Annotated in this window: 113 protein-coding genes, 3 tRNA genes and 1 pseudogene (2 of these 117 only partly in view); 72 read left to right on the plus strand and 45 right to left on the minus strand. The window is 72.0% G+C overall.

Annotation, left to right across the window (positions count from 1 at the left end; genetic code table 11):
* The 5 genes from WBQ80_RS09870 to WBQ80_RS09890 all read right to left on the minus strand — a co-directional run.
* Positions 1–522, minus strand: the 5' portion of a protein-coding gene (locus WBQ80_RS09870; RefSeq protein WP_336573437.1) for a DUF1349 domain-containing protein. It extends 123 nt beyond the left edge of the window; only the first 522 of its 645 coding nucleotides appear in the window; the start codon lies at positions 520–522; its stop codon lies off the left edge, out of view.
* A 40-nt stretch (positions 523–562) separates the two neighbouring features.
* On the minus strand, positions 563–943 hold the full coding sequence (locus WBQ80_RS09875; RefSeq protein WP_336573438.1) for a DUF2834 domain-containing protein: 381 nt from the start codon (positions 941–943) through the stop codon (positions 563–565).
* 32 nt (positions 944–975) lie between these two features.
* Complete coding sequence (locus WBQ80_RS09880; RefSeq protein WP_336573439.1) at positions 976–1647, minus strand: hypothetical protein; 672 nt, start codon at positions 1645–1647, stop codon at positions 976–978.
* A gap of 78 nt (positions 1648–1725) precedes the next feature.
* Positions 1726–2739 carry an NAD(P)-dependent oxidoreductase gene (locus tag WBQ80_RS09885; RefSeq protein ID WP_442892729.1) on the minus strand — a complete coding sequence of 338 codons (1014 nt, stop codon included), beginning with the start codon at positions 2737–2739 and terminating at the stop codon, positions 1726–1728.
* Positions 2740–2763: 24 nt separating this feature from the next.
* The gene (locus WBQ80_RS09890) at positions 2764–3726 is read right to left on the minus strand and encodes an EamA family transporter (protein WP_337282537.1); all 963 of its coding nucleotides are present in this window, start codon (positions 3724–3726) and stop codon (positions 2764–2766) included.
* A gap of 94 nt (positions 3727–3820) precedes the next feature.
* On the opposite strand from WBQ80_RS09890, the gene WBQ80_RS09895 reads away from it, so the two are divergent.
* Positions 3821–4171: a hypothetical protein gene (locus WBQ80_RS09895; RefSeq protein WP_336573442.1), complete on the plus strand. Its 351-nt coding sequence runs from the start codon at positions 3821–3823 to the stop codon at positions 4169–4171.
* A 40-nt stretch (positions 4172–4211) separates the two neighbouring features.
* Here WBQ80_RS09895 and WBQ80_RS09900 read toward each other — a convergent pair whose 3' ends face one another.
* Complete coding sequence (locus tag WBQ80_RS09900) at positions 4212–5783, minus strand: FAD-dependent monooxygenase (RefSeq protein WP_336573443.1); 1572 nt, start codon at positions 5781–5783, stop codon at positions 4212–4214.
* Positions 5784–5845: 62 nt separating this feature from the next.
* The gene (locus WBQ80_RS09905) at positions 5846–6691 is read right to left on the minus strand and encodes a DNA/RNA non-specific endonuclease (RefSeq protein WP_336573444.1); all 846 of its coding nucleotides are present in this window, start codon (positions 6689–6691) and stop codon (positions 5846–5848) included.
* 123 nt (positions 6692–6814) lie between these two features.
* On the opposite strand from WBQ80_RS09905, the gene WBQ80_RS09910 reads away from it, so the two are divergent.
* Positions 6815–8560, plus strand: a complete 1746-nt coding sequence (locus tag WBQ80_RS09910; protein ID WP_336573445.1) for a molybdopterin-dependent oxidoreductase — start codon at positions 6815–6817, stop codon at positions 8558–8560.
* 92 nt (positions 8561–8652) lie between these two features.
* On the opposite strand, the gene WBQ80_RS09915 is transcribed toward WBQ80_RS09910, so the two are convergent.
* Positions 8653–9780: a phospholipase D-like domain-containing protein gene (locus tag WBQ80_RS09915; protein WP_336573446.1), complete on the minus strand. Its 1128-nt coding sequence runs from the start codon at positions 9778–9780 to the stop codon at positions 8653–8655.
* 251 nt (positions 9781–10031) lie between these two features.
* Here WBQ80_RS09915 and WBQ80_RS09920 point away from each other — a divergent pair, with 251 nt between their 5' ends.
* The 3 genes from WBQ80_RS09920 (at position 10032) to WBQ80_RS09930 (ending at position 11223) form a co-directional block, all read left to right on the plus strand.
* Positions 10032–10388: an ArsR/SmtB family transcription factor gene (locus WBQ80_RS09920; protein ID WP_336573447.1), complete on the plus strand. Its 357-nt coding sequence runs from the start codon at positions 10032–10034 to the stop codon at positions 10386–10388.
* Positions 10385–10870, plus strand: coding sequence for an SRPBCC family protein (locus WBQ80_RS09925; RefSeq protein ID WP_336573448.1), 486 nt, complete (start codon positions 10385–10387; stop codon positions 10868–10870). Before WBQ80_RS09920 ends, WBQ80_RS09925 begins: the two co-directional genes overlap by 4 nt.
* 137 nt (positions 10871–11007) lie before the next feature.
* Complete coding sequence (locus tag WBQ80_RS09930; RefSeq protein ID WP_336573449.1) at positions 11008–11223, plus strand: hypothetical protein; 216 nt, start codon at positions 11008–11010, stop codon at positions 11221–11223.
* A gap of 30 nt (positions 11224–11253) precedes the next feature.
* Here the strand turns inward: WBQ80_RS09930 and WBQ80_RS09935 are convergent, their stop codons facing one another.
* Positions 11254–12246, minus strand: a complete 993-nt coding sequence (locus WBQ80_RS09935) for an acetylxylan esterase (RefSeq protein ID WP_337282538.1) — start codon at positions 12244–12246, stop codon at positions 11254–11256.
* A gap of 149 nt (positions 12247–12395) precedes the next feature.
* Between WBQ80_RS09935 and WBQ80_RS09940 the strand changes: the two genes are divergently transcribed.
* Positions 12396–13274 carry a carbohydrate kinase family protein gene (locus WBQ80_RS09940; RefSeq protein ID WP_336573451.1) on the plus strand — a complete coding sequence of 293 codons (879 nt, stop codon included), beginning with the start codon at positions 12396–12398 and terminating at the stop codon, positions 13272–13274.
* Positions 13275–13292: 18 nt separating this feature from the next.
* On the opposite strand, the gene WBQ80_RS09945 is transcribed toward WBQ80_RS09940, so the two are convergent.
* The 3 genes from WBQ80_RS09945 to WBQ80_RS09955 are packed head-to-tail and all read right to left on the minus strand — an operon-like array spanning position 13293 to position 16098.
* On the minus strand, positions 13293–13730 hold the full coding sequence (locus WBQ80_RS09945) for a pyridoxamine 5'-phosphate oxidase family protein (protein ID WP_336573452.1): 438 nt from the start codon (positions 13728–13730) through the stop codon (positions 13293–13295).
* A 29-nt stretch (positions 13731–13759) separates the two neighbouring features.
* Positions 13760–15196 (minus strand): MBL fold metallo-hydrolase, encoded by a 1437-nt coding sequence (locus tag WBQ80_RS09950; protein WP_336573453.1) that lies wholly within the window; start codon positions 15194–15196, stop codon positions 13760–13762.
* A gap of 2 nt (positions 15197–15198) precedes the next feature.
* A complete protein-coding gene (locus WBQ80_RS09955; RefSeq protein WP_337282539.1) occupies positions 15199–16098 on the minus strand; it encodes a universal stress protein in 900 nt (299 codons plus the stop codon).
* Positions 16099–16159: 61 nt separating this feature from the next.
* Here WBQ80_RS09955 and WBQ80_RS09960 point away from each other — a divergent pair, with 61 nt between their 5' ends.
* The 4 genes from WBQ80_RS09960 to WBQ80_RS09975 all read left to right on the plus strand — a co-directional run bounded on the left by WBQ80_RS09960 (position 16160) and on the right by WBQ80_RS09975 (position 18970).
* The gene (locus tag WBQ80_RS09960) at positions 16160–17083 is read left to right on the plus strand and encodes a metalloregulator ArsR/SmtB family transcription factor (protein ID WP_336572343.1); all 924 of its coding nucleotides are present in this window, start codon (positions 16160–16162) and stop codon (positions 17081–17083) included.
* 21 nt (positions 17084–17104) lie between these two features.
* Entirely contained in the window at positions 17105–17521 is a 417-nt protein-coding gene (locus WBQ80_RS09965; RefSeq protein ID WP_336572344.1) for an arsenate reductase ArsC, read from the plus strand.
* A gap of 71 nt (positions 17522–17592) precedes the next feature.
* A complete protein-coding gene (locus WBQ80_RS09970) occupies positions 17593–18063 on the plus strand; it encodes a GNAT family N-acetyltransferase (RefSeq protein ID WP_336572345.1) in 471 nt (156 codons plus the stop codon).
* Between the two features lie 70 nt (positions 18064–18133).
* A complete protein-coding gene (locus WBQ80_RS09975) occupies positions 18134–18970 on the plus strand; it encodes an MBL fold metallo-hydrolase (RefSeq protein ID WP_336572346.1) in 837 nt (278 codons plus the stop codon).
* Between the two features lie 8 nt (positions 18971–18978).
* Here the strand turns inward: WBQ80_RS09975 and WBQ80_RS09980 are convergent, their stop codons facing one another.
* On the minus strand, positions 18979–20352 hold the full coding sequence (locus WBQ80_RS09980; protein ID WP_336572347.1) for an NAD(P)-binding domain-containing protein: 1374 nt from the start codon (positions 20350–20352) through the stop codon (positions 18979–18981).
* A gap of 117 nt (positions 20353–20469) precedes the next feature.
* Between WBQ80_RS09980 and WBQ80_RS09985 the strand changes: the two genes are divergently transcribed.
* Complete coding sequence (locus tag WBQ80_RS09985; protein WP_336572395.1) at positions 20470–20811, plus strand: ArsR/SmtB family transcription factor; 342 nt, start codon at positions 20470–20472, stop codon at positions 20809–20811.
* A gap of 60 nt (positions 20812–20871) precedes the next feature.
* Here WBQ80_RS09985 and WBQ80_RS09990 read toward each other — a convergent pair whose 3' ends face one another.
* Positions 20872–21789, minus strand: coding sequence for a DNA-3-methyladenine glycosylase family protein (locus WBQ80_RS09990; protein ID WP_336572348.1), 918 nt, complete (start codon positions 21787–21789; stop codon positions 20872–20874).
* A 116-nt stretch (positions 21790–21905) separates the two neighbouring features.
* Between WBQ80_RS09990 and WBQ80_RS09995 the strand changes: the two genes are divergently transcribed.
* The 9 genes from WBQ80_RS09995 (at position 21906) to WBQ80_RS10035 (ending at position 30050) form a co-directional block, all read left to right on the plus strand.
* Positions 21906–23003 (plus strand): trans-sulfuration enzyme family protein, encoded by a 1098-nt coding sequence (locus WBQ80_RS09995; RefSeq protein WP_336572349.1) that lies wholly within the window; start codon positions 21906–21908, stop codon positions 23001–23003.
* Positions 23004–23130: 127 nt separating this feature from the next.
* The gene (locus WBQ80_RS10000) at positions 23131–24243 is read left to right on the plus strand and encodes an iron-containing redox enzyme family protein (RefSeq protein ID WP_442892707.1); all 1113 of its coding nucleotides are present in this window, start codon (positions 23131–23133) and stop codon (positions 24241–24243) included.
* Complete coding sequence (locus tag WBQ80_RS10005; RefSeq protein WP_336572350.1) at positions 24240–24560, plus strand: CDGSH iron-sulfur domain-containing protein; 321 nt, start codon at positions 24240–24242, stop codon at positions 24558–24560. Before WBQ80_RS10000 ends, WBQ80_RS10005 begins: the two co-directional genes overlap by 4 nt.
* A gap of 68 nt (positions 24561–24628) precedes the next feature.
* The gene (locus WBQ80_RS10010) at positions 24629–25873 is read left to right on the plus strand and encodes a cytochrome P450 (protein ID WP_337282540.1); all 1245 of its coding nucleotides are present in this window, start codon (positions 24629–24631) and stop codon (positions 25871–25873) included.
* Between the two features lie 103 nt (positions 25874–25976).
* Positions 25977–26450: a hypothetical protein gene (locus WBQ80_RS10015; RefSeq protein ID WP_336572352.1), complete on the plus strand. Its 474-nt coding sequence runs from the start codon at positions 25977–25979 to the stop codon at positions 26448–26450.
* Positions 26451–26514: 64 nt separating this feature from the next.
* Positions 26515–27510: a hypothetical protein gene (locus tag WBQ80_RS10020; RefSeq protein WP_336572353.1), complete on the plus strand. Its 996-nt coding sequence runs from the start codon at positions 26515–26517 to the stop codon at positions 27508–27510.
* 9 nt (positions 27511–27519) lie between these two features.
* Positions 27520–28755 carry a non-homologous end-joining DNA ligase gene (gene ligD / locus WBQ80_RS10025; RefSeq protein ID WP_336572354.1) on the plus strand — a complete coding sequence of 412 codons (1236 nt, stop codon included), beginning with the start codon at positions 27520–27522 and terminating at the stop codon, positions 28753–28755.
* Between the two features lie 40 nt (positions 28756–28795).
* Positions 28796–29806: an SDR family oxidoreductase gene (locus tag WBQ80_RS10030; RefSeq protein ID WP_336572355.1), complete on the plus strand. Its 1011-nt coding sequence runs from the start codon at positions 28796–28798 to the stop codon at positions 29804–29806.
* Positions 29807–29876: 70 nt separating this feature from the next.
* Entirely contained in the window at positions 29877–30050 is a 174-nt protein-coding gene (locus WBQ80_RS10035; protein ID WP_336572356.1) for a hypothetical protein, read from the plus strand.
* A 27-nt stretch (positions 30051–30077) separates the two neighbouring features.
* Here the strand turns inward: WBQ80_RS10035 and WBQ80_RS10040 are convergent, their stop codons facing one another.
* Positions 30078–31262, minus strand: coding sequence for a low temperature requirement protein A (locus tag WBQ80_RS10040; RefSeq protein ID WP_337282541.1), 1185 nt, complete (start codon positions 31260–31262; stop codon positions 30078–30080).
* Positions 31263–31409: 147 nt separating this feature from the next.
* Between WBQ80_RS10040 and WBQ80_RS10045 the strand changes: the two genes are divergently transcribed.
* Positions 31410–32060, plus strand: coding sequence for a DUF305 domain-containing protein (locus WBQ80_RS10045; RefSeq protein ID WP_337282542.1), 651 nt, complete (start codon positions 31410–31412; stop codon positions 32058–32060).
* A gap of 101 nt (positions 32061–32161) precedes the next feature.
* On the opposite strand, the gene WBQ80_RS10050 is transcribed toward WBQ80_RS10045, so the two are convergent.
* Positions 32162–33928, minus strand: a complete 1767-nt coding sequence (locus WBQ80_RS10050; protein WP_336572359.1) for an LVIVD repeat-containing protein — start codon at positions 33926–33928, stop codon at positions 32162–32164.
* A gap of 224 nt (positions 33929–34152) precedes the next feature.
* Between WBQ80_RS10050 and WBQ80_RS10055 the strand changes: the two genes are divergently transcribed.
* Together WBQ80_RS10055 and WBQ80_RS10060 are read left to right on the plus strand one after the other, a co-directional pair.
* Positions 34153–34875, plus strand: coding sequence for an SOS response-associated peptidase (locus WBQ80_RS10055; RefSeq protein ID WP_336572360.1), 723 nt, complete (start codon positions 34153–34155; stop codon positions 34873–34875).
* Between the two features lie 16 nt (positions 34876–34891).
* Positions 34892–35275 (plus strand): DUF2255 family protein, encoded by a 384-nt coding sequence (locus WBQ80_RS10060; RefSeq protein ID WP_336572361.1) that lies wholly within the window; start codon positions 34892–34894, stop codon positions 35273–35275.
* Positions 35276–35393: 118 nt separating this feature from the next.
* Here WBQ80_RS10060 and WBQ80_RS10065 read toward each other — a convergent pair whose 3' ends face one another.
* Together WBQ80_RS10065 and WBQ80_RS10070 are read right to left on the minus strand one after the other, a co-directional pair.
* Complete coding sequence (locus tag WBQ80_RS10065) at positions 35394–36131, minus strand: phosphatase PAP2 family protein (RefSeq protein ID WP_336572362.1); 738 nt, start codon at positions 36129–36131, stop codon at positions 35394–35396.
* 75 nt (positions 36132–36206) lie between these two features.
* Positions 36207–36290 (minus strand) — tRNA-Leu (locus WBQ80_RS10070).
* Positions 36291–36563: 273 nt separating this feature from the next.
* Between WBQ80_RS10070 and WBQ80_RS10075 the strand changes: the two genes are divergently transcribed.
* The 9 genes from WBQ80_RS10075 to pknB all read left to right on the plus strand — a co-directional run bounded on the left by WBQ80_RS10075 (position 36564) and on the right by pknB (position 48747).
* Complete coding sequence (locus tag WBQ80_RS10075) at positions 36564–37355, plus strand: HAD family hydrolase (RefSeq protein WP_336572398.1); 792 nt, start codon at positions 36564–36566, stop codon at positions 37353–37355.
* Complete coding sequence (locus tag WBQ80_RS10080) at positions 37352–39871, plus strand: glycoside hydrolase family 65 protein (RefSeq protein WP_336572363.1); 2520 nt, start codon at positions 37352–37354, stop codon at positions 39869–39871. The genes WBQ80_RS10075 and WBQ80_RS10080 overlap by 4 nt, the downstream gene beginning before the upstream one ends.
* Positions 39872–39970: 99 nt before the next feature.
* Positions 39971–40717, plus strand: coding sequence for a DUF3662 and FHA domain-containing protein (locus tag WBQ80_RS10085; RefSeq protein WP_336572364.1), 747 nt, complete (start codon positions 39971–39973; stop codon positions 40715–40717).
* Entirely contained in the window at positions 40714–41250 is a 537-nt protein-coding gene (locus WBQ80_RS10090; RefSeq protein WP_336572365.1) for an FHA domain-containing protein FhaB/FipA, read from the plus strand. The genes WBQ80_RS10085 and WBQ80_RS10090 overlap by 4 nt, the downstream gene beginning before the upstream one ends.
* A gap of 3 nt (positions 41251–41253) precedes the next feature.
* Complete coding sequence (locus WBQ80_RS10095) at positions 41254–42486, plus strand: Stp1/IreP family PP2C-type Ser/Thr phosphatase (RefSeq protein WP_336572366.1); 1233 nt, start codon at positions 41254–41256, stop codon at positions 42484–42486.
* On the plus strand, positions 42479–43876 hold the full coding sequence (locus WBQ80_RS10100) for an FtsW/RodA/SpoVE family cell cycle protein (protein ID WP_336572367.1): 1398 nt from the start codon (positions 42479–42481) through the stop codon (positions 43874–43876). The genes WBQ80_RS10095 and WBQ80_RS10100 overlap by 8 nt, the downstream gene beginning before the upstream one ends.
* On the plus strand, positions 43873–45327 hold the full coding sequence (locus WBQ80_RS10105) for a peptidoglycan D,D-transpeptidase FtsI family protein (RefSeq protein ID WP_336572368.1): 1455 nt from the start codon (positions 43873–43875) through the stop codon (positions 45325–45327). Before WBQ80_RS10100 ends, WBQ80_RS10105 begins: the two co-directional genes overlap by 4 nt.
* Positions 45324–47018, plus strand: coding sequence for a serine/threonine-protein kinase (locus WBQ80_RS10110; protein ID WP_336572370.1), 1695 nt, complete (start codon positions 45324–45326; stop codon positions 47016–47018). Before WBQ80_RS10105 ends, WBQ80_RS10110 begins: the two co-directional genes overlap by 4 nt.
* Before the next feature lie 34 nt (positions 47019–47052).
* Complete coding sequence (gene pknB, locus WBQ80_RS10115; RefSeq protein WP_336572371.1) at positions 47053–48747, plus strand: Stk1 family PASTA domain-containing Ser/Thr kinase; 1695 nt, start codon at positions 47053–47055, stop codon at positions 48745–48747.
* On the opposite strand, the gene WBQ80_RS10120 is transcribed toward pknB, so the two are convergent.
* The 3 genes from WBQ80_RS10120 to WBQ80_RS10130 are packed head-to-tail and all read right to left on the minus strand — an operon-like array spanning position 48732 to position 50364.
* On the minus strand, positions 48732–49382 hold the full coding sequence (locus tag WBQ80_RS10120) for an aminodeoxychorismate/anthranilate synthase component II (protein WP_336572372.1): 651 nt from the start codon (positions 49380–49382) through the stop codon (positions 48732–48734). The two genes, pknB and WBQ80_RS10120, sit on opposite strands and share 16 nt — an antisense overlap.
* Positions 49379–49537 (minus strand): hypothetical protein, encoded by a 159-nt coding sequence (locus tag WBQ80_RS10125; RefSeq protein WP_336572373.1) that lies wholly within the window; start codon positions 49535–49537, stop codon positions 49379–49381. The genes WBQ80_RS10120 and WBQ80_RS10125 overlap by 4 nt, the downstream gene beginning before the upstream one ends.
* Positions 49538–49539: 2 nt before the next feature.
* Positions 49540–50364, minus strand: coding sequence for a class E sortase (locus WBQ80_RS10130; protein WP_336572374.1), 825 nt, complete (start codon positions 50362–50364; stop codon positions 49540–49542).
* 71 nt (positions 50365–50435) lie between these two features.
* Here WBQ80_RS10130 and WBQ80_RS10135 point away from each other — a divergent pair, with 71 nt between their 5' ends.
* Complete coding sequence (locus tag WBQ80_RS10135) at positions 50436–50675, plus strand: cell division protein CrgA (protein ID WP_336572375.1); 240 nt, start codon at positions 50436–50438, stop codon at positions 50673–50675.
* 225 nt (positions 50676–50900) lie between these two features.
* Here the strand turns inward: WBQ80_RS10135 and WBQ80_RS10140 are convergent, their stop codons facing one another.
* Together WBQ80_RS10140 and WBQ80_RS10145 are read right to left on the minus strand one after the other, a co-directional pair.
* On the minus strand, positions 50901–51758 hold the full coding sequence (locus tag WBQ80_RS10140) for a rhomboid family intramembrane serine protease (RefSeq protein ID WP_336572376.1): 858 nt from the start codon (positions 51756–51758) through the stop codon (positions 50901–50903).
* A 10-nt stretch (positions 51759–51768) separates the two neighbouring features.
* A complete protein-coding gene (locus tag WBQ80_RS10145; RefSeq protein WP_336572378.1) occupies positions 51769–52308 on the minus strand; it encodes a peptidylprolyl isomerase in 540 nt (179 codons plus the stop codon).
* A 121-nt stretch (positions 52309–52429) separates the two neighbouring features.
* Here WBQ80_RS10145 and WBQ80_RS10150 point away from each other — a divergent pair, with 121 nt between their 5' ends.
* Together WBQ80_RS10150 and WBQ80_RS10155 are read left to right on the plus strand one after the other, a co-directional pair.
* Positions 52430–52981 (plus strand): hypothetical protein, encoded by a 552-nt coding sequence (locus tag WBQ80_RS10150; RefSeq protein ID WP_336572379.1) that lies wholly within the window; start codon positions 52430–52432, stop codon positions 52979–52981.
* Positions 52982–53519: 538 nt separating this feature from the next.
* On the plus strand, positions 53520–53765 hold the full coding sequence (locus WBQ80_RS10155; RefSeq protein WP_336572381.1) for a hypothetical protein: 246 nt from the start codon (positions 53520–53522) through the stop codon (positions 53763–53765).
* Positions 53766–53859: 94 nt separating this feature from the next.
* On the opposite strand, the gene WBQ80_RS10160 is transcribed toward WBQ80_RS10155, so the two are convergent.
* The 12 genes from WBQ80_RS10160 to dnaA all read right to left on the minus strand — a co-directional run bounded on the left by WBQ80_RS10160 (position 53860) and on the right by dnaA (position 65903).
* Positions 53860–54303 (minus strand): NUDIX hydrolase, encoded by a 444-nt coding sequence (locus tag WBQ80_RS10160; RefSeq protein ID WP_336572382.1) that lies wholly within the window; start codon positions 54301–54303, stop codon positions 53860–53862.
* A gap of 21 nt (positions 54304–54324) precedes the next feature.
* Complete coding sequence (locus tag WBQ80_RS10165; RefSeq protein ID WP_336572383.1) at positions 54325–55122, minus strand: putative protein N(5)-glutamine methyltransferase; 798 nt, start codon at positions 55120–55122, stop codon at positions 54325–54327.
* Between the two features lie 135 nt (positions 55123–55257).
* Positions 55258–55476: a hypothetical protein gene (locus tag WBQ80_RS10170; RefSeq protein ID WP_336572384.1), complete on the minus strand. Its 219-nt coding sequence runs from the start codon at positions 55474–55476 to the stop codon at positions 55258–55260.
* Between the two features lie 189 nt (positions 55477–55665).
* Positions 55666–55738, minus strand: a tRNA-Ala gene (locus WBQ80_RS10175).
* 40 nt (positions 55739–55778) lie between these two features.
* Positions 55779–55852, minus strand: a tRNA-Ile gene (locus tag WBQ80_RS10180).
* 66 nt (positions 55853–55918) lie between these two features.
* Positions 55919–56323, minus strand: coding sequence for a DUF3566 domain-containing protein (locus tag WBQ80_RS10185; RefSeq protein WP_336572385.1), 405 nt, complete (start codon positions 56321–56323; stop codon positions 55919–55921).
* 5 nt (positions 56324–56328) lie between these two features.
* Positions 56329–58851 carry a DNA gyrase subunit A gene (gene gyrA / locus WBQ80_RS10190; protein ID WP_442892710.1) on the minus strand — a complete coding sequence of 841 codons (2523 nt, stop codon included), beginning with the start codon at positions 58849–58851 and terminating at the stop codon, positions 56329–56331.
* Positions 58852–58933: 82 nt separating this feature from the next.
* Entirely contained in the window at positions 58934–60928 is a 1995-nt protein-coding gene (gene gyrB, locus WBQ80_RS10195) for a DNA topoisomerase (ATP-hydrolyzing) subunit B (protein ID WP_336572387.1), read from the minus strand.
* A 123-nt stretch (positions 60929–61051) separates the two neighbouring features.
* On the minus strand, positions 61052–61531 hold the full coding sequence (locus WBQ80_RS10200) for a DUF721 domain-containing protein (RefSeq protein WP_336572389.1): 480 nt from the start codon (positions 61529–61531) through the stop codon (positions 61052–61054).
* Positions 61524–62750, minus strand: coding sequence for a DNA replication/repair protein RecF (gene recF, locus WBQ80_RS10205; protein ID WP_336572390.1), 1227 nt, complete (start codon positions 62748–62750; stop codon positions 61524–61526). The genes WBQ80_RS10200 and recF overlap by 8 nt, the downstream gene beginning before the upstream one ends.
* Before the next feature lie 61 nt (positions 62751–62811).
* Entirely contained in the window at positions 62812–63966 is a 1155-nt protein-coding gene (gene dnaN, locus WBQ80_RS10210; protein WP_336572400.1) for a DNA polymerase III subunit beta, read from the minus strand.
* Between the two features lie 455 nt (positions 63967–64421).
* On the minus strand, positions 64422–65903 hold the full coding sequence (gene dnaA / locus WBQ80_RS10215; protein WP_336572391.1) for a chromosomal replication initiator protein DnaA: 1482 nt from the start codon (positions 65901–65903) through the stop codon (positions 64422–64424).
* A gap of 409 nt (positions 65904–66312) precedes the next feature.
* Here dnaA and rpmH point away from each other — a divergent pair, with 409 nt between their 5' ends.
* From rpmH to WBQ80_RS10255, 8 genes and pseudogenes are all read left to right on the plus strand, one after another.
* Complete coding sequence (gene rpmH / locus WBQ80_RS10220) at positions 66313–66450, plus strand: 50S ribosomal protein L34 (RefSeq protein ID WP_067947540.1); 138 nt, start codon at positions 66313–66315, stop codon at positions 66448–66450.
* Positions 66451–66457: 7 nt separating this feature from the next.
* Complete coding sequence (rnpA, locus tag WBQ80_RS10225) at positions 66458–66865, plus strand: ribonuclease P protein component (RefSeq protein ID WP_442892709.1); 408 nt, start codon at positions 66458–66460, stop codon at positions 66863–66865.
* Positions 66828–67157, plus strand: a pseudogene (gene yidD, locus WBQ80_RS10230) (membrane protein insertion efficiency factor YidD); the annotation flags it as partial. The gene rnpA and the pseudogene yidD, both read left to right, overlap by 38 nt.
* A gap of 222 nt (positions 67158–67379) precedes the next feature.
* Positions 67380–68336, plus strand: coding sequence for a membrane protein insertase YidC (gene yidC, locus WBQ80_RS10235; protein ID WP_336572392.1), 957 nt, complete (start codon positions 67380–67382; stop codon positions 68334–68336).
* Between the two features lie 5 nt (positions 68337–68341).
* Positions 68342–68839 (plus strand): Jag family protein, encoded by a 498-nt coding sequence (locus tag WBQ80_RS10240; protein ID WP_336572393.1) that lies wholly within the window; start codon positions 68342–68344, stop codon positions 68837–68839.
* A gap of 28 nt (positions 68840–68867) precedes the next feature.
* Positions 68868–69524 (plus strand): 16S rRNA (guanine(527)-N(7))-methyltransferase RsmG, encoded by a 657-nt coding sequence (rsmG, locus tag WBQ80_RS10245; protein WP_336572394.1) that lies wholly within the window; start codon positions 68868–68870, stop codon positions 69522–69524.
* Between the two features lie 3088 nt (positions 69525–72612).
* The gene (locus tag WBQ80_RS10250; protein WP_336572574.1) at positions 72613–73485 is read left to right on the plus strand and encodes a ParA family protein; all 873 of its coding nucleotides are present in this window, start codon (positions 72613–72615) and stop codon (positions 73483–73485) included.
* On the plus strand, positions 73485–74459 hold the full coding sequence (locus WBQ80_RS10255; protein WP_336572530.1) for a ParB/RepB/Spo0J family partition protein: 975 nt from the start codon (positions 73485–73487) through the stop codon (positions 74457–74459). Before WBQ80_RS10250 ends, WBQ80_RS10255 begins: the two co-directional genes overlap by 1 nt.
* A 19-nt stretch (positions 74460–74478) precedes the next feature.
* Here WBQ80_RS10255 and WBQ80_RS10260 read toward each other — a convergent pair whose 3' ends face one another.
* The 6 genes from WBQ80_RS10260 to WBQ80_RS10285 form a co-directional block, all read right to left on the minus strand.
* Entirely contained in the window at positions 74479–75450 is a 972-nt protein-coding gene (locus WBQ80_RS10260) for a D-alanine--D-alanine ligase family protein (RefSeq protein WP_336572531.1), read from the minus strand.
* Positions 75451–75467: 17 nt separating this feature from the next.
* Entirely contained in the window at positions 75468–76790 is a 1323-nt protein-coding gene (locus WBQ80_RS10265; RefSeq protein ID WP_336572532.1) for an aminotransferase-like domain-containing protein, read from the minus strand.
* Between the two features lie 238 nt (positions 76791–77028).
* Positions 77029–77352 carry a thioredoxin gene (trxA, locus tag WBQ80_RS10270; RefSeq protein ID WP_336572533.1) on the minus strand — a complete coding sequence of 108 codons (324 nt, stop codon included), beginning with the start codon at positions 77350–77352 and terminating at the stop codon, positions 77029–77031.
* Between the two features lie 71 nt (positions 77353–77423).
* Positions 77424–78431: a thioredoxin-disulfide reductase gene (trxB, locus tag WBQ80_RS10275; RefSeq protein WP_336572534.1), complete on the minus strand. Its 1008-nt coding sequence runs from the start codon at positions 78429–78431 to the stop codon at positions 77424–77426.
* A 150-nt stretch (positions 78432–78581) separates the two neighbouring features.
* On the minus strand, positions 78582–80204 hold the full coding sequence (murJ, locus tag WBQ80_RS10280) for a murein biosynthesis integral membrane protein MurJ (RefSeq protein ID WP_337282543.1): 1623 nt from the start codon (positions 80202–80204) through the stop codon (positions 78582–78584).
* The gene (locus WBQ80_RS10285; RefSeq protein ID WP_336572536.1) at positions 80197–82515 is read right to left on the minus strand and encodes a DUF6049 family protein; all 2319 of its coding nucleotides are present in this window, start codon (positions 82513–82515) and stop codon (positions 80197–80199) included. The genes murJ and WBQ80_RS10285 overlap by 8 nt, the downstream gene beginning before the upstream one ends.
* 140 nt (positions 82516–82655) lie before the next feature.
* Between WBQ80_RS10285 and WBQ80_RS10290 the strand changes: the two genes are divergently transcribed.
* The 15 genes from WBQ80_RS10290 (at position 82656) to WBQ80_RS10360 (ending at position 95899) form a co-directional block, all read left to right on the plus strand.
* Complete coding sequence (locus tag WBQ80_RS10290) at positions 82656–84089, plus strand: CCA tRNA nucleotidyltransferase (protein WP_336572537.1); 1434 nt, start codon at positions 82656–82658, stop codon at positions 84087–84089.
* 230 nt (positions 84090–84319) lie between these two features.
* Positions 84320–85264 carry a hypothetical protein gene (locus WBQ80_RS10295; RefSeq protein ID WP_336572538.1) on the plus strand — a complete coding sequence of 315 codons (945 nt, stop codon included), beginning with the start codon at positions 84320–84322 and terminating at the stop codon, positions 85262–85264.
* Positions 85265–85536: 272 nt separating this feature from the next.
* Positions 85537–85920, plus strand: a complete 384-nt coding sequence (gene rpsF / locus WBQ80_RS10300) for a 30S ribosomal protein S6 (protein WP_067947518.1) — start codon at positions 85537–85539, stop codon at positions 85918–85920.
* A 5-nt stretch (positions 85921–85925) separates the two neighbouring features.
* Entirely contained in the window at positions 85926–86441 is a 516-nt protein-coding gene (locus WBQ80_RS10305; protein WP_336572539.1) for a single-stranded DNA-binding protein, read from the plus strand.
* A gap of 67 nt (positions 86442–86508) precedes the next feature.
* Positions 86509–86769 (plus strand): 30S ribosomal protein S18, encoded by a 261-nt coding sequence (rpsR, locus tag WBQ80_RS10310; RefSeq protein ID WP_067947514.1) that lies wholly within the window; start codon positions 86509–86511, stop codon positions 86767–86769.
* Positions 86770–86780: 11 nt separating this feature from the next.
* Positions 86781–87233 (plus strand): 50S ribosomal protein L9, encoded by a 453-nt coding sequence (gene rplI / locus WBQ80_RS10315; protein ID WP_336572540.1) that lies wholly within the window; start codon positions 86781–86783, stop codon positions 87231–87233.
* Positions 87234–87761: 528 nt separating this feature from the next.
* Positions 87762–89135, plus strand: coding sequence for a replicative DNA helicase (gene dnaB, locus WBQ80_RS10320; protein WP_336572541.1), 1374 nt, complete (start codon positions 87762–87764; stop codon positions 89133–89135).
* Between the two features lie 229 nt (positions 89136–89364).
* Positions 89365–89694 (plus strand): PadR family transcriptional regulator, encoded by a 330-nt coding sequence (locus tag WBQ80_RS10325; protein ID WP_336572542.1) that lies wholly within the window; start codon positions 89365–89367, stop codon positions 89692–89694.
* Between the two features lie 2 nt (positions 89695–89696).
* The gene (locus WBQ80_RS10330; RefSeq protein ID WP_336572543.1) at positions 89697–90065 is read left to right on the plus strand and encodes a DUF1048 domain-containing protein; all 369 of its coding nucleotides are present in this window, start codon (positions 89697–89699) and stop codon (positions 90063–90065) included.
* Positions 90062–90874 carry an ABC transporter ATP-binding protein gene (locus WBQ80_RS10335; protein WP_336572544.1) on the plus strand — a complete coding sequence of 271 codons (813 nt, stop codon included), beginning with the start codon at positions 90062–90064 and terminating at the stop codon, positions 90872–90874. The genes WBQ80_RS10330 and WBQ80_RS10335 overlap by 4 nt, the downstream gene beginning before the upstream one ends.
* On the plus strand, positions 90871–91635 hold the full coding sequence (locus WBQ80_RS10340; protein WP_336572545.1) for an ABC transporter permease: 765 nt from the start codon (positions 90871–90873) through the stop codon (positions 91633–91635). Before WBQ80_RS10335 ends, WBQ80_RS10340 begins: the two co-directional genes overlap by 4 nt.
* Before the next feature lie 268 nt (positions 91636–91903).
* Entirely contained in the window at positions 91904–93460 is a 1557-nt protein-coding gene (locus WBQ80_RS10345) for a Re/Si-specific NAD(P)(+) transhydrogenase subunit alpha (protein ID WP_336572546.1), read from the plus strand.
* A gap of 40 nt (positions 93461–93500) precedes the next feature.
* Entirely contained in the window at positions 93501–94916 is a 1416-nt protein-coding gene (gene pntB, locus WBQ80_RS10350; protein ID WP_442892712.1) for a Re/Si-specific NAD(P)(+) transhydrogenase subunit beta, read from the plus strand.
* Positions 94917–95009: 93 nt separating this feature from the next.
* Positions 95010–95615: a DUF308 domain-containing protein gene (locus WBQ80_RS10355; protein ID WP_337282544.1), complete on the plus strand. Its 606-nt coding sequence runs from the start codon at positions 95010–95012 to the stop codon at positions 95613–95615.
* Positions 95612–95899, plus strand: coding sequence for an ABC transporter ATP-binding protein (locus tag WBQ80_RS10360; protein WP_336572548.1), 288 nt, complete (start codon positions 95612–95614; stop codon positions 95897–95899). The genes WBQ80_RS10355 and WBQ80_RS10360 overlap by 4 nt, the downstream gene beginning before the upstream one ends.
* A 25-nt stretch (positions 95900–95924) precedes the next feature.
* Here the strand turns inward: WBQ80_RS10360 and purB are convergent, their stop codons facing one another.
* Both purB and WBQ80_RS10370 read right to left on the minus strand, forming a co-directional pair.
* Positions 95925–97310 carry an adenylosuccinate lyase gene (gene purB / locus WBQ80_RS10365; protein WP_336572549.1) on the minus strand — a complete coding sequence of 462 codons (1386 nt, stop codon included), beginning with the start codon at positions 97308–97310 and terminating at the stop codon, positions 95925–95927.
* A complete protein-coding gene (locus WBQ80_RS10370) occupies positions 97307–97834 on the minus strand; it encodes a low molecular weight protein-tyrosine-phosphatase (protein WP_336572550.1) in 528 nt (175 codons plus the stop codon). Before WBQ80_RS10370 ends, purB begins: the two co-directional genes overlap by 4 nt.
* A gap of 69 nt (positions 97835–97903) precedes the next feature.
* Here WBQ80_RS10370 and WBQ80_RS10375 point away from each other — a divergent pair, with 69 nt between their 5' ends.
* From WBQ80_RS10375 to WBQ80_RS10385, 3 genes are all read left to right on the plus strand, one after another.
* Positions 97904–98818 carry an aminoglycoside phosphotransferase family protein gene (locus WBQ80_RS10375; protein WP_336572551.1) on the plus strand — a complete coding sequence of 305 codons (915 nt, stop codon included), beginning with the start codon at positions 97904–97906 and terminating at the stop codon, positions 98816–98818.
* A 92-nt stretch (positions 98819–98910) separates the two neighbouring features.
* Positions 98911–99207 carry a hypothetical protein gene (locus WBQ80_RS10380; RefSeq protein WP_336572552.1) on the plus strand — a complete coding sequence of 99 codons (297 nt, stop codon included), beginning with the start codon at positions 98911–98913 and terminating at the stop codon, positions 99205–99207.
* Positions 99195–100751: a hypothetical protein gene (locus WBQ80_RS10385; protein WP_336572553.1), complete on the plus strand. Its 1557-nt coding sequence runs from the start codon at positions 99195–99197 to the stop codon at positions 100749–100751. The genes WBQ80_RS10380 and WBQ80_RS10385 overlap by 13 nt, the downstream gene beginning before the upstream one ends.
* Here WBQ80_RS10385 and WBQ80_RS10390 read toward each other — a convergent pair.
* On the minus strand, positions 100711–101091 hold the full coding sequence (locus WBQ80_RS10390) for a phage holin family protein (protein WP_336572554.1): 381 nt from the start codon (positions 101089–101091) through the stop codon (positions 100711–100713). The genes WBQ80_RS10385 and WBQ80_RS10390 overlap by 41 nt on opposite strands.
* A 43-nt stretch (positions 101092–101134) precedes the next feature.
* On the opposite strand from WBQ80_RS10390, the gene WBQ80_RS10395 reads away from it, so the two are divergent.
* The 4 genes from WBQ80_RS10395 (at position 101135) to WBQ80_RS10410 (ending at position 105905) form a co-directional block, all read left to right on the plus strand.
* On the plus strand, positions 101135–102253 hold the full coding sequence (locus WBQ80_RS10395) for a histidinol-phosphate transaminase (protein ID WP_442892713.1): 1119 nt from the start codon (positions 101135–101137) through the stop codon (positions 102251–102253).
* Positions 102254–102269: 16 nt separating this feature from the next.
* Entirely contained in the window at positions 102270–103403 is a 1134-nt protein-coding gene (locus tag WBQ80_RS10400) for a thiamine pyrophosphate-dependent dehydrogenase E1 component subunit alpha (RefSeq protein WP_336572556.1), read from the plus strand.
* 89 nt (positions 103404–103492) lie between these two features.
* Complete coding sequence (locus WBQ80_RS10405) at positions 103493–104452, plus strand: alpha-ketoacid dehydrogenase subunit beta (RefSeq protein ID WP_336572576.1); 960 nt, start codon at positions 103493–103495, stop codon at positions 104450–104452.
* Between the two features lie 31 nt (positions 104453–104483).
* Positions 104484–105905: a dihydrolipoamide acetyltransferase family protein gene (locus tag WBQ80_RS10410; RefSeq protein ID WP_336572557.1), complete on the plus strand. Its 1422-nt coding sequence runs from the start codon at positions 104484–104486 to the stop codon at positions 105903–105905.
* 3 nt (positions 105906–105908) lie between these two features.
* Here WBQ80_RS10410 and WBQ80_RS10415 read toward each other — a convergent pair whose 3' ends face one another.
* Positions 105909–106406 carry a GNAT family N-acetyltransferase gene (locus WBQ80_RS10415; protein WP_336572558.1) on the minus strand — a complete coding sequence of 166 codons (498 nt, stop codon included), beginning with the start codon at positions 106404–106406 and terminating at the stop codon, positions 105909–105911.
* Between the two features lie 124 nt (positions 106407–106530).
* Here WBQ80_RS10415 and WBQ80_RS10420 point away from each other — a divergent pair, with 124 nt between their 5' ends.
* From WBQ80_RS10420 to WBQ80_RS10450, 7 genes are all read left to right on the plus strand, one after another.
* Positions 106531–107592 carry a metal ABC transporter substrate-binding protein gene (locus WBQ80_RS10420; protein WP_336572559.1) on the plus strand — a complete coding sequence of 354 codons (1062 nt, stop codon included), beginning with the start codon at positions 106531–106533 and terminating at the stop codon, positions 107590–107592.
* 4 nt (positions 107593–107596) lie between these two features.
* The gene (locus tag WBQ80_RS10425; protein WP_336572560.1) at positions 107597–108370 is read left to right on the plus strand and encodes a metal ABC transporter ATP-binding protein; all 774 of its coding nucleotides are present in this window, start codon (positions 107597–107599) and stop codon (positions 108368–108370) included.
* Between the two features lie 37 nt (positions 108371–108407).
* On the plus strand, positions 108408–109313 hold the full coding sequence (locus tag WBQ80_RS10430; protein ID WP_336572561.1) for a metal ABC transporter permease: 906 nt from the start codon (positions 108408–108410) through the stop codon (positions 109311–109313).
* The gene (locus WBQ80_RS10435) at positions 109313–110155 is read left to right on the plus strand and encodes a metal ABC transporter permease (protein ID WP_336572562.1); all 843 of its coding nucleotides are present in this window, start codon (positions 109313–109315) and stop codon (positions 110153–110155) included. Before WBQ80_RS10430 ends, WBQ80_RS10435 begins: the two co-directional genes overlap by 1 nt.
* Complete coding sequence (locus WBQ80_RS10440; RefSeq protein WP_336572563.1) at positions 110152–110562, plus strand: Fur family transcriptional regulator; 411 nt, start codon at positions 110152–110154, stop codon at positions 110560–110562. Before WBQ80_RS10435 ends, WBQ80_RS10440 begins: the two co-directional genes overlap by 4 nt.
* 159 nt (positions 110563–110721) lie before the next feature.
* Positions 110722–112092 carry a glutamate decarboxylase gene (locus tag WBQ80_RS10445; protein ID WP_336572564.1) on the plus strand — a complete coding sequence of 457 codons (1371 nt, stop codon included), beginning with the start codon at positions 110722–110724 and terminating at the stop codon, positions 112090–112092.
* Positions 112093–112124: 32 nt separating this feature from the next.
* Positions 112125–112319, plus strand: partial view of a hypothetical protein gene (locus WBQ80_RS10450; RefSeq protein WP_336572565.1) — the 5' portion only. Its footprint extends 495 nt past the window's final position; only the first 195 of its 690 coding nucleotides appear in the window; its start codon is at positions 112125–112127; its stop codon lies beyond the right edge, outside the window.

A 112319-nucleotide genomic window follows, 5' to 3' on the forward strand; every position in this document is an offset into this window, starting at 1 on the left:
CGCGTCGAACGGCGCGACCCGGATGGTGCGCCATTCGCCGTCGCCCGCGCGCGCCCGCAGCGTGATCGCGTCGGCCTCCACGCCGGACCGGCTGGCCCGGACCGTGACCACCCGACCGGCCCACTCGGGCACGGGCGCGAGCGACCAGTCCGAGAGCCGGTTCGTCACCACCGCGCCGACGTGCGGCACGCCGTCGCTCAGCTCGATGCCCGCCTTCACCCAGTTCTCGCCGTCGAGGTGCAGGAACAGGCCGGCCTGGTCGTAGAGCCCGGTCAGCGTCGACGTGTCGAACGCCACCTCGACCGCGGCATCCGCCGGCCAGGGAGCGAGCAATGCGTGCCCGTCGTCGTGCACGAACCCGTAGTGGGTGGTGCGCCAGAAGTCGCTGCCCTCGGCGGCCTCGACGACGATGGCGTCGGCGTCGGCCCGGACGGCGACCGGGTCGCGCGTCCAGCGTCCGGCGTTCCAGGGTGCGGCGGGGCCCGGCTCGGCCTCGTCGGCGGCGGTGGGATCGGCGGTCATGTCCCCCACGCTAGACCCGCGGTCGCCCACGCGGCATCCGTCAGGGCTGCGACGACGCCGGCGGCGCGGCATCCGTCACCGCCGACCCCTCGGCCCGCCGCGCCGCGAGCCGCCGCTCGCGCATCGCGAGCCACAGCGGGAACGTGAACGCGAAGGCGGTGAGCGCCGACCCGACGAGGTACGCCCACGCGAACCGCATCCCGAGCCGCCGCGACTCGACGACGATGAGCACGCTGCCCGCGACCGCGACGACGAGCAGGTCGGTCGTGATCGACGACACCGCCGGTCCGCTCGAGACGAGGTCGCCGATGAAGTCGTCCCCCCGGGCGATCGCGATCGCGTTGTACGTCCAGGTGCCCACGAGGCCCGCGACCGCGAGCACGAGGTAGGCGACGGCGAGCGGGGTCCAGTTGCGCGTCATCCGTTCAGTGTGGCGGATGCCGCTCCCGGCCGTCAGTACTCGGGGATCGCCTCGACCGCGCGCTGCGCTTCGAGGCGGGCGAGGTCGCGGAGCAGGTCGTCGCCGACGTCGGCCATGCGCTCCGCGCGGTGGTCGGCGTAGTCCGGCTCCTCGTCGTAGCGCGGCCAGCGGCGGTCGAGCTCCTGCTCGATGGCGGTGCCGAGTTCGTGCCACGCGTCGTCGCGCGCGCGCTCGACCAGCCGGGCGACGTACTCGTCGTCGGAGCGGCGCGTCCAGAGCTCCTTCGCGATGGCCGCGTGCACCTTCTCGCGGCGGCGCAGGTTGAGCAGGTCCTCGCGGTGGTAGTCGTGCTGGTGCTGCGAACGGCCCTCGCGCTTCGCGGCGGCCTCCCGCTCCTCGGCGACGTGCTCGGCGGCCTCGTCGGCCTCCTGCACGAGCTCGTACAGCACGGCTCGGGCCCGGTCGGCGGCGCGCTCCTCGGAGTACGGCTCGTCGCCGCGGAGGGCGTCGACGATGAGGCGGTTCTTCAGCGCCATCCGCCCCGCGGACTCGGCCATCAGGAGGCCCTCCTCGAGCATCTCCTCGAAGGTCGCGGGCGTGACCTCGGGAAGGCGCGACCGGTCGAACGGCGCCATCGTGACGCGCGAGCGACGCCGTCGCCACGGCAGCCGGAACCGGCCCATGCGCACCTCCTCGAATCGCACCCGTTCCACCGTACCGATCCCGGGTGAACGGATGCCGCTCGGCCGGCGTCCCGCCGTGGAGGCGGACCGGTCGCCGACTCAGCCCGCATCGGGGTCGAAACCGGGCGTGCGGCCGTCGCGCCCGACGTACTTCACCACGAGGCTGCAGTCCTTGTCGCCGTAGCCCTCCTCGACGAGTCGCGCGAAGCGCTCCATCGCGAGCCGCCCGGCGGCCAGGTCGAGGCCGGCCGCCTCGCCCGCGGCGAGCGCATACGAGAGGTCCTTCTCGGCCAGGCGCGTCGTGAAGGTCGCGTCGAAGTTGCGGTTCGCGGGACTCGTCTCGACGACTCCCGGCACCGGGTACCACGTGCGCAGCGGCCACGAGTCGCCGGATGACACGGTCGCGAGGTCGTGGAACACCTTCGGGTCGAGCCCCAGCGCCTCCGCGAGCCGCGCGCCCTCGGACGACGCCTGCAGCGTGATGAACAGCATCAGGTTGTTCGCGAGCTTCGCCGCGATGCCCGAGCCGGGACCGCCGACGGTGAAGACGTGACCCGCCATGGGCTCGACGAGGCTCGCCGCCTCGGCCGTGGCATCCGCCCCACCGCCGAGAATGAACGTGAGCGTGCCCGCATGCGCGCCCGCGATGCCGCCCGAGACGGGCGCGTCGACGAAGCGGATGCCGCGCGCCGACGCCGCCGCATGGCAGGCGCGCGACGTCTCGACGTCGACGGTCGACGTGTCGAGCACGAGGGTGCCGGGCCGGACGACGTCGAACACGCCGGCTTGCCCGGCCTCGCCGATGAGCACCTGGCGCGAGTGCTCGGAGCGGGGCAGCGACGTGAAGACGGCGTCGGCGCCGCCCGCGGCCGTCGCGGCATCCGTCACCGTGCGGATGCCGGCCCGCTCCGCCCGCTCGACCATGCGGGGGTCCACGTCGAACCCGACGACGTCGTGACCGGCCCCGACGAGGTGCGCGGCCATGGGCTCGCCCATGTGCCCGAGCCCGATCCACCCGATGACGGCCATGCGCGTCCTCCTCGACGTCGTGCCGCCGGCAGCGGTGCCGCGCGGTCGGCTCCACGCTACGCCCGAGGTCGTCCCGATCCCCACCGCTGCGGGCCGCGGCGCACGGGATCAGGGGATGGCCTTGGCCGTCGCCTCGAGGTCGGTGACCGGGCGGTCGCGCTGCGTGGCGAGGGCCAGGCCCGCGGCGCCGCACACGACCACGATCGCGACCACCTCGGCGACCGTGAACGACTCGCCCAGCACGAGCACGCCGAAGACCGCCGCGATCACGGGCCCGAAGCTCGTGATGATCGCGTAGAGCCGCGGCGTGATGCGCCGCAGGATGTACGTGTCGAGGCTGTACGGCAGCGCCGACGACAGCACGCCGACGCCGAGCAGCAGCCCGACCACGCGCCAGTCGAGCGCGCCGACGTCGAGCGTGGCGACCGCGAAGGGCACGAGCAGGGCGAGCGAGACGAGGCTCGCGACGGTGAGCCCCTCGAGCCCCGGCAGCCGCGTCGCGACGCGACGCGTGAGCAGGATGTACGCCGCCCAGCTCGCCGCCGCCGTGAGCGCGAGCAGCACCCCGACCGGGTCGACGCCCGAAGCGGATGCCGCGGCATCCGCCTCGCCGGAACCGCCGGCCCACGGCCCGATGAGGAGCAGCACCCCGGCTCCGGCCGCGAGCGCGCACGCGAGGTCGAGCAGCCGGCGGGAGGTGACGAGGGCGATGGCGAGCGGGCCGAGGAACTCGATCGTCGCGGCGACGCCGAGCCCGAGCCGGTCCACCGACTCGTAGAACGTCACGTTCATGACGGCGAGCACGACCCCGAGCGCGACGGCCGGCCGCAGCCGCCGCCAGGTGAGCCCCGCGCGCTTCGGCCGGTAGAAGGGGAGCACGGCGATCGCCATGACGAGCTGGCGCACCGCGACCACGACGAACGAGCCGACGACCGGGATCACGAGCCCCGCGAGCGACGAGCCGAAGTTGATCGAGACCTCGGTGCCGAGCTGCGTCGACGCTCCGGCGAAGCGGCGGCGGCGGAGCGCGGCATCCGACATCGCGGCTTCGGGCGCGGTCTCGTGGGGCACCACTCGACGATACGGCCTCGCCCGGCGCGACTCGCCCCCGCGCCTGCGCGGCCCGGGGTCGCGGCTGTGGTCGGCTGTGATCAGGGGTGCACGCATGACGAAGCCATTCGGAAGCCTGACCGACGACGAGGTGCAGCACGCGGGGCGGGTCGAGTTGCGCCGGGTGGTCGTGACCGACGACGTGGAGTCGTGGGACCTGCTGCTGTACGCCGCGGGCGGACTCGAGCCGATCGCGGTCGACGCGTTCAGCCTCGACGAGCTCGGCCGCATGAACCCGCCGTCGTCGCGGGACCTCGCCGACGGCGTGGCCAAGGTGGTGCTCGGATGCCACGGGCTCCGCCGCATCGAGCCCTGGACCATGTCGCGCGACGCGTCGAGCTGGTCGGCGCGCGTCGCGGTCGTCCCGGTCGCCGCCGCGCCCGAGGGCGCGGACGCCGCCGGCTGAACACGGGTCCCGTCGGGGCGCCTCGCGCCGGGTGCGCGCGTCAGCCGTCGAGCTGCTCGCGGAACCGGGCGGGCACCGCGTCGGGCCCGGCGCGCCGACCCGCGGCGACGCTCGCCTCGGCGGCGACGAACCCGTCGGGACGCACCAGGTAGATCCGGTCCGAGCGGAGCCGTCCGCCGGCCACGGGCGGGAACACGTGCGCCTCGACCCCGAGCCGCGCGGCGACCCGCTGCACGAGCGTCGCGGGGGCCCCGTACCCGTGCACCTGCCAGCGCATCGAGCGGAGCGCGTCGAAGTTCGACGGGTCGGTCCCGGTGAAGGGCAGCCGCTTGCCCACCACGTCGTCGCGCACCTGCGACCGCGGCGGGGACTCCGGTGACATCCGGTACCTGATGCGCGTCTGCGACAGGAAGCCGAAGAGCCGGCGGCCGCCGACCACCCTCGGCAGCACGCGCACGACCGCGGCACCCATGGCGGGCACGGCGCGGCCGCGGATGAACCGGGTCAGCGCCGTGTCCGACGTGACGAGCCCGAAAAGCCGGTCGGTGGTCGCGACGAGCTTGCGCGCGACCGGCCGGCGCTCGGCCTCGTACCGGTCGAGGCGGCGGTCGGGCATGCGGCCGACGAGCACGTCGGCGAGCGCGCACGCGAGGTTGTGCGCATCCTGCAGGCCCGTGTTCATGCCCTGGCCGCCGACGGGCGAGTGGATGTGCGCCGCATCGCCGACGAGGAAGCACCGCCCCTCGCGGAACCGCTCGGCGACGCGGTGGTGCAGGCGGTAGGTCGCGAACCACGTCGACGACCGGTACCCCACCGTGAACCCGCGCGCGATGCGCGACCGCACCAGCCCCTCCGGCAACCGCCCGCCCTCGGCGAGGTCGGCGTCGCGCACCACCCCGAGGATGCGCGCGTGCCCCGGCTCGCCCATCGGGAACGACAGCAGGATGTCGTCGGGCGCCATCCGGATGTTGACGTGCCCGTCGACGAGCCCGGTCGCGCCGATCGCGTCGGCCACGAAGAAGGTGTGCTCGTTGGTCACGCCCTCGAAGCGGATGCCGCTGAGCTCGCGCACCGCGGACCGCGCGCCGTCGGCGCCGACCAGGTACCGCGCCTCGATGCGCACGACGCCGCCCGAGGTCGCGCCGTCGCCCTCGGCCACCCGCTCGAGCACCGCGGTGACGGATGCCGCGCCCCGCTCGAGCGCGACGAGTCGCAGCCCCCACCGGACCTCGCCCCCGCGCGCGGCGAGCCCCTCGACGAGGATCCGCTCGTTGCGGCTCTGCTCCAGCACCGTGATCTCGGGGAACGGCGTGGTGCCGCGGCCGAACTCGCGCAGCGGGACCCGGCCGAGCACGCGGTGGCGGAACGCCAGCACCGCGCCGACGGCCTCGGCGCGCTCGGCGGCCACGCGGTCGGCGAGCCCGAGCTGGTCGTAGAGCTCCATGGATCGCGCCTGCACGACCAGGGCGCGCGACTCGCGCGTCGGACCGTGCTTGCCGTCGGCGACGATCGCGTCGACGCCGAGCTTCGCGAGCACGTTCGCGGCCATGAGGCCGCTCGGGCCCGCCCCGACGACCAGCACGTCGGTGCGCAGCGTCTCGGACTCCCCCATGACCCCACCCTGTCACCGACCGGGCGCGCGCGGGAGGGGGTCGACGGCGGTACGCCGGGCGGTCAGCCGCCGAGGAGCAGCTCGTCGGGCGTCGTCACGGGCCGCCAGCCGCGTGCGGCGACGGCGCGCGGCATCCGGTCGGCCCCCTCGAGGGCCGGCATCTCGAGAGCGGCCAGCCGGGCCACGTCGGCGACGGGCACCTGGAACGTGCGGAACGGCCCGAGGTCGGGCACGGCGACGGCGCCCGCGGCCAGTCGCGCCCGCTCGCGCTCGGCGTGCGCGGCGCGCGCTCCCGCGTCGTCGACGTCGACGAGGGGCGACTGGTCGAGCACGAACGCGGCGGTCGCGAGCTCGTCGCCCGACCGCCACGCGACGACCTTGAAGAAGCGCAACGGCACCCGGATGCCGCGGTACTCGGGATCGCCGGCGTCGAGCACCGGCGCGGTGAACACGCTGAGCCGCTGGGCGTGCACGGTCGCGAACGCGAGCACGTGGTCCTCGAGGCCGTTCCAGAGCTCGAGGGACTGGTTGAACTCGGCCTGCTGCGGCGCCGCGTTCGGGTACCTGAACGTGTCGGCGTTCGCCCGCGCCGCGACCTCGGGCGGCCCCCAGACCGGGTCGCGTCGCCGCACGAGGTGGCCGCGGTCGAGGTCGTTCCGCGCGTACACCTCGGGACCGGCCTGCCACGCCTCGGGGATCCGCTCGTCGAACCGCCAGTCGTCGCCGCGCGGCACGTCGACGAGCTCGGCGCCGTCGACGTTCACCCCGGTCACCCTCGCGAAGCGCCGGCCCGTGTCGAGCACCACGGTGAAGTGCAGGTAGTCGAGGGCGACGGATGCCGCGGCATCCGACTCGGGCACCGCGGGCAGCGCCGCCTCGACCCCCAGGAACCGCGCGTCGAACCCCATGCGCCCAGCCGATCACGAGCCGCCGACAGCGGACGTCGGCCGCGCCGGGCAATCCGGACGCGGCACCGCGACGAACCACCCCTGACCGGGGCCGGCCCGCGCCCCGCGGAGGGAGGCCCGCCCATGGCGAGCACCGCACGCGTCCGGATCCCCGCTCGGGGCGCCGGAGGCGACCATCGCCCCGGCCGCCCGCGCCCGCCCCGGGTGCCGGCGTGGGCGGCGGTGTCCGGCGTCATCGCGGCGGGCGCGTTCCTCGCGGCGGCCGAGCTCGCCGCGCTGCTCGTGGCGCGCGACGGGAGCCCGATCCTCGCGATCGGCGCGTTCGTGATCGACATCGTGCCGCAGCCCGTGAAGGAGTTCGCCATCGCGACGTTCGGCGCGTACGACAAGGTCGTGCTGCTCGCGAGCCTCGGCGTCGCGGTGGTCGTCGCGAGTGCGATCGCGGGCGTGCTGCAGCTGCGACGGCCGCCGCTCGGGTCGGTCGCGCTGGGCGTCGCGGGGGCGCTGTCGGTCGCTGCGATCGTCACGCGCGCGGGGGCGACGCCCCTCGCATGGCTGCCGCCGGTCATCGGCACGGTCGCCGGCGTCGTCGTGCTCGAGGTGCTCGTGCGTCGCCTGCGGGGGTGGGCCGCGAGCGCGCGGGCGGCGGATGCCGCGGCATCCGTCGCCGCGATCGAGGACAGGGATGCGGTCGTGCTCGGCGTCGTGCAGGCGCGCGCCGCGGCATCCGCCACCGCCGCCCCGGACGGGGAAGCCGGATCGAAGGGTGCCGCGCCCGCCGACGCGACCGCCCGCGCCGGGGTCGATCGTCGGGGGTTCTTCGCGATCGCGGGCATCGCGGCGGCGTCCGCCTTCGTCGTCGGGGTCGGCGCGCGCGTCGTCAGCGCCGCCACGTCGTCGATCGACGCGATCCGGGCGGCGCTGCGCCTGCCCGCACCCCGCACGACCGTGACCGTGCCGGCGGGCGCGGAGCTCGACCTGCCCGGGCTCACGCCGCTCTACACGCCGAATGCGGACTTCTACCGCGTCGACACCGCGCTCACCGTGCCCGAGGTCGACCCCTCGACCTGGCGGCTCGTCGTCGACGGCCTCGTGGGGCGCCGCGTCGAGCTCACCTTCGACCAGCTCGTCGGCATGGGCCTCGACGAATACTCGATCACGCTCACGTGCGTGTCGAACGAGGTCGGCGGCGACCTGCTCGGCACCGCGAAGTGGATCGGCGTGCCCGTGCGCGACATCCTGGCCATGGCCCGGCCGCGGGCGGGGGCCGACATGGTGCTCTCGCGCAGCGTCGACGGGTTCACCGCCTCGACCCCGCTCGACGCGCTGACCGACGCGGGACGCGACGCGATCCTCGCCGTCGGCATGAACGGCGAACCGCTGCCGCTCGAGCACGGGTTCCCGGTGCGGATGGTGGTCCCCGGGCTCTACGGCTACGTGTCGGCGACGAAGTGGCTCACCGAGCTGAAGGTCACGACGTTCGCGGCCGACGAGGCCTACTGGACCCCGCGCGGCTACAGCGCCGAGGCTCCGGTCAAGTTCTCGTCGCGCATCGACACGCCCCGCTCCGGCACGCCGGTCGCGGCGGGCAGCGCCGTGATCGCGGGCGTCGCCTGGGCGCAGACGGTCGGCATCGAGCGCGTCGAGGTGCGCATCGACGACGGCGACTGGCAGGCGGCGACGCTCTCGACGCCCGTCAACGTCGACACGTGGGTGCAGTGGTACCTCGAATGGGATGCCGCGCCGGGCACGCACTACGTCACGGCGCGGGCGGTGAACCGCGACGGCGAGCTGCAGGTCGAGGAGCGCGCGCCCATCGCGCCGGACGGGTCCAGCGGGTGGCAGCGCGTGCTCGTCACGGTGACCTGACCTCGGCTGCCCGCGAAGCGGATGACGTCGCCGACGACCTCCGACATGGCGCGAGCCGGGCCCCGGATCGGGTCGGGTCGGGCCCGGCCCCGTCAGGCCGGCTGCGGGACGGGGACGACCGGGATCGGCGCCGACAGGTCGCGTACGATCCGATCGATCTCGTCGAGCGCGTAGCGCGCGAGCTCGCGCTGCGCGTCGTCGGCGGGCGTGCCGACGGGCTCCTCGAGGTCGCCGATCACGATGATGTTCTCGTCGTTGAGGGTGTTCGCGGGCTCGGTGTAGTTGAAGCTGCCGACGATGAGCAGGCGCTCGTCGATGACCATGAGCTTGTGGTGCAGCTTGCGCACGCCGGTCCCCCTCCGGTTGGCGTGCAGCTCGATCGAGCCGCCGAGCAGGCCCTTCGTCGCGGCCCACGCGGCGGCGCCCTGGTCGCGGTCGAGCACGCCGCGGATCCGGTCGAGCTGCGGCCGCAGCCGGATCATCGTGTCGTCGATGCCCGACGACTGCGCGAACGTGAACATCGCGAAGTCCACCGTGCGCGCGGCCTTCAGCATCTGCTTCATGATCTCCATCTCGGGTCCGTGCCGAGGCGCGAACAGCGGCTTCACGCGGACGAGCGGCAGCCCGAATTCCGACGGTCGCGCCTCGACGCGCTCTCGCAGTGCGCCGAAGGTGCCCGAGCGCATGCGCTCGAACTCGCGAAGGTAGGCGGTTGCCGCGCGCTGCCCGTGGAGCACGACGACGTGGTTGAGGTTCTGCCCGCTCCCCCGGCCGGTCGTGGCGTTGGTGCCCGTGTCGGTGAGCGTGAAGTTGGTGGATCCGGTGAGCACGGCGGCCCGCGGCCTGCCCGGGTCCCGGACGATGAACTTCTGGTGGAAGATGCTCGGGTTGAGGTCGGTCACGAGGTCGACCTTCGACTTCAGGAGCGCGCTCGAGATCAGCCGGTTCTCGTCGTGCGCTCCGGGCGCGTTCCACGGGTCGGGAATGGCCCGCACCTCGCCGAGGTAGTCGCCCTCGAGGATGAGCCGGACCCGCACTCCGCGCGCACGCGCGTCGACGATCGACTCGGCGATGCTGCGCGAGTCGAGCTCCTGCACCGCGATCGCGAGCACGTGCTGCGCGTCGTCGATGAAGTCGCGCACGGCGGCGTCGAGGTCGTCCGGCCCGCCCACCGAGCTCGGGCCCATGTGGAGTTCCACCCCGCCGACGCGAAGCACCATCCCGATCACCCCCGAGGCTCGGGTACCCCCCGGACTCGAGCCATGCTCGCATTTTCGACGAGCGGATGCCGCGCGCGCGTCAGGGCGCGCCCGGAACCCCGGGACCCGCGACATCCGCTCGCCCGTCGCACGCGAGGACGCGCGACGCGCGACGCGCCGTAGGCGGAGCCCTGCGCACGGCGTGTCGCGCGACCTCGGGAAATGGGCGACAGATATTGAACTGTTCGGTTCAGTGAGTTACACTGAACCGTATGGTTCAACATCAGGTACTCGACCGGGCGTTCACCGCGCTCGCCGACGCCACACGACGCGACATCCTGGTACGGCTCGGCGAGGGGCCGGCCTCGATCAGCGAACTGGCCGAGTCCGCGGGCATGACGCTCACCGGCATCCGCAAGCACGTCGACGTGCTCGTCGACGCGGGGCTCGCCACCACCGAGAAGGTCGGACGCACCCGGCAGTGCCGGCTGGGCGCCGAGCGATTGGACGACGCGATGGCGTGGATCTCGTTCTACCAGCGCCTCTGGGAGCGCCGTCTCGACGGTCTCGAGGCCTACTTCACCCTCCGCAACGGAACACCCGACGACACCCGAAAGGACGCATCATGACCGAGCACACGGGCGGCACCGCCGCCGACACCACGACCGAGGCCATCGAGCTGCGCGCCTCGCGCACGCTCCCCGCGACGCCCGAGGAGGTCTTCGACGCCTACACCGACGCCGAGAAGCAGAAGATCTGGTTCTCGATCCTCGACGAGGAGCCGGGCGTCGTCGAGATCGAGGTCGACCTGCGCGTCGGCGGCAGGCAGGTCGCCGTGTGGGGCCCCGACCGCGACACGCTGTTCCGCGAGGAGCAGGTCTTCCTCGAGATCGACCGGCCGCACCGGCTCGTGACCGAGTCGACCGGCAGCGACCCGAGCGGCGAGACCATGACCACGCATGTGGTCGTCACGTTCGAGCCCGTCGACGGCGGCACGCTCATGAGCGTCGTGCAGTCGGGCTTCCCGACGCCCGAGATCCGCGACTTCTTCGCATCGCAGGCGTGGGTCGGCGCGTTCGACCGCATCGAGGCGTACCTCCGGCGACGCTGAGCGGTCGGGCGGTCGGCGAGCGGATGCCGCGGCCTCGCGTCGCGGCATCCGCTCGCGTGTCAACGGCTCGACGGATGCCGCGGGCTGGGGCAGCATCGATCGTGGCGGCCCGGACGGGCCACCGGAGGGAGGACCCCATGGCCGAGCACCCCGGCTTCCAGGACGCGCCCATCGAGGACGGCGCCACCGATGCCACGCGCGCGGAGCAGATCCGCGGCATCCTCGTGCAGGTCCGCGAGGACATGAAGATGGGCCACGCTCACGATGAGGAGTCCCTGCTCCGGCAGCGGCTCGCCGACGCCGGCATCTCCGTCTCCGACGACGAGATCGAACGGTACGTCTCGCACGAGTGACGCGCACCCGGGCGGTGGCGGCCCTGCCGCCTAGGCGGCCGCCCCTTCGGCAAGCGCCGCGAGCCGCCCGGCGAGCCACTCCGCCTGGCGCTGCCAGTGCACGCCCTGCCCGCCCTCGTGGTCGTTGAAGGCGTACTCGACGACCTCGGCGCCGACCGCATGGTGGTTCGCGGCCGCGTACACGGTCGACGGCGGGCAGATCGTGTCCATGAGCGCGACCGACACGAGGGCGGGGGCGGTCGCGCGCCGCGCGAAGTGGATGCCGTCGAAGTACGCGAGCGTGCGGAAGACGGTCGGGGCGGCGTCCCGGTGCACCGACAGGAAGCGGACGATCTCGTCGTACGGGTCCTTGTCGGTGAGGCCGACGGCGCGCTCGAAGTGGCACAGGAACGGCACGTCGGGCATCGCCCCGACGAGCCCGTCGACGAGTCCGGCCGCGGCGAGCGCGATGCCGCCGCCCTGCGATGCGCCCGCGACCGCGACGCGCGAGGCGTCGACCGCGTCGAGCGAGCGCACGGCGTCGACGGCGAGCACCGCATCGGCGAACACGCGCCGGTAGTAGTACTCGGCGGGGTCGTGGATGCCGCGGGTCATGAATCCCGGGTGCGACGGCCCGGTGCCGTGCGGGTCGGGAGTACCGCCCCCGGTGCCCCACGCGCTGCCCTGTCCGCGCGTGTCCATGAAGAAGTGCGCGTAGCCGGATGCCGCCCAGGCCAGCCGCTCGTGCGGGAGGCCCCGGCCGCCGCCGTACCCGTTGTACTCGACGATCGCGGGCAGCGGACCGTCGGCCCCGGCCGGCACCGTGAACCAGCCCTTCACCGGGTCGCCGGCGTACCCGGAGAACTCGACGTCGTAGACGTCGACCACGGCGAGCGGCGAGTCGACGCGCGTGAGCCGGGGCGCCTCGGCGACCGCGCGGGACGCGGCGAGCGTCTCGGCCCAGAAGGCGTCGAAGTCCGCGGGCTCGGCCACCTCGGGACGGTAGGCGCGGAGCTCGTCGACGGGCAGGTCGAACCGGGGCATGCGGGGACTCCTTCAGAGGTCGGCCGGGGTGACGGACATCGTAGCCGTGGCCGCCCACATGCCGGGACCCGCGCTCGCGCCCCGGCATCCGTCACGACAGGATGGACCGGGTGCCGCGACGCGCGCGGCACGGATGGGAGCGGCGGCACGTGAGCGACAGGGTCATCATCTCGGGGCCGGCGTCATGGAACGAGATCGTGCTGCTCGAGCATCTGCCCGAGCCGACGCCGCACATGCAGTTCGCGCTCGGCGACCACGAGACCGTGGGCGGCACCGGCGCCGGGAAGGCACTGGGGCTCGCCGCGTCCGGTCGCCCCGTCGAGCTCCACACGCTCATCGGGCGGGATGCCGACGGCGACCGCCTCCGCGGCATCCTCGAGCGCGTGCCGGGCCTCGAGCTGCACGCGGTCGACGGTGCGCGAACCGAACGGCACCTGAACCTGATGACGCCCCACGGCGAGCGCGTCTCGATCTACCTCTCCACGCCCGACGACCGTCCGAGCCCCGAGGACCACCGGCTCACGACCGCCATGGAGGACGCCGCGGCCATCGTGCTCGACCTGTCGGAGCGGTCCCGCCGGATGATCCCCGACGCGCGGGCCTCCGGGCGGCCGATCTGGACCGACATCCACGACTACGACGGGACCGCCGAGTTCCATCGCTCCTTCATCGACGCCGCGCAGGCGGTGTTCATGAACGGCGACCGCATCGGCCCCGATCCGCTGCCCTTCATGCGGAGCCTGATCGACGACGGGGCGATGCTCGTGGTCTGCACGCTCGGCGCGCAGGGCGCGGTCGCGGTGTCGCGGGAGTCGGCGGAGGGCCCGATCGCCGAGCACCGCGTCGACGCGGTCCCGGTCGAGGTCGTCGACACGAACGGCGCGGGCGACGCCTTCATGTCGGGTGTGCTGCACGCGCGACTGGACGGCGCCGACGTCGACCAGGCCCTCGAGGCGGGCGCGCGCCACGCGGCATCCGCGCTCGTCAGCCGGCACCTGCACTCGTCGCTCGACGCGCTGGTCGACTGAGCCGGGCCCGGCGCGGCGCTACCCCTCGACCCGCCGGCGCGCGAACGCCCGCCCGTGGACGAGGGTCGGCTGGATCCGCACCCACCGGTCCTTCACCTCGGGAGCCCACGGCGTGACCTCGAGCTCCTCGGCGTGCTCGATCTCGCTCGAGCGCTCGAGCTCGCGGGCCTGCCCCTTCACGACCACGCTGTACGCCTCCCGGTCGGTGAAGCCGTCGACCTCGAACGCCACGCCGGCGTGGATCGTGAGCTCGAGGAGCTTCGTGCCCGGCGCCGTGCGGAACACGATTCCGGGGCCGTCGGGACCCTCGTGGTCGACCTTGTGGTTCACGGGGAAGATGTCGACCTCCCCGGCGGCGGCGGCCGCGACCCTGCCGTAGGGGGCCGCCTCGATGAGCCGCCAGCACTCGTCCGCCTCGAGCTGGCGGGTGGGGGGACGGTCGTCCTGCTCGTCCATGTCTCCTCCTCGGTCGTCGTCGGTGCGGGTCAGATCGCGGCGTCGAACGCGTCGATGAGTTCGTCGGCTCCCACGCGCTCGGCGTCCGCCGTCGTCGGCGCGGAGTCCACCGGGACGCGCTCGCCGTGCTCGGGCACGCGCACCGGCCACCCGAGCTCGCGCTTGATGCGCGTCCGCAACGCGTCCGCGGCATGCGCCTCGCCGTGGGTGACGTAGGTCATCCCGGGGGCGGATGGCGCGGCGTGCAGCCACTCCATGAGCTCGTCGGCGTCGGGGTGCGCCGACATGCCGTCGATCATGACGACCTCGGCGCGGATGGCCACGTCGTCGCCGAAGATGCGGAGCGAGCGCTCCCCCGCGGCGAGCGCGGCGCCCCGCGTGCCGCCCGCCTGGAACCCCGTGAGCACGATCGCGTTGCCCGCATCGGGCCCGTAGGCCCGGAGGTGATGCAGGATCCGCCCGCCGGTGAGCATGCCGCTCGCCGAGATGACGATCATGGGCCCTCCTCGGAGGTTCAGCAGCTTGGAGTCGTCGACCGTGCTGATGCGCGTGGCCAGCCGGTACATGCGCGTGAGCTCGTCGCCGCCGAGCCGGTGCTCCTCGGGGTACCGCTCGTAGATCGACGCGACGTCGACGGCCATGGGGCTGTTGAGGTAGATCGGCACGTCGGGCAGCTCGCCGCGGTCCGCCAGCCGGGCGAGGTGCAGCAGCACGGTCTCGGTGCGGCCGACGGCGAACGCGGGGATGAGCACGACCCCGCCGCGACGGGTGACCCGCGAGACCACCTCGCCGAGGCGCTCGGCCGGGTCCTCGTCGGCGTGGCGGCGGTCGCCGTACGTGCTCTCGGTCACGAGCACGTCGCAGGCCTCGACGTCGGCCGGCGGGCGCATCAGCGGGTCGCGGCGCCGTCCGAGGTCGCCGGTGAAGTGGAGCGCGCGGCCCCCCGCCTCGAGGTGCGCCTGCGCCGCCCCGAGGATGTGGCCGGCCGGCGACAGGCGAACGTCGACGCCGTCCGCGGCGGTGCGCCGCTCGCCGAACGCGAGCTCGCGGAACCGCGGCAGCGTCGCCTTCACGTCGGCGCTCGTGTAGATCGGCCGGGGGTCCCGGTGCCGCGACCACCCGCGCCTCGCCGCGTGCCGCGCCTCCTCCGCCATGAGATGGGCGCTGTCGGCGAGCAGGACCCGGCTCAGCTCGATCGTGCCGGGCGTGGCGAGGATCGGCCCCGCGAATCCGTCGCGCACGAGCGCGGGCAGGTAGCCGGAGTGGTCGAGGTGGGCGTGCGTGAGCACGACGGCGTCGATCGATCCCGGTGCGACGGGGAACGGCCGGCGGTTGCGCTCGCGCAGCACCTTGAACCCCTGGAACAGCCCGCAGTCGACGAGCACGCGCGCACCATCCGTCTCGACGAGGTATCGGGAGCCGGTGACGCAGTCGGCGCCGCCCAGGAACCGGATGGAGGCGGCCATCGCTACTCGTTGTCGCTCACGACGATCACGGGGCCGGCGGCCTCGAGGAGCAGGTCGTGGCTGACGGAGCCGAGCAGGAAGCGGGCCATGCCGCCGGTCGCGTGGCTGCCGACGATGACGACGTTCGCGGTCCGGCTGCGCTCGGCGAGGATCGGCGCGGCCCCGCCCTGCTCGAGGCGGCCCGCGGGCGCGCCGCCCAGCGACCGCGCGTACTCGAGCGCCTCGTCGAGCACGTCGCGGCGCATGTCCTCCATCAGCTGCACGTCGCCGAGGTACTCGACGTACGCCGAGTTCCAGCTCGTGGGCACGACCCACGAGTGCACGAGCTCGAGTTCGTCGCCGCTGCGCTGCGCCTCCTCGACGCCGACGCGCACGGCGGCCATCGACTCGACGGATCCGTCGACGCCGACGACGATGTTCCGTCGCTGGAGCGCGTCCCAGTCGATGGGGATCACGGCGACGGACCCTCGCGAGCGGTGCGCGGCGAGTCGGGCGCCGAGGGTCCACGCGCTCTCCCGGCCGTGCGAGGAGGTGCCGACGACGACGAGCGCGTCGTGCGCGAGGTGTGCCCCGAGCTCGCGCTCCGGGCGGCCGTGGACGGTCTTCGTCTCGACCGTCCGCCCGGGCTGCTCGGCCCGCAGCGCCTCGGCGCGGTCCATGAGGGCGACGCGCTGCTCGGACAGCTCGCCGGTCGCGCGCAGGTACTCGCTGGCCTGGTCGTCGCCGGGGATGACGTGCACGAGCTCGAGCACCTCGTGACCTCCGCGCTCGGCGGCCCAGCGGAGCGCCGCCTCGGCGTGCGGCGAGCCGTCCCATGCGACCACGGTCCTCGTGAACACCTGCACCACCCCTTCGCCGACCGCCGCGCCTGCGGCCTGGGTCCAGCCTCCCGGGGCGTGCACTGCCGAAGTGGGCCGAAGGTCACTCGGCCGAGGCATCCGTCGCTTGCATAGACTGGCGTCTATGGTCTCGGGTCGAGCGGATGCCGCGGCGAGCGGCCTCGCGCTGATCGCCGACCCGACCCGCGCCCGCATGCTGTCGCTGATCCTCGCGAGGCCCGACGGCCGCGCGACGGTGACCGAGCTCGCCGCGGAGCTGGGCCTTCGGCAGCCGACCGTGTCGCATCACGCGAAGGCCCTGCTCGACGAGGGCGTGCTGGTTCGGACCCCCGAGGGGCGTCGCGCCTGGTACTCGGTCTCCCCGGACCGCGCCGACCGCGTGGCCGACGTGCTCGGCGCGCCCGTGGCGTCGGGGTCCGACACGGCGACGGAGGCCGCGGTGCTCGACCGGATCACCCGCGACCTCGCCACCCGCTTCGCGGGGATCTTCAGCACGGAGACGATCGCGCGGTACGTGCGCGAGAGCCACGGTCTGCTCGCCGCGCGCTCGGGCATCACCCGGCGGCTGCCGTCGCTGACCGCGCAGTTCGCGGCGCAGCGGTTGGACGCGCTGGCCGTCGCGGCCTCGGACCGCTCCGGACGCCCCGACGGCGTGCCCGAGGTGCTCTTCGTCTGCGTGCAGAACGCCGGCCGGTCGCAGATGGCGGCGGCGATCCTGCGGCACCTCGCCGGCGACCGCGTGCGAGTGCGGACGGCCGGGTCGGCGCCCGCGGACGCCGTGCGCCCGACGGTCGTGCAGGCGCTCGACGAGATCGGCGTCGGCGTGGGCGGCGAGTTCCCGAAGCCGCTGACCGACGAGGTGGTCCGCGCGGCCGATGTGGTCGTGACCATGGGGTGCGGCGACGCCTGCCCGATCCACCCGGGGCGGCGCTACCTCGACTGGGAGCTCGAGGACCCGGTGGGGCAGCCGCTCGACCGCGTGCGCGACATCCGGGATCGCATCGAGGCGCACGTGCGCGGCCTGCTGGCCTCGCTCGACATCGCATAGACACTGGTCTATGCTTTTCGCATGAGCGAGAAGCCCACTGTCCTGTTCGTGTGCGTGCACAACGCCGGCCGCTCGCAGATGGCGGCCGGCTACCTGCGCGAGCTCGGCGGTGACCGCGTCGAGGTGCGCTCGGCCGGGTCCGCCCCGGAGGACGAGATCAACCCGGTCGCGGTCGAGGCGATGGCCGAGGAGGGCATCGACATCGCGGGCAACGCCCCGAAGGTGCTGACGACCGAGGCCGTCCGCGAGTCGGACGTGGTGATCACGATGGGCTGCGGCGACGCCTGCCCGGTCTTCCCGGGCAAGCGCTACGAGGATTGGGAACTCGACGACCCGGCCGGTCGGGGCATCGAGGCCGTGCGGCCGATCCGCGACGAGATCCGCCGCCGTGTCGAGCAGCTCATCGCCGAGATCCTGCCGGAGCCCGCGACCGCCTGAGGCCCGCGCCCGCGGCGGCGGCAGCCCGCCGACGTCACGTCGCGGAAACATCGGTGCGCGACCATGGACCGGTGACGACGCTCTCCATCGACCTCGGCGACCTCCGCGACCCCCGGGTCGTCCGCCTGCTCGAGGACCATCTCGCCGACATGTTCGCGACCTCGCCCGCCGAGAGCGTCCACGCGCTCGACGTCTCGGGCCTGTCCGTTCCCGAGGTCGCGTTCTGGACCCTCGCCGAAGGGGACGAGCTCGTGGGTTGCGTCGCGCTCAAGCACCTCGACGAGACGCACGGCGAGCTCAAGTCGATGCGCACGGATGCCGCGGCGCGAGGTCGCGGCCTCGGCGCCCGCCTGCTCGAGCACGTGCTCGCCGAAGCCTCCCGTCGCGGCTACCGCCGCCTGAGCCTCGAGACGGGATCGCAGGAGTTCTTCCTCCCGGCCCGGAGGCTCTACGCCAGGTACGGCTTCGTCGAGTGCGACCCGTTCGGCGACTACCGGCCCGATCCCAGCAGCGTGTTCATGACCTTCGCGCTTCCGGCCTGAGGCGCGATCGCCGAGGTCGGGTGTACCGTTCGGCAGCAGCGGAACTCGATCCCGCGAGCGGAGGAACGCCATGCTGGAGCCGGTCGCGGAGGGCGTGCTCGTGCACGTGAGCGAGTTCATCGCGAGCAACAGCGTGATCGTGCAGGGGGCGGACGGCGTGCTGCTCGTGGATCCGGGGCTCACGCGCACCGAGCTGGCGACGCTCGCCCACGACCTCGCAGGGGCGGGCCGGCGCGTGGTCGCCGGCTTCTCGACGCACCCCGACTGGGACCACGTGCTCTGGCACCCCGACCTCGGCGACGCGCCGCGCTACGGCACCGCCCGCAACGCCGCCGCCATGCGCGAGCTGCTCTCGCAGCCCGATTGGATCGAGCAGGTCGCGGAGGGGCTCCCGCCCGAGTACGCGGACGACATCCCGATGGAGCTGCTCGGCCTGATCACCGCCCTCCCCGCCGACGCCGCGACCGTGCCGTGGAACGGACCGACCGCGCGCATCATCGAGCACCGGGCGCATGCCCCGGGCCATGCGGCGCTGCTCGTCGAGGCGCCCGGCGTCCTCGTCGCGGGCGACATGCTCTCCGATCTCCTGATCCCGTTCCTCGACCTGCAGGCCGACGACCCGACCGGCGACTACCTGGACGCGCTCCAACGGTTCGAGGCCCTGGCCGAGGAGGTCGAGGTCGTCGTCCCCGGCCACGGCTCGGTGGGCGGACGCGAGGAGTTCCGAGCGCGACTCGACCTCGACCGGGCCTATGTCGAGGCGGTCCGCGACGGCCGCCGGCCGGACGATCCCCGCGTGGGGCCGTCCGCACCGCTCGACTGGCTGGCCGAGGTCGACGAGTGGCAGCGCGAGCGGCTCGCGCAGCGGCACCGGGCGACGAGCGCGGACGACTCCCCGCCCGGGTAGCCGGAACGTCAGCCGCAGCAGCTCGCGGCGGCGGCCGGTCCGCCCGCCACCGCGGGCTCGGTGGCGCAGGATGCCGCCTCGACGCCGTCCGCGGCCAGACTCGTCGAGCACACCCCGGTCGCGGGCAGCACGAGCTCGACGTTGCGGGCCGCCGCCTCGTCCCCCGCGATCCAGGCGGTGATCGAGCGGACCTGCTCGTACCCCGTGGCGAGCAGGAAGGTCGGGGCGCGGCCGTAGCTCTTCATGCCCGCGAGGAAGAACCCGGGCTCGGGGTGCTCGAGCTCGGCGAACCCGTGCGGCTCGACCGTGCCGCACGTGTGCACGTTCGGGTCGATGAGCGGGGCCAGCCGGCGGGGCGCCTGCACGACCTCGTCGAGGTCGAGGCGCACCTCGCGCAGCATGTCGAGGTTCGGGCGGAAGCCGGTCGCGTTCACGACGAGGTCGGTCTCGTGCTCGACCAGGTCGTCGCCGCGCAGGCCGAACAGCTGCACGCCCGAATCCGTGCGGCCGAGCCGCACCGTCTCGAAGCGGTCGACGAGCTCGATGCGTCCGGATGCCACGAGCCGGTCGACCCGGCGGCCGATCGTCGCGCGAGCCACGAGCTCGTCGTCCTCCGACGTGGTGACGCGCACCGCGCTCGCATTGCGGATCAGCCAGGTGATGCGGGTGCCCGGAACCTGCTCGGCCAGCTCGGCGAGCGCGAGCAGCGTGTTCGCCGCCGAGTGCCCGGCGCCCACGACCGTGGCGTGCCGCCCGGCGAAGCGCGCGCGGTCGCGACCGAGGACGTCGGGCAGCGCGTGCGTGACGCGGTCGGCGACCTCGGCGAGCCCCAGCGGGTCGAGGCCGGACGACGCGAGCGAGTTGGGCTGCTCGTACGTGCCCGAGGCGTCGATCACCGCACGCGCCGTGGTCTCGTCGAGCCCGTCGGCCGTGCGCAGGCGCAGCAGGAACGGCGTGGCCGCCCGGTGGGCCGTGCGCGTGCGGTCCATGCCCCGACGGGTCACGGCCTCGACGGTGACGCCGGTCCGGATGCGCGAGGCGATCGGCTCGAGCGCCGCGAGCGGCTCGAGGTAGCGCTCGACGAGTTCGGCACCGTTCGGCAGCGCGTCCGGCGAGGGCAGCTCCCACCCGGTCGCCTCGAGGAGGCGGCGCGACGCCGGGTCGACGACGTGCTTCCACGGCGAGAAGAGCCGGGTGTGCCCCCACTTGCGGATGCTCGCGGCGACCTCGTCGCCGGCTTCGTAGACCACGAAGTCCAGTCCGCGCTCGACGAGGTCGGCGGCGGCGGCGAGCCCGACGGGCCCGGCGCCGATGATGGCGACGGGCAGGGTCGCGAGCCGCCGGTCCTGCAGGCTCTGCGCGGTGAGGTCGATCAGGGTCATGGGTGGACTCGCCTTCGGATATCGATGAACTTCGATACAGAGTGTGGTCCTTTCATCGAAGTCTGTCAATATTCAGGCTAGGATGTCTCCGTGACCACGACGCCGCAGCTGCTCCCGATGGCCGAACCGGCCGCCGCCATGTGCTGCGCGCCGCTCACGCGCGAGGCGATCGCGGCCGACCAGGCCGACCTGCTCGCCCGCAAGCTCAAGGCCCTCGCCGACCCGACGCGGCTGCGCCTCGTCTCGATCGTCGCGGCATCCGACGGCGAGGAGGCCTGCGTGTGCGACCTCATCGAGCCCGTCGGCCTCAGCCAGCCGACGGTGTCGCACCACCTGAAGATCCTGATGGAGGCCGGGTTCCTCACCCGCAGCAAGCGCGGCACCTGGGCGTACTACAGGCTCGTCCCGGGCGCGCTCGGCGAGCTCTCGCACCTGCTCGACGTCACCGCCTCGCGCTGAGGGCGGGCCGACGACCCGGCACCGCGGTGCTCGAGGCGCGCCCGCGGGGCATCCGCGCGTTCAGTGGGCGCGGTGGTCGACGAACGCCATGCGCGGCCCACGCCTCGGACGCCCGGGCAGTCCCGCCGCCATGAGCAGCCGGATGACGCGGTAGCGGTGCCCCGCCCACGGCGCGAGCGCCTCGAGCATCTCGTCGTCGGTCATGTCGCGCCCGTACAGCGCATGGCCCACGTAGTTCGCGATGTGGTAGTCGCCGACCGATACGGCGTCGGCGTCGCCGAGCGCGCGCTGCGCGACCTCGGCGGCCGTCCAGGCTCCGACCCCCGCGAAGTGCGTGAGCCGGGCCGCCGCCTCCGCGGGCGGCAGGTCGGCCGCCTCCTCGATGCGCTCGGCGTGGCCGGCGACGCGCTGCACGGTGGCCGCGCGGCGCGGGTCGACGCCCGCACGGTGCCATTCCCACGACGGAACGGCGCGCCATCCGCCCGCCGTCGGCACGACGCGCATGGGCCTCGGGGTCGGACCCGGAGCCGCGGCACCGAACCGCAGGAGCAGGCGCCGCCACGACGCGTGCGCCTGCAGTGAGATGACCTTCTGCTCGAGGATCGCCGGGACGAGCGCCTCCATGACGCGCGCCGTGCGGGGCACGCGCAGCCCCGGGTTGCGCCGGTGCGCGTCGGCGAGCACCGGCAGGTCCGGAGCGAACGCCGACGTGTCGTCGCCCTCGCCCAGCATCGACGGCGCCAGCGCGATGGCCGCCTCGGCACCCGGGCCCCACGCCTCGCAGCGCACCAGGTCGCGCGCGAGCTGCCGCACGCGCAGGGTCGCCGCCCCGGCATCCGTCAACGTGGTCCGCCACACCGACCCGTCGGCCGCGAGCGCGAATGCGGGATCGCCCGGGCCGCGCCGCAGCGGCCCGAGCGTCTGCACGACCGAGGTCTCGTGCGGCGCACGCCAGTCGAGCGCGAGGTCGGGGGTCACCCCTCCAGTCTGCGCCCTCCCGCCGACGGCGGGCCGTGCGCGGGCGGGCGCAACCCGGCGCCATGCGCGCCCGCGGTGCGGGAGGATCGGAGGACGAACCCACCCGAGGAGCCCCGATGACCCACCACGACGACCTCCACGACCTGCACCCCGAGACGCTCGCGGTGCACGCCGGCCGGCCCGAGCGCGTGCCCGACGGGCCGCTCAACACGCCCGTCCACCTCACGTCGACGTACTCGGCGGGCGGCCCCGTCGCCTACGGTCGCTACGGCAATCCCTCGTGGACCGCGTTCGAGGAGGCGCTCGGCGCCCTCGAGGGCGGCCGGTGCGTGTCGTTCGCCTCGGGCATCGCCGCGATCGCCGCGGTCTTCGACCTCGTCCCCTCGCGCGGCGCCGTCGTCGCACCGCGCCACTCGTACACGGGCACGATCGGCCAGCTCGACGACCTCGCCGCCGCCCGCGAGGTCGAGGTGCGCTACGTCGACGTCCGCGACGCGCTGCAGGTGGCGGATGCCGCGTCCGGCGCCGACCTCGTCTGGATCGAGTCGCCCACCAACCCCGCCCTCGAGGTCGCCGACCTCGATGCGATCGGCCGGGCCGCGCGCGAGGCCGGCGCCCTGTTCGCGGTCGACAACACCTTCGCGGGTCCGCTGCTGCAGCATCCGCTCGACTCGGGCGCCCACCTCTCGGTGCACTCGGCCACGAAGTCGATCGCGGGCCACAGCGACGTGCTCATGGGCGCCGTGATCGGGCGCGACGACGCGCTGCTCGCCCGCATCGAGCAACGCCGCCGCCTCAACGGGGCGATCCCGGGCGCGTTCGAGGCCTTCCTCGCGCTGCGCGGCCTGCGCACGCTCCCCGTTCGGCTCCAGCGCATGCAGTCGACCGCGAGGGCGATCGCGGCGCGGCTCGACGGGCACCCGGAGCTCGAGGAGGTCCGGTACCCCGGCTTCGGCACCATCGTCTCGATCGTGGTGCGGGGCGGGGCGGATGCCGCGGAGCGCGTCGCCGAGTCCACGCGCGTCTGGCTCCACGCGACGAGCCTCGGCGGCGTCGAGTCCACGCTCGAGCGACGCCGGCGGTGGCCCGCCGAGGCCCCGACCATCCCCGAGGGACTCGTGCGACTGTCGGTCGGGCTCGAGCACCCCGACGACCTCGTGCGCGACCTGGAGCGCGCACTCGGCGCCGCCGCTCCGCCGATCGCCACGGACTGAGCGGGCCGGCGGACCGCGGCCGGCCTGCGGCCGCGGCCTAGACCCGCCCGCGGAGGGGGTCAACCCCCTGCCCGCCCGGGCGCCTGCGTCGTAGCGTGACCAGCACGACACAGCGAGGAGGCGGTACGTGACGTTGACCGACGCCCCGACCCCGATCGATCCCGGACCCGAGGGGCCGGAGCCCGAGGCGGCCGCGCCCGCGGCCGTCCCGGTGGCCTCCGACCCCATGCGGCCCATGGCACCGCCGTCGCCGCGCGGGCCGCTGAGCGCCGCGCTGCTGCGCACCATGACCCACCAGCGCCTCGCGGGCCTCGACCTCGTCGACGCGAGCGCGACCGGCGCCCTCGCGCGAACGCGGAACGTGCTCGACGACGACGACATCCAGCTCGCGCTGTTCCTGCTCTACGAGCTCCACTACGGCGGCATCGACGGCGTGCCCGAGAGCTGGGAGTGGGAACCGCGGCTCCTGCAGGTGCGGCTCGACCTCGAGCGCGCGTTCGAGCTCGCGCTCCGCGGCACGGTGCCGCAGCCGACCGCGACGCGCGGCGTGCCAGAGGCCCTCTTCGAGCTGACCTCGCGCGACGACGCTCCGGGCCTGTCCGCCTACGTCGAGCGCGACGCGACCGAGGAGCAGGTCCGCGAGGTGCTCGCCTGCCGGTCGATCTACACCCTCAAGGAAGCCGATCCGCACAGCTGGGCGATCCCGCGCCTGCACGGCCGTGCGAAGGTCGCGCTCGTCGAGATCCAGGCCGACGAGTACGGCGACGGCCGGCCCGAGCGCCAGCACGCCGCGATGTACGCGGCGGCGCTCCGGGCGGCGGGGCTGGACGACCGCTACGGCGCCTACGCCGACCACGTGCCCGCGAGCGTGTACGCCTCGATGAACCTCATGTCCTTCTTCGGGCTGCACCGGCGGTGGCGCGGCGCCATCGTCGGGCACCTCGCCGCGTACGAGATGACCTCGTCGCTGCCGTGCCGGGCGTACGCCCGCGGACTCCGTCGCCTCGGGTTCGACCACGAGGTGGTCGAGTACTTCGACGAGCACGTCGAGGCCGACGCCGTCCACGAGCAGTTGGCGGCCCACGACCTCGCCGGAGGACTCGCGGAGACCGAGCCCGCGCTCGTCGACGACATCCTGTTCGGCGCGTCGGCGTGCCTGACGATCGACGGCCGGCTCTGGGGCGGCCTGCGCGAGGCGTTCGAGCGCGGCGAGTCGGCGCTGCGGACGCCGCTGCCGTGAGCCGCACGCCTCGCGACGCGGCATCCGCCCCGCCGGTCACCGTCACGGCCTGCGCCGACGGACCGCTGATCGTGCGCGGCGAGATCGACCTCGTCGACGAGCACGGGGAACCGATCGATGCGCACCGCCGCACCGTGGCGCTGTGCCGCTGCGGTGCGTCGGCCATCCGCCCGTTCTGCGACGGGACGCACAAGTCCATCGGCTTCCGCACCGAGCCGCCGGCGCGCACGGCCGCGGTCACGCTCGCCGACCCGCTCACGCCGGCCGAGGCCGCCGCGCTCGTCGACGCCGACGCGTCCGCCGCCGGAGCCGACTGAACGCGCTCCACCGAGACACGCGTCCCGCCCCGTGCCCGGACCGGTCCGGGCCCGCCTACCGTGGAACGATGAGCGACACCCCTACCGTGATCCCCCGCTCACCCGCCCCCGACGACACGCTGGCGTTCCTCCGGAACGGGTACCTGTACGGCACCCGCAGGTTCCGGAAGCTCGGCAGCGACGCCTTCGAGGCACGGCTGGCCGGGACGCGCGCCGTGGTGATGCACGGCCGCGAGGCCGCATCCGTCTTCTACGAGGGCGACCGGTTCTCGCGCGAGCGCGCGATGCCGTCGTCGGTGCAGCACCTGCTGCAGGACGACGGGAGCGTCCAGAGCCTCGAGGGACCGCCGCACCGGCACCGGAAGACCATGTTCATGCGCATGCTCGACGACGCGAGCGTCGTGCGGCTCGTCGAGTCGTTCGAGCACGAGTGGCGGCGCGTGCGCGCCGAGCACGCCGGGCAGGAGGTGCCGCTGTACGACCTCGGCAACCTCGTGCTGACCCGGTCGGCCCTCGCCTGGGCGGGCATCCCCCGGGACCGGGTCGACGACCGCGACCTGGCGGGCAGGCTCGCGGCGATGGTCGATCGGGCGAGCTCGATCGGGCCCGTCGACCGGATCGCCCGGGCCCGACGACGCGGCGCTGAGGACTGGGCCTCCGGGCTCGTCGCCGACGTGCGGTCGGGCCTCGCGGACGCCGGTCCGGACTCGGCGATCCGCACCATCGCGGACGGCTCCGACGACCACGGGGCGCCGCTGCCCGAGGAGGTCGCTGCGGTCGAGGTCCTGAACCTGCTGCGCCCGATCGTCGCCGTGAGCCGGTTCCTCGTCTTCGCGGTGCACGCGATGCACACGCATCCGCAGTGGCACGCGGCGGTCGAGCACGACGCCGACGCGGCGACGCGCGTGGCCAACGAGGTCCGCCGCTTCTACCCCTTCTTCCCCGTGATCTCCGGAACCGTGCAGCGCCCCTTCGAGTGGCGCGGCCGCGACTTCGAGCCGGGCGACCGCGCCGTCCTCGACCTGTACGCGACCAACCACGACGAACGGCTCTGGGATGAGCCGGGCCGATTCCTCCCCGAGCGGTTCCAGGGCTGGGAGGGCGACCCGAACACGCTCGTGCCGCAGGGCGGCGGGGAGGCCGCGACCGGCCACCGGTGCCCCGGCGAGGCCGCCACCATCGCCCTCACCGCCCGGTTCGCGCAGCTCGCCGCCTCGCGGCCGTTCTCGGTGCCCGACCAGGACCTGCGGATCAGCCTCCGGCACATCCCCGCGCTGCCCATGGACCGGTTGCGCGTGCAGATGCGCGCGTGAGGGTCGCGCCGTCACGGCACGACGGCGCACCGGGGCTTTGGTCCCCTGCGCGCCGCGCACGCGGGGGGATGCTGGAGGCGGTCCGATCGAGGGGGTGATGCGGATGTCGCTCGAGCGCGTCGCGCGGATCGTCCTGCTCTCCGCGCTGGGCTTCACGGCCGTCACGTCGGTGCTCGGCGGGGTGGTGCTCGTCATCGGCTCGATCGCCGACCTCGGCGGGTCTCCCCTCGCCATCCCCGATTCCTACCTCGAGGGCTCGCCGTTCGCGTCGACGCTGGTGCCGGGCCTGGCGCTCGGGCTCGTCGTGGGCGGCACGCAGGTCGCGGCGCTGGTGATGGTCGCCCGGCGCACGCGCTGGGCGATGGCCGCCGCCGCCGTGGCGGGGTTCGGCATCCTGGTCTGGATCTTCGTGCAGATGATCTTCATCCCCTTCAGCCCGCTCCAGGCCGTGTACTTCGTGCTCGGGGTGGTCGAGCTCGGAGCGGTCCTGGTCCTGCTCGACGTCCTGCACCCGTGGGCCCATGCGCGCACGCGGCGCGGCGGACGCGACGTGACCGAGCCCAGCACGGTTCCCTGACCACGGGCATCCGTGCCAATCTGGAGGCAACGGCACACGCTGCCGAGCACGAGATGAGGTCGCCATGGCCCGGATGCCGCGACGCTCCCCCTTCGCGGGCCGTCACGCGCGCGCGGGCGTGTCGTTCCTGGCGGTGGCCGTGATCGTCGCGGCGACGAGCGTGTCGGTCGACCTCACCGCGCCGGGGTTCCCGTCCGCGGCGTGGCGCGGCATCGTCGGCGCCGCATCCCACGCGCTCGAGTTCGCCGGCGTGTGGATCGCGCTGCCGCTCGGCGTCGCCCTCGTGCTGACGGCGGGCGAGCCTCCTGCGTGGCGCCGGTGGCTCGGTGCGGCCGCCGCGGCGGCGGCGCCGATCCTCGTGCAGACGTCCGGAGCCGCGCGTTCGCCGTTCATCATCCTGCTCGCCCTGGCCGCGGCCGTCACGGGCTACGCGCTCATCGTCTTCGGCGTGGCCGAGCACCGCCGCGACGCGTCTCCGCCGGGGCGGGTCCCGCTCACGGTGGCCGTGCTCGCGGGGGCGAACCTCGCGGTGGTGGCCCTCGGCACCCTGCACCTGCTGCTCTGGAACCCCCTCGCGCGCGTGCCCGCGCTCGACGCCGCGCAGATCTACCTCGTGCTCGGCGCGGGCCGGGGCGGGGTGGATGCCAGCCCGGCCGTCTGGGCGATCGGCTCGACCGTGATCACCGCCGCCGCGGCCGTCGCGGCGCTCGTGGGCGCCCGTCGCGGGGTCGTGAACGCGCACCTCGTGGTGACCTGCGGATTGCTCCTCATCCACGCGACGAGCTTCTTCCTCTGGGGCGCGGGCATCGGCATCGGCGAGGAGCTCGCGGGCGCCTTCGGCGGGCCGGTCGGCGACGCGTCCCCGGTCGGATCGCTGCTCGCCCTCGCGGGCGCGACCTGCCTCGCCGCGGCGATCCTGATCCAGTTGCTGCCCGCGGCCCCCGCGGAGGACGCGGACGAGGACGAGGACGCGGTCGGGTACGGCGCGGCGGAGCAGGAGGGGCCGGCCCGTCGCGCCGACGGCGGCGTGGCCGTCGCGCCGGCATCCGTCACCCCATAGTGTGGTGTCGTGGCGGCCGCGAAGGATGACGCGGTGGTCCTCGACATCGGGGGCCACGAGGTGCGCGTGAGCCATCCGGGCAAGGTCGTGTTCCCCGAGCGGGGCCTGACCAAGCTCGACCTCGTGAACTACTACGTGTCCGTCGCCGACGGTGCGCTCCGCGGAGCCGGCGGGCGGCCGATGGTGCTGAAGCGCTTCGTGAAGGGCATCGGGCAGGAGCCGTTCTTCCAGAAGCGCGTCCCCGAGAACCACCCGGACTTCATCGACACCGCGACGCTGCACTACGCCTCGGGCACGTCGGCCGAGGAGGCGGTGGTCCGGGACGCCGCCGGCCTCGCCTGGGTCGTGAACCTCGGCTGCCTCGACCTCAACCCGCACCCCGTGCGCGCCGAGGACCTCGACCGCCCGGACGAGCTGCGCGTCGACCTCGACCCGATGCCCGGCGTCGACTGGGCGCAGATCGTGGACGTCGCGATGATCGCGCGCGAGGTCCTCGACGATCACGGGCTGGTCGGCTGGCCCAAGACCTCGGGCTCGCGCGGCATGCACCTGCTCGTGCGCATCCGGCCGGAATGGGACTACCGGGACGTGCGCCTCGCCGCCGAGTCGCTCGCCCGCGAGGTCGAGCGACGTGCACCCGGGCTCGCGACGGCGCGCTGGTGGAAGGAGGAGCGCGGCGAGAGCGTGTTCGTCGACTTCAACCAGAACGCGAAGGACCGCACCGTGGCATCCGCCTACTCGGTGCGCCCGCTGCCCGACGCCCGGGTGTCGACGCCCCTCGACTGGGGCGAGGTGCGCACCCGGCGCCCGGAGGAGTTCACGGTCGCGACGGTGCTCGAGCGGTTCGCGGAGCGCGGCGACCCGCACGCCGGCATCGACGGGGCCGCCGGCGGCCTCGAGGGGCTGCTTCGGCTGGCGGAGGAGCTCGGGCCGGCCGAGAAGGCGCCGCGAGCGCCACGAGGGTCCGGTGGCACGGGCCGGCGCGAGTCCCGGATGCCGCTGATCGAGGTCGCCCGGACCGAGACGAAGCCCGAGGCGATCGACGCGCTCGAGCGGTGGAAGGGCGCCCACCCCGAGGTCGTGGCGCATCTCTCGCCCGCCGACGTGATGGTCGACGGCATGCGCGGGTCGAGCTCGCTCTGGTACCGCGTGCGCATCAACCTGCAGCACGTGCCCGACGGCGAACGCCCCGAGCAGGAGCCGCTGCTCGTCGACTACGACCCGTGGGCGGGTCGCACGGGCTGAGCCCGCGCCGCTCGGCCTCCGGGGGTGACAGCATGGTGCGATGAGCTCGAAGCGGATCCTCTTCATCGGCGGCAGCGGCATCATCAGCTCGGCGTGCGTGGCTCGGGCCGTCGCGGTCGGGCACGACGTGACCGTCCTGAACCGCGGCGGGTCGTCGCGCCTCCGGCCCCTGCCGGCGGAGGTGCGGCAGGTCGTCGGCGACATCCGGCACCCCGAGACGGTGCGGGAGGCGCTCGGTCGAGGCGGAGCGGATCCGTTCGAGTTCGACGTCGTGTGCGAGTTCCTGGCGTTCGCGCCCGAGCACGTGCAGGTCGACCTCGACCTGTTCGAGGGCCGGATCGGGCAGTACGTGTACATCAGCTCGGCGTCGGCCTACCAGACGCCGCCGAGCCGGCTGCCCGTCACCGAGTCGACACCGCTCGTGAATCCCGTCTGGCAGTACTCGCGCGACAAGATCGCCTGCGAGGACCTGCTCGTCGCCGCGATGCGCGAGCGCGGCTTCCCGGCCACGATCGTGCGCCCGTCCCACACCTACGACGCCACCCTGCTGCCGACCCTCGGCCACTGGACCGACATCGCCCGCATGCGCGCGGGCAAGCCCGTCGTGGTGCACGGCGACGGCACGAGCCTGTGGACCATCACCCACCACGCCGACTTCGCCGTCGGGTTCGTCGGCCTGCTCGGCAACCCGCTGGCCGTGGGCGACGCGTTCCACATCACGGGCGACCACGCCCCCACGTGGAACCAGATCTACGGGTGGCTGGCGGACGCCGCGGGCGTCGCCGAGCCCGAGCTCGTGCACGTGGCCTCCGAGACCATCGCGGCCGTGCACCCGGAGTGGGGACCAGGCCTGCTCGGCGACAAGGCGCACTCGATGGTCTTCGACAACGCGAAGGTGAAGACGCTCGTGCCGGAGTTCCGCACGACCGTCACGTTCGACGAGGGCGCCCGGCGCATCGTCGACTTCCACGATGCGCACCCCGAGCTGCAGCAGGTCGACCCGGTGGCTGATGCCGCGTTCGAGCGGATCCTCGCGCTCCCGCGCCGCTGATCCGCGTCAACCGGTTCCGCTCCGGAGCATCCGGGGCTAGCCTGACCGCAGACGCGGGAGAGGGGACCCCATGACCATCAACTTCGACAACCCGCTCGGCCACGGCTACCAGAAGGGCCGCGAGGCCGAGGTCGAGTACGAGCTCGAGCTCGAGAGCGAAGGCGTCGGCGAGGACGACGCCGAGGTGATCCTGGAGGACGTCGCCGATCCCGAGGACGACCAGGAGGAGTTCGGGGGCCGCTGACCCGGTCCCGCCGAGGGCCGGGGCGTCTCAGCCGCCCTGCGGTGCCCGCCGGCGCACCCGCTCGAGGGTCTCGCCGGCCGCGGTCGCGACCAGCACGAGCGCCGCGAGCGACCCCGTCGAGAGCGGGTCGAGCAGCGGCGTGAACGCCGCGACCACGAACAGCGCGCCGACTCCGGCGAGCTGGGAGCGCATCCAGCGGCGCTCGAGCACGCGACGGAACAGGACGGTGCCGAGCAGGAACAGGACCGGTCCGCCGAGGACGGTCACGACCGCCGGCAGGCTCTGCTCGTGCGGGTGCCCGAGCACCTCCTTGTCGCCGACCCCGAGGAGCACGATCCCCGCGACGATGAGCAGGTGCACCCAGGAGTACGCCGTGCGGGCCACCCGGCCCGGGGTGTCCGCAGCCTCGAGCGCCTCGGCGCCGATCCGCTCGCCGTGGTCGAAGTAGATCCACCAGCACGCGGCCGCCGAGGCGAACGCGCCGACGACCGCGATGACGCGCTCGGGCGAGGACTCCTCGCCCACGAACTCGAAGCCGGTCACGAGCAGTCCCTCGCCCAGGGCGATGAGCACGAACAGCGCCGTGCGCTCGGCGAGGTGCGCGCCCGAGACGTCCCACCGCCCGATCTCCATGCGACCGCGCCCGGGAACCGGGTAGCCCAGGATGCTGCCCGTGAGCTCGAGCGCGAGCGCGGCACCCCAGAACGGCAGCTGCAGCGGCAGGGGCAGCAGCGCCCCGGCGATCCAGAGCCCGGCTCCCGGGAGCGCCCACACGAGGACGTTGCCGAAGTCGTGCGAGACCTGCTCGTCGTGCCGGCCCGTCGCCCACACCATGAACACGGCCCGGCCGAGCTTCAGCACGACGTACGCGAGCGCGAAGGTCCACGCCCGGTCGCCGAACGCCTCGGCGATGCCGGTGCTCATCACGAACGCCACGAACGCCAGCGCGATCACGGCGAGGCGCACGGGCAGCTTGACGGGATCGAGCCAGTTCGTCACCCAGGTGGTCGACACCCACGCCCACCACAGCGCGCACACCATGATGACGCCCTCGAGGGCGCCGAGGGGGCTCTGGTTCTCGTACAGGTACGCCCCGAGCTGCGTCAGCCCGAAGACGAACACGAGGTCGAAGAAGAGCTCGACGTACGTGACGCGCTGCCCCGCCTCGGTGTCGGTGGGGCGCAGCACGTCGGCGCGCAGTCCGAAGGCCATGTCGCAATCATGCACCGTGCGCCCGTCCGTGGCGCTCGCTCCCACCGTTCGCACAGGCCGCCGCTTTCGAGTTGAATGGAAGGCGCACGCCGGCAGCTCACGACGTCGCCGGCGACCGATGCCCTTCAACGAAGACGAGGTACTGGGATGACGGCGCTGCGGCGATCCTGCACGATCGGAACGGCGATCGCACTCGCGATCGGGCTGAGTGCGTGCACGACCACGTCGGAGGAGCCGAGGTCGACCGGGCCCGTGGTCCAGCTCGGCGCACCGGGCGAGCCGAATCGCACGCTGTCGCCCGATGAGGCCGCCGGGATCGAGGGTCCCGAGCACACCGAGGCCGACGTGGCCTTCATGCAGATGATGATCGAACACCACGATCAGGCGCTCACCATGACGGGCCTGGTCGAGGAGCGGACGGAGGATCGCGACATCCGACTGCTCGCGGAGCGCATGCGCATCAGCCAGGAGGACGAGGTCGACTACATGGCGCGCTGGCTCCAGGACCGGGGCACGCCGCTGCGCGACGAGCACGGCGGGCACGCCGACGGCATGATGCCCGGCATGCTCACCGAGGAGCAGCTCGACCGGCTCGAGGGCGCCGACGGCGAGGAGTTCGAGCGGCTGTTCCTGGAGTACATGATCCAGCACCACTCGGGCGCCCTCGAGATGGTCGCCGACCTGCGCGCAGCCGGCGGCGGCATGGAGGTCTCGATCGGCCAGTTCGCGCGCGAGGTCGAGGGCGACCAGGGCATCGAGATCTCCCGCATGCAGGGCATGCTCGCCGAGCGCTCCTGACCCCGCCGCCGCCGCCCGCACGCGACGATGCCCGGCGATCCGAGGATCGCCGGGCATCGTCGTGTCGGGCGGGGAGGCCGTGCGGCCTCCCCGCCGGTCGATCAGCTGAAGGTGGCCTTCAGCTCGGTGATCGCCTGCACGACGGGCGAGTCGGCCGGCGCACCCGACTTGCGGATGGCGTTGTCGAGCTGCGCGATGACCGCACGGCTGCTCGACCCGTCCTCGACGAGCACCTGCGCCTCGGCGAGGTGCTTGCGCACCTGCGCGAGGGCCTTGGCGCTCAGGGTTCCCGCCCGCTCGGCCTGGTCGACGTAGGACCCGGCCACGGCGAAGCTCGGCGCGTGCACGAGCTCGGACTGCGTCTGGGCGTTGAACTCGTCGAGCTGGATCTCGCCGGCCGCGGCGATCTCGTTCGCCGACATCGCGTCGGTCTCCGCGAGCGCCATGGTGTCGAAGCCGCGGGCGATCTCGCTGCCGAGCACGTTGCCGTTGTACCAGTAGGTCGACCAGTACCCGCCGAGCGTCAGCGCACTGGCGCTGATCGGACCACGGTCGAGGTACGCGATCTCGACCGGGTTCTCGGTGTCGGTGAAGTCGAAGATCGACATGCCGCCCTGGTACCACGCCTGCACCATGATGTCGCGTCCCGGGACCGGGATGATCGAGCCGTTGTGCGCGACGCAGTTCTCGGTCGCGGTCTGCGGGACCGGCAGCTTGTAGTAGCTGGCGAACTCGAACTTGCCGTCGACGATCTCGAACAGCGCGTTCGCACCCCACTCCGGCTCGTGGATCTCCTGGCAGCGCGCCTGCGTTCCTCCGCCCCACTCGTCGGTGAAGATCACCTTCGAGCCGTCGTTGCTGAACGTGGCGGAGTGCCAGTACGAGAAGTTCGGGTCGGCGACCGCGTCGAGGCGGACCGGGTTCACCGGGTCGCTGATGTCGACGAGGATGCCGTTGCCCTGGCAGGCGCCGGCGAGGAGCTCGATCTCGGGGAACGCCGTCACGTCGTGGCACGTGTTGGTGTTCGGGAGCGGGCTGTACGCGGTGCCGCTCGGGTGCAGCGCGCCCGGAAGCGTGTTCTGCAGGCCGTTGTAGGCGCCGGTCCCGGCATCGGTGAAGATGCGCGGCTGGCTCACGATCGACGCCGTCTCCGGGGCCGCGAGCGGCACCTTGATGACGTCGATGCGCCACTGCGTCGGGTTGCCCTCCGTCACCGGCTCGGCCGTCAGCGCGGCGTTCTCGCAGCCGGCGAGCTCGGCGGACGGACGGACCGACGAGGTGCCCGAGTTGTAGATGTACACGTTCTCCGTGTCATCCGGATCGGTCACCAGCGTGTGCGTGTGCGAACCGCGGCAGGTCTGCACGCCCGGAAGCTGCTGCGGGCTGCTGAGGTCGCTGATGTCGAAGATGCGCACGCCGCGGAAGCGCTCCGGGTTGACCAGGCCGCCTGCGCCCTGCGTGCCGCAGTCGATGCGCCCGTTGGTCGCCTCGACCGACATGAACAGGAGGTCTCCGTGGACCGACACGTCGCCCTGGCCGCCAGGGCAGACGAACGCCGTCTCGAGGACCGGCGCCGCCGGGTCGGAGACGTCGTACACCTGGAAGCCCGAGAAGCCGCCGACGATGGCCCGGTCGCCCTTGAACGCGAGGTCGGAGTTGATCGAGAAGCCGGCCGGGAGCGGCAGGCTCTCGAGGAGCTCGACACCGCTCGCGGCGATCTCGGCGTCGGACAGGCCCGGGCCGAGGCCGACTCGGGGGTCGTCTCCGGCTGACGCGGCGGTGGCCGTCATCAGGGAGGCGCCGAGCGCGAGCGCGCCGGCGACGGCGACGGCGCGTCGGCGCCATCGCAGGGGGGGTGCGGATCTCATGTGGTGGTGCCCTCTCTCTCGCTTCATTGCGATCGAGCCCCGAGAACGCGGAGGCGCCGCACGACGTCGTGCGGCGTCGCGGCCCCAGGAGGCCGATCTCTGGGTACAACCTACCCGCGAACGGGGGTCGTGAGAAGGAATCGTTTTCCGAGCGTTCCTCAGGTTCTCGCGCGACGTCGTCGGCGGCTCGGCGTAGGCTCGCGGCATCCGATCGGAGGGCTCACATGTGCGGACGATTCGTGGTCTCGCAGGAGGTCGACGACCTCACCGCGGTCTTCGACGCCGAGAACGACTTCGCCGACTGGCGGCCGTCATACAGCCTCGCGCCGACCGACACCGTTCCCATCGTGCGCGAGCGCCCTCGCTCCGACACGGGCGAGTTCGTCCGGCGACTCGAGCCGGCCCGTTGGGACTTCCGCCCGGCGTTCATGAAGGAGTCCAAGCGGCCCCAGTTCAACAGCCGCATCGAGACCGTCGCCACCAACGGGCTCTGGAAGGGCGCGTTCGCCGCGGGGCGCTGCATCGTTCCCATGCGCGGCTACTACGAATGGACGGGCGAGCCGGGCAGGAAGCGCGCCCACTACCTGCACGGGCCCGACGAGCTCCTCGCGGCGGCGGCGATCTCGACGGCGCGCAAGCTCGACGACGGCGAGTGGGAGGTCTCGACCTCGATCATCACGCGCGAGGCCCGCGACGCCTCCGGCGAGGTCCACGACCGCATGCCGGTGTACCTCCCGCTCGACGCGATCGACCACTACCTCGACCCCGCGAAGCTCTCGCCCGACGACGCGCGGGCGATGGTCGACTTCCTCCTCGCGCAGTCCGACCGCGTCGCACCCACCATCACCGAGCACGAGGTCGATCCGCGCGTGAACAACCACCGCCGCATCGACCCGCACGACCCGACGCTCATCGAGCCCCTCGGCGACGCGCCGACGCTGCGGTGACCCGAAGGAGATGACCATGCGCCCGTGGACCGCCGAGGAACTGGCCCGCATCGGCGACGCCGAGGAGATCGGCATCGCCTCGTCCCGCGCCGACGGGTCGTCACGACGACACGTGACCATCTGGGTCGCCCGGGTCGGCGACCGGCTGTTCGTGCGGTCCGCCTACGGCCCCGGGAACGGGTGGTACCGGCTCGCGCGGGCGAGTCGCCAGGGGCGGGTCCGGGCCGCGGGCATCGAGCACCCGGCCCGATTCATCGACGTGGCCGCCGACGACCCCGTGCACGAGGCGCTCGATGCGGCGCACCGCGACAAGTACCACCGGCATCCGCCCCGCGTCGTCGCGACGGTGGTCGGCCCCGCCGCCGCGGCGACCACCCTGCGGGTCGAGCCGGGCGACTGAGTCGCGCCCCCTCGCGGCATCCGGCGCACCCTCGTCGCAGGCGCTTCGGAACGCTCGACTCCACGCCAGCAGCCGGCTCGCCCGGGTTGCCCGCCGACCCGACGGCCGCGGCGAGCGGTCAGCGGCGCGTTCGTCGCGTCGCTGCCGAACGCCGAGGTGCTCGCGCTCGCCCGGTGACGGCCGCCGGCGGCGAGAGCAGCTCCCGCCGCACGACGTCCGCGCTCCACCGGCCCAGCACCACGCCGGCGACCGTGTCCGAGACGTGGTGCTGCCCGCGGTAGATCCGCGAGAACGCGATGCCGCCCGGAATCCCGTATCGCAGCAGGTGCCCGAGGACGCGACCGCCGCGGACTCCGTGCCGGTCGAGCAGGTCGGCGAGCGTGCTGTGGAGCGCGACGGCGGCCGCGGTGTGCCCCGACGGGAACGACGAGGTCGCGTGCGGGCGCTCGGGCCGCCAGACGCCGCGCGGTCGGGGCCGGCCGACGATCGCCGCGGATCCGAGGAAGCAGGCGGTCTCGAGCGCGAGCGCCGCGACGGGGGCCACCGCGGAGCGGCGGTCGCGTGCGAGCCACCCCGTCACCGCGCACCAGAACGCCCCGTTCGCGATCGTCTGCGGCACGCCCGAATACCAGGAGAGCGGGCCGGTGACCCGGTCGAGCAGCTCGCGGCGCTCGGCCGGGTCGACCGGCGCGTCGTCGTCGTGGGGCGGGTGGCCGAGCGCGGCCTGGAGGGCGCGCACCGCCCGGTCCTCGCGGGGGTCGTCGCCGCCGATGCGCCGCACCGCGCGGCCGGCCGCCGCGAGCACGACGATCGCTCCGAGCCCCGGGAGGACGAACGGACGCAGGATCCCGGGCATGCCCGGCAGCCTAGCCGCCCGCCTCGACCCCGGAGACGAGAGCGGCCCGGGTCGATGACCCGGGCCGTTCCTCGGTGCGCAAGGGGGGAGTTGAACCCCCACGCCCTTTCGGGCACACGGACCTGAACCGTGCGCGTCTGCCTATTCCGCCACTTGCGCATGCCGCCCGCACACAGGTGCGAACCAGCCAACCGAGACTAACATACCTGCGCGTGGCACCACGCCCGCTCCCCCTCCCCGTCAGTGCGCCCCCGGCATCCGCTCGGAGTCGCCTGAACCGCTCGCGCCGCTCCCGAGCGCGGGCATAGCCTTGACTACCGGCACCGGCGCCCCGACCAGTTCCCCCGATCGAAAGGATCGCCCGTGACCCACCCCCGCGACGATCGCGCGAGCCTGCGCGGCACCGCGCCCGTCGACCCGTCGGAGGCCGACCTGAGCGGCATCCGCGGCTGGCTCTTCGACCTCGACGGGGTGCTCACGCCGACCGCGGTGGTGCACATGCACGCGTGGGCACGGCTGTTCGCGCCGTTCCTCGAGGCGCACGGCGCCGAGCCCTACCGCGACGCGGACTACTACGCGTACATCGATGGCAAGCCCCGCTACGACGGGGTGCGGTCGCTCCTCGCGAGCCGGGGCATCGCGCTGCCCGAGGGCGAGGTGACCGATGCGCCGACGGCCGAGACCGTGCACGGCCTCGGCAACCGCAAGAACGACGCGTTCAACCAGACCCTCGCCGACGAGGGCGTGCAGCCGTACCCGGCGAGCGTCGCGCTGCTCGACGCGATCGAACGCGCGGGCGGCCTGGTGGCCGTCGTGTCGAGCTCGAAGAACGCGCCGGCCGTGCTCGAGGCCGCCGGCATCGCCGACCGGTTCGAGGTCGTCGTCGACGGCGCGGTCGCCGCGCGCGAGGGGATCGCCGGCAAGCCCGCCCCCGACATGTTCCTCCGGGCGGCCGAGGTCCTGGGCCTGCCGCCCGAGCAGTGCGCCGTCATCGAGGACGCCGAGTCCGGCGTGAAGGCCGGCGCGAGCGGTCCGTTCGCGATCGTGGTCGGCGTCGACCGCGGCGTGGGGCGCGACGCGCTCGTCGAACTCGGCGCCGACGTCATCGTCGACGAGCTCGACGAGCTGGTCCCCGCGCTCGAGCGCGCCGGCGGCGCATCCGCCGTCCGCCACGACGGCCCCGCCACCCCCGCCCGCACCATCACCGGAGAGGACCGCGCATGAGGTTCGCCGACACCGATCCCATGAACCGCTCGATCTTCCCCGTCGACGAGTGGGCGCTCGTCGAGACCGAGTTCGGCGCCGACGACATGGGTCGCACCGAGACGCTGTTCGCCGTGGGCAACGGCTACCTCGGCCTCCGCGGCAACGTCGAAGAGGGCCGCGACGGCCACATGCACGGCACGTTCGTCAACGGGTTCCACGAGACGTGGCCGATCCGGCACGCCGAGGAGGCCTTCGGCTTCGCGCGCGTCGGCCAGACGATCGTCAACGCCCCGGATGCCAAGACGATCCGCCTCTACGTCGACGACGAGCCGCTCGTCATCACCGAGGCCGAGATCATGTCGTACGAGCGCCGGCTCGACTTCCGGTTCGGCTACCTCAGCCGGCGCATCGAGTGGCGCACGCCGTCGGGCAAGCGCGTGCTCATCACGAGCCGCCGCATGGCGACCTTCACCGACCGCCACCTCGGCGTGATCGACTACGAGGTCGAGCTGCTCGACGCCGACGCGGCCGTGACGATCTCGAGCCAGATCCTCAACCGACAGGACGGCCGCGACGAGTACCGCGCGGGCGTGACCGAGGCGCCCGGCGCGTTCGACCCGCGCAAGGCCGAGACCTTCACCGAGCGCGTCCTGCAGCCCCGCGTGCAGCGCCGCGACGGCGGCCACTACATCCTCGGGTACCAGTGCACGAACTCGGGCATGACCATCTCGGTCGGCGCGCGCCACTCGATCGACACCGACAACGAGTTCACCGAGACCGGGTCGATCGGCGACGACCTCGCCAAGCACACGTACCGCATCCGCGCCCGGCGCGGCGTGCCCATCCGGGTCACGAAGCTCATCAGCTACCACACCGCCCGGAAGGTCCCCGCGCGCGAGCTCGTGGACCGCTGCGACCGCACGCTCGACCGCGGGGCCGAGGTCGGCGTCGCCGAGCTGTTCGCGCAGCAGCGCTCGTGGCTCGACGACTACTGGGCCCGCTCCGACGTCGAGATCGCCGGCCAGCCCGAGCTGCAGCAGGCCACGCGCTGGAACCTGTTCCAGCTCGCGCAGGCCACCGCGCGCACCGACGGCGGCGGCGTCGCGGCCAAGGGCGTCTCGGGCTCGGGCTACGGCGGCCACTACTTCTGGGACTCCGAGATCTACGTCATGCCGTTCCTCAGCTACACGGCGCCCATCGTGGCGCGCAACGTGCTGCGGTTCCGGCAGCGGATGCTCGACGCCGCCCGCGCCCGCGCGCTCGAGCTCAACCAGCGCGGGGCGCTCTTCCCGTGGCGCACGATCAACGGCCTCGAGTCGAGCGCGTACTACGCGGCTGGCACCGCGCAGTACCACATCGACGCCGACATCGCCTACGCGCTGTGCCAGTACGTCGCGGCCACGGGCGACGAGGACTTCCTCGCGCGCGGCGCGATCGACATCCTCGTCGAGACCGCGCGCATGTGGGAGGACCTGGGGTTCTGGCGCACGAACACCGACGATGTCTTCCACATCCACGGCGTGACCGGGCCCGACGAGTACACGACCGTCGTGAACGACAACCTGTACACGAACGTGATGGCCCGGGCGAACCTCGCCGCCGCGGCATCCGCCGTCGACAACCTGCAGGTCCTGCAGCCCGAGGCGCACAAGCGCCTCGTCGAGCGGCTCGGAGTCACCCCGGCCGAGGTCGCCGGATGGCGGCGGGCCGCGGCGCACATGCACATCCCGTTCGACCCGCAGCTCGGCGTGCACCCCCAGGACTCGGCCTTCCTCGAGAAGGAGCTGTGGGACCTCGAGCACACGCCCGACAACCACCTGCCGCTGCTCCTCCACTACCACCCGCTCGTCATCTACCGCTTCCAGGTGCTGAAGCAGGCCGACGTGGTGCTCGCGCTGTACCTGCAGGGCGACCGCTTCTCCACCGAGGAGAAGCTCGCCGACTTCGAGTACTACGACCCGCTGACCACGGGCGACTCGACCCTGTCGGCGGTCGTGCAGTCGATCATCGCCGCCGAGGTCGGGTACCACGAGCTCGCGCTCCGCTATTTCCGGTCGGCGCTGTTCGTCGACCTCGCCGACCTCCACCACAACGCAGCCGACGGCGTGCACGTCGCCTCGACCGGCGGCGTGTGGGCGGGCCTCGTGTCCGGCTTCGGCGGATTCCGCGACCACAACGGCCGGTTCACGTTCGACCCGCGCCTCCCCGACGGCTGGGAGCGGCTGTCCTTCCGGCTCACGCTGCGCGGCACGCGCATCCGCGTCGACCTGACGAGCGAGGCCATCCGGTTCACGGTCGAGGCGGGCGAAGCGGATGCCGCGGTGCCGCTCGAGGTGCGCGGCGAGCGCATCGTGGTCACGCCCGGGGCGCCGATCGTGGTCGCCCTCGACGGCCACGGCGCGCGGCGCGTCGGCGCGCCGACCATGCAGAACGTGCGCGGCACGCGCCGTGCCGACGGCACCCTGCTGACGGCCTCGATCCCGACGCTGTCGCTCGACGTCGACGAGGAGGAGGCGGCCGCCGTCTTCGACTGATCCCGCACACGCCGACCGCGTCGTTGCGCGCCGCCCCCGGCGGGTTCGCGGTCGCGGGGGCTAGCATGTCAGTCGAGTCACGGACCGGACGGGAGACCTGTGGGCCTACTGGACAACTTCGAGAAGGGTCTCGAGCGCGCCGTCAACGGCGCCTTCGCGAAGACCTTCCGCTCGGGGCTGCAGCCCGTCGAGATCACGGCCGCGCTGAAGCGCGAGATCGACACGAAGGCGGCGGTGGTCTCGCGCGACCGGGTGCTCGTGCCGAACCGATTCGCCGTGCGCATGTCGCCCGCCGACCACGAGCGCATGTCGTCGCTCGGGCCCGCCCTGATCGACGAGCTCGTCGATCTCGTGCAGAAGCATGCGGCCAGCCAGCGCTTCCAGTTCGCGGGCGGCATCCGCATCGACCTGCAGGCCGACGCGGGCCTCTCCGAGGGAATGGTGCAGGTCGACTCGCAGAACGTGAAGGGCCGGGTCGCGTGGACGCCCGTGCTCGACGTCGACGGCAAGCGGTTCCCGCTGCTGAAGGGCCGCACCGTCCTCGGCCGCGGCAGCGAAGCGGATGTCACGCTCGACGACGCGGGGGCGTCCCGGCGCCACGCCGAGGTCCAGTGGGACGGCCAGCGCGCCCGCGTCCGCGACCTGGGCTCGACGAACGGCACGCAGCTGAACGGAGCCCCCGTCAAGGAGGCGGTGCTCGAACCCGATTCCGTGATCACCATCGGGCGCTCGCGTATCGTGTTCCGGGTGCTCGCCCAAGCCGATCCGTCCGACACCGCCGTCGGGCGACGAGTCGACCCCGGTCAGCGCCGCGATGCGGGCGGTTTCTGGGGGCAGGCCGAATGAGTGAACTGACCCTCCTCGTCCTGCAGCTCGGATTCCTCCTGCTGCTGTGGGTCTTCGTCTTCGCGATCGTGTACGCCCTGCGCAGCGACCTGTTCGGCCAGCGCGTCCGCAAGCTGCAGCCGGATGTCGCCGCCGCGGGACCCGCGCCCGGCCCCGCTCCCGCGGCCGGCCCCGCGGCGCCCACTGCCGCGGTGAACCGCCCGGCACCGCCCGCGGGCGCCGGTGCCGACGCGACGAGCGAGAACGCGACGCGCCTCGTCATCACCTCGGGCGCCAAGGCCGGCGCGGAGTTCCCGCTCGGCCGCGACGAGATCACGATCGGCCGCTCGAGCGACTCGGCGATCATCATCCGCGACGACTACACCTCCACGCACCACGCCCGACTCATGCTGTGGAACGGCCGCTGGATGCTCCAGGACCTCGACTCCACCAACGGCACGTTCCTCAACGGCTCCCGGGTCACCGTGCCGACGCCGATCCCGCTCGGAGCCACCGTCAAGGTGGGGGCGACGACGTTCGAGCTGCGGCGGTAGCCGATGGCGAGCGTCAAGGCGAGCGCCGCGGTCTCGCACGTCGGTCGGGTCCGCTCGAACAACCAGGACTCCGGCTACGCCGGCCGACGGCTGTTCCTGGTGGCCGACGGCATGGGCGGGCACGCCGGCGGCGACGTCGCGAGCGCGATCGCCACGCAGCGCATCGCCGAGGTCGCCGACACCGACTACGCGTCATCCGCCGACGCCGTCGCCGCCCTCGAGCAGGCGCTGCTGTCGGCGAACCGCACGCTCGAGGAGACCGTCGCCGACCACTCCGAGTTGACCGGCATGGGCACGACCGTGAGCGCGGTGCTCGTGCAGCAGGACCGCGTGGTCATCGCGCACATCGGCGACTCGCGCGTGTACCTCCTCCGCTCCGGCGAGCTCAGCCAGGTCTCGACCGACCACACGTTCGTGCAGCGACTCGTCGACGCCGGCCGCATCACGGCCGAGGAGGCCATGGTCCACCCGCGCCGCTCGGTGCTCATGCGCGTGCTCGGCGACGTCGAGGCCTCGCCCGAGATCGACACGCTCGTGATCGACACGCACCCCGGCGACCGGTGGATGCTGTGCTCCGACGGGCTCTCGGGCGTCGTGCCGTTCGACGAGATCCACGAGATGCTCTCGTCCGACGCGGGCGCGAAGCAGGTGGCCGACCGGCTCGTCAAGGCGTCGCTCGACGGCGGCGCACCCGACAACGTCACCGTCGTGGTCCTCGACATCGGCGACCCGCCCGCCCCCGACACGCCACCGCTCGTGGTCGGCTCCGCGGCCGCCCCCGTCGCGTTCGGCACACCGGAACCCGCCCGCCGTCCCGGCATCCGCCTGACCCCGTTCCGGCCCCACCCCGTGCAGGAGACGCACTTCGAGCCGGACTCCGAGGAGTACTTCGACGAGCTCATCGAAGAGGACGAGCGTCGTCGGCGGCGGCGCCGCATGATCTGGGGCCTCTGGATCGTCCTGCTCATCGGCGCCATCGTCACGGCGTTCATCGTGGGGTACCAGTGGACCCAGACGCGGTTCTACGTCGGCGACTACAACGGCCGGGTGGCGATCTACCAGGGCATCCAGCAGGACCTGGGGCCGATCACGCTCAGCCACCTGCACTCCGAGACGCCGATCGACATCGCCGACCTGCGGACCTACGACCAGCAACGCGTCGAGCAGACGATCAGCGCCGGCTCCCTCGGGGAGGCGCGGCGGATCGTGGCGCGATTGGGGGAATCCGTTGACTGACCGAGCCACCAAGGCGGCCGACCGCGGGCCCGCGACCGAGCCGGTCCGCCGCATCCGCCTGCCCCAGAAGCTGCGCAACCTCGAGTTCTGGCTGCTGCTCGCGGCGTGCGTCATCAACTCCGGCGCCATCGTGCTCGTGCAGCTCGGCGCGATGGGCCGCGTCGACACCCAGCTCGTCCTGCTGGGAGCGGGGCTCTCGGCACTCGTGTTCGGCCTGCACATCGCGATGCGGTTCGTCGCACGCGACGCCGACCCGTTCCTGCTTCCCATCGCGACCGTGCTGAACGGCCTCGGCATCGCCATGATCTACCGCATCGACATCGCCTACGGCGACGCGGGGTGGGACAGCGCCGCGGTGCGCCAGATCGTCTGGAGCGCCATCGCGATCCTCGCGGCGCTCGCGACCATCGTGCTGCTGCGCAACCACCGCACGCTCTTCCGCTACACGTACCTCTCCGGCCTGATCGCGATCGTGCTGCTGCTCCTGCCGCTCGTCCCCGGCCTGGGGCGCGAGGTCAGCGGTGCGCGCGTGTGGATCGGCGTGGGCGACATCGCCACCTTCCAGCCGGGCGAGATCGCGAAGATCGCCCTCGCGGTGTTCTTCGCCGGCTACCTCGTCCGCAACCGCGACTCCCTGTCGATGGTCGGTCGCCGGTTCCTCGGCATGAAGTTCCCGCGGGCCCGCGACCTCGGGCCGCTGCTCGTGGTGTGGGCGCTGTCGATGTCGGTCATCGTGTTCCAACGCGACCTCGGCACGGCGCTGCTGTACTTCGGGCTGTTCCTCGTCATGCTCTACGTGGCGACGAGCCGGCTCTCCTGGGTCGTGCTCGGACTCGCGCTGTTCTTCGGCGGCGCGATCATCGCCAGCCAGACCCTCGAATACGTCAACGGCCGGTTCCGCAACTGGCTCGACGCCTTCAACCCCGAGGTGTACGAGGCGGCGGGCGGCTCGTACCAGCTCGTGCAGGGCCTGTTCGGGCTGGCCAACGGCGGGCTCATCGGCACCGGCCTCGGCCAGGGTCGCCCCGACCTCACGCCGGTCCCCCAGAGCGACTACATCATCGCGAGCCTCGGCGAGGAGCTGGGGCTGGCGGGCGTGTTCGTGATCCTCGGCCTCTACGTGCTGTTCGTGGCACGCGGCTTCCGCATCGGCTTCGCCGGGCAGGACGACTTCGGCAAGCTGCTCGGCGTCGGCCTCTCGTTCGTCGTCGCCCTGCAGGTCTTCATCGTCGTCGGCGGCGTCACCCGGGTGATCCCGCTGACGGGCCTCACGACCCCGTTCATGGCGGCGGGCGGATCGTCGCTCGTGGCGAACTGGATCATCGTGGCGCTGCTCCTCCGACTGTCCGACACGGTGCGCAACCACCCGAGGCTGGTGATCGACGGATGAACCGAGAACTCAAGCGGGTGACGATCGTCGCCCTCCTCATGTTCCTGACGCTGTTCGTGGCCACGACCGTCATCCAGTACGTGCAGTCCGAGAACCTCGCCGCCGACCCGCGGAACGCGCGAACCCTCTACGAGAGCTACTCGGTCGAGCGCGGGCCGATCCTCGTGGGCGGCGAGCCCATCGCGTACTCCGAGCCGAGCGACGACGACTACAAGTTCCAGCGGATCTACGCGAACGGCCCGCTCTACGCCCCCATCACCGGGTTCATCCCCGTCAACGGCGAGGCGACCGGCCTCGAGCTCTCGCTCAACGCCGAACTCAGCGGCCAGTCGGAGTCCCAGTTCTTCGACTCGCTCAACCGGCTCATCTCCGGGCAGGACCCCATGGGCGCCTCCGTCGAGGTCGCCATCGACCCCGTGGCGCAGCAGGCGGCGTGGGATGCGCTGGGCGACTACACGGGCGCGGTGATCGTCACCGAGCCGGCGTCGGGACGCATCCTCGCCATGGTCACCAAGCCGACCTACGACCCGAACACGCTCGCCGTCCACGACGGGCAGCAGGTCGAGGAGACGTACCAGGCCCTCGTCGAGGACCCGGCCGACCCCCTGTTCAACCGCGCGACGGGCGGCGACATGAACCCGCCCGGCTCGGTCTTCAAGCTGGTGATGACGGCGGCGGCGCTCGAGTCGGGGCGGTACACACCCGACAGCACGTTCCCGAACCCGGCGGAGTTCACGCTTCCCGGCACGAGCTCGATCGTGCGCAACTCCAGCGGCGGCACGTGCGGCGGGGGCTCCGAGGTGACGCTCGCCACCGCGCTGCGGCTGTCGTGCAACATCCCGTTCGCCGAGCTCGCGCTCGAGCTGGGCGACGACGCGATCCGCGCCCAGGCCGAGAAGTTCGGCTTCAACTCGGACTTCACGACGCCGAACTCGACCGAGACGAGCACCTACCCCGCCGACCCGGACGAGCCGCAGACCGCGCTCACCGGCTTCGGGCAGGGCGAGGTGCGGGCCACGCCGCTCCAGATGGCCATGGTCTCGGCCGCGATCGCGAACGACGGGATCGTCATGAACCCCGACCTGGTCGACGCGATCACGGCCCCGGACTTCCGGACGATCGAGGAGTTCGCGCCCTCGGAGTTCGGGCGGGCGATCAGCGCCGAGACGGCCCGCACGATGACCGAGATGATGGTCCAGGGCGTCGAGAACGGTGCGGCGAGTAATGCAAGAATAGACGGCGTCAGCGTGGCCGGTAAGACCGGAACCGCGGAGAACGGCGAGGACGATCCATACACCCTCTGGTTCACCGGGTTCGCCCCCGCAGACGACCCTCAGTATGCGATCACGGTCCTCGTGGAAGACGGCGGGGGACTTGGTCAGGAAGGGTTCGGCAACGGTGTTGCCGCGCCGGTTGCGAAGAAGGTACTAGAGGCGGTGCTGAACAAATGAGACCGAGCGCAGGGCTCACCTTCGGTGGGCGCTACGAACTGCAGTCCCGGATCGCCATCGGCGGCATGGGCGAGGTGTGGCAGGCCACCGACCTCGTCATCGGGCGGCAGGTCGCCATCAAGATCCTCAAGGACGAGTACCTCGGCGACCCCGGTTTCCTCGAGCGGTTCCGCGCCGAGGCGCGCCACGCCGCGCTCGTCAACCACGAGGGCATCGCCAACGTCTTCGACTACGGCGAGGAGGAGGGCAGCGCCTACCTCGTGATGGAGCTCGTGCCCGGCGAGGCGCTCTCCACCATCCTCGAGCGCGAGCACGTCCTGCCGACCGACAAGGTGCTCGACATCGTCGCCCAGACCGCGGGCGCGCTGCAGGCCGCCCATGCGGCGGGCCTCGTGCACCGCGACATCAAGCCGGGCAACCTCCTCATCACGCCCGACGGCCGGGTCAAGATCACCGACTTCGGCATCGCTCGCATCGCCGACCAGGTGCCGCTGACCGCGACCGGCCAGGTCATGGGCACGGTCCAGTACCTGTCGCCCGAGCAGGCGTCGGGTCACCCGGCGTCGCCGACGACCGACATCTACTCGCTCGGCATCGTGGCCTACGAGGCGCTCGCCGGGCGCCGCCCGTTCACGGGCGAGTCGCAGGTCGCGATCGCCATGGCGCAGATCAACGAGACCCCGCCCGACCTCCCGGTCACGGTGTCCGAGCCGGTCCGCAACCTCGTGTACTCGTGCATCGCGAAGAACCCGGCGGACCGCCCGCAGACCGCCGCCCACCTCGCGCGCGCGGCCAACGCGCTGCGGCGCGGCGACGTGCGCGGCGCGGCCGCCGCCGTCCCGGCGGTGCTCGGCGCCGCGGCGGCTGCGACGGCCGCGACCGCCGTCCTCCCGCAGCAGGCGGGGCCCGGCACCGCGGCCACCACGGTCCTGCCCGCCGGCGCGGCCGCCGTGACGACCACCGAGACCGAGGAGGAGGTCGGCGAGCCCGAGAAGAAGCGCAGCCCGTGGACGTGGCCGCTCATCGTGCTCATCATCCTGCTCGCCCTCGTGCTCATCGGCACGCTCATCGCGCTCGCCCTCGGCGGCGGCGAGGACGAGCCCGACCCCACGCGCAGCACGCCGGCCTCCACGGCGCCGACCTCGGCGCCGCCGACGAGCGAGGCGCCGCCGCCCCCGACGTCCGAGGCCCCCGAGACCGTCGTGGTCGACCGAGCCGCGTACATCGGCCGCAACGTCGACGAGGTCCGCGCCGAGCTCGAGCAGGCGGGCTTCGCGGTCACCACGCAGGAGGGGGCCGCGGCGACGTCGCCCGAGCAGGCCAACACGGTCTCCGACGTGAATCCGAGCGGCACGCTCGCCGTGGGCTCCGCCATCACCGTGACCTACCTCGGCGCCCCCGAGACGCCCGGCGCTCCGGCGAACGCACCGACCGTGAACCCCGCGGCGGTTCCGCCGGGCGGGCTCGTCCAGGTCAGCTGGCCGGCGGCCACCTGCCCCTCGGGCCAGCAGCTGAGCGGCTACGAGGTGGCCGTGACCGGCGACGCCACGGCGCCCAGCCCCGTCGGAGCCGGGACGACGACCGTCAACGTGCAGGCGGGCAGCCAGTCGTTCGAGGTCACCTACCGGTACTTCTGCGGCCAGCTCGACTCGCCGTTCTCGCCGGCCGCCCCGGTGACCGTCGCGCCCTAGTCCACAGCCGAGAGCCCTACCGATCGGAGGAACGGTGAACGATGAAGGTCGCATGCTCGCGGGTCGCTACCGCGTGGGTGCCCTCATCGGACGCGGTGGCATGGCCGACGTCCACGTCGGGACCGACACGCGCCTGGGCCGCCAGGTCGCCATCAAGCTGCTGAAGCCGCAGCTGGCGACCGACCCCTCGTTCCGCATGCGCTTCCGGCAGGAGGCGCAGTCGGCGGCCCGGATGGCGCATCCGACCATCGTCCGCGTCTTCGACGCCGGCGAGGAGACGGTCCGCGACCAGTCCGGCCACGAGGTGCAGCTGCCCTTCATCGTCATGGAGTTCGTCGAGGGCCGTCTCCTGAAGGACATCATCCACGAGGGCCCGCTCGAGCCGCTGGCCGCGGCGCGCGTGATCGAGGGCGTGCTCACCGCGCTGGAGTACTCGCACCGTGCGGGCGTCGTGCACCGCGACATCAAGCCGGGCAACATCATGATCACCACCGGCGGCCAGGTGAAGGTCATGGACTTCGGCATCGCGCGCGCCGTCTCGGACTCCGCGACCACCGTCGCGCAGACCACCGCGATCCTCGGCACGGCGTCCTACTTCTCGCCCGAGCAGGCCAAGGGCGAACCGGTCGACGCGCGGACCGACCTCTACAGCACGGGCGTGGTGCTGTTCGAGATGCTCACGGGCCGCCCGCCCTTCCGCGGCGACACCCCCGTGGCGGTGGCGTACCAGCACGTGAGCGAGCGCCCGGTGAAGCCGAGCGTCATCAACCCCAAGGTCTCCCCCGCGCTCGACGCGGTGGTCCTGCACGCGCTCGCGAAGGACCGGACCATCCGCTACCAGACGGCGGCCGAGTTCCGCGCCGAGGTCGAGGAGGCGGCATCCGGCCGGGTGCCCGTCAAGCGCAGGGTCGACGAGACCGCGCTCTTCTTCGGCACCGACACCGGCTCGCTCTCGACCTCGGAGCTCGCACTGCGCCAGCTCGCCGAGGACGACACGATGACGCGCACCCAGCGGCGTCCACCGGCGATCTGGATCTGGTCGGGCATCATCGCCGTCGTCGTGATCGTCGTCGCGGTCATGTACTGGGCGTTCAACCTGCAACCGGCCGACGACCTGCCCTCGAACGCCCGCGAGGTCCCCTCGCTCACCGGCGCGACGTGGGAGGAGGCGGTCAACGAGCTCCAGGCCCTCACGCTTCCGGCGACCCGCGTCGACGAGACGAACGACACCGTGCCCGCGGGCGAGGTGATCCGAACCGAGCCCGCCGAGGGCGAGATCGTCGACACCGGCACGCCCATCCAGGTCTTCATCTCGACGGGCCGCGAAGCCGTCGCCGTCCCCGACGTGGTGAACAAGACGCTCGAGCAGGCCAAGGCCGACCTCGAGGCGGCCGGACTCGTCGCGGGGAGCGAGACGCGTCAGAACTCCCCCACGGTCGCGGGCGGCACCGTGCTGTCGACCGATCCCGAGGCCGGCGCCTCGGTCGAGAGCGGCTCCTCCGTGAACTTCACCGTCTCGAGCGGCAACGTGACCCTCCCCGACCTCACCGGCCAGTCGCTCCAGGCCGCCTCGTCGTACCTCGGCTCGTCGACGCTGCAGCTCACGCCGGTCCCGGTTCCCGATCCCGCCTGCCCCTCGCAGGCCGGTTCCCCGGTCGTGCGCCAGTCGCTCGCCCCGGGCGACGTGCCGCAGAAGTCCCAGGTCGAACTGGTCTACTGCGCCGGCTGAGCGACCCGCACGAGCGGGTTCAGCGACCGCGCGCGCTCGGATGCCTCGGCGAGCCCGGTCTCGGCGAGCCAGTTGCCGAGCATCCGGTAGCCGCCCTCGGTGAGCACCGACTCGGGGTGGAACTGCACGCCGTGGATGGGCGCGGACTCGTGCCGCAGGCCCATGATGACGCCGCCCTGCGTGCGGCTCGTGACGATGAGCTCGTCGGGAACGGTTCCGTCGACGACGGCGAGCGAGTGGTACCGGGTCGCGGTGAACGGCTGCGGAACGCCCGCGTAGAACGCGCTGTCGTCGTGGACGATCCGCGACGTCTTGCCGTGCATGAGCTCCTCGGCGTTGGTGACGGTCGCGCCGAAGGCCTCGGCGATCGCCTGGTGCCCGAGGCACACGCCGAGCAGCGGCTGCCCGGACTCGAGTGCCGCCTCCACCACGGGGATCGACACCCCCGCGTCGGCGGGCTTGCCCGGGCCCGGCGAGATCAGGACGCCGTCGTACTCGGCGATGCGCGCGGGCACGTCCGAGACGCCGAGGTCGTCGTTGCGGACGACCTCGGTCTCGGCGCCGAGCTCCTGCAGGTAGCCGTTCAGCGTGTAGACGAAGCTGTCGTAGTTGTCGATGACGAGGATCCGGGTCATTGCTCCACCGTGACGTCGATTGGGTTGACGATGCCGTCCAGCCAGGGGAAGACCCAGGTGAACAGCGCGAACACCACCGCGGCGACGAGCACCGCGAGCAGCAGGATGCGGACCCACGCGGGTCCGGGCAGGATGCGCCAGAGTGCGGCGTACACGCTCACTCCTCCCACGCCGCGACCTGCGCGGCGATCTCGGCCGGCGGACCGGCGGCTGCGGGCTGCCACGACTCGAGCACGCCGTACGCGATGATGCGCTCCGCGGTCGAGTAGAGCGGGTTGCAGCTCGTGAGCGTGATGATGCGGTCGGATGGGGCGAGCTCGGGGTGATGCGGCACGGGCGCCAGGACATCGGCGGCGTCGGGGGTGACGTACTCGAGGTCGCGGAACCGATACGTGTACCACCCGTCGCGGGTCTGGATGAAGATGCCGTCGCCGAGCCGGAGCTGCTCGATCTCGTGCATGCCGCCGCCGTAGGCGCTCCGGTGCGAGGCGATCGCGAAGTTGCCGACCTCGCCCGGCATCTGGGTCTCCGGGTAGTGGCCGACCCCGAGCCGGAAGCTGTTCAGGACGTCGAAGCCGACGCCTTCGGCGATGCCGCGCTGGGAGTCCTCGCCGAAGCGCGGGACGTACATCACGGCGAACGCCTCGCCGTTGCCGTAGTCGGTGGCGTCGACGACGGGGTCGCCGTAGCCCTCGGCCGGCGGCGGCGGCGCCTCGCCCGATTCCGTCCGCCCCTGTTCGATCCACCCGGCGGAGAGGTCGGATGCGGCATCCGACTGCTGCGACGCCATGATCGCGTCGTTCCACCACAGCTTCCACCCGAGGAAGAGCAGCACCAGCACGCCGGCGGTGACGAGGAGCTCGCCCAGGACTCCCACCACGCCGAGGCGCGGCCGGCGGGACTCCGCGGGCGCGCCCGACGCCTCGGGCCGTTCCCCGGCGTCGGCGGGATCGACCCGGTCCTCCGTCAGGCCTCCGGGCATACGGGCGATTCTATTCGCCCGCCGATGAGCGGACTCCGAGTGCCGTCCGCGGATCGACTAGAATCTCCGGCATGGCACGCACGAAATCAACGAAGCCCGCGCGCGCGGAGCAGCCGAGCGGCGAGGACGCGCCGAACCCCGTCTGGTTCAAGCCCGTCATGTTCGGCTTCATGCTGCTCGGGCTCATCTGGATCATCGTGTTCTACGTGAGCCAGGGCGCCCTTCCGGTCGCCGACCTGGGTTCGTGGAACATCCTGGTCGGGTTCGGCATCGCCTTCATCGGCTTCCTCATGACCACACGCTGGCGCTGACCGGCGACGACACGGCGGGGCGGATGCTGCGGCATCCGCCCCTTTCGTCTGTCTCGGCACGGTGTTCTCCACACCTTCCACAGGTTTCTCCACATGTTCCACAGGCTGTGGAGACCGGGAAACCGCGGAATCCCGGACATCGTGCGGAATCACACCCGTGTAACTCTCCCCAACTGTGGACAGCGTTGTGGATAACCCGGTCGAGGCGCTCCTCGCCGGCCGCGGTCAGAACAACGGCAGGTAGAAGAATCGCAGGGAGAGCACGAGCAGCACCGCGACCAGCGCGGCGAGGAGGCCGACCTGCAGTGCCTTCTGGTCGCGCTTGCGAGTCTCGACGTAGATCAGACCGACGAGCGCCCCGCCGACCAGCCCGCCGAGATGGGCCTGCCACGAGATGTTGAACCCCGGAACGAAGCCGATCACGAGGTTGATGCCGACGAGGATGAGCAGCTGCGTCGCAGTGCCGCCGAGGCGGCGCTGGATCACGAGGAACGCGCCCATCAGGCCGAAGATCGCCCCGGAGGCGCCGACGACGCCCGTGCCCGGATCGGCGAGCCACAGCACGGCGACCGAGCCCGCGAACCCCGAGATCAGGTACAGCGCCAGGAACCGCCAGCGACCGAGGAGCCCCTCGAGGAGCTGGCCGAAGATCCAGAGCGTGTACATGTTGAGGGCGACATGGAAGATCAGCCCCGTCGAGTGCACGAACAGGGACGTGATCATCCGCCACGGCTCGAAGTTGAACGGCAGCGAGTAGACGCCCGCGTAGGCGAGCCGTTCGGTGACCGCGAGCCCGGGGATCAGCTGCAGCACGAACACCGCGAGCGTGACCCCGATGAGCGAGTAGGTCACGACGGGCGCCCCGCGCTCGGCCGCCGCCCGCGCCCGGGTCAGCACGGCGGGCTTCGTCCGCGGCGCGGTCGCGCGCTGCTCGCGCATGCACTCCGGGCAGATGACCCCGACGGGCGCCGGGGTCTGGCACTCACCGCAGATCGTGCGCCCGCACCGCTGGCAGAGCACGAAGCTCTGGCGGTCCGGATGCCGGTAGCAGAAGCTCTGGCGCTCCGACGCCGCGTCGCTCACCGTCGGCGTCTCAGCGGCGGTCGACCGTGATCTTCTCGATCACGACGTCGTCGATCGGCCGGTCGCGGCCGTCGGTCGGCACGGCGGCGAGCTTGTCGACCACGGCCTGGCTCGCGGCATCCGTCACCTTGCCGAAGATGGTGTGCTTGCCGTGCAGCCACGTGGTGGGGCCGACCGTGATGAAGAACTGCGAGCCGTTGGTGCCACGGCCGCCCTGGATGCCGGCGTTCGCCATGGCGAGCACGTAGGGCTCGGTGAAGTCGAGCTCGGGGTGGATCTCGTCGTCGAACCGGTAGCCGGGACCGCCGACGCCCTGCCCGAGCGGATCGCCGCCCTGGATCATGAAGCCGGGGATGATGCGGTGGAAGACGACGCCGTCGTACAGCGGGTCGTTCGACTTCTGGCCGGTGGCGGGATGCGTCCACTCGATCTCGCCGGTGGCGAGGCCGATGAAGTTCTCGACGGTCTTCGGGGCGTGGTGGCCGTAGAGGTCGACCTTGATGTCGCCGTGGTTGGTGGTGATCGTCGCGACTGCGGTGGGATTCGGCATGAGGTCGATTCTCTCATGTGGGGATTCGGGGTGCGGTATGCAACCCCCCGCACTCCCACCCCACATCCAGCCGGTTCGGTGGCAGGATGGAGGGGTTCGCTGCACAACGATGGAGGTCGAGATGAGCCTGTCACGCAAGCGCCGGAAGGAACTCAAGCGGCTGCGCAGCAGTGCAGAGGAACTGTGGGGGGGCCAGCAGGACGTGCTCGACAAGGCGGCCAAGGTGGCCCGCGAGGCGAGCCACCAGCTCAACCTGCTCACGCAGGAGGAGGTCGTTCCGCGTGTGCGCACGGGCTACGAGAGCTATGTCCGCCCGGGCGTCGACCAGGCGCGCACGATCGCGCGCGGCGCCGGCGACACGGCCGAGCGGGCGTTCGGCACCGCGCTCGGTGCGCTGATGTCGGTCGGCGACATCGCCAACGACACCCGGGTCCGGCGCGCGCTCGCGCGCGTGTCGCCGCGTGCCGCGGTGGTCGCCAAGCAGAAGCAGGGACCCGGAGTCGGCACGTACCTCGCGATCGGGGCGGGGATCGTCGCGGCCGCGGGCGTCGCCTACGCGGTCTGGCAGACGTTCCGCGCCGACGACGAGTTGTGGGTGGCCGACGATGAGCCGACGCCGTCCGCGACCTCGTCGACCGCGGGCTCGAACGCCACGCCGTCGCCGGTGATCTGACGCACCACGGTTTCTCGAAGGCCCTCGCCCCATGACTCGGGCGGGGGCCTTCGCCGTGCCCCCGGCTCTCCGGGCCGGCCCGGACCTCGACGCCGATTCGCGATTCGCTCTTGCGCTCGGGGAACGGATGCCGCTAATGTCAACTCTCGGCTCGCAACGACGGCACAGGAGAGGAGGCGAGACCCATGATGATCCGGCGAATTCACACCCCGATCCGCATCGCGGTCGCCTTCCTCGGCGCCCCCTTCGCGGCCTGCTGACCGTCACGCCTTCGCGTCGACCGTAGGGTCCGCACCCGCCTGACGAACCCCGCTCGTTCCTGAGCAGGGCGTCCGTCCCGCCCGGCATCCGCTCGCGTCACGCGTTCCACGACGCGCGGGCCGCCGGCCGTCTCTTCCCACGACTCGATTCGAGCGGCATGGGCGCCCCCGGGCGACGGATGCCGCAGGCGACGTCACCGGGATCACTCGCGTCTCCTCCCGGTGCGCGCTTCCGCGCGCGCCATCCGTTCGCACCACCTCCGATGAAGGACACCACCGTGAACACCACACTCACCGCAACCCGTTCGACCGCGCAACAGGCGCAGGCCGTGCGCCTCGGGGCCGGCCGCCTCCAGGAGCGCCTCGCCCGGCGCGCCGGACTCGCGCTGCTCGCGTGGAGCCGGGCCGCCGAGGCCCGCCGCCTGCGCGAGGACGCCGCCCGGCTCGCCGAGCTGCAGCGCGAGGCCGACCGCCTCCGCGCGTCGAACTTCACCACCCTCGCCCTGCTAGCCCGGACGCTCTGATCGTCATGTCCGCCGTGCAGGATCCGACCGCAACGGCCCCGTCCGCTCGCCGGACGGGGCCGTCGCCGTCTCCGGCGCGCCGGCGGCCCCGCGGTCAGCGCTTCGACGGCATCCCGGCGGCCGGCGGGTCGTCGTTCATGCGGATCGCGATGTCGAGCAGGCTCACGCGTGCGAGCCGCGGCACCTCGCCGAGCGGGAACCACCGCGCCTCGTCGCTCGAACCGCCCACCTCGTTGCGGAGTGCGCCGCCGACCACCCGGGCGCGGTAGACGATGCGCATGGCGTACAGGGGCGCCGTTCCGTGGTGGCGCTTGGCGGCCGGCACCACCATCGTGTCGATGCCGAGGAGTCGCTCGATCTCGGCGTCGTAACCCGTCTCCTCGCGGATCTCGCGGATCGCCGCGTCGTTCGGATGCTCGGGCAGCTCGATCCCGCCGCCCGGCAGGGTCCACGCCGAGCGGCCGTGCTCGTTCCAATGGGCCAACAGGATGGCATCGTCGCGGATGATGACCCCGTACGCGGCGATGCGGATGTCCATCCCGCCACTGTATTACCCGCCTCAGGCGAGGCCCAGCAGCACCGTCTGGCCGTCCGAGCCGCCGCGGCGGGACACGCGCCATCCGCACGTCTCGGCATGCGCGGCCGCCGCATCCCACTGGGCCCGGTTCAGCTCGATGAGCGCGCGCCCGTCGGGACGCAGCCACCCGACGAGCTCCGCGACGAGCGTCCGGACGTGGTCGAGCCCGTCCGGCCCGGCGAACAGCGCACGCGGCGGCTCGTGATCGAGCGCCTCCCTCGGCACGAACCGGCGTTCGGGCTCGGGAACGTAGGGAGGCACGGATGCCACGAGCGACACGCGACCGCGGAGGTCGGCGGGGACGGCGGCGAGTCCGGCCCCTTCGTGCACCCCCGCATCGGGGGGGAGGTTCCGCCGCGCCCACGCCAGCGCGACGGGATCGACGTCGGCGACGTGCACCTCCACGGCGGGCAGCGCTGCGGCGACGGATGCCGCGAGCGGCGCCACCCCGCAGAAGGGCTCGAGCATCACGGGGTCGGCCTGCCCCTGCGCCACGCGGACGGCCGCGCGAGCCAACAGGAGCGAGCGCTGGCGCGGGACGAACACGCCCGGGCCCACGGCCAGGCGAAGTCGGCCGAAGCGGACCCAGCCGACGAGGGGCTCGATCGGCTCGCCGGCGACGCGACGCTGCACGAGCGAGTCGAGCTCGCCGTCATCCGTCGCGGCCTCGATCAGGATGGCCGCTTCGTCCTCGGCGAAGACGCTGCCCGCGGCGCGCAGTCGCGCGGCGATGTCGGCCACCCTCGAGGCGGTGTTCCGGGATTGCGGCGCGGAAGCCATGACGACGACGGTAGCAACCGGCGCACCTCGGAGGGCTCGCATCGTCGGTTACGGGGCCCGGGCGCGCGATCGGAACGCGAATCGGCGGCCCGGAACCCTCGGTCCCGAGCCGCCGACGACGGTGCTGGCAGCGGCTCAGCCGCCGCAGATGCCCCGGGCGGTCTCGTTCTTGCCCTGGCCGCCGATGGCCTGGACGACGTCTCCGACGTTCGTGAAACCGAGCGCGCCCTCGGTGTTGATGGTCTTGTGCACCTGACCGAAGCACGCGGCGTCGGCGGGCGCGGCGTGCGCCGCGCCGGCGAAGCCGAACGTGGCGAGGCCGGCGATGAATCCGGTGGCGAGAATGCGCTTCATTGGACTTCCCCTTCTGTCGGCGGGTGCGAATTTCACCCGATACCCCTACTTCCCTTCGAAGGGCGGGTTCGGATGCACCTCGTCGCAGAATTCTTCGGATCCGCGTGAGCGAGAGGGCGGCGGCCGTGCGCACGAACTGTTCCAGCGGGGAGTTCGGCACGATGAGGACCACCGGCGAGACGGGAGATGTGGAGCCTAGGAGATTCGAACTCCTGACATCCTGCTTGCAAAGCAGGCGCTCTACCAACTGAGCTAAGGCCCCCGGGCGGATGCCGCGGCATCCGTTTGTGGAGTTGTCGGGGTGGGGATACGAGGACTTGAACCTCGGACCTCTTCGTTATCAGCGAAGCGCTCTAACCGCCTGAGCTATATCCCCGGAATTCGGCCGAAGGACAGACTACCCGACGCTGCGGGAATCTCCGAATCGGGCCGAGCCCGGCCGTCAGCTGTTCGTGAAGCCGACCAGGATGCCCCCCGTGATCTTCACGCTGAGGTTGTAGAGCACCGCGATGACGGCGCCGAGGGCGGTCGTCACGACGAGGTTCAGCAGCGACACGATCACGGCGAAGCCCATCACGTTGCCGAGCGAGAAGAACGTGCGCAGGTCGGTGCCGGCGCCCGCGACATCCTGGACCAGGCTGTTCACCTGCTCGAAGATGCCGGTCGAGCTCAGCACCGTGAACACGAGGAACGACGCCACGATGTTCACGACCGCGAGGCAGACGGCCACGAGGAAGGACAGCTTCACGGCCGACCAGAAGTCGATGTACACCAGCCGGAGCCGCACCTGCTTGCCCGGGGGCTTGCGGTTCGTCTTCTTGGCCAGCTTGTCGGCGACGCTACTCATGACGGTCACTCCTCTCCAGCGGTCTCGGCCGCATCGTTCTCGGCGGCCTCGTCCGCGAGATTCCGCTCGGAATTCTTCGCGATGGCGATGATGCGATCGTCGGCGACGAACTTCGCGAAGACCACGCCCATCGTGTCCCTGCCCTTGGCCGGGACCTCGGCGACGTCAGAGCGTACCACCTTGCCGCTGGCAAGGACCACGAGGACCTCGTCGTTCCGCGAGGTGATGAGCGCGCCCGCGAGCGTGCCGCGATCGTCGTTCAACTTGGCGACCTTGATGCCCAGGCCGCCGCGCTGCTGCTTGCGGTACTCCTCGACGCGCGTGCGCTTCGCGTAGCCGCCCTCGGTCACGATGAACACGTACGCGTCGGACGGGCTCGCCTTCTGGCCGGTCGCGTCCGGGGGCGCGGCCGCCGCCTCGGCGGCTTCGGCCTCGGTCGACCCGGGCACGACGGATGCCGCGAGCAGCTCGTCGCCGGGCCGGAAGCTCATGCCCTTCACGCCCGACGTCGCGCGACCCATCGGCCGGAGCGCGTCGTCGGTCGCCTCGAACCGGAGCGACATGCCCTTCCTCGAGACCAGCAGGATCTCGTCGTGCTCGTCGACGAGCATGGCGGAGACGAGCTCGTCGCCCTCGCGCAGGTTGATGGCGATGACGCCGCGCGAGCGGTTCGTGTCGTACGCCGTCAGCTCGGTCTTCTTCACGAGTCCGTCGCGCGTCGCGAGCACGAGGTACTTGGCCACCTCGTAGTCGCGGATGTCGAGGATCTCGGCGATCTGCTCGTCGGGCTGCAGCTCGAGCAGGTTGGCGACGTGCTGGCCCTTGGCGTCGCGGCCGCCCTCCTGGATCTCGTACGTCTTCGCCCGGTAGACCCGGCCCTGGTTCGTGAAGAACAGCAGCCAGTGATGAGTCGTCGTGACGAAGAAGTGGTCGACGACGTCGTCGGCGCGGAGCTGGGCGCCCCTGACGCCCTTGCCACCGCGGTGCTGCGACCGGTAGTTGTCGCTGCGCGTGCGCTTGACGTACCCGCCGCGCGTGACGGTGACCACCATCTCCTCTTCGGGGATCAGGTCCTCCATCGACATGTCGCCGTCGAACCCGTGCAGGATGTGCGTGCGGCGCTCGTCGCCGAACTTGTCGACGATCTCGGCGAGCTCCTCCGACACGATGCCGCGCTGGCGCGACTCGTCGGCGAGGATCGCCTGGTACTCGGCGATCTGCTGCTCGAGTTCGGCGAGGCGGTCGATGATCTTCTGGCGCTCGAGGGCCGCGAGGCGGCGCAGCTGCATCGTCAGGATCGCGTCGGCCTGGAGCTGGTCGACGTCGAGCAGCTCCATCAGGCCGGTGCGGGCCTCGTCGACGTCGGGCGAGCGGCGGATGAGCGCGATGACCTCGTCGAGCGCGTCGAGCGCCTTCACGTAGCCGCGCTGGATGTGCGCCTGCGCCTCGGCCTCGGCGAGGAGGTACCGGGTGCGGCGGACGATGACCTCGATCTGGTGATCGACCCAATGGGCGATGAACCCGTCGATCGGGAGGGTCCGGGGCACGCCGTCGACGATCGCGAGCATGTTCGCGCCGAAGTTGTCCTGCAGCTGCGTGTGCTTGTACAGGTTGTTGAGCACGACCTTCGCGACCGCGTCGCGCTTGAGCACGATCACGAGGCGCTGGCCGGTGCGGCCCGACGACTCGTCGCGGATGTCGGCGATGCCGCTGAGCTTGCCGTCCTTCACGAGGTCGGCGATCTTGATCGCCAGGTTGTCGGGGTTCACCTGGTACGGGAGCTCGGTGACCACCAGGCACGTGCGGCCCTGGATCTCCTCCACGTTGACGACGGCGCGCATCGTGATGGACCCGCGCCCCGTCCGATAGGCGTCGAGGATGCCGCGGGTGCCGAGGATCTGGGCGCCCGTCGGGAAGTCCGGCCCCTTGATGCGCTGGATCAGCGCCTCCTGGAGCTCCTCGCGCGTGGCATCCGGGTGCTCGAGGTACCACTGGGCGCCCGATGCGACCTCGCGCAGGTTGTGCGGCGGGATGTTCGTGGCCATGCCGACGGCGATGCCGACCGAGCCGTTGACGAGCAGGTTCGGGAAGCGCGCCGGCAGGATCGTCGGCTCCTGCGTGCGACCGTCGTAGTTGTCGCCGAAGTCGACGGTGTCCTTCTCGATGTCCCGCACCATCTCGAGCGCGAGCGGAGCCATCTTGGTCTCGGTGTACCGGGGCGCGGCCGCGCCGTCGTTGCCGGGCGAGCCGAAGTTGCCCTGCCCGAGCGCGAGCGGGTACCGCATCGACCACGGCTGCACGAGGCGCACGAGCGCGTCGTAGATCGCGGTGTCGCCGTGCGGGTGGAACTGGCCCATGACGTCGCCGACGACGCGCGAGCACTTCGAGAAGGCCTTGTCGGGGCGGTAGCCCCCGTCGAACATCGCGTAGATGACGCGTCGGTGCACGGGCTTGAGGCCGTCGCGCACGTCGGGCAGCGCGCGCCCGACGATGACGCTCATGGCGTAGTCGAGGTACGAGCGCTGCATCTCGAGCTGCAGGTCGACCTGGTCGATGCGACCGTGGATGCCGTTGCCCCCGCCGGCCTCGTCGGCGCCCGGGTTGATCGTGTCAGATGTCAAGGAAGCGCACGTCCTTCGCGTTCTTCTGGATGAAGCTGCGGCGCGACTCGACGTCGTCGCCCATCAGGGTCGAGAAGATCTCGTCCGCGGCGGCGGCGTCGTCCATGGTGACCTGGAGCAGCGTGCGGCTCTCCGGGTTCATCGTCGTGTCCCACAGTTCCTGGTGGTTCATCTCGCCGAGGCCCTTGTAGCGCTGCACCGCGTTGTCCTTGGGGATCCGCTTGCCCTGGGCGAGGCCGTCCTCGAGGACCGCGTCGCGCTCGCGGTCGGAGAACACGTACTCGTGATCGGCGTTCGACCACTTGATGCGGTACAGCGGCGGCTGGGCGAGGTACACGTAACCGAGCTCGATGAGCGGGCGCATGTAGCGGAACAGCAGCGTGAGCAGCAGCGTCGTGATGTGCTGGCCGTCGACGTCGGCGTCGGCCATGAGCACGATCTTGTGGTACCGGACCTTCTCGGGGTCGAAGTCCTCGCCGAGACCCGCGCCGAAGGCGGTGATCATCGCCTGGACCTCGGCGTTCGCGAGCGCCCGGTCGAGTCGCGCGCGCTCGACGTTGAGGATCTTGCCGCGGATCGGCAGGATCGCCTGCGTCTCGGGGTTGCGCCCCTGCACGGCCGAGCCGCCGGCCGAGTCGCCCTCGACGATGAAGATCTCGGAGATCGACGGGTCCTTCGACTGGCAGTCTTTGAGCTTGCCGGGCATGCCGCCCGACTCGAGGAGGCCCTTGCGGCGCGTCGCCTCGCGCGCCTTGCGGGCGGCCAGCCGGGCGGTCGCGGCCTGGAGCGCCTTCCGGATGACCTCCTTCGCCTGGTTCGGGTTGCGGTCGAACCAGTCGCCCAGCTGCTCGCTCGTCACGCGCTGCACGTAGGACTTCGCCTCGGTGTTGCCGAGCTTGGTCTTGGTCTGGCCCTCGAACTGCGGCTCGGACAGCTTGACCGAGATGACCGCGGTCAGGCCCTCGCGCACGTCCTCGCCCGAGAAGTTGGCGTCTTTCTCCTTCAGCAGGCCCTTCTCGCGCGCGTACCGGTTGACGAGCGTCGTGAGCGCGGCGCGGAAGCCCTCTTCATGGGTGCCGCCCTCGTGGGTGTTGATCGTGTTGGCGTAGGTGTGGACGGACTCCGTGTAGGCCGTGGTCCACTGCATCGCGACCTCGAGCGCGATGTGGCGCTCGGTGTCCTCGGCCTCGAACGAGATGATCTCGTCGTTGACCAGGTCGGTCTTCTTCGAGCGGTTGAGGTACTCGACGTAATCGACCAGGCCGCGCTCGTAGAGGAAGCTGTCGTGGCGGTGCCCCTGCTCGTCCTCCTCGCCGTCGGAGATCTGCGAGATCTCCCGCAGGTCGGTGAGGTTGATCCGCAGCCCCTTGTTGAGGAACGCGTACTGCTGGAAGCGCGCGCGGAGCGTCTCGTAGTCGAACTCGACGGTCTCGAAGATGTCCTCGCTGGGCCAGAACGTGATCGAGGTGCCCGTGGCATCCGTCGCCTCGCCCTGCTCGAGCGGCGCGTCGGGAACGCCGACCGTGTAGGACTGGCGGTACACGCTGCCCTGGCGCTTGACCTCGACCTCGAGTCGCGTCGAGAGCGCGTTGACGACCGACGAACCCACGCCGTGGAGTCCGCCCGAGACCGCGTACCCGCCGCCGCCGAACTTGCCGCCGGCGTGCAGCACGGTGAGCACGACCTCGACCGTGGAGCGCCCCTCGGTCTTGTGGATGTCGACCGGGATGCCGCGGCCGTTGTCGACGACTCGCACGGCGCCGTCGGCCAGGATGGTCACGTCGATGGTGTCGCAGTACCCCGCGAGCGCCTCGTCGACGGAGTTGTCGACGATCTCGTAGACGAGGTGGTGCAGGCCGCGCGGGCCCGTCGAGCCGATGTACATGCCCGGCCGCTTGCGGACCGCTTCGAGGCCCTCGAGAACCTGGATCGCGTCGGCGCCGTATTCCGGCGTCTGCTGGGCCTTCGTCGGTTCCGCTGTCATGGGTGAATCGGGCTCCAAACCGTCGTTCTGGCGACCCTTGATCCTATCAACACCGGGAGGGGTCCGCGTCGCTCCGCGCCGATCTGCGGCCTCGTGAACGGTCGAGTGACCGATTTTGCCCTCTCACCCGTAGGTGTCGCGCGGACCACGCCCTGGAACCGATCTGGGACCCCTTTTCCAGGTGGGGGCGTCCGGCCCTTGGAAGCGGATGTTCTCCACACCCGCGTGGGGGTGCCGGTCGGCGATCGCGCGGAGCAGCTCCGAACGCATCATCCGGAGCTGGGTCGCCCAGGCCGTCGAGTCGCAGCGAACCTGCAGCATGCCGCCCTCGATCGCGATCGGCTCGGAGTGCTCGGCGATCTCGGCGCCGGCGATCTCGGGCCACGTCGCGAGGAGCTCGTGCTGGGAGAGCGGGCCCGTCCATCCGAGCTGCGCGGTGAGCGCGTCGATGGTCGCGCCCAGTGGCTTGGGATCGCGGCCGGGGGTGAACGGCTCGCTGCCCGCGGCCTCGCGGGTGCGGGGGCGCGCTCGCCCGGGACGGATGCGGGGCTCCCCGCCGAAGATCTCGCGGAAGTGCTGGTAGGTCCTCGCCGCCTCAGACACCGGATGCCTCCGTCTCGCGCGTCGCTCCGGCGTCGTCGGCCGGCGACTCGAGTACTCGTCCGGCTTCGATGTGGATGACGCGGCCCGCGAGCGGGTCGGGCACGTCCTCGAGGACCGCGGCCGTGATGAGCACCTGCTCGTACCCGCCGATGGCGGCCGCCAGGCGCTCACGCCGACGACGGTCGAGCTCGGCGAACACGTCGTCGAGCACGAGCACCGGATCGCCGGTCGACGAATCGCGACGCAGCAGCTCGGCCGAGGCGAGGCGAAGGCCGAGGGCGAACGACCACGACTCGCCGTGGCTCGCGTACCCCTTGGCCGGCAGGCCGTTGAGCAGCAGGAGGACGTCGTCGCGGTGCGGCCCGGCCAGCGTCACGCCGCGCTCGAGCTCGCGACGGCGCAGCGCGGCGAGGGCGGCCGCGAAGCGTTCGGCGGTCGACGCGGGCTCGGCGGTTCCTGCGGCGGGTCCGGTGCCCGGGCGGGGGGCAGTGGCATCCGTCGCCTCGTCGTCGGGGTCGGCGCCGTCGATCGAGAGGACGGGCTCGAGCTCGGGGCGGTGGTCGGCGTCGACGATCGACCGATAGGCCGCCGCGAGGGGCTCGCGCAGCTCGCCGACCAGTTCGAGCCGGCGGTCGATGAGCTCGGCGCCGAGCTCCACGAGCCGCTCATCCCAGATGTCGAGGGTGGTGAGCTGCGACGCGGCCAGTCCGCGGGCGCGGGCGCTCTTCAAGAGGGAGTTGCGCTGCTTGAGCACCCGCTCGTAGTCGGCCATCACGCCGGCCAGGCGCGGGATGCGCTGGACCAGGAGGCCGTCGAGCATGCGCCGGCGCACGGACGGCTCGCCGCGCACGATCGCGAGGTCCTCGGGGGCGAAGAGCACCGTGTGGGCGTACCGCGGCAGGTCGCGCGGCTTGGCCGCCGCACGATTGACCTGCGCGCGGTTCGCGCCCTGCCGGTTGAGCTGGAGCTCGAGCAGCACCTCGCGGCCGCCGTGGGCGAGGACGGCGCGCACCACCGCCGCATCCGCGCCGGCGCGGATCAGGGCCTGGTCGCTCGACACCCGGTGGGAGCCGAGGGTCGCGAGGTACCCGATCGACTCGACGAGGTTCGTCTTGCCCTGGCCGTTCCGGCCCACGATGACCGTGGCGCCCGGCTCGAGCTCGAGCTCGGCCGTGCGGTAGTTGCGGTAATCGATGAGCGAGAGCCTGGCGACGTGCACGGTGCGGCTCCCTTCTCGCGAACCCCCACGCTACCCGCCGCCGCGGACATCGCGGCGGCCGCTATCGGAGCAGGAGGTTCGGCTGCAGGAGGTAGCGGTAGCTGTCGGCGCCCGCCTGCTCGCGGGAGGTCTGGCTCGTGATGAGCACCGGCCCGGGCTTGTTCGGATTCTCGGTCTTCGTGAACGAGATGCGGACGAACTCGCTCGGGACCGCCTGGAGTCCATCGAGGAGGAACTGCGGCTTCAGGGACACCACGGTCTCATCGCCGGTGAGGATCGCGTCGATCGACTCGGAGGCCTGCGCCTGCTCGCTCCCGATGGCCTCGAGCGTCAGCCCGTCGGCCGTGAACGTGTAGCGCAGGGCGGCCTCGCGCTCGAGGACCAGGGCCACGCGACGGGTGGCCTCGATGAGCTCGGCCGTGTTCATGACCGCGTAGTTGTCGACCGTGTCGGGGAAGAGCCGGCGGACGGGCGGGAAGTTGCCCTTGATGAGCAGGCTCGTCACCGTCTTGCGGTCGGCCGAGAAGGCGATGAGCTCGCGATCGTCGCGGCTGGTGATCGCGATCGAGAGGTTGCCCGAGTGGCCGAAGGTCTTGCCGACCTCCTGCAGCGTGCGGGCGGGCACGAGCGCGGTGAGCGAATCGGCACCCTCGGTCGCGACGCCACCGCCGTCCCACTCGATCTCGCGGATCGCGACGCGGTACCGGTCGGTCGCGACCAGGCTGACGTTGTTCTCGCGGACCTCGAGCTGCACGCCCGTGATCACGGGGGTCACGTCGTCGCGGGACGCGGCGACGGCGACCTGCGAGACGGCCGACGCGAACTCCTCGGCCGGCACGAGGCCGGTCTGCTCGCCGATCTCGGGGATCGACGGGTACTCCTCGACGGGCATCGACAGCAGCGTGAAGCTCGCCGAGCCGCAGGTGACCGAGATGCGCGATTCCTCGGTCGAGACCTTGACGGGCGCGTTCGGCAGGCGGCCGGCGATCTCGGCGAGCAGGCGACCGGAGACGAGGACGGTGCCGGGTTCCTCGACATCGGCCTTGATCTCGGTGCGCGACGACACCTCGTAGTCGAACGAGGAGAGGACGAGGCCGTCGTCGTTCGCCTGGATCAGCACCCCCGAGAGGATCGGCAGGGTCGTGCGCTGCGGCAGCAGCTTGACGGCGAAGGACACGGCCTCACTGAAGACGTCGCGATTGACCTGGAACTTCACGGTTCTCCCGTCGTGGAGGTGCTGGATGGCTCCCATGCTATCCGCACGGTCACTCGGCACGCGGGGTTTTCGGCGCGGTCCGGCCCGGAGCGGACCGCTCCCGTCCGAGGTTGTCGGACGCCTCGGATTAACCATCTATCTCTTAACGGTGTTAACCGGTGTGGAAACTGTGGATGGTGTGCGGGGATCCGCGGAACGACGGGCGAGGGGGCCGTTCCGGCCTGTGCACGGGTTGTGGAGATCGAGGCGGATGCCCGTCGGGGACTCCGATGCGCGTTCGGAGTTGTCCACAGGCCGACGAACCGTGTGCACAGTCCTGGTGCGGTTGCTCGTCAACAATCCACAGATTGTCCACACCTGTGTGGAATCGACTCAGGCGTTTCGCAGGGTCGCCCGATCACGCGCGATCCGGGGCGCGCCGGGGGATGCCGGCGGCATCCGCCGGACGACCGCGATCAGCGGAAGCGGGCCTGCTGCTTGATGCGCGCGGTGAGCTCCGTGACCTGGTTGTAGATGGAGCGGCGCTCCTTCATGAGTTCCGAGATCTTCTTGTTCGCGTACATGACCGTCGTGTGGTCGCGGTTGCCGAACAGCTGTCCGATCTTCGGGAGGCTGAGGCTCGTGAGCTCGCGGCACAGGTACATCGCGATCTGGCGCGCCGTCGCGACCGCCTGCGATCGGCTCGACCCGTAGAGGTCGTCGACCGTGAGCTTGAAGTAGTCGGCCGTCGCGGTGATGATGTCGACCGGCGCGACGACGTTGTCGGTGTCATCCGTGATCAGGTCCTTCAGGACCGTCTGCACGAGCGGCATGTCGACCGGCGTGCGGTTCAGGCTGGCGAAGGCCGTGACGCGGATCAGCGTGCCCTCGAGCTCGCGGATGTTGCTCGAGACCTTCGAGGCCATGTACTCGAGGATGTCGTCGGGCACCTGGAGTCGCTCGTTCTGCGCCTTCTTCCGCAGGATCGCGATGCGCGTCTCGAGGTCGGGCGCCTGCACGTCGGTGATGAGGCCCCACTCGAACCGGCTGCGCATGCGGTCCTCGAAGCCCGTCAGGTGCTTCGGCGGGACGTCGCTCGTGATCACGACCTGCTTGTTGTGGTCGTGCAGCGTGTTGAAGGTGTGGAAGAACGCCTCCTGCGTCTCCGCCTTGCCCTGCAGGAACTGGATGTCGTCGATCAGCAGGATGTCGATGTTGCGATAGCGCTGCTGGAACAGCGAGCCGCGGTTGTTGGCGATCGAGTTGATGAAGTCGTTGGTGAACTCCTCGGAGCTCACGTACCGCACGCGGATGCCCGGGTACAGGCTCATCGCGTAGTGGCCGATGGCGTGCAGGAGGTGCGTCTTGCCGAGCCCGGAGTCGCCGTAGATGAACAGGGGGTTGTAGGCCTTCGCCGGCGCCTCGGCCACCGCGACCGCCGCCGCGTGGGCGAAGCGGTTGGACTGGCCGATGACGAAGCTGTCGAAGGAGTACTTGGGATTCAGCCGGGCGTCGCGGGGCCGGTCGGGGTTCGCGGGAGTGTCGAACACCGACTGGTGCGAGGCCGGCAGCTCGACCGGGTCGAGCAAGCCGTCGGATGCCGCGCCGCCGGGCCCCGAGCCGTCGCCCGGCCCGCCCAGGCCGCCGCCGTTGCCGAGGCCCGCCGCGTCGGCGTGCGGTCGTGCATCCTCGAGCTCGGGGTTCACCACGACATAGAAGGACGTGACGGGCGAGGGTGCATCGATGGCGCTCATCGCCGAGAGCAGCGAGACGCGCATGCGCTGGTTGAGCATGCTCGCCGTGAAGTCGTTCGGGACCTCGAGGTAGAACGTGCCCGCCGCGATGCCCTTCGGCTCGACCAGGTTGAGGAAGCCCTGGAGCATCGGCGTGATGGCCTCGTCTCCCGACAACCGGTCGAGGACCGTCGCCCACGTTTCGGCAATGGGCTGTTCTGTCATCGCTCCCCGCAATCTCTGCACCGTCGTCCGGCCGCTCGTCGCTCCCCCGAACGACAGGTGGAGCGGCCCGAAGGCTCTGTTCACAGCGTTCTCCACGGCCTGTGAACGAAGTTGCGAGAAGCGCGAGATTCCGCCGCACGGGCTGGGGATAACTGGGTTCACACGCTAGCGAATGCACGTGCCCCCGACAAATGCCGATCCGCGGATCCACGGCGCGCGGGCGTGTCGTTCCCAGCGGCTAGCTGGGGATCGGTGGAGAATATCCGGTTCGAGGTGTGCTCGGTTTGACCGCGGCACCCCCAAGCCGTAGTTTTAATCAGTTGACCGCAGCCCTTTCGGGCACCGAGTTTTCCCGCCGGCGCACCGTTGACGCGCCCGTCGAGGAGATCCCTGAAGCCGGAGAAGAAGAATGAGCAAGCGTACCTTCCAGCCCAACAACCGCCGCCGCGCCCGCAAGCACGGCTTCCGCGCCCGTATGCGCACGCGCGCCGGCCGCGCCATCCTCTCGGCCCGTCGCGCCAAGGGCCGCACCGAACTCTCCGCGTAAGCGATCGGTGCTCGCCAAAGCGAATCGCATCACGAGCGCCGATGACTACCGGTTCATCGTGCGCCGTGGTGCGAAGGTCGCCGGTGCCCACACCGTGAGCTACCTCCGCTCCCGTGAGTCGGGCACCGACGCGCGCTTCGGCTTCATCGTCTCCAAGAAGGTCGGCTCGGCCGTCCGACGCAACCTCGTGCGGCGCAGGCTCAAGGCCGCGTGCCGCGAGCTCGTCGACGGCGGCGTCTCCGCCGTCGACGTCGTCGTGCGGGCACTGCCGACCTCGGCCGGCGCCGACTTCGACGCCCTCCGGGCCGACGTGGTCGCGGCACTCCAGGTGCACGAGCGGCGGTCCGCCTCCCGTCCGCGATCCTCCCCGGCAGCGGATGCCGCAGCCCCCACCCTCGCAGCGAAAGACGCGTGACGTGCGAGATCTCGCCTGGTTCGTCTGGCTCCTCCCCCGCAACGCGGGCGTGCTGCTGATCCGCGCCTACCGCGCCGTGGTCTCCCCGCTCTACGGCGACGTCTGCCGCTACTACCCGTCGTGCTCGTCGTACGGGCTCGGCGCGGTGCAGCACCGGGGCCTCGTCGTCGGCTCGGCCCTCACCGCCTGGCGCATCGTCCGCTGCAACCCGTGGTCGCGAGGCGGCGTCGACGACGTGCCCATGCCCCGGGTGCGTCGCTTCCATGTCACCCGCTTCGGCTTCGTGCTCCCGGCCGGCTGGGCGAGCGCGGCGTCATCAGGCGGTCGACCCGGTCGACCCGCTCGGCGGGGGCGTCGCCGTGCGACCGTCCCGACGTCGGCGGGCGTCGTCGGCGGCGCCGCCCACGCGGGCCACCTGCACGCCACGCCGGACGGGGCCGCGCCGGCATCCGTCGCCCGCGACATCGCGGACCAGGACCTCTCCCCCATGTCCCGAAAGGACTGACCCGCTCCAATGGACATCTTCAGCATCATCCTCTGGCCCATCAAATGGGCCATCGAGCTGATCCTCGTCGCCTTCCACTCGCTGTGGACCTTCATCGGGATGGACGCGGACGCCGGCATCACGTGGGTGCTCTCGATCGTCGGCCTCGTCATCGTGGTGCGCGCCGCGCTCATCCCGATCTTCGTGCGGCAGATCAAGAGCCAGCGGCGCATGCTCGAGGTCGCGCCGCAGCTGAAGAAGATCCAGGACAAGTACAAGGGCAAGAAGGACCAGTTCTCGCGCGAGGCCATGTCGCGCGAGACCATGGAGCTGTACAAGCGGACCGGCACCAACCCGCTCTCCTCCTGCCTTCCGCTGCTGCTGCAGATGCCGATCTTCTTCGGCCTGTTCTCGGTGCTCAATGACGCATCGATCCACGCCGACCGCGGCGGCGTCGGGCTGCTGACGCCCGAGCTCGCCGAATCGTTCTCGAACGCCGAGTTCCTCGGGGCGCCGCTCAGCGCGACCTTCATCCAGGCCATGAACGCCGGCGGGCCCTGGCAGGTCATGGTCGTGGCCATCGTCATGATCGTCCTGATGACGGCGTCGCAGTTCATCACGCAGCTGCAGATCGTCTCCAAGAACATGTCGCCCGAGACCAAGGCGAGCCCGATGTTCCGCCAGCAGCGGATCCTGCTCTACCTGCTCCCCCTGGTGTTCGCCGTCTCCGGCGTCGCCTTCCCCCTCGGCGTCATGTTCTACTGGCTCGTCTCGAACTTCTGGACCATGGGCCAGCAGTTCATCGTCATCCGCAACATGCCGACCCCGGGCAGCGAGGCCGCCAAGGCCCGCGAGGCCCGGCTCGCGAAGAAGGGCAAGCTGGTCATCGACGCGCCGGCGGATGGCACGTCCGACGAGGCGGAGAAGAAGACCACTCAGCGCCAGCAGCCGGTGAGCAAGAACCGCGCGAAGAAGAAGAGGAAGTGACCCCGATGACCGACGTCAAGCCCGACGCGGCGAACCGAACCCTCGAGCAGCTCGAGGAGGAGGGCGACATCGCGGCCGACTACATCGAGGAGCTGCTCGACATCAGCGACCTCGACGGCGACATCGACATCGACGCCCGCAACGGTCGCGCGTATCTGTCGGTGCACGCGACCGAGGGGGCCAACCTCGGCGTGCTCTCCAAGTCCGAGGTGGTCTCCGCGTTGCAGGAACTCACGCGTCTCGCCGTGCAGACGAAGACCGGCGCCTTCTCGCGCCTCATCCTCGATATCGGCGGCTCGCGCGACGCTCGCCGTGATGAGCTGGGTCGATTGGTCGCTCGCGCGGCGGAGCGCATCGAGGACGGCGCGGCCGAGGCTGCGCTCCCGCCGATGTCCTCGTACGAGCGCAAGCTCGTGCACGACCTGGTCGCCGAACGCGGATTCCACTCGGAGTCGCGGGGCGAGGGCGCCGAGCGCCACACCGTGATCACACGCGCGGGCTGACGCCCGTACTCGATGTTTCACGTGGAACATGACTGACCACTCCCCCGCTGGGCCGCACGCACTCGAGGCGGAGCCGGCGTCCGCACGCGTCGTGTTCGGAGATCGGCTCGGCCTCGTGCGTCGCTTCACCGAGAACCTCGCCCGCCACGGCGAGGAGCTCGGCCTGATCGGACCGCTCGAGCTCCCGCGCCTGTGGAGCCGGCATGTCGTCAACTCCGGGCTGGTCGCTCCCCTGCTTCGACCCGGCCGGGTCGGCGACGTCGGCTCGGGCGCGGGCCTTCCCGGGCTCGTCCTGGCGATCGCGCGGCCCGACGTGCACCTCACCCTCATCGAGCCGATGGAGCGCCGCGTCGCCTGGCTGAACCGCCAGGTCGACGAGCTCGACCTCCAGAACGTCGACGTCGTGCGGGCACGGGCCGAGGAGGCGAAGCTCACGGGACAGCTCGACCAGGTGACGGCACGTGCGGTGAGCGCGCTTCGAACGCTCATCCCGATCACCGCGCCGTTGCTCAAGCCCGGTGGCGAACTGCTCCTCATGAAGGGCGCCGGAGTGATCGGGGAGATGGGCGCGGCCGAGAAGGCGCTCCGCAAGTACCGGCTCGAGAACGTCGAGGTCACGGTGCTCGGCGAGGGCGTCGTGGACGACGTCACGCGGGTCTTCCGGGCCAGGGTGCCTCAGGGGTGATCTGCTCGTCGCGGACGGCGCCGGCGTCGCTGCTGACGAGGTTTCACGTGGAACGGTGCATCGTCCCGGGTGGCGGACTGCCTGGCGATTCGACGGGGGGTCCCCGACCGTTGCACCAACGCCCTCTCGCGCGCGGCCGGCTCTGAAGCGGACTCGCGCAGACGGAGGTGTCAACGCATCCGGGGAGCATGGTGCTGCACGCCGAGGCCAGTCGCACCCTGGCACGCGGCTCGTCACCCGATTCCGTGCCGTCCCGCCCGGTTCGAACAGACGTCGACCTCCCATGAGCAGGAGCACACGGGGCCCGGTGACTGACCGCTCCTTGGATTCGCGGAGGTGGGTGTTTCACGTGAAACGTGCTGCCTCCGATGCTGGTGCTGGGGCGGGCTGAGCGCCGACGGCAGAATCACGCCCTGCCGGTGTTCGAGGCTCGATCGCAGGGGACGATCTACGCGCGATCTGTGCTCGCCTTCTGTCTCGGCTCCTCCCGACCGGATCGGCGGCACATCGCCAGGGGCTCAGTGCGCAACCACCGAAGACGAAGGCGCGAGGCCGTCGGGCGGCCAGCGCCGGGCGGAGTACGGCCGTCGAGTGCTCGATGTCGGTGGCGGGTCAACATCACGGTCCCCACCGATGCGGCGCCGCCCTCGACCAGGCCCGCCCGTTGCATCATCGACGGCGCTGAGGCTGCTCGAGCGCCAGGCTCATGTTCGCCGTTCCGGCACGACCGTCTCTACCGCCAGGCCGGGTCATGGTTTCCCAGAACAGCGTGATCGACGGATCTGGGTACGCGCCGCGCCGCGCCCGAGCGATCGTGTTTCACGTGAAACGGATGTTCCGGAGCGATCGGCGTCTCGAACATCGAGGCGAGCGGTCGCCAGCGGCGGCCGTCACCGCGCCGCGACGACATCCTCGTCAGATGTGTCTGTCGCCGCGCCGCCACTTGCGGTCCCCCCGAGCGGGGCTGGAGCCGCTGCTCGCCCTCAGTCCGACGGTGTGCGGCTCCGGTCCGGCGTCGCGTCCGAGAGGTTCCGCCGTTCCCGTGCCAGGTGCCGCCCGATCCAAGCTCTCTGGTGGCGCAGCGTTCAGGTGACAGCTGAGCACCCGCGGATCCTCGCGGGTGAGAACACCTCGCGCGCCCCTCCCCCGATCGACTTCCACCTTCCGGGTGCTGCCGGCGATCGGACGAGCACTCTCGGCGGGCGGTTTCACCTGGGAAGATGTCTGCAGCGAAGCAGGTTCTGCGCGCTGGCATGCCCTAGGCAGCCACTCCGGTGAACCGCCCCCTGTCTCGGGTGGCGGTCGCGCCCCGCGCTCGTCGACCAGTGTGCCGCGCACGATCCGAGCGATCAAGTGTGTTCCACGTGAAACGCATGGCCGACGACATTCGCCGGTGGTGCAAATGCTCGTTCCGTTTTGCCGTGGGCCCGTCATCGGAAGCTGCGGAGGCCGGGCAGCCTACGTTGGGAGCGCTTGAGGCCAGCCTGGGGGAACGACGGCACGCCGCAGGAGCCGCGCGACCTGACCGGAGGTTTCACGTGAAGCGAGGAGAGGGGCAGTGGGCGACCGGATGGCTCGTGGGCGTGGGCCCCGCGCCACTGTCAGCTTGCCGCCACCCGCCCGCTCGCCGCCGCGCGGCGACCGGCGGCGTATGCAATCTCCCCGGCGCCGATCTGGCGCTCACCTGGGACTCGCTCGGGAACTCGACCTGGGCACGGACCCCTCTCCCCGACCTCCGCCGGTGGCGACCAGGCGGCGCGTGGCGCGAGGACTTCGTCTGAGGCCGGCGTGCACACACCGGTAGGGTGCGCGGAAACCGCGACCTCTCGCCGCCCGAGGCCCTTGCCGGGGTCGAACGGCGCACCCGTTTCACGTGAAACATCCACGCTTCCGCGTAGCGGACCGCCGACCGCTCGGGGCGTCTCCCTTGGGGCGTCCGATGCGACGATTAGGCTTGGGACGAAGAAGGCCGCCGGCCCGAAGGCGGCCGTCTCGGAGCAGGTCTGGAGTTGGAATGGCGAACGGTGGAGGACGTGGCTGGTTCCATCGACGAAAGCCGCGACCCGAGCCGGCGCCTGTCGTTGATCCGGAGCCCACGCGCATCGAGGCGTACGACGCCCGAAACGGCGAGGACCGCTCCGTCGACTTCGTAGCCGCTGCGGACGCCGAGTCGGATCGGCGGAAGTTCGACGACCTGCTCCATCCCGCGGCGACGGCGGCGGGCTTCGATTCTGCACGTCACCAGACGTCTGATGACCGTGCATGGGCACCGCCAGGCGCGAGCCGGACTGGGATCCGATCCGACGCGGCGGACCCGAGTGCGCCATCGGCGGCGACGCCATCCGTGAACGGCGGTACCACGCCCGGCGCCATTCCCGACCCGCGGCAGCAGGGTCGGCCCTCGGGTGCGCGGCGCGACCTCGAATCCCGGTCGGCGCGATACGACTGGGACGCGGCTACCGCTGCCGCACTGAGCGACGATCCCTCCCCCGGGTCCTCGGCCGCCGCGGCGCCGCTGCCGAAGAGCGAGCCCGACCGCCTGCTCGAGGAGATCATCCGCGAGATCGTCGGAGACGCGACCGCTGAAACGGTCTCCAGCCTCCAGCCGGACCGCACCACGGTTGGAGACGCGTCCACCGCGACGGACTCGGCTGCGGAGCATGCCGGCGGGGAGGACGCGGCGAACGTCCCATTTGGCGTGACGGCCGATCGTCCCGAGAACGCCGGCCCTGCTCCGAGCCCGATTGACGCGGACCGAAACGTGCCCGACTCCCCGGCGCCGGCGACCGTCCCCGTGGACGAATCGAGGTCGCCCGTCGATTCCGATGCGCCGCGGTCACCGGCCGCGCCGCACACCGCTCTGGTCGCGCCGGATGAGTCCGGTCCGGCCTCGGCCGAGCCCCCGGTGGAGTACCCTTCCCAAGGCGCGGAACACGTCGGCCACGACGTGCTCGAGTCACCGCGGGCGCTCGACGACGTCGCGTCGGCCCGTGCCGATGAACGATCCGAGCCGCTTCCCGCAGCGGACCGACCCGCCGGTGACGGCGATGTTTCACGTGAAACGCTTGACTCAGACGGAGGAACTCCACTGGCCGATCAGATTGCCGACGAGACCCGGCGGCGAATCGCGCTCGACGAGGCGGTCCTGCCGCTACCTCCGGCGACGCGGGTGCTGACGATCTCGAACCAGAAGGGCGGCGTCGGGAAGACCACCTCCGCGGTCAACCTCGCCGCTGCGCTCGCGCGCGCGGGCGCGCACGTCCTCGTCATCGACCTCGATCCGCAGGGCAACGCGTCCACCGCGCTGGGGGTCGACCACCGCTCGGAGCGGCAGAGCGTGTACGAGGTCCTCGTGTCCGACCTGCCGCTCGCGGAGGTCATCCAGAGGTCCACGGAGCACGACCGACTCGACTGCGTGCCGGCGACCATCCACCTCGCGGGTGCCGAGATCGAGCTCGTCTCCCTGGTCGCACGCGAGCAGCGGCTGCGCCGGGCCCTCGACGCCCACCTCGCGGCGATGGAGCGCCCGTACGACTACGTCTTCATCGACTGCCCGCCCTCGCTCGGATTGCTGACGATCAACGCCTTCGTCGCTGCCCGCGAGGTGCTCATCCCCATCCAGTGCGAGTACTACGCCCTCGAGGGCCTCTCGCAGCTGCTCAGCAACATCGAGCTCATCGAGAAGCACCTGAATCCCGACCTGCGCCTGAGCACCATCCTCCTGACGATGTACGACTCGCGAACGAACCTCGCTCAGCAGGTCGCGCAGGAGGTCAGGAACCACTTCCCCACCCAGACGCTCGACACGATCATCCCCCGCTCCGTCCGAGTGTCCGAGGCGCCGAGCTACGGACAGAGCGTGATCAGCTACGACTTCACGTCGAGCGGATCGCTCTCGTACCGTGAGGCCGCGGCGGAGATCGCCCGACGCGGAGCGTCGGAGAGCAAGGAGACCAACTGATGGCAACCAAGCGCACCGGCCTCGGGCGTGGCATCGGCGCACTCATCCCCACCACCGAGGACGCTCCGCGCGCGACCCGGCCCGTCGACGTCTTCTTCCCCGACAGCGAGGCTCCGCAGGCCGCCATGGCGGCCGTCGAGACTGCCGCGGATGCCAACCTCGTGACGGTCCCCGGCGCGCACCTGGCACGGCTGAACCCGCATGACATCGTGCCCAACGGGCAGCAGCCGCGGACGGTGTTCGACGAGGAAGACCTGGCCGAGCTCGTCCATTCGGTCAAGGAGTTCGGAGTCCTGCAGCCGATCGTCGTCCGACCGCACCCCGACCAGCCCGGCAAGTACGAGCTCGTCATGGGCGAACGACGACTGCGGGCGACGAAGGCCGCAGGGCTGGACAGCATCCCAGCCGTCATCAAGGACACCGCGAACGAGGCGATGCTCCGGGATGCGCTGCTCGAGAACCTGCACCGGTCCCAGCTCAACCCCCTCGAGGAAGCGAGCGCCTACCAGCAGCTCCTCGCCGACTTCGGGATCACCCAGGAGGAACTCGCCACCCGCATCGGCCGTTCGCGGCCCCAGATCTCGAACACGCTCCGACTCCTCAAGCTCCCGGAGCCCGTGCAGCTGCGCGTGGCGGCGGGCGTCCTGAGCGCTGGACACGCGCGAGCGATCCTCGCGGCCGGCGACCCGGAGGCGATGCAGCGCCTCGCCGACAAGATCGTCAACGAGGACCTCTCCGTCCGAGCGGCCGAGGCCATCGTCGCCGAGACGCCGAGGCCGGGACGACCGAAGCCCGCCGCCGGGAAGCGGCAGGAGTTCCTCGACGACCTCTCGGGCCGTCTCGGAGACCGGCTGGACACCCGCGTGAAGATCACGATCGGTGCGCGAAAGGGCCAGATCAGCATCGATTTCGCGACGGTGCAGGACCTCAGGAGGATCCTCAGCGAACTCGGTGAGGACCTCGACGGCCTCTGATCCGTCAGCGCCTCGGAGGTCAGGCGGCCGCGGTGGCTCCCCGGGCGAACGCGGCCCGCACGAGCTCGTCGTAGACGCGCGCCGCATCCGTGCCCGACGCCTCGATCGCGAGCGGGAGCAGCGAGGTCTCCGTGAGACCCGGGAGGACGTTCGCCTCGAGGAACCAGGGCGTACCGTCCGCGTCGACGATGAGGTCGACACGCGAGAGGTCGCGGAGGCCGAGCGTGCGGTGCGCGAGCAACGCGGCATCCGTCGCCGCCCCGACCACGGCGTCGTCGAGACGACTGGGAGCGAAGAAGGTCGTCTCCCCCGCGTTGTAGCGCTCCTGGAAGGAGTAGACGCCATTCGTCGGCACGATCTCGACGGCGGTCAGTGCGCGGGCTTCGTCACCGGTCCCGACGATGCCGACGGCGATCTCGGTGCCGACGATGCGCCGCTCCACGACCGCGACGTCGGCGTATGTGAACGCCTCGACCATCGCTCGCGGCAACTCGCTGGGGTCCTCGACGATCGAGACGCCCTGCGCCGACCCGCCGGAGGCGGGCTTGACCACGAGGTCGCCCTGCATGGCGGCGCGAACCACCCGGAGCACGCTCGATGCGCCGAGTTCCCGGAACGCCTCGTGCGACAGCACGATCGAGTCGGGCACGGCGACACCCGCCTGCGCGACGAGGGAGCTCGCGATCGGCTTCGACCACGCCCGACGGGCGGCGGCCCCCGTCGAGCCGACCGTGGGCACGCCGAGGGCGGCGAGCAGCTCGAGCAGCGAGCCGTCCTCGCCGCTCGACCCGTGGAGCGCGGGGAACACCACGTCCGGTCGGCGCTCGGCGAGGTAGGGGAGCAGTCCGGCGTCGGGGTCCCGGAGCTCGACGCGATGCCCTGCACGCGCGAGCGCGTCGGCCACGCGGCGCCCCGAACGGAGCGAGACATCGCGCTCATGCGAGATCCCGCCCGCGAGGACGACGACGACGAGTCCGTTGGTTTCGCTCATGATCAGGGGTTTCTCCGCTACTTGAGGTCGGTGGGCGGGGCCGGCTCGATGCCGGGGCGATCGGGCAGCTGCAGCGGGCCGGTGCCTGCGAACGTGTCGAGCAGGTCGAGTTCACCGTTCACGACGGTTGCGAGTCGGCGGATGCCGAGCCGGATGGCGTCCGGCGTCGGGTAGCAGAACGAGAGCCGCATGGCGCGTCGGCCCCGGCCGTCGGCGAAGAACGCGGTCCCGGGCGTGTACGCCACCAGCTCCCGCACCGCGCGCGGGAGCATCTGCTTGGAGTCGAGCACGTCGGGCAGCGTCACCCAGACGTAGAACCCGCCGTTCGGATCGGTCCACGTGAGCTGGGGCAGGTACTCCCCCAGCGCGTCGATCATCGCGTCCTTGCGTTGCCGGTACACGCCGCGGAACGCGTCGATCTGGCCGCGCCAGTCGGCCTGCGAGAGATACTCCGACACGACGAGCTGGCTGAACGAGGATGGCGAGAGCATGGCGGACTCGGCCGCCAGGATGAGCTTCTCGCGGATGGCGTGCGGCGCCAGCGCCCAGCCGACGCGGAATCCCGGGGCGAGCGTCTTCGAGAACGACCCCAGGTAGATCACGCCCTCGGAGTCCATGGAGCGCAGCGCGTCGGGCGCCGGCTCGTCGAAGTGCAGCAGGCCGTAGGGGTTGTCCTCGAGCACCAGGATCTCGTTCGTGCGGCAGATCTCGAGGATCTCGGGCCGCCTCGGGGCGGAGAGGGTGACGCCGGCAGGATTGTGGAAGTTCGGGATGGTGTACAGGAACTTGATCCGCCGCCCCTGCCCGCGCAGGTGCGCGATCGTCTGGCGCAGCGCCTCGGGGATCAGGCCCTCGTCGTCCATGGCGACGTGCACGACCGACGCCTGATAGGACCGGAACACGCCCATGGCGCCCACGTACGACGGAGCCTCGGCGAGGACGACGTCGCCGGGATCGAGGAACAGCTTCGCGACGAGGTCGAGCGCCTGCTGCGATCCGGTCGAGGTGACGACGTTGTCGACCGAGCCCTGGATGCCCTCGAGCGACATGACCTCGAGGATGTGCTCGCGCAGCACCGGGACGCCCTGGCCGGAACCGTACTGCAGTGCGACCGGCCCCTGCTCGCGCATCACCTGCTCGAACGCCGACGTGATGAGCTCCTGCGGCAGCGCCGAGACGTACGGCATCCCGCCCGCGAGCGAGACCACCTCGGGCCGGGAGGCCACGGCGAAGAGGGCGCGCACCTCGGAGGCGGCGAAGCCGGCGGCTCGCTCGGCGTAGTTCGCATACCAGGGGTCGAGGTTGTTGCCGGTCCGCTGGGGCACTCCGTCAGGGGTCACTGCTCGTTCCGTTCTGCTCAGGCTTCCCATGCTAGCCAGCGGCAGGCGACCGCCCCGATCGGATGCCGCGACATGACGCCGATCCCGATGCATGCCGCCCGCGGCATCCGATCGACCGGCGCGAAGCGCCAGGTCAGCCGGCGCCCGTGCATCCCCGTCCGCTGCCCGACGCGCGAGGCCGGTACGACGACGGCCCGCCCCGGATCAACCGGGACGGGCCGTCGGAAGTCGAGGAGACTCAGCCGATGAACTCGGCGAGGTCGGCCTCGAGCGCCGGTTTCGGCTTGGCGCCGATGACGGTGTGCACCACCTCGCCGCCCTTGAACACCTTCATCGCGGGGATGGCGGTGATCTGGTACTTCATCGCGAGACCGGGGTTCTCGTCGACGTTGAGCTTGACGATGTCGAGCTTCTCGGAGTGCTCGGTGGCGATCTGGTCGAGGATCGGGCTGACGGCGCGACACGGGCCGCACCACTCGGCCCAGAAGTCGACGAGCACCGCGCGGTCGTTCTGCAGCACCTCCTGGTCGAAGGTGGCCTCGGTCACTGCACGTGCAGTCATGTGTCTCTCCTTTGCGTGGGGCGGATGACGCCGGGAAGCGGCGCTCCGTACGAATGCCGCGGACGGAATGCTCAGTCGACGCGGGCGAGGTCGGCCGCGACGGCCTCGTCGACGCGGATGGCCTCGGCCTCGGCCGCGGCGGGCTCCTCGTCGGTGTCGTCGAGGGCCGCGAGGTAGTGCTCGGCGTCGAGGGCGGCCACCGTGCCGGAACCGGCGGCGGTCACCGCCTGGCGGTAGGTGGGGTCGATGACGTCGCCCGCGGCGAACACGCCAGGCACCGACGTCCGCGACGAGCGGCCCTGCACGGCGATGGTGCCCTCGGACGTGAGGTCGAGCTTGCCGTGCACGAGGTGGGTGCGCGGATCGTTGCCGATCGCCACGAACAGGCCGTCGAGGTCGAGGCCGTGGACCTCGCCCGTGACGGTGTCGCGCAGCGAGACGCCGTTGACCTGCGTCTCGCCGTGGATGGCGGTCACCTCGGCGTTCCAGACGAACTCGATCTTCGGGTTGTCGAAGGCGCGCTTCTGCATGATCTTCGAGGCCTTGAGCTCGTCGCGACGGTGGATGACGTAGACCTTGTCGGCGAACCGGGTGAGGAACGTCGCCTCCTCCATCGCGGAGTCGCCGCCGCCCACGACGGCGATCGTCTTCTCGCGGAAGAAGAAGCCGTCGCACGTGGCGCACCACGAGAGGCCGTAGCCCGAGAGGCGCTCCTCCTCGGGCAGTCCGAGCTTGCGGTACGCCGAGCCCGTCGCGAAGATGATCGCCTTCGCCTCGTGCTCGCCGCCGTTGCCCAGCTTGACGCGCTTGACCGGACCGTCGACGTCGAGCTCCACGACGTCGTCGTAGACGACCTCGGTGCCGAAGCGCTCGGCCTGGGCCTGCATCTTGCCCATCAGGTCGGGGCCCATGATGCCGTCGGGGAAGCCGGGGAAGTTCTCGACCTCGGTCGTGTTCATCAGCTCGCCGCCGATCTCGACCGAGCTGGCGATGAGCAGCGGCTTCAGCTCGGCGCGGGCGGCGTAGATCGCGGCGGTGAAGCCGGCCGGGCCCGAGCCGATGATGATGATGTCGCGCAAAGCCGCTCCTGTTCGTCCTGCGATGGTTCGCGGCATCCTATCGAGCGGATGCCACGACTAGGTGAACACAGTCTAGGTGGGCGCTATTCCGCCCGGCGACGTGGCTCGCAGGCCGCTCACAGCCTCGCCGGTGCTGCTGCCGGACCCGACTCAGCGGCGGCGCAGGCGGGCGGCGACGGGCGCCGCGAGGGCGCGGAGCTCAGGCGATCGCATCAGCCAGAGGCATCCGATGTAGAGGACCGCCATGACGGCCCCGACCAGCGCCATCGACAGCAGTGCGCTGATCCGGTCCGAGACGGCGAATCCGCCCTCCTCGAATCCGCCGAGCCACCACACCAGCGCGACGCCCGCGGCGGCGGGCGGGATGAGCGCGGCCATGGCGCGCCCGAACGCGACGGCGACCGAGCGGATGCCGACCGAACCGAGGCGGCGACGGAGCAGCAGGAGCGCGGCGAGCAGTTGCAGCGTGCCCGCGATCGTCGTGGAGGCCGCGACCCCCACCGCGAGCCATTCCTTCGGAAGCGTCACGAGCGCGACGAGGGCGAGCGCGGTGAAGACGAGCACCTGGAAGAGCGTGAAGAAGAACGGCGTCCGCGTGTCGTTGAGCGCGTAGAACGTGCGCTGGACCAGGAACAGCACGCTGAAGCCCACGAGCCCGATCGCGAAGGCGATGATCACGTCGGCGACCGCGGCGACGAGCGCGAAGTCGCCCGACTGGAACACGCGCGCGAACGGGTACGCGACGACGATGAGCGCCGTGGACGCGAACGCCAGGAGCGTCACGACGGTGCGCGCGGCCGAGGTGAGGTCGTGGCGGAGCAGCTCGTGGCGGCCGTCGCGCCCGTGCTCGCTCATGCGGGTGAAGTACGCCGTCGCGATCGAGACGGTGATGACCGAGTGCGGGAGCATGAAGATCAGCCACGCGGTGTCCATCGCCGCGTTCGCCGCGCCCTGCCCCGATGCGGATGCCACGACCTGGGTCTGCACGATCCCGGCGCCCGTCGAGAGCAGCAGCATCCCGAACGTCCACCCGGCCATGCGTCCGGCCGAGCGGAGGCCGACGCCGCGCCACTGGAAGTCGGGGCGGTACCGGAGCCCGGCGCGGCGCCAGAACCAGAACAGCGACACGGCCTGCACGACGATCCCGAGGGTCGCCGAGCCGGCGAGCATCGCGACCATCGCCGCCGTCCAGTCGTCGGGCGTGCGCTGGCCGGTCGGGTCGAAGCCGAAGATGAAGCCGAAGAGCAGGAACCCGACGATCGCCACGACGTTGTTGAGCGCCGGGACCCACGTGTACGGGCCGAAGTTGCGGCGCGCGTTGAGCACCTCGCCGAGCAGGGCGTAGAGGCCGTAGAAGAAGATCTGGGGCAGGCTCCAGAACGCGAAGGCGGTCGCGAGCGGCACGATGTCGGGGTTGCTGCCGCCCCAGAGGAGCACCAGCAGCGGCGCCGCGGCCGTCGCCACGATCGTGGCGCCGCCGATCAGCACGAGCGCGAGCGTGAGCAGCTTGTTGACGTACGCCTCCCCGCCGTCGGGGTGCACGCTGGCCCGCACGATCTGGGGCACGAGCACCGCGCTCAGCACGCCGCCCGCGACGATCGCGAACAGGATGCTCGGCAGGCCGTTCGCGATCGCGAACGCGTCGGCGCTCTGGGAGTACGCGACGCCGATGACGCCGGCGAGCACGATCGCCTTCAGGAACCCGAGCAGGCGCGACACGATCGTGCCGGACGCCAGGAAGAGACTCGCTCGGGCGATCCGGTCTTCAGCCATTCGGTCGTTCCTCGGGGGTCTCGGTGTGCGCGGCGGCGCCGGTGGCGCCCGTGGCGTCGGCCGTCTGGTCGGCGTCGGTCGTCTGGTCGGCGTCGGTCGTCTCGGTGGTCTGGGGGGCGTCGGTGGTCTCGGGGGCGTCGACCTCGGCTGTGCCCGTCCCGGCGGTGGCGTCCGCGGTGCCCGGGGCCGCCGCGGCATCCGCCCCACGACCGCGACGACGGCGCCGCACGCTGCGGAGCACGCCGATCGCGAACACGGCCACGGCGATGGCCGCCAGCACGGCCGCGCCGACGCCCTCCCAGTCGGCCTGCACGTTGGCGGGCACCGAGACGCTCTCGCCGACCGGGGTTCCGTCGGGCGACTCGAGCGACACCTCGAGCGACACCTCGCCGCTGCCCACGCCCGCGGCCACCGGCACGCTCACCGTGCTGCGCGTCTCGGCCTCGACCGTGACGTCGACCGAGTCCTCGACGATCAGCCGGCCGTTCGAGGGCGCGACCGACACGACGACCTCGACCGGATACGGCAGCGCGTTGAGGATGGTGATCGGGATCCCGGTCTCGCTCGCGACGACCAGCACGGTGCTGCTCGGAACGATCGACACGGCGTCAGTGGTCGCCCGGCGGTCCACCAGCCAGCGGCCCACGGCGGCCGTCCACTCGGTCGGCTGCTGGATCCAGCCGGTGGAGAGCAGGGCGAGCAGGTCGCGACGCGTCGGCGCCGTGAGCACCGCCGGGTCGACCAGCACGTCCGAGAACTCGTCGACCGCCTGCTCGGCCGAGAGCATCCGACCGACGTTGTCGAGTCGCTGCTGCGATTCGGGCGAGGACACCAGGGTGCGCGCGGCCGGGGGTGCGCCGACGGCCTCGACGAGCGTCGCCGGGCGCGACCAGGGCGTCCCCGCGAGCGCGGCGAGCGTGGCGGCGACGCGCTCCGCCCGGTCGCCGCCCGACCTGGCGAAGGTGCCGAGGAGCGTCGTCGGTCCCTCGCCGGACGCGAGGGCGAGCTCGGCGACGGCCTGCGAGGTCGCGGCGCGCCACTCGGTGTCGGATGCCGCATCGGCCGCCCGGCGCAGTGCGGGCGTCACGCGCCCGTCGGCGACGACCGCGGCGCGGCCGTCGATGGTCGCCGCGGCGTTCACCGGCTGGTCGACCGGCTCGACGTTGGCGGGGGCCAGGATCGCGGTCGTCAGCCCGCCCGCCGCGAACACGTCGAGGTCGCCGGACGCGACCGTGTCGTCGGCCGGCCAGGCGATGTCGGTCCGCGTGAAGGTCCAGTCGAGGAGCGCCTCGGCGTCCGGGGTGTCCCCCGGCGATGCCGTCTCGCCCTCCTCGCCGGTCTCGGCGAAGTCCTCCGGGTCGATCGCGTCGTCGAACCCGATCGGCTCGAGCGGGGCGTCGAGTCCCGACTGGGCCTGCGCGGCGAGGTCGGCGTCGGCGTAGGCGAGCGGGAACACCTCGTTCGGCATCCGCTCGAGCTCGGCGAGCCACTCGACCGCCGACTCGGGTGCGGACGAGCCGAGCACCCGGATCGACGCGGGGATCCGCGGGTCGATGCCGATCGCGATCGACGCCCCGTCGACCGCCTCGAGCTGCCGCGTGAGCGCGCCGGTCGGCGCGGTCCACGTCTCGAGGCGCTCGGCCGGGATGAGCCCGGACTCGGTGGGCGGGGTCGTGAGCGGGTACGCGAGGGCCAGCCCGACGCGGTCGGACGGCACGACCTGCGTGTTGGCGAGCGCCGAGACGGTGCCGGCGACCGTGACGCCGTCGACCTCGATCGATGCGGCGATGCCGACCGCGGGCCACGATTCGCCGGTCGCATCGGCCGGGACGGTGAACGTGAGGGTGGTCGCGGCCCCGGCGGCGATCGATGCCGTCGGCCGCTCGGCCACGCGACGCGCCTCGGGCCGCTCGGCCGGGTCGGCGGTCGACCACTCGTCGACGTCGTCGACGTCGGAGAGCGGCGCCACGGCCACGTCGAGCGCGACGCTGCCCGCCCCGAGGGCGTCGCCGGTGCGGTTGACGATCTCGACGACGACGTCGAACGCGGCCCCTGCGGCCACGCTCGTGGCGCCCGCGGGGGCGACGCTGACCCGCACGCCCTCGTCCGCCTCCTCGACCCCGGCGGCGGTCGCACCGCCCGCGGCGGCGCCGGATGCCGCAGGTCCGACCTTCGCGGCACTCGGCGTGCCGGCGGCCTCCGCCGAGGCGGGCGCTGCGGCACCGAGCGCCACGAGCCCGGTCAGGGCTGCGGACGCGGTGAAGGCGAGGAGTCGGCGGAGGCGTCGAGGAGTGGTCGACTCGGCCGGCATGCGTGCGATTCTACGGCGTGCGCTCGCCCGGGCCGTCGGGTCTGGACGCGGCATCCATCGCACTACCGCGCACGCGTCGGCGGGGCGTCGCCGGGCCGCCGCCGACGCGGGCGCCGCGCCGCCCTGCCTAACATGGAGCAATGCAGAGCGTCGCGCAGGCCCTCGACCGCCTCAGTGGTCTCGCGGCCTCGCCGACCGTCGCGGCCCTGGCCGAGGCGTTCGCCGCCGCCGGCTATGAGTTGGCGCTCGTGGGCGGTCCCGTGCGCGACGCGTTCCTCGGCCGCGGCACCAACGACCTCGACTTCACGACGGATGCCACGCCCGACGAGATCCTCGAGGTCGTGAAGCCGATCGCCGAGGCGCACTGGGACATCGGCCGCGACTTCGGCACGATCGGCGCGAAGGTGCAGGGCCACACGGTCGAGATCACGACCTACCGCGCCGACTCGTACGACGGCTCGTCCCGCAAGCCCGAGGTCGTGTTCGGCTCCTCGCTCGACGACGACCTCGTGCGCCGCGACTTCACGGTCAACGCGCTCGCGCTGCGGCTCCCGCAGATCGCGCTGGTGGACCCCTCGGGCGGCGTCGAGGACCTCATCGCGGGCGTCCTCCGCACCCCGTCGAAGCCCGAGGTGTCCTTCGGCGACGACCCGCTCCGGATGATGCGCGCCGCCCGGTTCGCGTCGCAGCTCGGATTCGAGGTCGAGTCGGGAACCCTCGCGGCCATGTCGGCGCTCGCCCCGGAGATCGACCGCATCTCCGCGGAACGCGTGCGCGACGAGCTGTCGAAGCTGCTCTGCACCGACGCCCCGCGCCGCGGCATCCGACTGCTCGTCGACACCGGGATCGCGGCGCGCGTTCTGCCCGAGATCCCCGCCCTGAAGCTCGAGATCGACGAGCACCACCACCACAAGGACGTCTACGAGCACTCGCTCACCGTGCTCGACCAGGCGATCGACTACGAGGTGTCGCGCGGCATCCTCGACTCCCCCGACCTCGTCGTGCGTCTCGCGGCGCTGCTGCACGACATCGGCAAGCCCGCCACGCGACGGCTCGAGCCGGGCGGCGCCGTGTCGTTCCACCACCACGACATGGTCGGCGCGAAGCTCGCCAAGAAGCGGCTGCGCGAGCTGCGCTTCGACAACGACACGATCAAGGCCGTCGCGCGCCTCATCGAGCTGCACCTGCGGTTCTTCGGGTACACGGATGGCGCGTGGTCCGACTCGGCCGTGCGCCGCTACGTGCGCGACGCGGGCGACCAGCTCGAGCGGCTGCACATCCTCACCCGAGCGGATGTCACGACGCGCAACCGCCGCAAGGCGGACCGCCTCGGCTTCGCCTACGACGACCTCGAGGAGCGCATCGCGCGCATCGCCGAGGAGGAGTCCCTCGCCGCGGTGCGCCCCGAGCTCGACGGCCAGCAGATCATGGCCGCGCTCGGCATCCGTCCGGGCCCCGTGGTCGGCGAGGCGTACAAGTTCCTGCTCGACGTGCGCCTCGACGAGGGCCCCATCGGCCCGGATGCCGCGCGCGAGCGCCTCCTCGCCTGGTGGGCCGCCCGCGGCGACGCCTGACCCGCGCCGCGCGCCCCGCTCCCGCTCCCCGCCCCCCCCCCGCCGCGCTCCCGCGCTCCCCCCGGATCGCCGAGTGATACCCCTCCCGTCGAGTGAGGCCGCTGCACGGCCATCACTCGACGGGATGTGCATCACTCGACCGGTCCTCCACAGGCCGTGCGGGACGCGCGCGGCCGGGGCGGGCGGGGCCGGGCGGATGGCGCGCCGTCGCGCGGTGACACGGTCGGGTGATGGACGAGTTCACGCCGTTGCCCGTGGATCTGCTGTCGACGGCGGCCCTCCGGTCGCGCGGGGTGCCGGCGCCCGGGCGATCCGCCGACCTGGTCAGGGTGCGCCGCGGCCTGTACGTGCCCGCCGAGGCCTGGCCCGGGAGCGAGCGGGAGGCCCGGCACTTCGTGCGCATGCAGGCCGTCGCCGCGGCGACATCCGACCCCGTCTTCTCCCACGAGTCGGCCGCCGTGCTCTGGGGCATCCCGGTCGTGGGTCGTCTGAACGGCGTCCACGTCATGGCGGCGGGGAAGGTCGGCCGCCGGAGCCGGGGCGACATCGTCTGGCACAACCACGTGCTCGATTCCCGCGACATCGTCGAGCGCGACGGCTTCACGGTGACGAGTCTCGAACGCACCCTGTTCGACCTCGCCGCGGGCCGCTCGCCGCACGCGGGCGTGGCGGCCGTCGACGCGGGGATCCGGCCGCGCTTCCTCTCGGGTCTCGGTGCGCCGGTGGCAGGCGTGCGGAAGGAGGAGCTGGTCGAGGCGTTCCGAGCGCGGCGCGGAGCGCGCGGAGTGCGGCAGGCCCTCCTCTGCGCGACGTTCGGCGACGCGCGGTCCGGTTCCGCGGGCGAGTCCGTGAGTCGCTGGCAACTGCACCGCCTCGGGTTCCCGGCGCCCGAACTCCAGGTGCCGTTCGCCCGCGCGGACGGCGGGGTCGACATCGTGGACTTCGATTGGCCTCGGTACCGGCGATTCGGCGAGTTCGACGGATTCGGGAAGTACGTGCGCGAGCGGTTCACCGGCGGCCGGACGATCGAGGAGGTCGTGTGGGCCGAGAAGCAGCGCGAGGATCGCGTGCGTCGACACCGGCCGTACGGGTCGAGATGGGAATGGGCCGACGTCCTCGATCCCGCTCGACTGGAGCGGCGCCTGGTCGCGGACGGCCTGCCGAAGGTGCGGTGAGAACGCCGGCTTCATCGAATGATGCTCTTCCCGCCGACTGATGCCGCTCGGCGGATATCACTCGGCGCGGGCGGTATCACTCGGCGCTATGCGAGACGAGGAAGCGGAGGCGCGCGATGGCGTGGCTGGCGCGAATGGCGCCGGCAGGCGGCATCCGTTACGATGTCAAGGTTGCCCGTGCGCCGAAGTCTCGGCCTCCGCGGAGCGACGCATGTACACCCTCCTGTCACAGACCGTCTGTGACCGCTGAGTCCGAAGGAGGTGGGTCTGTCATGCACCAGTACGAGCTGATGGTCATCCTCGATCCGTCGATCGACGAGCGCACCGTTGCTCCGAGCCTCGACAAGTTCCTCAACGTCATCCGCAACGACGGTGGCACCGTCGACAAGGTCGACATCTGGGGCAAGCGTCGTCTGGCCTACGAGATCGACAAGAAGTCCGAGGGCATCTACGCCGTCGTCGACTTCACCGCCGAGTCGAAGACCACCAACGAGCTCGACCGCCAGCTGAACCTCAGCGAGGCCGTCATGCGCACCAAGGTCCTCCGTGCGGAAGAGGCGATCGCCCAGGTCGCCGCCGTGAAGAAGGCCGAGGAGGCGAAGGCCGCCAAGAAGGCCGCCGCCGCCGCGAAGGCCCCCGCCAAGAAGGACGCCTAGTCCCCATGGCCGGCGAGACCATCATTACCGTAGTGGGCAACCTCACCGCCGACCCCGAGCTGCGCTACACGCAGTCCGGGCTCGCGGTCGCGAACTTCACGATCGCGTCGACCCCCCGCACGTTCGACCGCCAGGCGAACGAGTGGAAGGACGGCGAGGCCCTCTTCCTGCGCGCGAGCTGCTGGCGCGAGTTCGCCGAGCACGTCGCGGGATCGCTCACCAAGGGAACCCGGGTCATCGCTTCCGGGCGTCTCAAGCAGCGCTCCTACGAGACGAAGGAGGGCGAGAAGCGCACGAGCATCGAGCTCGAGATCGATGAGATCGGGCCGAGCCTGCGCTACGCCACCGCGTCCGTGACGCGCGCCCAGTCCAACCGCGGCGTCGGCGGCGGCTCCTTCGGAGGCGGCGGCAACACCCAGTCCGACGACGCCTGGGCGCCCAGCGCTCCCGCGCAGTCCTCGGGCGGCGGCGACGTCTGGAACACCCCGGGCACCAACTACGGCGACGAGACGCCCTTCTAACACGCACGGGTCTCGAGACGCGGGCTGAGCCCGCTCCTCGACCCACACACATCGACAGGAAAGATCAATGGCTGGAAAGAGCAGCGGCGACCGCCGCAAGCCTCGCGGAGGCAAGGGCGCGAAGAACGCCGCCCCCGCGAAGTCCGTCAAGGTCGGCGTCATCGACTACAAGGATGTCGCCACCCTTCGGAAGTTCATCTCGGAGCGCGGCAAGATCCGCGCCCGTCGCATCACCGGTGTCTCCGTGCAGGAGCAGCGCCTCATCGCCCGCGCCGTCAAGAACGCGCGCGAGATGGCCCTCCTGCCCTACTCGGGCTCCGGCCGCTAAGGAGCACGACAATGGCAAAGATCATCCTCACGAACGAGGTGTCGGGTCTCGGCACCGCCGGTGACGTGGTCGAGGTCAAGAACGGGTACGCCCGCAACTACCTCGTCCCCCAGGGCCTCGCGACGCCGTGGACCCGTGGCGGCCAGAAGCAGGTCGACCAGATCAAGGCCGCGCGCGCGGCGCGCGAGCTGCACTCCCTCGAGGACGCGCAGGCCCTCAAGGCCAAGCTCGAGTCGGGCAAGGTCAAGCTGACGGTCAAGGCCGGTCTCGGCGGCCGCCTGTTCGGCTCGGTCAAGACGTCGGATGTCGCGGCCGCGGTCGCCGACGCCGGCCTCGGCCAGGTCGACAAGCGCAAGATCGAGATCCCCACGCCGATCAAGTCGGTCGGGGACCACGAGGCGACCGTCAAGCTGCGCGACGACGTGTCCGCGACGATCACCCTCCAGGTGGTCGCGGCGAAGTAGTCGCGAACTCGACGCACGACGCGGCGGTGGGCGTAGGCCCCCGCCGCGTCGTCGTTCCTCGGGGACGCCGAGGCGGCCCCGCAGCCCCCTTCGCGGCTCCGGCGACCCCCCTCTGCTGGGAGATTCCTACACCCGCGCGGAAGGTGAGCGCAAGTCCGCATTTCGGGGACTATCCCCATCGTTGTGCACAGGTGCAACATCGCGCGCCGTGGAATCTGGAGAAAGTTTTCCCCCACAGGTGTGGAAATGAGATTCCGCTGATCAGACTGGAATTCAGGCGGTGTCATTCGCACCGATTCCACAGTTGTCCACAGGCTGAGTGCACATGTTCGGCGGCGTTTCGCCCAGTCTCTCCACAAAGTTATCCACAGGCCGTCTTGTGCCTCGACCACCCCTTGCCTAGGGTGAGTCAGCGTCGGCCGGCACCACCCGCCACGAGACCCGCTCGGGTGGTGTGGGCGGGTCCTGATAGTCCTTGACCGAGGGCGACGAGCGGCGCCCGCGGAGCGAGCGAATCGGAGGAACCAGTTGTCGATCGCGCATCTCGGGCTCGCAGAACCCCTCGACGACCCCGACGCCCGCCGGGGCGAGCGCACGCCTCCCCACGACCTGCTGGCCGAGCAGAGCGCCCTCGGCGGCATGATGCTCTCGAAGGACGCGGTCGCCGACGTCATCGAGACGCTTCGGGGCATCGACTTCTACGTTCCCAAGCACGAGGTCGTCTTCAACGCGATCCTGTCGCTGTACTCGCACGGCGAGCCGACCGACGTGATCGCCGTCACCGACGAGCTCACGAAGACCGGCGAGCTGCATCGGGCGGGCGGCGTGGAGTACCTCCACACGCTCACGAGCCTCGTCCCGACGGCAGCGAACGCCGGCTACTACGCCGAGATCGTGGCCGAGCGCGCGCTGCTCCGCCGCCTGGTCGAGGCGGGCACGCGCATCGTCCAGATGGGCTACGCGGGCGAGGGCGAGGTCGTCGAGCTCGTCAACAACGCCCAGGCCGAGATCTACTCGGTCACCGGGTCGGTCGAGAGCGAGGACTACGTTCCCCTCACCGACGCGATCGGCACGGCGATCGACGAGATCGAGGCGGCCAAGCACACCGACGGCAAGATGACCGGCGTGCCGACCGGCTTCGCCGACCTCGACGATCTCACCAACGGGTTCCACCCGGGGCAGATGATCATCGTCGCCGCGCGCCCCGCGATGGGCAAGTCGACGCTCGCGCTCGACTTCGCGCGCTCGGCGGCCATCACGCACGACCTGCCGACGATCTTCTTCTCGCTCGAGATGGGCCGGAGCGAGATCGCGATGCGCCTGCTCTCGGCCGAGGCATCGGTGCCGCTGCAGAACATGCGCAAGGGCACCGTCGACACGCGCGATTGGACGACCATCGCCTCGACCCGGGGCCGCATCAACGACGCGCCGCTGTACATCGACGACTCCCCCAACATGACGCTCGTCGAGATCCGCGCGAAGTGCCGCCGGCTCAAGCAGCGCGTGGGACTCAAGATGGTCGTGATCGACTACCTCCAGCTCATGACCAGCGGCAAGCGCGTCGAGAGCCGCCAGCAGGAGGTCTCCGAGTTCTCGCGCGCCCTCAAGCTCCTCGCGAAGGAGCTGCAGGTCCCGGTCCTCGCGCTTTCGCAGCTGAACCGCGGTCCCGAGCAGCGCGCCGACAAGATGCCCGCGTTGTCCGACCTCCGCGAGTCGGGTTCGATCGAGCAGGATGCCGACATGGTGATCCTGCTGCACCGGGAGTCGGCCTACGAGCGCGACAGTCCTCGAGCCGGCGAGGCCGACCTCATCGTCGCCAAGCACCGCAACGGTCCGACCCGCACCGTCACCGTCGCCTTCCACGGCCACTTCTCGCGATTCGCCGACATGGTGCAGGTCTGACCGGCCCGAGGCCCTGAGCACGTCCGTCCGCCCCCCTCGGCGGGCGGGCGTCGTCTGCGCGGTCGCGGTCGCGGTCGTGCCGCGTGCCGGCGGACGTTCCCATTCCGGCGTGAGGGCCGCCGCGGCAGCCGATCGTGAACCCCGCCACTATTCAGTGTTGCTATCTACCGGTACTCATGCTTACTATGTACCGGTACCCAACGACACTGAGTACTGAAGGGAGGGCCCGATGGGCAAGCAGATGACCGAGATGCTGAAGGGCACACTCGAGGGCATCGTGCTCGCGATCCTCGCCGCCCGGCCGGCCTACGGCTACGAGATCACGGCGCGGCTCCGCGAGCAGGGCTTCTCCGACATCGCCGAGGGCACGGTCTACGCGCTCCTCGTGAGGATCGAGCAGCGCGGCCTGGTCGACGTGCAGAAGGTCCCGTCGGAGAAGGGCCCCCCACGCAAGGTCTACTCGCTGAACGCACAGGGCGGCGACTACCTCGAAGAGTTCTGGAGGACGTGGAGCTTCCTCGCAGAGCGCATCGAACAGCTCCACGAAGGAGAACGGTGATCATGGCAGCCAAGTGGATCGAAGCCCTCACGGGCTCGCTGGAGCACAAGAAGCAGTACCGGCAGTACAAGGCCCGCATCGAGGCCCTCCCCGAGCCCCACCGGACCGCCGCGAAGGCCTTCGACCGGTACTTCATGGTCTACGGCGGGTTCACCGACGGCGACACGCTCGTCACGATGCTCGGCGACTTCGCCGACCTGTGGGAGCGCGCCGCCGTCGACGGAACGCCGGTGAGCGCGATCGTGGGCGACGACCCGGTCGAGTTCGCCGAGACGTTCGCCCAGTCCTACGGGGGCACCCGTTGGATCGACAAGGAGCGCGCCCGACTCGCCAAGGCGATCGACGACGCGGAACGGAAGGAGCGGTCATGAGCACCGATTCGGCCATCACGGTGCGCGGCATCCGGAAGTCGTTCGCCGACGTGGACGTGCTGCGGGGCGTCGACCTGGACGTCACCGCGGGGAGCATCTTCGCCCTCCTCGGCTCGAACGGGGCCGGCAAGACCACGCTGGTCCGCATCCTCTCGACCCTGCTCCGGTCCGATGCGGGCACGGCGACGGTGCACGGCCACGACGTGGTCGCGGACCCCGGCGCCGTGCGCGAGTCGATCAGCCTCACCGGTCAGTTCGCGGCCGTCGACGACGTGCTCACGGGGCGCGAGAACCTCGTGCTCGTCGCCCGGCTCCGGCACCTGCCGGATCCCGGCGCGATCGCCGACGACCTGCTCGAGCGCTTCTCGCTCACCGAGGCGGGCGACCGCAGGGCGGCGACCTACTCGGGCGGCATGCGCCGGCGGCTCGACATCGCGATGAGCCTCATCGGCGACCCGCCGGTGATCTTCCTCGACGAGCCGACGACGGGGCTCGACCCCCAGGCGCGCATCGAGGTGTGGCAGACGGTGAAGCAGCTCGCGGATGACGGCACCACGGTGCTGCTCACGACGCAGTACCTCGACGAGGCCGAGCAGCTCGCCGACCGGATCGCGATCCTGCACGAGGGCGTGATCATCCAGAACGGCACCCTGGCCGAGCTCAAGCGGCTCCTCCCGCCCGCGAAGGTGGAGTACGTCGAGAAGCAGCCGTCGCTCGAGGACGTCTTCCTCGCCCTCGTCGGCCGGACGGGCGCTTCCGGCGCCGCCGCACCCGGGACCGACGACACGTCACGAAGGGAACCACGATGACCACCCACGTCCTCGCCGACACCGGCGTCCTCACCGGACGTTCGCTGCGCCACATCCTGCGCAGCCCCGACACGATCATCACGACCGCGGTCACGCCGATCGCGCTCATGCTGCTGTTCGTCTACGTGCTCGGCGGCGCCATCAGCACCGGATCCGACGAGTCGTACGTCGACTACATGCTCCCCGGCATCCTGCTCATCACGATCGCGTCGGGGATCGCCTACACCGCGTACCGGCTGTTCCTCGACCTCCAGGGCGGCATCTTCGAGCGGTTCCAGTCGATGCCGATCGCGCGGTCGAGCGTGCTGTGGGCGCACGTGCTGACCTCGCTCGCCGCGAACCTCACGTCGGTCGCGATCGTCATCGGCGTCGCGCTCGTCATGGGCTTCCGCACCGGCGCGTCCGTCGCAGCCTGGCTCGCCGTCGCCGGCATCCTCGTGCTGTTCACGCTCGCGCTGACCTGGATCGCGGTCATCGCCGGCCTGTCGGCCAAGACGGTCGACGGGGCGAGCGCCTTCAGCTACCCGCTGATCTTCCTGCCGTTCATCAGCTCGGCGTTCGTGCCCACCGACTCGATGCCGGGACCGGTCGCCTGGTTCGCCGAGAACCAGCCGGTGACCTCCATCGTCGACACGATCCGGGCGCTCTTCGCCGAGGAGCCCGTCGGCGGCGAGATCTGGATCGCGCTGGCATGGCTGTTCGCGATCCTCGTGGTGGCGTACGCCTTCGCCATCGCGGCCTACCGCCGCAAGATCAGCTGAGGCCGGCTCCGCGACGGCCCGGCGCCCGACCACGAACCGGTGGTCGGGCGTCGTCGGCGTCCTGCGCAGTTTCGCACGGCGAAAGAACGATCGAAGTTTCACGTCGATCGGGCCGGAACGATGGAGTTGGCCGCTCCTCGGCACGTATGGTGATGCGTGCAGCAGTGCCGCCGCGCCCGGCTCATCCGGACGGCATCCCGCACGCACGAACCACGAGATGCCACGTCGCATCGACCGCTCCGGTCGCCGCGACGAAGGAGGAGAGCGAATGACGCGCATCGGCGTCGTCACCGAGCAGGGCTCGGAGACCCGGGTCGCCGCCACGCCGGCGACCGTCACGCAGTTGATCGCCCTGGGCTACGAGGTGGCCGTCGAGGCGGGCGCCGGCGCGCGATCGTCCTTCCCGGATGCGGCGTACGTCGACGCCGGCGCGACGATCGTGCCGGGCGTCGAGGCGATCACGAGCGACATCGTGCTCAAGGTCAACGCGCCCACCGAGGCAGAGATCGCGATCCTCCGCCCGGGGACGACGCTCATCAGCCTCCTCAGTCCCGCGCTGCGTCCCGACCTGCTCGAGGCGCTCGCGGCGCGCGGCGTGACGGCCCTCGCCCTCGACGCGGTGCCGCGCATCTCCCGTGCGCAGTCCATGGACGTGCTGAGCTCCATGGCGAACATCGCCGGGTACCGGGCCGTGGTCGAGGCGGCGCACGAGTTCGGCCGGTTCTTCACGGGCCAGGTCACGGCCGCGGGCAAGGTGCCGCCCGCGAAGGTGCTCGTGGCCGGCGCCGGCGTCGCGGGCCTCGCGGCGATCGGGGCGGCATCCAGCCTCGGCGCGATCGTGCGCGCGACGGACCCGCGCCCCGAGGTCGCCGACCAGGTGAAGTCGATCGGCGGCGAGTATCTCGAGGTCGAGGTCGACGAGGTCATGCAGTCGACCGACGGGTACGCGAAGGCGACCAGCGAGGCGTACGATCGGCGCGCCGCCGAGATCTACTCCGAGCAGGCGGCCGACGTCGACATCATCGTCACGACCGCGCTGATCCCCGGCCGCCCGGCCCCGAAGCTCATCACCGCAGCCGACGTGGCGTCGATGAAGCCCGGCAGTGTGATCGTCGACATGGCAGCCGGCATGGGCGGCAACGTCGAGGGCTCGGTCGCGGGCGAGCGGATCGTCACCCCGAACGGCGTGGTCATCCTCGGCTACACCGACCTCGCGTCACGACTGCCCACGCAGGCGTCGCAGCTGTACGCGACGAACCTCGTGAACCTCCTGAAGCTGCTCACGCCCGGCAAGGACGGACGGCTCGTGATCGACTTCGACGATGTCGTGCAGCGGGGCGTGACCGTCGTGCGCGAGGGCGAGGTGACCTGGCCGCCGCCGGCCGTGCAGGTGTCGGCCGCCCCGGCGGCGAAGACGGATGCCGCGGCCGCGCCTTCCGCCGCCGAGGTGCCGCACCGCGGGCTCACGCGGCGCGGCCGCATCGGGCTCATCGGCGCGGGCATCATCGCGCTCTTCGTCGTGAACGCGATCGCGCCCGACCCGCTGCCCCAGCACTTCACCGTGCTCGCGCTCTCGGTCGTCATCGGCTTCTACGTGATCGGCAAGGTCGCGCACGCGCTCCACACGCCGCTGATGAGCGTGACCAATGCGATCTCCGGCATCATCATCGTCGGCGCGATCCTGCAGGTCACGAGCGATGTGCCCATCGTGCAGGTCCTCTCGGCCATCGCGATCCTCATCGCCAGCATCAACATCTTCGGCGGCTTCGCGGTGACCCGGCGCATGCTCGGCATGTTCTCCCGGGGCGACCGGACGACGAGCTGACCCCGCCACGACGACGACGTCCCCCTGAGGAGCCCCCAGAGTGCCCGAATCCCTGCTGACCCCCGAGTCCATCGCGGGCGCCGCCTACCTGATCGCGGCCCTGCTCTTCATCCTGAGCCTCGCGGGCCTGAGCCGGCATGAGACCGCACGAGCCGGTGTCGCGTACGGCATGATCGGCATGGCGATCGCGCTCGCCGCCACCATCTGGCTGACGTTCGCCGACGCGTGGGGCGAGCCCGCGTCGATGGTCGGCCTCGGCCTGCTGGTCGCGACCATGCTCATCGGCGCTGCGATCGGCCTGTGGCGCGCCCGCGTCGTGCAGATGACCGGCATGCCCGAGCTCATCGCGCTGCTGCACAGCTTCGTCGGCCTCGCGGCCGTGCTGGTCGGCTGGAACGGCCACCTCGCGGAGCCCGAGCTCGAGGGGGCGCTCCTCGACATCCACCACGCCGAGGTCTTCATCGGCGTCTTCATCGGCGCCGTGACGTTCACCGGCTCGATCGTCGCGTTCCTCAAACTGTCGGCGCGCATGAAGTCGGCACCGCTCGTGCTGCCCGGCAAGAACGCGCTCAACCTCGGCGCGCTCGTCGTGTTCGTCGTGCTCACCGTGTGGTACGTGATCACGCCCGACCTCTGGCTGCTCGTCCTCGTCACGGCGCTCGCGCTGGCGCTCGGATGGCACCTCGTGGCGTCGATCGGCGGAGGCGACATGCCGGTCGTCGTGTCGATGCTGAACAGCTACTCCGGCTGGGCCGCGGCCGCCGCCGGCTTCCTGCTCAACAACGACCTGCTCATCGTGACCGGCGCGCTCGTGGGCTCCTCGGGTGCCTACCTGTCGTACATCATGTGCAAGGCCATGAACCGCTCCTTCATCTCGGTCATCGCGGGAGGCTTCGGCATCGAGGCGCCGAAGAAGGGCGACGAGGAGGTCGGCGAGCATCGCGAGATCAACGCGGAAGATGCCGCCGACCTGCTCAAGAACGCCTCGAGCGTCGTCATCACGCCCGGGTACGGCATGGCCGTCGCGCAGGCGCAGTATCCGGTCGCCGATCTCACGCAGAAGCTCCGGGATCGCGGCATCGACGTGCGTTTCGGCATCCACCCCGTCGCGGGCCGCCTGCCGGGTCACATGAACGTGCTGCTCGCCGAGGCCAAGGTGCCCTACGACATCGTCGAGGAGATGGACGAGATCAACGACGATCTGGCCGGCACCTCGGTGGTGCTCGTCATCGGCGCGAACGACACGGTGAACCCCGCCGCGGCGGAGGACCCCGGCAGCCCGATCGCCGGCATGCCGGTGCTGCGGGTGTGGGAGGCCGAGAACGTCATCGTCTTCAAGCGGTCGATGGCGTCGGGGTACGCCGGCGTGCCGAACCCGCTCTTCTTCCGGGAGAACGCCGCGATGCTCTTCGGCGACGCGAAGGACCGGGTGGAGGACATCCTCAAGGCGCTGTGACGCCGTGAGGCGGTGACGGCCGCCGTGGCGCTCCGACGATCCTCAGGGACGCGGCGCGTAGGATTGGACCGTTCCCCAGTGAAAGAGGTCGACGTGGCCGACGCCCACGAGATGGCACCGGAACGCGCCGGCAGCTGGCTCGTCCCGGTGGTGCGGGGCACCCTCGCCCTCGTCCCGTCCGCGGTCATCACCTTCTCGCAGGACCACTCGCCCGCCCTCGGCCTCACGGTCTTCGGCGCGTGGGCGGTCGTCTCGGGCGTGGTGGTCGGGGCGCTCTCGGCGCGGCTCGTCGCCGACCGCGTCGCGCGCTGGGCCGCGGTCGCCGTCGGCATCGCCACGGCCGCCGCGGGCCTCGTCGCGCTGGCGCTTCGGGACACCGCATCGAACGGTGTCCGGGCGTTCACCTTCACCGTGGCCGTGTGGGCCGCCGTGACCGGCATCGTCGAGCTGCTCGCGGGCCTCCGCCTGCGCGGCCGCACGCCGGCGGCGCGCGACTGGATCGCCGCGGGCGCGCTCACGGCGCTGCTCGCCCTCGTGTTCGTCCTCCTCCCGCTCGATCCCGTCACCGCGGTGGGCCTCCTCGGGGCCTACCTCGTGGTGCTCGGCGTGCTGCTGCTGATCGGCGGGTTCTCGATGAAGTGGGCCGCATCCGAACCGGTCGAGGCCGGCGACGCGGCATCCGGAACGGAGCGTTCGTGACCAACCGCCCAGGCGACGACCACCGCCCGAGCCGCCGCGACGTGCTGCGGCCGGCCGAGTACGTGGGCGGCGCCGCCATCGCCGCGGTCTTCACGGCCGTCATCGTGTTCTTCGGGACGCGCGACTGGAACCTCACGCTGATCAGCGCCGGCGGCGTGTTCATCATCGTGCTCATGGGCCTCGCCCTGCTGTCGATGACGGTCAAGCCGAATCCGGACGATCACGGCGACGGCACGGGCGGCGACCCCGCGCGGCGCGACCCCTCGGACGAACCGCGCCACTGAACCGCGGGCGGCGCCGCCCCCGCGGCTACGCCTCGAGACGGCCGACGAGCTCGTCGGCGAGGCCGACGTACGTGGCGGGGGTCAGGGCGAGCAGGCGCCGCTTCGCGGCATCCGAGATCTCGAGCCCCTCGACGAAGGCCGCGAGCTCGGTCGCGCCGACGCGCTTGCCGCGCGTGAGCTCCTTGAGCAGCGCGTACGGGTCGGCGATCGTCGAGTCGCCCGCCGCGACCTCGGCGCGGATGACCGTCTGGATGGCCTCGCCGAGCACCTCCCAGTTGGCGTCGAGGTCGGCGAGCAGCAGGGCGCGGTCGAGGTCGATCTCACCGAGGCCGCGCCGGATGTTGTCGAGCGCGAGCACGGAGTGGCCGACGCCGACGCCGATGTTGCGCTGCGAGCTCGAGTCGGTGAGGTCGCGCTGCAGGCGGCTCGTCACCAGGGTCGCGGCCAGCGAGTCGAGGATCGCGGACGAGAGCTCGAGGTTCGCCTCGGCGTTCTCGAACCGGATCGGGTTGACCTTGTGCGGCATGGTCGACGAGCCGGTCGCGCCCGCGGCCGGGATCTGCCGGAAGTAGCCGAGCGAGATGTAGGTCCAGATGTCGGTCGCGAGGTTGTGCAGCACGCGGTTGGCGTGCGAGATGCGGCCGTAGAGCTCGGCCTGCCAGTCGTGCGACTCGATCTGCGTGGTGAGCGGGTTCCACGTGAGGCCGAGCCCCTCGACGAACTCGCGCGAGACGGCGGGCCAGTCGACGTCGGGGGCGGCCACGACGTGGGCCGAGAACGTGCCGGTCGCGCCCGAGAACTTGCCGAGGTACTCGGTCGCCTCGACCTGGCGGAGGATGCGCTCGAGGCGGTGCGCGAACACCGCGAGCTCCTTTCCCATGGTGGTCGGGGTCGCCGGCTGCCCGTGCGTGCGCGAGAGCATCGCCGCGTCGCGGTGCTGCTGCGCGAGGGCGATGAGCTCGGCGATCACGGCCCGGTACTTCGGCAGCCACACCTGCGCGACGGCGTCGCGCACCGTCAGGGCGTACGACAGGTTGTTGATGTCCTCGCTCGTGCACGCGAAGTGCGTGAGCTCGGCGAGGTGCGCGAGGCCGAGCGCGTCGAGGCGGCCGCGCACGTAGTACTCCACGGCCTTCACGTCGTGCCGGGTGGTCGCCTCGAACCGGGCCAGCTCGTCGATGTCGGCCTGCCCGAAGTCGGTGACGACGGCGCGCAGCGCCCGCTTCTCGTCCTCGCCCAGGGGGCTCGTGCCGAAGAAGCCCCGGTCGGTCTGCGCGATCAGCCACTCGATCTCGACGTGCACGCGCGCCCGGTTCAGGCCGGCCTCGGAGAGGTGCTCGCCGAGCTCGCCGACCGCGGCGCGGTACCGGCCGTCGAGGGGGCTGAGCGGCTGGGGAGGCAGCGAAGTCATCGGTTTCCTTGTCTGAGAGCGGGGGCGAGTTGCCGGAACAGCGCCGACGTCGACCGCTCTATCATCCCAAGAACCCGATCGAAGGCCGCATCGTCGCTGTAGTACGGGTCGGGCACGTCCTGCAGCGGCGACAGCTCGGGGTCGAATTCGAGCAGCAGCCGGACCTTGTGCTCGTCGGCCGGGTTCCGCGCCTGGTTGCGCAGCACGCGGGACTGCCCGCGGTCGAAGGCCACGACGAGGTCGAGCCGGCGGAAGTCCGCCGGGTCGAACTGGCGGGCCCGATGCCGGCTGCCGTCGTAGCCGGCGCGTTCGAGCGCGGCGAGGGTCCGGTGGTCGGCGCGCTCGCCAACGTGCCAGTCGCTCGTCGCGGCCGACTCGATCGCGATGCGGTCGGCCAGCCCCGAGCGATCGGCGAGCGAGCGCAGCACCGCCTCGGCCATCGGGGACCGGCAGATGTTGCCGGTGCAGACGAAGGAGATGCGGAAGCGCTGCCCGGAGTCGGCGGCCGGATCCGCTGGGGTCATGCCTCTTATTGTGGACGAGGCCGGCCGCTTCGCACAGGGGCGGATCGTGGACGCAGGGAGGTTCGCTCGATGACCGGTGATGCACCCGACGCCGACGTGCACGTCGACGCGGACCTGGTGGCGCGGCTCGTCGCGGCGCAGCATCCGTCGTTCGCGGGTCCGGTCGAGCTCGTCGCCAACGGATGGGACAACGCGATCTTCCGCCTCGGCGACGCGTGGGCGGCACGGATGCCGCGGCGAGCCCTCGCGGACCGGCTCGTGCGCGGCGAGCACCGGTGGCTGGGCGTGGTCGCCGGGTCGCTGCCCGACGGCGTGCGCGCGCCGGTGCCGGTGGCGCTCGGCGAGCCGGACGAGGGCTACCCCTACGCGTGGAGCATCACGCCGTGGTTCGACGGCGTGCCCGCGGCATCCGTGGCACCCGTCGAACGGCGCGGCATCGCCGAGGCGCTCGCCGACGTGGTGGTCGCGATCGGCGAACCGGCTCCGGCGGAGGCGCCCGCGAACCCGTACCGGGGCGTGCCCCTGGCCGAGCGCGCGGAGGTCGTCGGCGAGCGGCTGGGGTCGGGCCGCCTCGAGCGCCGGGTCCCGACGGATGCCATGGCGCTGGCGTCCGTCTGGGCCGAGGCACTGGAGGCCCCGCCCTGGTCGGGCGCGCCGCGCTGGGTCCACGGCGACCCGCACCCGGGGAACCTCCTGCTCTCGCCGGGAGCGCCGTACACGCTGGGCGCCGTGCTCGACTTCGGCGACCTCGCCGCGGGCGATCCGGCCACCGACCTCGCCGCGGCGTGGCTCGTGTTCGACCCGGTCGGCCGAGCGGCGTTCCGGCAGCGCGTCGAGCGACGGCGGGCGACGGATGCCGCGGACTGGACTCGCGCGCGCGGCTGGGCGCTCGTCATGGGCACGGCCATCGTCGACGCGGTGGGCGTCGACGGACCCATCGGTCGCGTGGGCGCGCACGCGCTGGCGCAGGTCGTCGCCGACTGACCGGTCCTCCCCAACCCGGCGGCGCAGCCCGGCCGTCCGCACCCGAGGGCCCGTCGCGGGTCGGCGTGCCCGACCGGCCGGAGACTCGACGTGTGACCGCCGACCTCGCCCTCGCCGCCCTCCGCGCGTCGCGACGGGCCGAAGCGCTCGAGCGCGAGCTCCTCGCCGTGCGCGTCCTGCGGGTCGAGGTCGAGCAGATGCGCGCCGGGCTGCTGCTCGATCGGCTCGACGGATGGCACGCGGGGGCGGCGGAGAACTACGCGGGGCGCGTGCGCGAGATCCGCGTCGCCATCGCCGGCGCGGAGCACCTCGTGCGCGAGGCCGAGGGCGCCCTGGTCGCGGCGCTCGACCACGCTCGCCGGAACGGGGCGCCGCATTGGGCGAGCTGAGCGTCCGCGGAGGCGGCTCGGTCTCGGTCGAGACGGAGGCGCTGCTCGCCGAGGCGGCGAGGCTCTCGACCGTCGCGCACATCCTGCACGGCTGGGCCGCACGGGCCTGCGGCATCCGGGACCGGCTCGGCGAGCTCGGGCCGGGCGAGCTCGGGCCGGGCCTCGCCGGCCTCGCCGCCGGGCTCCGCGACCTCGACACCGCGTCGGCAGGTTTCCGCGCGGGCGAGGCGGAGTGCACCGCCCTCTCCTGGTCGCTCGTGGCGAGCGCCGGGGGCTACGCCGCAGCCGACTGGCTCGCCACGGTGGGCCGCGAGGCCGGCACGCGGTTGGGCGCCGGGCTGCTCGGCGTCGTGGCGCCCGGCCTCCTGCTCGCCGGCGCCTCGGCCTCCGCGATCATCGCGCCCGGCGTCGTGCTCGGGTCGCTCCTGGCCGGGCCCGGGGCGGCATCGGCGGGGCTCGCCGCGCTCGTCGAGCAGCACGGGCTCCCGATCCTCTCCGACCCGGCGTTCGTCGCGATGGTGCGCGCGGCCGGCGGCAACCTCGACGAGTTCCTCGCCGGCCTGTTCCGGTCCGGAGGGCTGTTCGGCGTGGGAGCGGCGCTCGACGCTCCGGAGAACGCGGCGCTCCTGGTCGGCGCGGCCTCGGCTTCGGGGCTCGTCGCGGGAACCCGGGGCCTGCGCGAGACCGAGGTCCGCGTCGAGCGCAGGATGACACCGCGATCGGCGGTGTCGCCGTTCGGGCCGCCGGCGTCCGCGCCGCCTCACGGCGTGGGCGACCTCGCCGAGCGCATCCCCGCCGGCCCACCGGGCGAGCCCCAGATCCGGATCGAGCGGTACGAGGGTGACGACGGTCCCCGCTGGATCGTCTACTCGAGCGGCACGGTCGACTTCGGCGTCGTGCCCGAGCGCGAGCCGTACGACTCGACCTCGAACCTCCACTCGGTGGCGGATGCCTCGGCGTCGGCCGGCAGCGTGGGTCTCCCGCCCCAGCCGGGCGCCGGCGAGCGCTCGGTCCGCGCGGCCATGGAGGCCGCCGGGATCGCGCCCGGCGACCCGGTGCTCGTCGTGGGTCACTCCGCCGGCGGGATCATCGCCGCGAACCTCGCAGCGGACCCCCGGCTCAGCGTGGTCGGCGCGGTCAGCTTCGGCGGGCCGGTCGCGCAGGTGCCGAGCGGATCCACGCCCGTGCTCTCGGTCGAGCACGCCGAGGACCTCGTCCCCGCGACGGCCGGGACGGGCGTGGCGGCCGACGGACGCCTGGTCGTCGAGCGCAGCCTGGGCCGACTCGAGCCCACGCTCGACGATCCCCTCCCGGCGCACGCGCTCGCCGCGTACCGCGGCACCGCCGACGCCGTCGACGCGTCGGAGGACCCGCGGCTGCGCGACTTCGCCCGCCTGGTGGGCGACCTCACGGGCGGATCGCCTGCGACCACCACCGAGTGGCACGCCGAGCGCGTGCCCGGGGCCGAGACGCTCGCCCCCGCCGCGCCCGGCCCGATCGGCGCTAGTCGCGCGGACGCACCACCAGGCCGATCAGCCAGCTGATGAGCCCCAGCACGAGTGCGCCCAGGACGCCCCACCAGAACCCGTCGACCTCGAGCCCGAAGCCCATGAGCCCGCTGAGCCAGTGCACGATGAGCAGCAGCAGCCCGTTGACGATGAACGAGATGAGCCCGAGCGTCAGCACGTAGAGCGGGAACGCGACGATCCGGATCGCCGTGCCGATCGTGGCGTTGACGACGCCGAAGATCAGCGCGATGAGCAGGTAGGTCAGCACCGTCGCGAGGTCGGTGTCGTCGTACGGGATCACGCTGACGCCCGAGACGAGGAGCGTCGTCAGCCACAGCGCGAACGCCGAGACGACGACCTTCAGGATGAAGCGCATGGCTCAACTATGGCAGCGGACCGCGTCCCGCCGAAGGGGTACGGTGGAATCCGTGACCGCATCGGAGCCCACGACCACGCCCGTGCGCCTGCGACCCGAGATCGCCGCGCTTCCGCCGTATCGACAGGGTCGACCGGCCCCGGCGAACGGATTCAAGCTCTCGAGCAACGAGAACCCGTGGGGTCCCGTGCCCGAGGTGCAGGAGGCCATCGCCGCCGCCGCGGCCGAGGTCAACCGGTATCCGGATGCCACGGCGCTGGCCCTCCGCGAGCGGCTCGCCGAGCGCTGGGGCGTCTCCTCCGACGAGGTGCTCGTCGGGGCCGGCTCGGTGTCGCTCCTGGCGCAGTTCGTCCTCGCCGCCGCGCAGCCCGGCGACGAGGTCGTCTACTCGTGGCGCTCGTTCGAGGCCTATCCCGGCCTCGTCACGGTCGCCGGCGCCACGAGCGTGCAGGTGCCGAACCGCGCCGACCACGGGCACGACCTCGACGCGATGGCCGAGGCGGTCACCGACCGCACGCGCGTGGTCATCGTGTGCTCGCCGAACAACCCGACGGGTGTCGCCGTGACCCGCGACGAGTTCGAGCGGTTCATGGCCCGGGTGCCCGCCGACCGGCTCGTGATCCTCGACGAGGCCTATGCCGAGTTCGTGCGCGACGACGACGCCGTCGACGGCAGCGAGCTCACGGGCCGCCACCCGAACCTCGTGGTGCTCCGCACCTTCTCGAAGGCCTACGGCCTCGCCGGCGTTCGAGTCGGGTACGCGATCGGCCCGGTCCCGATCCTCGACGCGGCGCGCGCGACCGCCATCCCGCTCGGCGTCACCGCGGTCGCGACGGCCGGTGCCATCGCCGCCATCCAGCCCGAGCCCGAGGCCGAGCTGCTGCGCCGGGTCGACGTGCTCGCCCGCCGCCGCGACGACCTGCGGGCCGCCCTGCTCGCGCAGGGCTGGCCGATCCCGGAGGCGCAGGGGAACTTCGTCTGGCTGCCCACGGGCGGGCGAACCGTCGAGGTGGCCGAGCGGCTCTTCGAGTCAGGCATCGTCGCCCGCGCGTTCCCCGGCGACGGCATCCGGATCTCGGTCGGCGAAGCCGAGGCTGTGGACCTGCTCCTAAGGGTTCTCGGGGAGCTTGTCGGTCCTTCACAAGAAGGGCCCTCCACCTAGCGGGTACCGTGGAACGGTGGCAGCCCCCTCACGCGAGTTCACCGCCCCGACGCTCCAGCTCCTCACCCACGAGGGCGAGCTGCGGCCGTCGGCCGAGGCGGAGCCGTACCTCCCCGTCATCGAGGCGCTGCCGGATGCCGCGCTCGAGCAGTTCTACCGCGACATGGCCGTCTCGCGGCGCATCGACGTCATGGGCGCCAACCTGCAGCGGCAGGGACAGCTCGCGCTGTGGGTCCCGAGCCACGGCCAGGAGGCCGCGCAGGTCGGGTCCGCCCGAGCCGCACGCCCGCAGGACCACATCTTCCCGTCGTACCGCGAGCACGTCGTCGGCATGATCCGGGGCCTCGACCCCGTCGACATCGTCAAGCTGCTGCGCGGCGTGACCCTCGGCGGGTGGAACCCCTCCGAGAACGGCAACTTCCACCTCTACACGCTCGTGCTCGCCTCGCAGACCCTCCATGCGACCGGGTACGCCATGGGCCTGCAGTTCGACGGTGCGACCGCGACGGGCGACCCCGAGGCGGATGCCGCCGTGCTCGTGTACTACGGCGACGGCTCCACGTCGCAGGGCGACGCGAGCGAGGCGCTGGTCTTCGCGAGCAGCTACCAGACCCCTCAGGTCTTCTTCGTGCAGAACAACCAGTGGGCGATCTCGGTGCCGGTCTCGCGCCAGTCGCGCAGCCCGCTCTCGCTCCGCGGCGGCGGCTTCGGCATGCCGGGCATCCGCATCGACGGCAACGACGTGCTCGTGAGCTACGCCGTGACGCGGCACGCGCTCGAGGAGGCTCGTGCGGGCGCGGGGCCGAGCCTCATCGAGGCCGTCACCTACCGCATGGGCGCCCACACGACCGCCGACGACCCGACGAAGTACCGCACCGACGACGAGGTCGCGTACTGGACGGCCCGCGATCCCCTCACGCGCTACCGCACGTGGCTCGAGGGTCGCGGTGCGTCGGCCGCGTTCTTCGACGAGGTCGATGCCGAGGCGGGGGATGTCGCCGCCGACCTCCGTCGCCGCGCGCTCGACGCCACCGCTCCCCCGCGGTCGGCGATCTTCGAGCACGTCTACAGCGAGCCCCACCCGGTCGTCGAGGCCCAGGCGGCGTGGCTCGAGGCGTACGAGAACTCGTTCGAGGGAGAAGGCCAGTGAGCGTCGAGACCGTCCCCACGTCGACCGAGGCGACGGCCGGTGCAGCGGATGCCGCGGCGCCGGCGCTGCGCGGCGTGCACACGCTGTCGATGGCGAAGGCCATCACGGCGGGCCTCCGCGAGGCGCTGCGCACCGACCCGAAGGTGCTCCTGATGGGCGAGGACATCGGTCGCCTCGGCGGTGTGTTCCGCGTCACCGAGGGGCTGCTCGACGAGTTCGGCGAGCAGCGAGTGCTCGACACCCCGCTCGCCGAGTCCGGCATCGTCGGCACGGCGATCGGCCTGGCGATGCGCGGCTACCGGCCGGTCGTCGAGATCCAGTTCGACGGCTTCATCTTCCCCGCGTTCGACCAGATCACGACCCAGCTCAGCCGGCTGAACCTGCGCCACGACGGCGGCATGCCGATGCCGGTCGTCATCCGCGTGCCGTACGGCGGGCACATCGGCTCGATCGAGCATCACCAGGAGAGCCCGGAGGCCTACTTCGCCCACACGCCGGGCCTCAGGGTCGTGGCGCCGTCCTCGCCGCACGACGCCTACTGGATGATCCAAGAGGCCATCGCATCGAACGACCCGGTGCTCTTCTTCGAGCCGAAGAGCCGGTACTGGGGCAAGGGCCCCGTCGACCACGACCACTCCGGCCTCCCGCTTCACGCGAGTCGCGTCATCCGCCGCGGCGACGACGTCACCGTCGTCGGCCACGGCGCGATGGTCGCGACCCTGCTGCAGGCCGCCGACATCGCCGCGGGCGAGGGCCGCAGCCTCGAGGTCGTCGACGTCCGCTCCCTCTCCCCCATCGACTACGGCCCCATCCTCGACTCCGTGCAGCGCACCGGTCGCCTCGTGGTGGCGCAGGAGGCCTACGGATTCGTCAGCGTCGGCTCCGAGATCGCCGCGACCGTGGCGGAGCGGGCGTTCTACTCGCTCGAGGCGCCCGTGCTGCGCGTGTCGAGCTTCGACACGCCGTTCCCGCCCGCCGCGCTCGAGACCGAGTACCTGCCGAGCGCCGATCGCGTGCTCGAGGCCGTCGACCGCTCGATGGCGTACTGACCGCACCCGACGCAACCTCCCGAGGAGCACCATGAGTGAGATCCGGTTCCCGCTTCCCGATGTGGGCGAGGGCCTCACCGAGGCCGAGATCGTCCAGTGGCGCGTCGCGCCCGGGGACCGCATCGCACTCGACCAGGTCTTCGTCGAGATCGAGACCGCCAAGTCGCTCGTCGAGCTGCCGAGTGCGTTCGAGGGCGTCGTCGCCGAGCTCCTCGTCGAGGAGGGGCGCACGGTCGACGTCGGCACGCCGATCCTCGTGATCCAGACGGATGCCGCTGACGGCATGTCCGCGGCTCCCCCGGCCTCGTCAGTGCCGGCGACCGGCACCTCCGCGCCCGAGGCGTCGTCGACGCCGCCGGCTGCGCCGGCCGACGAGGCGGGCGGCGCCGTGCTGGTCGGCCACGGCAGCACCGGACCGACGACCAGCCGCCGTCGGCGGCATCCGTCGCCCGGTGGCGCCCACGAGCACCTCGCGCCCCCCGCGCCGGCGACGCCCGCTCCCCTGCCGTCCCGCGCCCCCGCGCCCGCCATCGCGGCGGAGCCGCCCGTCGTGGCCGCCTCGGCCCGACCTGCGGAGCGCTTCGACGCCGGTGTGCCCGTCATCGCCAAGCCCCCGATCCGCAAGCTCGCGAAGGACCTCGGCGTCGACCTGTCCCGCGTCGCGCCCACCGGGCCGATCGGCGACATCACGCGCGACGACGTGATCCGCGACGCCCAGCAGGCGAGCGTCTTCCGCAACATCCAGACGCCCGAGGCCCCCACCGACCGCGAGACGCGCATTCCCGTCAAGGGCGTGCGCAAGGCGATCGCCCAGACGATGGTGCAAAGCGCATACTCCGCGCCGCATGTGTCGGTCTTCGTCGACGTCGATGCGACGCGCACGATGGAGTTCGTCAAGCGACTGAAGGCCTCGCCCGACTTCGCGGGGGTCAGGGTGTCGCCGCTGCTCATCATGGCGAAGGCGATGATCTGGGCGGCACGACGCAACCCGACCGTGAACGCGCAGTGGACCGACGACGAGATCATCGTCAAGCACTACGTCAACCTCGGCGTCGCGGCGGCGACCCCGCGCGGCCTCATCGTGCCGAACGTCAAGGAGGCGCAGGCCATGTCGATGGTCGAGCTCGCCGCGGCGCTCGAGCAGCTGACGCTCACGGCGCGGGAGGGCAGGACGCAGCCGGCCGAGATGCAGGGCGGCACCATCACGATCACGAACATCGGCGTGTTCGGCATGGACACCGGCACTCCGATCCTCAACACGGGCGAGGTCGCGATCGTCGCGCTCGGCACGATCAAGCAGAAGCCATGGGTCGTCGACGGCGAGGTGCGCCCGCGCTACGTCACGACGATCGGCGGGTCGTTCGACCACCGCGTCGTCGACGGCGACGTGGCCAGCCGGTTCCTCGCCGACGTCGCGTCGATCATCGAGGAGCCCGCGCTCCTGCTCGACTGACGCCTAGAGGCGGATCTCGTACACCACCGCGTCGTCGCCTCGTGCGACCTCGCCGAGGCCCGCGTGCTCGAGCACGCGGCGGGCGGGCAGGTTCGCGATCTCGCACTCGGCGCGCGCGACGGCGGCACCGGTCGAGCGGATCAGCGCCAGCGTCTCGGCCACCACGTCGCGCGCGAGTCCCTCGCCGCGCACGGCGGGCACCAGGCCGAAGCCGAACTCGACGGCACCGCGCTCGTCGGGCGGGCCGAAGAGGTTCACGCCCCCGATCGCGGACCCGTCCTGCACTCCCCCGTCGGCGCGCCGGACGAGGTAGGGACCGAACGGCGCGGGGTCGCCGTTGCGACGGACGGCGCTGACGTACTCGGCGAGGAGGTCGGGCTCGTCGGTGAACGAGTAGCCGCCCTCCCAGCCGTCGAGGGGGTCGACGTCGCCGGCGAGCACGCGCTCGGCGTCGGCGACGGTGAACGGGTGCAGGGTGATCCGGGTCGTGGCGATTTCCACGGCTGACACTCTGGCATGGCCCACCGTCCTTCGGGAACGCCGTCCACAACCCGGCGTCATCGGCGGTCGTGTCGGTGGTGGCTACTGGTTGTGACAATCATTATCAATAAGGTACGCTCGTGGCATGCCCGCCGCACCGAATCGTCGCCTCCGCCTGCTCGCGCCCGCCCTCGCCGCGGCATCCGCCACCGTGCTCGCGGGCTGCGCCACGACCGGCGGCGACACGGCCGACGGCACGCCGACCGTCGTCGCGACCACGACGCAGGTGGCCGACTTCGCGCGCGAGGTCGGGGGAGACGCGGTCGAGGTCACGCCGCTGCTCGCGGCCGGGCAGAGCGCTCACTCGTTCGACCCGTCGGCGGCGCAGCTGCTCGCCCTCGGCGAGGCCGACGCGCTCGTGGTCAACGGTGCCGGGCTCGAGAGCTGGCTCGACGACGCCATCGCGGCGTCGGGCTTCGAGGGTTCGCTGATCGACGCGAGCACGGGCATCGAGCTGGCCGCCACGGACGGCGAGCACGTCGACGGCGAGCACGCCGAGGACGAGCATGCCGACGAGTCCGCCGAGGAGCACGCGGACGAAGCACATGCCGAGGACGAGCACGCCCACGGCGAGGGCAACCCGCACATCTGGACGGACCCCGGACTCGCCTCGCGCATGGTCGAGAACATCGCCGACGGCCTGGCCGAGCTCGACGGCGTCGACGCCGAGGCGGTGCGCGCGGGGGAGGCGGAGTACCTGGCCCGCGTCGAGGCGCTCGACGCCTGGATCGAGGAGAACGTCGCGCAGGTGCCCGTCGAGGATCGCCTGCTCGTGACCAACCACGACGCGTTCACCTACTTCCTCGACGCCTACGACGTCACGTTCGTCGGGAGCGTCATCCCGAGCTTCGACGACAACGCCGAGCCCAGCGCGTCCGAGATCGACGCCCTCGTCGAGCGCATCCGCGAGACGGGCGTGCAGGCGGTGTTCTCCGAGGCGTCCATCTCGGCGAAGGCCGCCGAGACCATCGCGGACGAAGCCGGCGTCGCCGTGTACTCGGGCGGGGACGCGCTCTACGGCGACTCGCTGGGGGAGCCCGGCAGCGAAGGCGGGACCTACCTCGGCAGCCAGGTCCACAACGCCCGCCTGATCCTCGAGTCGTGGGGCGTCGAGCCTTCCGCGCTGCCCGACGTGCTGGGAGGATGACCGCATGACCGACGCCGGCGCCGAACCCGTGCTCGCCCTGCGAGGCGCCGCCTTCCGGTACCCGGGCGGAGCGGGGGTCTCCGGCCTGCGCTTCCGGGTGCGGGCGGGCGAGGCCGTGGCCGTGATCGGGCCGAACGGCGCCGGCAAGTCGACCCTGCTGCGCGGCATCCTGGGCCTCGTGCCGCTCGTCGAGGGCGAGCTCCGGTTCGGCGGCCGAACGGATGCCGCTGACGGCATGATCGGGTTCCTGCCCCAGTCCGCCGAGGTCGACCCAGATTTCCCGATCAGCCTCGCGCAGGTCGTGATGCAGGGGCGCTACCGCCGCCTCGGGCTGTTCCGCTGGCCGGGACGGCACGATCGCGAGGTCGTCCGTCGGGCGCTCGAGACCGTCGGACTCGCCGACCTCGCTGAGCGCCGGTTCGGCGAGCTGTCCGGCGGGCAGCGGCAGCGCGGGCTGCTCGCGCGCGCGCTCGCGTCCGAGCCGCGCCTGCTGCTGCTCGACGAGCCGTTCAACGGGCTCGACCAGCCGAATCGCGACGCGCTCATCGAGACCCTGCACACGCTCAAGTCCCGCGGCGTGGCCGTCGTCGTCTCGACGCACGACCTCGAGCTCGCGCGCACCGTGTGCGACACGGCCCTCCTCGTCAACCGCGAGCAGGTCGGCTGCGGTCGCGTCGACGAGGTCCTCACGCTCGAGAACGTGCAGCAGTGCTTCGAGGGCGTCGAGGTCGAGATCGACGAGCACACCCTCGTCGTGCCGGGCCACGAGGGGCATTGATGCCGCTTCGGGAATGCGCGCGGGGGAGCGGTCCGCGGTGAGTGCCGGCGACGCGCTCGTCGGCGCCTACGCCCTGCCCTTCATGGGTCGGGCGCTGCTCGTGCTGCTCGTGCTCGCGGTCGTCGCCGGCATCGTCGGCGTGCTCGTCAACCTCCGAGGCCTCGAGTTCGTGAGCGACGGACTCACGCACGCGGTCTTCCCCGGCCTCGCGATCGGCCTGGCCGTCGGCGGCACCGCCGGCCTCGTCCCGGGCGCCGCGATCGCCGCCCTCGCCGGCGCGGTCGCCCTCACGCTGCTCATGCGCGCCGGCATCGCCTCGGACGCCGCGGTCGCCGTGGTGCTCACCGCCACGTTCAGCGTCGGCGTCCTCGTGGTGTCGCGCGGGACCGACTACGCCTCGGCGCTCGAGGAGCTGCTGTTCGGGAGGGTCCTCACCATCGCGCCGGCCGACGTGCTGCCGCTCCTCGTGGTGTCGCTCGTGGCCGCCGCGCTCGTCGCCGCCACGGTGAAGCAGCAGATCTTCCGGGCGTTCGACGCGGCCGCCAGCCGCGCGTCCGGCGACCGCGCGCTCGCGCTCGACCTCGTCCTCAATTCGGCGATCGCGCTCGTCGTGGTCGCGGGCGCGAGCACCGTCGGCGCCCTCCTCGTGCTCGCGCTGCTCATCGTGCCGGGCGCCGCGGCGCGCCTGGTCACGCGCCGGCTGTGGTGGCTGTTCCCCGCGGCGGCGGCGGTGGCCGCGGTGAGCGCCTGGCTCGGCCTCTCCGCGGGCTTCGCCATCTCGGTCGGGGCGGGCGTCGACCTGCCGGCGGGCAGCACCGTCGTCGCCGTGTTCGTCGCGGTGTACGCCCTCGTGCTCGCGGTGCGGCTCGTCGTCGACCGCGCGGCGGCGCCGAGGCGGGTCGCCGGCACGGTCGGCGATCCGGCGATCGCGGGGGAGGGGTGATGGGCTACTTCGAGCGGGCGATGCTCGCCGCCGTCGTGATCGGCGCCGGCGCGGGCTTCGTCGGTGCCCTCGTCGTGCTCCGCCGCCGCACGTTCTTCGCGCAGGCGCTCACGCACGCGACCTACCCCGGCGCCGTCCTCGCCGCGGCGCTCGGGGTGAGCGTGCCGCTCGGGGCGGCCGTGGCATCCGTCGCCATCGTCGGCGTCATGACCGCGATCGCGCGGGTGCGGCACCAGGGCGCACAGGTCGCCGCCGGCATCGTGCTCACGGGCGGCTTCGCGCTCGGCGCGCTGCTGCAGGCCGTCATCCCCGGGCTGCCGGTGCAGCCCGAGTCGCTGCTCGTCGGGTCGATCCTGACCGTGAGCGACGGCGACATCGCGCTCGCGACCGTCGTGCTGGTGGCGTCCGTCGTCATCGTGGCCGTGTTCGGCACGCGCATCGTGTTCTCGACGTTCGACCCCGCGGGATACCGCGCCGCGGGCTTCCGCGAGTGGCCGGTCGAGCTGCTCGTCCTCGGGCTGACCGCGGCATCCGTCGTGAGCTCGCTGCCCGCCGTCGGTGCGATCCTCGCGATCGCCCTGCTCGCGGCGCCCGCCGCCGCCGCGCGCGTCGTCATGCCCACGTTCCGGGGCGTGCTCGTCGCGGCGCCCGTCATCGGGGCCGCGTCGGGGGTCGTCGGGGTGCTCGTGTCGCGGTTCGCGGGCGTCGCGGCGGGGCCCTCGATCGTGCTCGCGGCGACCGCGTTCCTGCTCATCGCGCTGGGTGGCTCCAAGCTTCGGCGACTACCCTCGAGACGGACTCCCATCCCCGTGGAGACCGCGGAGGACGCACGGATCGCATGAAACGCAACACCTGGCAGCGCGAAGCGGTGCGCGAGGCACTCGACGCCACCGACGGGTTCATCAGCGCGCAGGCGCTGCACTCGGCCCTGCACGCCAGCGGCTCGCCGATCGGGCTCGCGACGGTCTACCGTGCGCTCGGCGACCTGACCGCGAGCGGCGACGCCGACAGCCTGCAGTCGCCCGAGGGCGAGGCGATCTACCGGGCGTGCAGCACGACCGGCCATCACCACCACCTGATCTGCCGCAACTGCGGGCTCACGGTCGAGATCGCGGCCGACGAGGTCGAGGCGTGGGCCAAGCGCGTGGCGGGCGAGCACGGCTTCACGCGAGCCGCTCACGTGGTCGACGTGTTCGGGCTGTGCGCGGAGTGCTCGCGACTGCAGGACGAGGAGGCCGGGCGCGCCTGACGGCCTCCCCCCTCTTCCGCGCGCGGCGACTCCGGGCGTAGTGTCGGCGGCAAGCAGGTGGATCCGGTCCGGGGGGCCCGGCGCCTCCATGGCCACGCGCCCCATCGGGTACGCGCGCCCGTCGTGAGCGGGTCGCCGACCGATCGGAAGGACCGCGGCATGGAACACGATCCCAGCGTGCTCGCTCCCACCTACACGAGGTCGGCGGTTCGATCCGCCGCACCCCGGTCCACGATCCCCGACGTCGAGATGGATCCCGGTTCGGCGTACCAGATCGTGCACGACGAGACGATGCTCGACGGCAATGCGCGCCTGAACCTCGCGACCTTCGTCGCGACGTGGATGGGCGACGAGGCCGACCGGCTCTACGCCGAGTCGTACGACAAGAACATGATCGACAAGGACGAGTACCCCCGCACGGCGGCGATCGAGGAGAACTGCTGGCGGATCCATGCCTCCCTCTGGAACGTGCCGGACGTGAAGGACTCGATCGGCACGTCGACGATCGGTTCGTCCGAGGCGTGCATGCTCGGCGGCCTCGCGTTCAAGCGGCGATGGCAGATCGCCCGTCGTGCCGCCGGGAAGTCGACCGAGCGGCCGAACCTCATCATGAGCTCCGCGGTGCAGGTGTGCTGGGAGAAGTTCTGCAACTACTTCGAGGTCGAGCCGCGGTACGTGCCGGTGACCGACGAGCACCCGATGCTCGACGGCAGCCAGCTCGAGCAGTACGTCGACGAGAACACGATCGGCGTCGTCGCCATCATGGGCGTGACCTACACGGGCCTGTACGAGCCGGTGAAGGAGATCGCCGCGGCGCTCGACGCGCTGCAGGAGAAGACCGGGCTCGACGTGCCGATCCACGTCGACGGGGCGTCCGGCGGCATGATCGCACCGTTCCTGCAGCCGGAGATCGAGTGGGACTTCCGCCTTCCGCGGGTCCACTCGATCAGCACCTCCGGCCACAAGTACGGCCTCGTCTACCCCGGTGTCGGGTGGATCGTGTGGCGCACGCTCGACGCGTTGCCCGACGAGCTGATCTTCCGCGTGAGCTACCTCGGCGGCGACATGCCGACCCTCGCGCTGAACTTCTCGCGGCCGGGCGCGCAGGTGCTGCTGCAGTACTACCAGGTCCTCCGCCTGGGTCGTGAGGGCTACACCGCCATCCAGCAGGAGTGCCAGGACGTCGCGAAGTACCTCTCGACGGGCATCGCCGAGATCGGCGCGTTCGACCTCTGGAGCGACGGATCCGACATCCCCGTGTTCGCCTGGCGGCTGAAGCCGGGCTACACCGACAAGTGGAACCTCTACCACCTCTCGGATCGCCTGCGCATGAAGGGGTGGCTCGTTCCCGCCTACCCGATGCCGGATGACATGAGCGACCTCACCGTGCAGCGCATCGTGGTGCGCAACGGCCTCAGCCGCGACCTCGCCGACGAGCTCCTCGAGGACATCCGGATCGAGACGGCCTGGCTCGACGGGCTCTCGTCGCCCATGCCCACCGAGGGCCAGAAGGCCGGGTTCCACCACTGAGCCGGCCGGCGGGGCGAGCGGATGCCGCGGGCATGAGCGCAATCGACGGACGCACCGGTCGGCGACGGCGGCTGCGCCGCGAGGCCTGGGGCTTCGCGGTCGGGTCCGTCTGCTTCGCCGTCGGCGCGATCCCGTCGTACCAGGGATGGGCGGGGGCGGTCGCGCTCGGCGTCACCTTCTTCGCCGGATCGATCTTCTTCACGCTGGCGGCGTTCATCCAGCTGAGC

The organism is Agromyces sp. CCNWLW213 (assembly GCF_037199545.1).
In the GTDB taxonomy this organism is placed as follows: domain Bacteria; phylum Actinomycetota; class Actinomycetes; order Actinomycetales; family Microbacteriaceae; genus Agromyces.

Coding starts and splice junctions, on each gene's coding strand:
- WBQ80_RS10445 (WP_336572564.1), top strand. CDS start 110,722: ATGGAACACGATCCCAGCGTGCTCGCTCCCACCTACACGAGGTCGGCG.
- WBQ80_RS10120 (WP_336572372.1), bottom strand. CDS start 49,382: ATGACCCGGATCCTCGTCATCGACAACTACGACAGCTTCGTCTACACG.
- WBQ80_RS09910 (WP_336573445.1), top strand. CDS start 6,815: ATGGCGAGCACCGCACGCGTCCGGATCCCCGCTCGGGGCGCCGGAGGC.
- trxA (WP_336572533.1), bottom strand. CDS start 77,352: ATGACTGCACGTGCAGTGACCGAGGCCACCTTCGACCAGGAGGTGCTG.
- WBQ80_RS10105 (WP_336572368.1), top strand. CDS start 43,873: ATGAACCGAGAACTCAAGCGGGTGACGATCGTCGCCCTCCTCATGTTC.
- WBQ80_RS10240 (WP_336572393.1), top strand. CDS start 68,342: ATGACCGACGTCAAGCCCGACGCGGCGAACCGAACCCTCGAGCAGCTC.
- WBQ80_RS10440 (WP_336572563.1), top strand. CDS start 110,152: ATGAAACGCAACACCTGGCAGCGCGAAGCGGTGCGCGAGGCACTCGAC.
- WBQ80_RS10185 (WP_336572385.1), bottom strand. CDS start 56,323: ATGAGTAGCGTCGCCGACAAGCTGGCCAAGAAGACGAACCGCAAGCCC.
- purB (WP_336572549.1), bottom strand. CDS start 97,310: ATGACTTCGCTGCCTCCCCAGCCGCTCAGCCCCCTCGACGGCCGGTAC.
- WBQ80_RS10050 (WP_336572359.1), bottom strand. CDS start 33,928: ATGAGATCCGCACCCCCCCTGCGATGGCGCCGACGCGCCGTCGCCGTC.
- dnaA (WP_336572391.1), bottom strand. CDS start 65,903: ATGACAGAACAGCCCATTGCCGAAACGTGGGCGACGGTCCTCGACCGG.
- WBQ80_RS09920 (WP_336573447.1), top strand. CDS start 10,032: ATGGTTCAACATCAGGTACTCGACCGGGCGTTCACCGCGCTCGCCGAC.
- gyrB (WP_336572387.1), bottom strand. CDS start 60,928: ATGACAGCGGAACCGACGAAGGCCCAGCAGACGCCGGAATACGGCGCC.
- WBQ80_RS10330 (WP_336572543.1), top strand. CDS start 89,697: ATGGCAGCCAAGTGGATCGAAGCCCTCACGGGCTCGCTGGAGCACAAG.
- WBQ80_RS09995 (WP_336572349.1), top strand. CDS start 21,906: ATGACCCACCACGACGACCTCCACGACCTGCACCCCGAGACGCTCGCG.
- WBQ80_RS10090 (WP_336572365.1), top strand. CDS start 40,714: ATGAGTGAACTGACCCTCCTCGTCCTGCAGCTCGGATTCCTCCTGCTG.
- WBQ80_RS10170 (WP_336572384.1), bottom strand. CDS start 55,476: ATGAAGCGCATTCTCGCCACCGGATTCATCGCCGGCCTCGCCACGTTC.
- WBQ80_RS10150 (WP_336572379.1), top strand. CDS start 52,430: ATGAGCCTGTCACGCAAGCGCCGGAAGGAACTCAAGCGGCTGCGCAGC.
- WBQ80_RS09985 (WP_336572395.1), top strand. CDS start 20,470: ATGGCCGAACCGGCCGCCGCCATGTGCTGCGCGCCGCTCACGCGCGAG.
- WBQ80_RS10295 (WP_336572538.1), top strand. CDS start 84,320: ATGGACGAGTTCACGCCGTTGCCCGTGGATCTGCTGTCGACGGCGGCC.
- WBQ80_RS09950 (WP_336573453.1), bottom strand. CDS start 15,196: ATGGCCGCCTCCATCCGGTTCCTGGGCGGCGCCGACTGCGTCACCGGC.
- WBQ80_RS09915 (WP_336573446.1), bottom strand. CDS start 9,780: ATGGTGCTTCGCGTCGGCGGGGTGGAACTCCACATGGGCCCGAGCTCG.
- WBQ80_RS10095 (WP_336572366.1), top strand. CDS start 41,254: ATGGCGAGCGTCAAGGCGAGCGCCGCGGTCTCGCACGTCGGTCGGGTC.
- WBQ80_RS09895 (WP_336573442.1), top strand. CDS start 3,821: ATGACGAAGCCATTCGGAAGCCTGACCGACGACGAGGTGCAGCACGCG.
- WBQ80_RS09875 (WP_336573438.1), bottom strand. CDS start 943: ATGACGCGCAACTGGACCCCGCTCGCCGTCGCCTACCTCGTGCTCGCG.
- WBQ80_RS10375 (WP_336572551.1), top strand. CDS start 97,904: ATGACCGGTGATGCACCCGACGCCGACGTGCACGTCGACGCGGACCTG.
- WBQ80_RS10305 (WP_336572539.1), top strand. CDS start 85,926: ATGGCCGGCGAGACCATCATTACCGTAGTGGGCAACCTCACCGCCGAC.
- WBQ80_RS10035 (WP_336572356.1), top strand. CDS start 29,877: ATGACCATCAACTTCGACAACCCGCTCGGCCACGGCTACCAGAAGGGC.
- rplI (WP_336572540.1), top strand. CDS start 86,781: ATGGCAAAGATCATCCTCACGAACGAGGTGTCGGGTCTCGGCACCGCC.
- WBQ80_RS10135 (WP_336572375.1), top strand. CDS start 50,436: ATGGCACGCACGAAATCAACGAAGCCCGCGCGCGCGGAGCAGCCGAGC.
- WBQ80_RS09965 (WP_336572344.1), top strand. CDS start 17,105: ATGAGCGAGAAGCCCACTGTCCTGTTCGTGTGCGTGCACAACGCCGGC.
- WBQ80_RS10340 (WP_336572545.1), top strand. CDS start 90,871: ATGACCACCCACGTCCTCGCCGACACCGGCGTCCTCACCGGACGTTCG.
- WBQ80_RS10020 (WP_336572353.1), top strand. CDS start 26,515: ATGGCCCGGATGCCGCGACGCTCCCCCTTCGCGGGCCGTCACGCGCGC.
- yidC (WP_336572392.1), top strand. CDS start 67,380: ATGGACATCTTCAGCATCATCCTCTGGCCCATCAAATGGGCCATCGAG.
- WBQ80_RS09945 (WP_336573452.1), bottom strand. CDS start 13,730: ATGGACGAGCAGGACGACCGTCCCCCCACCCGCCAGCTCGAGGCGGAC.
- WBQ80_RS09960 (WP_336572343.1), top strand. CDS start 16,160: ATGGTCTCGGGTCGAGCGGATGCCGCGGCGAGCGGCCTCGCGCTGATC.
- WBQ80_RS10260 (WP_336572531.1), bottom strand. CDS start 75,450: ATGAGCGAAACCAACGGACTCGTCGTCGTCGTCCTCGCGGGCGGGATC.
- WBQ80_RS09905 (WP_336573444.1), bottom strand. CDS start 6,691: ATGGGGTTCGACGCGCGGTTCCTGGGGGTCGAGGCGGCGCTGCCCGCG.
- WBQ80_RS09900 (WP_336573443.1), bottom strand. CDS start 5,783: ATGGGGGAGTCCGAGACGCTGCGCACCGACGTGCTGGTCGTCGGGGCG.
- WBQ80_RS10370 (WP_336572550.1), bottom strand. CDS start 97,834: ATGACCCCAGCGGATCCGGCCGCCGACTCCGGGCAGCGCTTCCGCATC.
- WBQ80_RS09930 (WP_336573449.1), top strand. CDS start 11,008: ATGGCCGAGCACCCCGGCTTCCAGGACGCGCCCATCGAGGACGGCGCC.
- WBQ80_RS10130 (WP_336572374.1), bottom strand. CDS start 50,364: ATGCCCGGAGGCCTGACGGAGGACCGGGTCGATCCCGCCGACGCCGGG.
- WBQ80_RS10110 (WP_336572370.1), top strand. CDS start 45,324: ATGAGACCGAGCGCAGGGCTCACCTTCGGTGGGCGCTACGAACTGCAG.
- gyrA (WP_442892710.1), bottom strand. CDS start 58,851: ATGCAGCGCTCGTACCTCGACTACGCCATGAGCGTCATCGTCGGGCGC.
- rsmG (WP_336572394.1), top strand. CDS start 68,868: ATGACTGACCACTCCCCCGCTGGGCCGCACGCACTCGAGGCGGAGCCG.
- WBQ80_RS10055 (WP_336572360.1), top strand. CDS start 34,153: ATGTGCGGACGATTCGTGGTCTCGCAGGAGGTCGACGACCTCACCGCG.
- rpmH (WP_067947540.1), top strand. CDS start 66,313: ATGAGCAAGCGTACCTTCCAGCCCAACAACCGCCGCCGCGCCCGCAAG.
- WBQ80_RS10015 (WP_336572352.1), top strand. CDS start 25,977: ATGTCGCTCGAGCGCGTCGCGCGGATCGTCCTGCTCTCCGCGCTGGGC.
- WBQ80_RS09980 (WP_336572347.1), bottom strand. CDS start 20,352: ATGACCCTGATCGACCTCACCGCGCAGAGCCTGCAGGACCGGCGGCTC.
- rpsR (WP_067947514.1), top strand. CDS start 86,509: ATGGCTGGAAAGAGCAGCGGCGACCGCCGCAAGCCTCGCGGAGGCAAG.
- WBQ80_RS10145 (WP_336572378.1), bottom strand. CDS start 52,308: ATGCCGAATCCCACCGCAGTCGCGACGATCACCACCAACCACGGCGAC.
- WBQ80_RS10045 (WP_337282542.1), top strand. CDS start 31,410: ATGACGGCGCTGCGGCGATCCTGCACGATCGGAACGGCGATCGCACTC.
- WBQ80_RS10325 (WP_336572542.1), top strand. CDS start 89,365: ATGGGCAAGCAGATGACCGAGATGCTGAAGGGCACACTCGAGGGCATC.
- WBQ80_RS10080 (WP_336572363.1), top strand. CDS start 37,352: ATGAGGTTCGCCGACACCGATCCCATGAACCGCTCGATCTTCCCCGTC.
- WBQ80_RS10255 (WP_336572530.1), top strand. CDS start 73,485: ATGGCAACCAAGCGCACCGGCCTCGGGCGTGGCATCGGCGCACTCATC.
- rpsF (WP_067947518.1), top strand. CDS start 85,537: ATGCACCAGTACGAGCTGATGGTCATCCTCGATCCGTCGATCGACGAG.
- WBQ80_RS10030 (WP_336572355.1), top strand. CDS start 28,796: ATGAGCTCGAAGCGGATCCTCTTCATCGGCGGCAGCGGCATCATCAGC.
- WBQ80_RS10425 (WP_336572560.1), top strand. CDS start 107,597: ATGACCGACGCCGGCGCCGAACCCGTGCTCGCCCTGCGAGGCGCCGCC.
- WBQ80_RS10410 (WP_336572557.1), top strand. CDS start 104,484: ATGAGTGAGATCCGGTTCCCGCTTCCCGATGTGGGCGAGGGCCTCACC.
- WBQ80_RS10165 (WP_336572383.1), bottom strand. CDS start 55,122: ATGGCTTCCGCGCCGCAATCCCGGAACACCGCCTCGAGGGTGGCCGAC.
- WBQ80_RS10010 (WP_337282540.1), top strand. CDS start 24,629: ATGAGCGACACCCCTACCGTGATCCCCCGCTCACCCGCCCCCGACGAC.
- WBQ80_RS10435 (WP_336572562.1), top strand. CDS start 109,313: ATGGGCTACTTCGAGCGGGCGATGCTCGCCGCCGTCGTGATCGGCGCC.
- WBQ80_RS10060 (WP_336572361.1), top strand. CDS start 34,892: ATGCGCCCGTGGACCGCCGAGGAACTGGCCCGCATCGGCGACGCCGAG.
- WBQ80_RS10290 (WP_336572537.1), top strand. CDS start 82,656: ATGCAGAGCGTCGCGCAGGCCCTCGACCGCCTCAGTGGTCTCGCGGCC.
- murJ (WP_337282543.1), bottom strand. CDS start 80,204: ATGGCTGAAGACCGGATCGCCCGAGCGAGTCTCTTCCTGGCGTCCGGC.
- WBQ80_RS10335 (WP_336572544.1), top strand. CDS start 90,062: ATGAGCACCGATTCGGCCATCACGGTGCGCGGCATCCGGAAGTCGTTC.
- WBQ80_RS10065 (WP_336572362.1), bottom strand. CDS start 36,131: ATGCCCGGGATCCTGCGTCCGTTCGTCCTCCCGGGGCTCGGAGCGATC.
- WBQ80_RS09935 (WP_337282538.1), bottom strand. CDS start 12,246: ATGCCCCGGTTCGACCTGCCCGTCGACGAGCTCCGCGCCTACCGTCCC.
- WBQ80_RS10285 (WP_336572536.1), bottom strand. CDS start 82,515: ATGCCGGCCGAGTCGACCACTCCTCGACGCCTCCGCCGACTCCTCGCC.
- WBQ80_RS10420 (WP_336572559.1), top strand. CDS start 106,531: ATGCCCGCCGCACCGAATCGTCGCCTCCGCCTGCTCGCGCCCGCCCTC.
- WBQ80_RS10160 (WP_336572382.1), bottom strand. CDS start 54,303: ATGGACATCCGCATCGCCGCGTACGGGGTCATCATCCGCGACGATGCC.
- WBQ80_RS10345 (WP_336572546.1), top strand. CDS start 91,904: ATGACGCGCATCGGCGTCGTCACCGAGCAGGGCTCGGAGACCCGGGTC.
- WBQ80_RS09975 (WP_336572346.1), top strand. CDS start 18,134: ATGCTGGAGCCGGTCGCGGAGGGCGTGCTCGTGCACGTGAGCGAGTTC.
- WBQ80_RS10405 (WP_336572576.1), top strand. CDS start 103,493: ATGGCGAAGGCCATCACGGCGGGCCTCCGCGAGGCGCTGCGCACCGAC.
- WBQ80_RS09925 (WP_336573448.1), top strand. CDS start 10,385: ATGACCGAGCACACGGGCGGCACCGCCGCCGACACCACGACCGAGGCC.
- WBQ80_RS10040 (WP_337282541.1), bottom strand. CDS start 31,262: ATGGCCTTCGGACTGCGCGCCGACGTGCTGCGCCCCACCGACACCGAG.
- WBQ80_RS10390 (WP_336572554.1), bottom strand. CDS start 101,091: ATGCGCTTCATCCTGAAGGTCGTCGTCTCGGCGTTCGCGCTGTGGCTG.